We start from the raw sequence: 113,415 nt of genomic DNA on the forward strand, positions 1-113,415 counted from the left end.
CCGGCGGCTGCGCGCAGAACTCGCCCGACGGCATCTGCTGGACCTCGCGACCGGCGTGCTCGCGGCCCAGCTGGGCCTGTCCACCGCCGACGCGGGGGAGCATCTGACGGCCCTCGCGGCGGCCACCGGACTGACGGCGGAGGATCTCGCGGCGGACGTCGTGAACGCGGTCGCCGGCCCCGGGGACGTGCTGCCCGCCCCGGACGCGCCCTCACCCCTGCCGGCCCGGCGCCTGCGCCGTACCGCGGCCGCGGCCGAGGTCGCGCCCGGGGTCGGCGAGGCGGCCAGGACGCTGCTGGAGGGGGGACTGGCGCCGCTCGGCGCGGACAGCCTGTGGCTGTGGCGGTGCGCCGACGCCGGGAGTCTGCGGCTCGCCGGCCACGCCGGGGTGGGCGCCGTGGAGGCCGCTGCCTGGCGGTCGATCCCGCCCGCGGCTCCGGCGGCCCTCCGCGCCGCCCTCGACGGCAACGCCCCCGTGTGGCTGGACGGGGACGCCGGGCTGCCGGGCGCCGGGCCCGGTGCGGCCCGGGCCGTGCTGCCGCTGCGGCGGCGTGGCACGGTGGTCGGCGTGGCGCTCGTGGGCTGGCCGGGCCCGCTGGACTTCGAGCCGCCGCTGCGCCGGGCCGTCGCCGGGCTCATGGACGTGGCGGTGGCGATCCTGGACCGGCCCGACGCCGACGAGCCCGGCGCCCCCGTCCTGGCGGACGTCCTCGACGCGCTCGTGACACCGGCCGTCCTCCTGCGGACCGGCGGCCACACCGGGGCCCCGGTCCTGGAACACGCCAACGAGGCCGCAGCCGCGGCCCTCGGCGGCCCCCTCCCGGCCGACGACCGCTCCCTGCCGCGGGCGTTCCCGCACGTCCACGACGAACTCGCCCGGCTGGTGCTGCGGGCCCGCCTCACCCGCCATCCGCAGCACGCCGCCCGGCTCCCGACGACCGGGCGGGTACCGGGAGCGCCGCTCGGCCCGCTCCTCGACGTACGCGTCCTGTCGGCGGGGGCGGACCGGACGCTGGTCCTGTGGCACGCCGTCGGCGATCCCGGCATCGCCGCCGGCCGGGCCGTCGCGCGGCTCCAGAGCGTCGCCACCTTCCAGGACAGCCTCACCGGCGGCGACACGGTGTGGTCGGAGCAGGCCTACGCGATCTTCGGGATGACCCGGGACGAGGCGCCGCTGCCGCTGCTCGCCCTGCGCGGCCGGGTCCATCCGGAGGACGGCGAGGTCCTGACCGAGCTGCTCAGGACGCTCACCGAGGGGCACTCGGGCGGGCAGGCCGTGCTGCGCACCCTCTTGCCCGACAACTCCGTACGCCATGTGCGGGTGGCCGCCGAGCCGCTGCTCGAAGGGGACACGGTCACCGGCCTCGTCGGGGTCTACCAGGACGTCTCGGCGACCCGTCGTACCGAGGTCGCCCTCACCGCGACCTTCGACCACCTCAACGCCGTCCGCAGCCAGGCCGAGCTGCGCCACCAGCTCGCGCTCCAGCTCCAGCGCGCGATCGTGCCCGAGGTGACGGCGCTGCGCGAGCTGCCCGGTGACCTCAGCGTCGCCGCCCGCTACCGGCCCGCCGCCGAGGAGTACCAGGTGGGCGGCGACTGGTACGACGTGCTTCCGCTGCCCGGCGGCAAGGTCCTGGTGGCCGTCGGCGACATCGCCGGACACGGCATCGACAGCGTCACCGGCATGGTCGCCCTGCGCAACGCCCAGCGCGCCCTGGCCTTCACCGGCCGCCCGCCCGGGGAGCTGATGGGCTGGCTCAACGACGTCACCCTCCGGACCGGTGGTGGGTCCACCGCCACCGCCGTGTGCGCGCTGTACGACCCCGGGGACCACTCCCTCGTCTGGTCGAGCGCGGGCCACCTGCCGCTGCTGCTGATCCGGGACGGCCGCGCTCGGCTGCTCGAGCCGCCGCAGGACATCCTGCTCGGGGCCGTGCCGTCCTACACGTATGCGGAGCGCCGGACCGAACTGCGCCCCGGGGACACCCTGTTGCTCTACACGGACGGCCTGGTCGAGCGGCGCCACGAAGGCCTCGGGCCCGGTCTCGCCCGGCTGGTCACGACGGCCGAGCGGATCGCCGGCCAGGAGAGCCCGGAACTGCTCGTGGACGGCCTCCTCGGCACCGCGCTCGGCGACACGGACGACGACACGAGTCTGGTCGCCGTACGGGTGAGGCGGCCCGGCGAGGGCCGGTTGCCGGAGGTCAACCCCGCAGCTGGTGCCTGATCTTGGCCATCAGCTCCGCCTCGTCCACCGGTTTCGCGAGGTAGTCGTCGGCGCCCGCCTCCAGTGCGTGCACCCGGTCGTCCGGCATCGCCTTCGCCGTGACGACGACGATCGGCAGTTCGCTCCGGCCCGGCAGCCGCCGGATCTCCTCGATGGCCTGGTAGCCGTCCATGCCCGCCATCATCACGTCCATCAGGACCAGCCGGACGTCCGCGTTCCCCGCGAGCAGTTCGACCGCCCGGCGGCCGCCGTCCGCCGTCAGGACCCGCAGTCCGTTCGCCTCCAGCACCTCGGTGAGCGCGAAGACGTTGCGGACGTCGTCGTCGACGACGAGGACGGTGGTGCCGGTCTTCTCGGGGGCCGGGCTGTCGGCCACCGCCGGCGGCTCGGTGCGCAGGGTGTCGAGGGCGGTCGCGGCGCCCTCCGGAGCGGTCCGGTCCTCCGGCGCGCCGGCCGTCCCGGGCGCACGTGCCGCCGGCTGCTCCGGGATGTGGAACGTGAAGCGGCTGCCCTCGCCCGGCGTGCTCTCGACCTCGATCGTGCCGCCGAGCAGGGCGGCCACCTCCCGGCTGATGGACAGGCCGAGGCCGGTTCCGCCGTACTCGCGCGCCGTCGTCCCGTCGCCCTGCTGGAACGCGTCGAAGATGTGCCGGAGGCGGTCGCCCGGGATGCCCACCCCCGTGTCCGCGACCCGGAAGGCCAGCACCGGCCGCCGGTCGCGCAGAGCGGCGGGGATCTCGTCGGGCGGTGTGTGCTCGATGGTCAGCGAGACGCCGCCCTCGTCGGTGAACTTCAGCGCGTTGGACAGGAGGTTGCGCAGCACCTGGCGCAGTCGCCCCTCGTCGGTCGTCAGATGGACCGGAACGTCCGGGGCGACGGTCACGGTGAAGTCGAGTCCCTGCTCGTCGGCGACCGGGCCGAAGGTCGCCTCCAGGTACTCCAGGAGTTGCGAGAGGGCGAACGGCTCGCGCCGCACCTCCATCTTGCCCGCCTCCACCTTGGACAGGTCGAGGATGTCGTTGATCAGCTGCAGCAGGTCGGACCCCGCCGAGTGGATGACCTCCGCGTAGTCGACCTGCTTCTCCGTCAGATTGCCCTCGGAGTTCTGGGAGAGCAGCCGGGCCAGGATGAGCAGGCTGTTCAGCGGGGTGCGTAGCTCGTGGCTCATGTTGGCGAGGAACTCGGACTTGTACATCGAGGTCCGGGACAGCTGCTGGGCCCGGGCCTCCAGCTCCTGCCGGGCCTGCTCGATGACCCGGTTCTTGGACTCGATGTCCTTGTTGCGTTCGGCGAGCAGCGCCGCCTGCTCCTGCAGTTCGGCGTTGGACAGCTGGAGTTCGCGCTGTCGGGCCTGCAACTCCAGTGTGCGGGTGCGCAGTTCGTCGGCGAGGTTCCGGGACTGGGCCAGCAGTTCGTCGGTGCGCAGATTGGCCACCAGGGAGCTGAGCACGGCGCCGGCGCTGGTGACGAAGCGGTCGAGGAAGTCGCGTTGGAGCGCGCCGAAGGAGCGGAGCGAGGCGAGCTCGACGGCGCCGAGCACCTGGTCCTCGACCACGATCGGCAGCACGACCAGCGCGGCGGGGGTGCCCGTGCCGATTCCCGACGAGACGGTCGCGTACCCCTCCGGCAGCGGGTCGACGACCAGCGTGCGCCGGTCGCGTGCCGACTGTCCCACGAGTCCCTCGCCCAGGCGGAAGCGGAGCGGCCGGTCACCGGCGTCGGGCAGTCCGTACGACGCGGCCAGGACCAGGAAGGGACCTTCCTCGTCCTCCTCGACGAGGAAGAACGCCCCGTACTGGGCGGAGACCGTGGGCGGTACCTCCTCCATGATCAGCTCGGCGATCTGCGGCAGTCTGCGGGTGCCCTGGAGCAGCGCGGTGATGCGGGCCAGGTTGGTCTGCAGCCAGTCCTGCTCCTCGTTCGCCCGGGTGGTGGCCCGCAGCGACTCGACCATCGCGTTGATGTTGTCGCGCAGGTCGCCGACCTCGCCCGGGGCGTCGACGGTGATGGAGCGGGTGAGGTCGCCCTCCGCGACCGCGCTCGTCACCTCGGCGATCGCCCGCACCTGGCGGGTCAGGTTCCCGGCCAGCTCGTTGACGTTCTCGGTGAGCCGCATCCAGGTGCCCGAGACGCCCTCGACCTCCGCCTGGCCGCCGAGCTTGCCCTCGGTCCCGACCTCGCGGGCCACCCGGGTCACCTCGGCCGCGAACGACGACAGCTGGTCGACCATCGTGTTGATGGTGGTCTTGAGCTGCAGGATCTCGCCCCGCGCCGCCACGTCGATCCGGCTGGTGAGATCGCCTTGGGCGACGGCGGTGGTGACCTGGGCGATGTTGCGGACCTGGTTGGTCAGGTTGTCGGCCATCGAGTTGACGTTGTCGGTGAGGTCCTTCCAGGTGCCGGACACCCCGCCCACCGTGGCCTGGCCGCCGAGCTTGCCCTCGGTGCCGACCTCGCGGGCCACCCGGGTCACCTCCTCCGCGAACGAGGAGAGCCGGTCGACCATGGTGTTGATGGTCTCCTTCAGCTCCAGGATCTCCCCGCGCGCGTCCACCCGGATCTTCTGCGTGAGGTCGCCGCGGGCCACGGCCGTCGCGACCTGCGCGATCGACCGCACCTGCGAGGTGAGGTTGTCGGCCATCGTGTTCACGCCGGTGGTGAGCTCCCGCCACACCCCGCGGGCCCGCGGCTCGCGCACCCGACCGCCGAGCAGCCCCTGCCCGCCGACCTCGCCGGCGACGCGGGTGACCTCGGAGGTGAGCAGGGACAGGCGGTCGACCATGTCGTTGTAGACGGTCGCGATCTCGCCCAGGACGCCGTCGGACCCCTCGGAGAGGCGTACGGACAGATCGCCGTCCCGGACGGCGGTGAGCCCGGCGAGCAGGCGCCGCAGCGCGTCCTCGCCGTCCGCCGTGTCCGGGCCGCCTCCGGGTGCTGGTCTGCGCTGTGCCATGAAGGACCTCGCGGGCGGGGTCGGACGCCCCGCCCATCCACTCTAGGCCGGACGGTGGCGGGGAGCCTCCGGGAGCACCACCACCTGGAACCACACCGTCTTGCCCGTGTCTCCCCGCGGGATCGAGCCCCAGCGTGCCGCCAGCCGCTGCAGCAGGTAGAGCCCGTGCCCCGAGCAGCGCGCGGCGCGGTGCGGGCCCCGCGGACGAGGCCGCTCCGCGCTGGCGTCGCTGACCTGCACCCACAGCGCCCGGTCGGTGCCGTCGAGCCGCAGTTCGTACGGGCCGCCGCCGTGCGTACGGGCGTTGGTGACGACCTCCGAGACGAGCAGCAGGGCGTCGGCCGCCGGCTCCCGCTCGGGAGCTCCCGCGGGCCCGAACCAGGCGCGCAGCGCCTGTCGCGTCAGCGCGCGGCACCGCGCCACGACTCCGGGTCCCTCCGCCAGTTCGTACCGCAGGGAGCGGTCGGTGACCGGTGTCTGCTCTCCTGTGGTCATACAGGGCGACTTTCCGTCCGGGGCGGGCGTAAACGGGAGCCGGCGCCGATCACTCGCCGCCCGGCCGCACCCACGGCGGGCGCGAGGGCCGGCCGACCTCCAGCCACACCACCTTGCCCGGTCCGCCGTCGGCCTTCGCGGCCGTGCCCCAGGCGCCTGCCAGCCGGTCGAGCACCATCAGTCCGTGCCCCCCGGGCAGGGCGGGGGAACGCGGAGTGCGGGCCCGCGGGTGCACGGGGTTCGCGTCGGACACCTCGACCCGGAGGAGCCCGTCGGAGTGACGCAGCACCAGTTCCTCGGGCCCGTCGGCGTGCAGACACGCGTTGGTGACGACCTCGGAGACCAGCAGCAGCACGTCGTCCGCCCGCTCCTGGTCCTCCGGCGTCACCGCGGGAGTCCAGCCCCAGTCGGCGAGGGCCGCCACCGTGAAGTCGCGACACCGCGTCACAGCGCCGTCCGGCCGGTGCAGCACCAGTCGCCTGACCTGGACCGGGGGCCCTTCCTGAGCCCGGGCCCGGGGCTCGGCGAGGCCCTCCGGGGAATTGCGGCCGGCCTCGGCATCGCCACGCATCATGGTCCCTCCGCCGCCGGGCCGTCCCCGTCCGCGAGCGCGGCGGCGGCGTCCTCGTACACCTGGAACACCGTCCGCGCCCCGGTGATCTCGAACATCCGGTCCACCGGGGGCCGCAGCCCGGCCAGATCCAGCCGACCACCGCCGTCCAGCATCCGCAGCCGCGCCCTCAGGAGCACGTTGAGCCCCGTCGAGTCGCAGAACCGCAGCCCCGAGCAGTCGACCACGACCCGTCCGCCGTCGTCCTGCGCCTCCAGGGCCTCCTTGAGCGGTGCGGCCGTGTCGTGGTCCAGCTCGCCCGCCACCGCCAGGACCACGGTCCCCGGCCGCTGCCCGGGCACGATGTCGACATCGAGCCGTCCCACGAAATCCTCTGCCGTCTCCGCAGCTCCCATGAGGGCGCCCTCCTTCCGTACCCCACCGGCTAGCACCATGATCAGGCGATGCCCAGGTCCGCGCGATCCTTGACGATGGTGAAGAGTCGCAGCATCCCGGTCATCCCGAACAGCTGACGCAGTTGTCGGGGTACCGGACCGGCCAGGACCAGCCCGGGGCCGGCGAAGTGCGCGGTCACCAGCTCGTGCAGGAACGAGGAGTCCCCGAAACCGACCTGGGAGACGTCGAGGACGGTCCGCCGGTTCCCCTCGTGCCGGGCGTCGGCGAGCGCGCGGCGCAGACAGCCCGCCGTGGCGACGTCGAATTCCCCGGTGGCCGACAGCAGCACGGTCCCGGGCGCCGGTGACGACTCCCGCACGACCCACGCCGTGCCCGCCGCCGTCCGATACGTGCACGGCCCGCGCCCCCCGCCCGGGGACTCCTGCTGTTCCCGATCGAACTGCGCGGCGATCATGTCCCCACCTCCGTGGTGGCGAGTGCCCCGATCCGGGCCGCCTATGCGCGTCCGAAGGGGGGAGCCGAGCCGGACACCGCCAGGGGGTGCCCCGGCGATCGGGCCGGATCGACCGGACCCCATAGGCCCTGACGACGAACTCCCGTCTGCCCCGCGACGCCATGTACGCGCTCTCGCCGCACCGGGCACAAGCCTCGCGTACGTCCAGTACGAGGCCTCGCGCCCGGCACACCGAGAGCACGCACCTGACGCCGCGGGGCCGCCCTCCGGGCGAGCCGGGAGTTTGACGACAGGACCTAGCGCAGCGGCTCGCTGAGCTCGATCGCGCGGAGCGCGGCGGCCACGGAGAGGTCGTCGGGGAAGTCGAGGGCGGTGTCGGTCAGCTTGACGACGTGCTCGTCGCCGTGGGCGAGGGCACGCTCGAAGACCTCCTCGGGGGTGACGGCGCCCGGCGACGACGGCACGACCGGCTCGGCGGGCGCGTACATGGCGGTGACGGCGGCGGAGGCGGTCCAGGCGGCCCGCAGGCTGGGCACCCACAGGACGCGGGGGAGGGCGGGCAGGACGCGCCGGACGGCGTTGGGCGCCGTGGCGGCGTGGACCAGCATGGTCTCCTCGCCGTGGCCGTGGGTGGCGTAACGGTGGGTGGCCGCGCGGACGAGCTCGGCGAGCCGCTCGCGGGCCGTGTCCGGGTCGGTGACCCCCGCCGCCCAGACCGGCAGCCGGGACACCCGTGCGAGCCGGTCGGGGAAGGAGCCCTCCTGGTCGGCGACGGGCGGCACCGCGTCGAGGGCGGCGGCCGCGGCGTCCGCACCGGGCAGCGGGACCGGGTCCGCGACCGGGCGGTGGCGGGCGGCCCAGTAGCCGAGGCCGTGCGCGAGCTCGGTCAGCCGCGGCCCGGTCACCTCACCGGCGAGCAGGGTGCGCACCGCGTGCCCCACCCGGATCACCGGGTGCGTCGACCCGCCGTACATCCCGGGCAGCAGCCGCGGCCACCACGTCGCGAGGACGTCGCGCCAGGGGCGCTCGGCGAGCTCGCGGCCGAAGTACGCGATCCAGTCGGCCGCCCGTCGCGGTTCGCCGAGCGCCTCCCGCCAGTTCGCGCCGGTGACCTGCGCGAGCCCGGCCGGGAACTCCTCCAGCTTCGGCGCGTACCGGTCGAGCCAGCGGTGCACCGCATGTGCCTGCCCGTGCGAGGCGAGCGCCTCCACGGCCATCGGAGCGTGATTGGTCAGCCGCCCGAGCCGCTCCGGCCCGGAGGCGTGCAGCCGCTGAAGGGCCTCGTCGAGGGCGCCCGTGGGGTCCGTGCCTGTCGCGTCGATGCTCATGACGGCGACGTTAGGCGCGGCGCCGCGGCGCCGGAACGGGCGAAGGACCGAGGACCGGACCTACGGCCGACCTACGGCCGGAGGCGGGGGCGACGGTCCCGGGCCGGGAACCGGTCGGTGCTCCCGGCCGACTGCCTGTCCGTGACGACGTTCGGTCACGCACGTCCCACCCGGAACAGGAGCCCCTCGTGAACCTCCGTGCCTCCACCGCCCTCGGCACCACCGGCGCCCTCGCCGGGGCCGCGTCCGCCGCGCGTGCCGACGCGCCGCCCCCCGCGCGCCCGACGCGACCCCTCCGCGTCCACATCGTGCTCTTCGACGGGGTGGAGGAACTCGACTTCGCGGCGCCGTACGAGGTGTTCTCCGCGGCCGGGTTCTTCACGCCCCGCCCCGTCGAGGTCCGGTACGTGTCCGCCACCGGCGCCCGCACGGTGACCGGCGCCTACGGCACGGGCGTCCGGGGCGTGCGCCCCTGGGCGCCCGAGGAGGCGGATCTGCTCGTCGTGCCCGGGGGCGGCTACGCCCGGCGCGACAGCCCGGGCGTGTGGGCCGAGATCGACCGCGGCACGCTGCCCCGCGCCCTCGCCGCCGCGCCCCGCCCGGGGCTCACCGTCGCCGCGCTCTGCACCGGCGTCATGCTGCTCTCCGCCGCCGGCCTCACCCGCGGCCGCCCCTGCACCACGCACCACAAGGCGAAGCCCGACCTGGAAGGGCAGAGCGGCCTGGTGCAGGGCGCCCGAGTGGTCGACGACGGCGACCTGGTCACGGCCGCCGGCGTCACCTCGGGCCTGGAGCTCGCCCTCTGGCTCGTCCGCCGCGAGCTGGGCTCCCGGGCCGCGACCGACCTGGAGGCCATGCTCGAGTACGAGGCCCGCGGGACCGTGTGGGCGTCGGCGTCCGCGTGACTCCTGGCGGTGCCGGCACGGTCAGTCGCGCCGGCCGAAGAACTCGACCTCCCCCACCGCGAGATGGCGCCCGCGCTCCGCGCCGTACGAGGTCTCCGGCGTGATCCGGACCCGCGTCACGTGCGAGCCCCGCAGGTCGAAGGTCTGCCGGCCCGGCTGGTCCTTGAGGATGAGCAGCCGGGTCGACGAGTCCCCGTCGGCCGAGAGCAGCTCCACCCTGAGCCGCGCGGGGCGGCCTGGGCGAGGAACTCGCCCTGCTTCGCCGACGCGCCCGCGAGGACCACCCGTTCGGTCACCCGCACCCCCGGGCCTCTCGAAGTCCGCCTGCAGTGTCGTGAACCGCCCGCTCCGTCCGGGCCCGCCCCGGGCCTCTCGAAGTCCGCCTCCAGCGTCGTGACCCGCCGTGCCCCGTCCAGGCACCGCCCCGGGCCGCCGGGGCAGGGAGGGCTGGCCCCTTCGCGCAGCGGCGGCGCGCGGAGATTCCCCCGTGCGGGTGGAGTGGGCATCGAACAGGCCCGAAACAGCGCGCGCGGTCTGTTCCGGTGGCGATCATGCGCAGGTGATCTCTTTCCAAGCCAACCAGGAGTCCGCCGCGCGCACTTCGCGCGCCCAGGGCACGAAGCGGGCCGCGCGCCTGCGCCCCGCCGCGACCGGGGTCGCCGTGCTGGCCGCCCTCTGCCTGCTCCCGACCGCGGCCGTCGCCGCACCGTCGGCCGCCCCCGCCGCGCCGCCCGCGCCGGCCGGGCCCGCCGCCGCGCACCGGCCGCCCCTCACGCCGGGCGAGGTCCTGGCCTCGGCCCGCCTCGCCGCGCTCCGCGACGACCCGGCGGCGCTCCGCGCCTTCTTCCGCGCCCTGCCGAAGGGCGGAGAGCTGCACAACCACCTCTCCGGCGCGGTCAGCACCGAGTACCTGATCGAGCTGGCCGCCGAGGACGGGCTCTGCATCGACACCGCCACGACGACGGCCGTCGTGCCGCCCTGCGGTCCGGGTACCCGCCCCGCGGCCGACGCCCGCACCGACAGCGCCTTCCACGACACGATCGTCCGCGAGTGGTCCATGGAGGACTTCCCGCCGGACGGCGACGGACACGACCACTTCTTCGACACCTTCGGCAAGTTCGGCGAGGTGACGTGGCGCCACCGCGGCAAGCTCCTGGCCGAGTTCGCCGACAGCGTGGCCGCGCAGAACCAGTTCTACCTGGAGACCATGGTCTCCCCGGCCTCGGAGGAGGCGAAGAAGCTCGCCGCCGAGGTCGGCTGGGACGCCGACCTCGCGCGTCTGCACGGCAAGCTTGTCTCGGGCGGCAAGCTCGACGCGGTCGTCGACGCGGCAGTCAAGGAGGCCGACGCCGGCGACGCCGAGTTCCGCACCGAGTCCCGCTGCGGCACCCCGCAGGCCCGCCCCGGCTGCGACCTCGCCGTGCGCTGGATCTCCCAGGTGTCCCGCGGCAGTTCCCACGAGCGGGTCTTCACCCAGATGGCGCTGGGCATGCGCCTGGCCGAGCGCGACCCCCGCTTCGTCGCGGTCAACCTCGTCCAGCCCGAGGACTGGGACAGCTCCCTCGCCAACTACCGTCTCCAGATGCGCATGCTGGAGTACCTGCGCGGCGTCTACCCCCGGGCCCACGTCACCCTGCACGCCGGCGAGCTGTGGCCCGGCCTGGTCAAGCCCGAGGACCTCGCCTTCCACATCGCCGAGGCCGTGGACGTCGCGGGCGCCGAGCGCATCGGCCACGGGGTCGACCTGCGCCACGAGGACGCCTGGCGGCGGACCGCCGCCACGATGGGCGCTCGCGAGATCGCCGTCGAGGTGCCGTTCACGAGCAACGCGCAGATCCTCGGCGTCAAGGGCGCCGACCACCCCTTCGAGACCTACCGCGCCTTCGGCGTCCCGGTCGTCCTCGCCACCGACGACCCCGGCGTCTCGCGGATCGACATCACCCACGAGTACCAGTACGCCAGCAAGACCTACGGCCTCGGCTACCGCGACCTGAAGGACCTGGCCCGGGCCTCCCTGGAGTACGCCTTCCTACCGGGTACGAGCCTGTGGCAGGGCAACCCGACCCGCGACGGCTACCGCCTCGGCGGCCCGTGCCGCGGCGAGCGGCCCGGCACGGCCGTCCCCGGGCCGGCCTGCCGCCGTCTCCTCGACGCCAGCCCCAAGGCGACGGCGGAGTGGCGCCAGGAGGCCGCCTTCGCCGCCTTCGAGCGCCGGCTTCCGGCCCGCCGGACCACCGGCTGACATCCCCGCGGTACCCCGACGGCGTCCGGTGGCCTTCCCGCCGGACGCCGTCGGCCCGTTCCGTCCTCACCCGGCCCGACCGGAACGGGCCGATCCGGCCGGCCGGGCCGCCCCGTCCGGCCGCGGCACGCGGGCCAGCGCCCGCAGGGCCAGACCCGTACCGACGAGCCCGAGCAGCGCGGCCACGACACCTCCGCCGAGGCCGTTGCCGGTGCCGAGGCCTCCGTCGGCGGTGACCACGACCACCGTGCCGAGTGCCGCCCCGACCGGACTCGCGACCAGGGCGGCCAGCGCTCCGGTCCGTGCGTTCCCGCCGCGCAGCCGCCCGGCTACCCGGGCCAGTGCCATGGAGGCCGCGACGAGACCGGCGAGCGCGAGGAGCGCGGCGACGACGGCGGCCAACCGCCCGGCCGAGAGGTCGTAGGCACCGACGGCGTACGGAAGTTCCATGGGTGTACTCCTTCTTCTGAGGGCGCGGCGCGCCCTGTCACGGCATCGGAACAGGCATCGCCACGGGCCGGGGAAGCGGCGACCGCGTGCCGTTCGAGCATCCCCGCCGCACCCGCCCTCCGGCGTCCGGCGGACGTGGACACCCGCCCTGCCGCGTCCGCGGCAGGAGCGGCCCGACTACCGCGCCCGCGGTAGCGGGCGGCTCGTCCCCGGGAGGGACTCGTCCGGCGGCGGCGCCCGGTTAGGGTGCGCGCATGCGTACGGGTGAGTCGGGGGTCCGGACCCTCGTCATGGACGGGGCGATCGCCGTCGGAGTGGCCGCGGCCCTCCTGATCACGGGCGTGTCCCGGGCGTCCGGCGACGGCCCCGTCACGGGTCGCGAGCTGCTCGGCTACGCGCTCCTGGCGACCGGCGGCCTCGCGCTGGCCGCCCGCCGCCGCGCCCCCGTCCCGGTCCTGGCGGTCACCGGGCTGTGCGCCCTCGGCCACCAGGCCTGCGGCTTCGACGTGCCTGCGGTGGCCTATCTGTTCGGGGTGTACGCGGCCGTACGGGCGGGCCACCGCATCGCCACGGCGGCGGCCAGCCTCGGCCTGCTGGCCGTGCTCCCGCTCGCCGCGCTGGCCTCGGGACCGTACGACACGGGCGAGGCCTTCGCCCGCGCCCGGGGAGCGCTCGAACTGGCCTGGCTGATCGCGGCCGCCGCCGCGGGAGAGGCGCTGCGGCAGGCCGAGCGACGGGCGGACGAGGCCGAGCGCACCAGGGAGGAGACCGCGCGGCGCCGCGCCGACGAGGAGCGGCTGCACATCGCGCGCGAACTGCACGACTCCCTCACCCACCAGATCTCCGTCATCAAGGTGCAGGCGGAGGTCGCCGTGCACGTGGCGCGCCGCCGCGGCGAGCAGGTGCCGGAGGCGCTGCTCGCGATCCAGACGGCCGGCCGCGAGGCGAGCCGCGAGCTGCGGGCCACCCTGGAGGCGCTGCGCGACGACGGCACGGCACCGCCGCGCGGCCTCGACGACGTGCCCGAACTCGTGGCGAGAGCGCGGGACATGGGCCTGGACGCGAGTCTGACGATCGAGGGGGGAGAGCACGACGTCCCGGCCGCGGTCGACCGCACCGTCTACCGGATCGTGCAGGAGTCCCTCACCAACATCGCCCGCCACGCCGACGCCGCCACGGCCTCCGTCCGGATCGACTGTCGTCCCGACGCCGTCGCGGTCCGGGTCGACGACGACGGCCGGGCCGCTCCGCACAGCGCACCGACGCCCGGCGTGGGCCTGCTCGGCATGCGGGAACGTGTCACCGCGCTCGGCGGCAGCCTGCGCGCCGCCCCGCGCGCGACCGGCGGCTTCTCCGTCCATGCCGAACTGCCCGTGGAGCAGACGCCGTGATCCGTGTCCTCCTGGTCGACGACCAGCCCCTGATCCGCAGCGGTTTCCGCGCCCTCCTCGACCTGGAGGACGACATCGAGGTCGTGGCCGAGGCCGCCGACGGGCTGCACGCGCTCGCCCTCGCGCGACGGCACCTGCCCGATGTCGCGCTCGTCGACATCCGGATGCCGCACGTCGACGGCATCGAGACGACCCGGCGCATCGCCGCGGACCCCGCGCTCGCCGGAGTGCACGTCGTCATCCTCACCAACTACGGCCTGGACGAGTACGTGTTCCACGCGCTGCGCGCCGGCGCCGCCGGGTTCCTGGTGAAGGACGTCGTCCCCGACGACTTCCTGCACGCCGTCCGCGTCGCGGCCCGCGGTGACGCCCTGCTCGCCCCGTCGATCACCCGCCGGCTCATCCACCGCTACGTCTCCGGGCCGCCCGCCGTCCCGGGCGCCACGCGGACGGCCCTCGCCGGGCTGACCAACCGCGAACGCGAGGCCGTCACCCTCGTCGCGCGCGGCCTGTCGAACGACGAGATCGCCGGCCGCATGGTGATCAGCCCCATGACCGCGAAGACGCATGTCAACCGTGCCATGACCAAGCTGGACGCCCGAGATCGCGCCCAACTCGTGGTCCTCGCCTACGAGTCGGGCCTGGTCGCCCCGGGCCACGAAGCGCCGCCGGGGTGACCGGTACGGCCGCTCCCTAGGTGAGGACGACGAGCCGGCGGGTCGCCCGGGTCATCGCCACGTAGCGGTCGACGGCCCCGACGACGCCCGTACCGAACCGCTCCGGGTGGACGAGGACGACGAGGTCGAACTCGAGTCCCTTCGACAGCTCCGGCGTCAGCGACCGGACCCGCGAGGTCTCTCCGGCGCCCGCGCCGAAGGTCTCCGCGTATCCGTCCTCGAAGGTGGGGTCGCCGATGACGCAGGCCACCCCCTCGGCGTTCTCCGCGAGCCAGCTCTCCAGGATCGCGTCCCGGTCCGCGACGGAACCGTGCACGACCGGAAGTCCCGAGGCCCGCACGGAGGTCGGCACGTTGGCGTCCGGCAGCGCGGCCCGGATCGCCGGCTCGGCCTCCGCCATCACCTCTTCCGGGGTGCGGTAGTTGATGCTCAGGGACGTCATCTCGACCCGGTCCAGGCCGACCCGCTCCAGGCGCTCCCGCCACGACTCGGTGAACCCGTGCCTGGCTTGCGCCCGGTCGCCGACGATCGTGAAGCTCCGCGACGGGCAGCGCAGCAGCAGCATCTGCCACTCCGCGTCGGTCAGTTCCTGCGCCTCGTCGACGACGATGTGCGCGAAGGGTCCGGCCAGCGCGTCGTGCTCGGCCTCGGGCAGCTCGGACTCGTCGACCAGGTTGCGCTGGAAGTCCGCACGGCGCAGCTGCGTCATGAGGCCCTCGCCGTCGTGATCGGCCGCGATCAGGTTGTCGACCACCCGCGCCATGCGCTCCCGCTGGGCGGCGAGGGCCGCCTCCTGGCGGCGCTTGCGCAGCGACGCCTTCGGGTCGCCGAGCCGCTGCCGCGCCGCGTCCAGGAGCGGCAGGTCGGACACCGTCCACGCCTGGGCGTCCGCCCGCTGCAGCCGCCGGACCTCGTCCGCCCCGAGCCAGGGTGCGCACAGCCGCAGGTACGCGGGCACGGACCACAGGTCGCCGACGAGGTCGGTCGGTTCGAGCATCGGCCACGCGCGGTCGAGGGTGTCGACGAGCTCCTTGTCGTGCCGCAACGCACGCCGGAACAGGTCCTCGGGGACCTCCTCGACCTGGCGGTCCATCAGGAAGGTGACCAGCTCCTCCCAGATCAGCTCGCGGGCCTCGTTGTGCGGGGTCCCCTCCGCGGCCTCGAAGGCCTCGGCCCAGTCGTCGGCGCTCAGCCGGACGTCGGACCACTGGGTCGAGACGGTCAGCGCCTCGGTCGGCGGCTCCTCGTAGAAGCGGACCGCCGCTTCGATCGACCGCACCATCTCCGCGGTCGCCTTCAGCCGGGCCACCGCCGGATCGGCCTCCGGCCCCACCCCGGCCCCCTGGGGGACCAGGTCGCGCACGGTGCAGGTCCGCACCCCCTCCTCGCCGAGGCTCGGCAGCACGTCGGCGACGTAGTTCAGGTACGGCTGGTGCGGACCGACGAACAGCACGCCGCCGCGCCGGTGCCCGAGCCGTGGGTCGGAGTACAGCAGGTGGGCCGTGCGGTGCAGGGCCACCACGGTCTTGCCCGTACCAGGGCCGCCGTCCACGACGAGCGCGCCGCGGGACCCCGCCCGGATGATGGCGTCCTGGTCGGCCTGGATGGTGGAGAGCACGTCCCGCATCTTCGACGAGCGGTTGCCGCCCAGGCTGGCGATGAACGCGGACTGGTCGTCCAGCGCGGCGTGCCCCTCGAGCCCGTCCGCGTCGAACACCTCGTCCCAGTAGTCGCCGACCCGGCCGTCGGACCAGCGGTACCTGCGGCGGCTCGCCAGCCCCATCGGCGCGGCGTGCGTCGCCGCGAAGAAGGGCTCGGCGGCCGGCGAGCGCCAGTCGAGCAGCAGCCGCCGCCCGGTGCTGTCGGTGAGCCCGAGCCGGCCGATGTACACCGGCTCGCCGTCGTCCGCGCCCACGATGCGCCCCAGACACAGGTCGAGCCCGAAGCGGCGCAGGGTCCGCAGCCGCGCCGTCAGCCGGTGGATCTCCGCGTCCCGCTCCATGGCCTCCCGGCCGGCCCCGCCCGGGGCCAGGCGCGCGGCGTCGAGCTGTGCGGACAGCTCGGCGATCGTCTGCTCCAGGCTCTCCGCGACGGCGGTGAAGTGCTGCTCGTCGGCGGCGATCAGCTTCGGGTCGGCCTTGGCGGAGAGACGGTCGGGCAGGTCGAACGCACTGGTGTTCAGATGGGCAGGTGACAGGGGTGCAGGCACTGGGTGTATCTCCGTTTTCCGCAGCAGACGGCCTCGGCCAGCGATTGTGCGCCACCAGGGGGGCCTTGCCGCAAGGCCCCCCATGCGCTATACGTTAAGAGTGGCGAGGAGTGGGAAACACTCCGCGCCCTTTCTTTTTGCCCCCTCGTCGGGTGGTTGACGGGCGTCGTCGGGCTTGGGGAGCCCTCGGCGAACGGTCCTGGTGTCCCGCGTGGCGAAGCGCCGGTCCTCAGGCGGAGCGCTCCAGAGCGGCGCGCCACACGGGGCTGTCGACGTAGTGGTTGTCGAACCGCTCCGAGGACGCGGCGATCTCCTTCGGGTCCGTCTCGCCGCGCATCACGCTGCCGAGCAGGCGCAGGTAGTCGAACCTTCCCATACCGGGGGTGAAGACGAACAGGACGTCCGCCTCGCAGCCCGGGGCCGCGGCGAAGGCGTGCGGGGTGTGGGGCGGCACGGCGAGGAAGTCGCCCGCCTTGAGGACGGTGACCTCTTCGCCGACCAGCACCTGCAGCTCTCCGCTGATCACGAAGAACAGCTCGGTCGCCCGGGTGTGGAAGTGGGCCGGGGCGCCCACCGCGCCCTTCGCGAAGGTGGAGCGGTAGCTCGTGCAGCCGTCGGTGTCGGCCAGGAGGGTCATCACGCTGCTGGGGTCGGCACAGGTCTCGGCCTCGCAGTGGCGGGTCAGGACGACGGCGGGCGCGGACGGGGTGGTGGACACGGTGGGGGAGGCTTCCTTGTTCATGATCCTGATCCTTCGCGGTGTGTGTTGAGCGGTCTGTGGTGAGCGGTGTGTGGTGAGCGGTCTGGGGTGGGTGGTGCCGGGTGCGTCGTGCGGTGAGCGTGCGTGGTCAGTGATGGCCAGGCGTGGTCAGGGGTGGTCAGGGGTGCTCGTACGAAAGGGACGGTCGGCGCTCAGGCGCCCAGGGTGATCAGGGCCGCGACGGCCGGTCCGAAGGCGCCGCCGAGCTGGTAGCCGAGGGTGAAGAGACCGATGGCCGTCGCGCGCTGGGCGGGCGGAGCGGACCGCGTGGCGTAGACCGACAGCGTGGCCTGGCCCGCGCTCGTCGCGAGGACGGCCAGCGTCGCGACCGGCAGCAGCAGGGCCGGCCAGGGGGTCAGGAGGGCGGTGAGCGGGGCGAGTGCTCCCACCGTGAGCAGGATCGTGAGGATCCGCGGGCGGCCCAGCCGGCCCGCGCCGGCGGCGAGCAGCATGGAGAGCGCCGAGCCCACGAGCAGGGCGGTCATCTGGCCGGTGCCGATGGTGGAGGCCGACCAGTCGGTGCGGTCGCGCAGGAGCTGCGGAACGGTGAAGAGCAGGGTGAAGTACGAGGTCGCGAGGGTGCAGGCGAGCGCGGTGGACAGGAGGAACGTCCGGGTGCGCAGCAGGGCGGCGGGGACGAAACCGGTGGGGCGGGCCCTGACGTGCAGGGCGAGGAGCGCGGCGGTCACCAGGGAGGCGGCCACCGCCGGGAGCGGGTAGCGCGGGACGAGCACCAGGGCCGTCGCCGTCAGGACCAGCAGGGTGGCGCCACGCCCGTCGAAGGGGGTGTCCTGCGGCGGGGCGGAGAGGTCGGCGCGGCGCATGACCGCCGGGAGGGCGAGGAGCGCGACCGCGCCGACGCCAAGGCTCACGCGCCAGGAGGCCACGTCCGCGATCGCCGAGCCGAGCAGGGGGCCGACCGCGCCGAGCGTTCCGAAGCCCGCCGTGATCACGCCCATCCGGCGGACCGTGCCGGCCAGGCTCATCGCCGCGGTCACCAGGCCCGCGCCGCCGACCGCCTGCGCGGCCCGCCCGGCCATGGCCGGCGGCAGCGAGGGGGCCACGGCGACGACCACGGTGCCGACCGCGATCAGGGCGGCACTCGGCCGCAGTACCCCGGCGAGGCCACGGCGTCGCATCAGGCCCGCCATCAGGGGCGTTCCGACGCCCATGGCCCAGGCGAAGGCCGTGACCAGCCAGGTGGCCGTCGCGGTGGGGACGCCGAGCGAAGAGGCCATGTCGGGGAGGATCAGGACCGGGCCGTTCGCGGCGGCGGCGAGCGGGGTGGCCAGCAGTGCCAGCCACAGCGCGGGAACCCGGCGCGGCGCGGGGACGGCGGCGCGGGCCGTGCCCGGGGTGGTGCGGGGGAATCCGGTGCGGTCGAGCAGGGACATCGCGCGCTCCCGTCGTTCAGCCTTGATAATCTCAACGTTGAGATAAAAACAGGGCTGGTCCTTCAATGTCAAGTATCTCAACGTTGAGAAGATGAAGGTAGAGAGGAGTGCGGCGATGAGTGATGTCGTGGACGCGATCATCGGGCAGTGGGCCAAGGAGCGCCCCGACGTGGTGGAGGAGCTCTGGCCGGTGGAACTCTTCGGGCGGATCCAGCGCCTCGCCCGCGTGATCGACAAGTCCGCCAAGGCCTCGGCGGCCGCCCACGGCGTGGAGCACGGCGAGTTCGACGTCCTCACCACCCTGCAGCGCTCCGGGCCGCCCTACGCCCTCACCGCCGGCGCCTTCCTGAAGGCGTCCATGGTGACGTCGGGCGCGATCACCAACCGCATCGACAGGATGGAGGCGAAGGGCCTGGTCGAACGGGTCCGCGACAGCGACGACCGCCGGACCGTGAGGATCCGCCTGACCGAGCACGGTCACGAGGTCACCCGCGCCGCCTTCGCCGACCACCTGGCCGCCTACGCGAGCCTGCTCGCCGACGTGGACCGCGAGACGGTGAAGGACACCGCCGACGGTCTGCGGAAGATCCTGGAGGCCTTCGGCGACACCAGCATCGAGTGAACGGCCGGACGGTGAGCGGGCCAGCGAGTGTCCCTCGGGGGGCGGTCCCCCGGGTGAGGGGCGGTCACCCTGCCGCGGTCGCCACCGCCAGTCCGAAGCCGATGAGCACGACCCCTGTCACCCGCCCGAGCCCGCGCTGCACCCCGGGGCGCCGGAGTGCCGGCCCGGCCTTGGCCAGCAGCAGGACGTAGCTTCCCAGCCAGGCGCCGGTGAGGGCGACGTGGAGGAGGACGAGGAGGCCCATACCCCAGGCGGCGGGCAATCCGGGCGGGGCCAGGGTCGGGAGCAGCCCGGTGTAGAAGACGCCGATCTTCGGGTTGAGGAGATTGGCGACGAGCCCGGTCCGCCACGCACTGCCGGGAGCGGCAGACCGGGCGGGGGCGGACGGGGGCGCCGGGGCGGACGGGGCGGGCGTGGTCCCGGGGGCGGACTGACCGGCTGGGGCGGGCGGGGTGGCGTCCGCAACAGTGTCCGCGGCAGCGTCCGCGACGGCCTCCGCGACGGCGCCCGCGGCGGGGAGGGGTGCGGTCCGGTGGGCCTGCCACAGCGCCTGCGCGCCCAGGAGGACCAGATAGCCGGCGCCGAGCAGTTCCACGATCCTGTACGCGGTGGGGGAGGCGGCCAGCACGGCCGCGAGGCCCGCCGCCGCCAGCGCACCCCAGACCAGAAGTCCGGTCGCGATCCCGCCCGCGGTGCGCAGCGCGTCACGGGCCCCGGCCGCGACGGTGCGCCGCGTCACCACCGCCATGTCCGGTCCGGGCGTGACGGTCAGCAGGGCCAGGACCCCGGTGGCGGTCGCGAGGTGGGTCGGCATGCGACGGGCCTTCCTCTTGTGGGGCACGGACGGCGTCGCCGCCCGGCGGCGGGCAACGGCGGCCCGGCAGCGTCGGTGGTGACGGGCCGACGGTCAGTGATCAGGGGCCCGTCAGGGGCGGCGGGCGGGGGTGCGCGTCCAGGTTCGGGCACGGTCGAGTCATCGGTCCAGCACATGTTTCCGACCTATACTCATCGGCGGAACCGACCGTTTCCCCTACGCCCCCGCCCGCCGGCCGCGGGCAGCGAGGGAGTGCTCCCGGACCATGTACGACCTGCACCGACTGCGCCTGCTGCGGGAGCTCAAGCACCGCGGCACCCTGGCGGCGGTCGCCGCCGCGCTTTCGTACGCGCCCTCCTCGGTCTCCCAACAACTCGCGCAGCTGGAGACGGAGGTGGGCGTCGCGCTCCTGGAGCCGGTCGGACGGCGGGTGCGCCTGACCGAACAGGCGGAGATCCTCGTCGCCCACACGGAGGCCGTCCTCGAACGCCTGGAGCGGGCCGAGGCCGACATCGCCGCGTCGCTGACCGAGCTGGCCGGCACCCTGCGCGTCGCCTCGTTCCAGACGGCCGCCCTGGCCCTGGTCCCCGCCGCCCTCGACCTCCTGCGCGAGCGGCACCCGAAGCTGCGCGTCCACGTCACCCAGCGGGAGCCCGAGCGGACGCTGCCCGCCCTGCAGGCACGCGACTTCGACCTCGTTCTCGCCGAGGAGTACCCCGACCACCCCGGCCCGCGGCGCCCCGAACTCGAACAGGAGGCCCTGCTCGACGACCCCCTGCGCCTCGCGCTCCCGCCGTCACGCGCCGCCGCCTGCCCCGACGGCCCGTCGGCGGCCCTGCGCTCGCTGGCGGACCACCCGTGGGTGATGGAACCCGAGGGCACGCCCGCGCGGCACTGGGCCGTGACCCTGTGCCGTACGGCCGGATTCGAGCCCGACGTCCGCTTCGAGACCACCGACCTGCTGCTGCACCGGCGCCTCGTCGAGCAGGGTCACGCCGCCGCCTTCCTGCCCGATCTCGTCTGGAGCGGGCAGCCGCAGACGGTCGCCCTGCGCCGCCTGCCGCGCGGCAGGCACATCCGCCGCGTCCTCACCGTCACGCGCCGCGGCGGCAGCGGCCACCCCGCCGTGGTCGCCTGCCGCGAGGCCCTCCACCGCGCGGCCGGACTCCCCGAGCCCCCGGCCCCGCCCGCCTGATCTCCGTGCGTCTTCGGCGGCGGCCGGCGGGTGAGGTCACCGCACGGCCGGACGGGCCTCCGGCGGGGCGACGGGCGCCCGGACGGACATCGCCGGGAGGGCGAGGAGGACGAGGAGGACGAAGGCCACGGCCGCGGTCAGGGTGCGGGCGTCGTTGAACAGCTCCCAGCGGCGCAGGACCTGGGCGTACCCCTCCGGGGGCTCCGTCGCGGCCCACTGCTTGATACGGGCGTTGATCGGGACGTTCCCGAAGCGCGTGATCAGGAACGACGCGACCACCAGGAGCCCGGCCGCCCCGGCGAGGACCCGGGCCCGGCCGCGCTCCGCGACGGCCAGGGCGAGGCAGCTCACCGCCGAGACCGCCATCGTGCCCTGCATGGTGATGCCGTTCATCGCCATGAGGGCGGTGTGGAAGTCGAGCCGCATGGCGATCGGCACCGTGCGGAACGTCGGTACGAGATTGGCGGCGCCGTAGCCGAAGGCGCCGGCGAGGAGGCCGGTGGCGAACAGCGGGACGGCGCGCAGGAGTCGGAGCGACACGGCGGTCACCGGCCCGTGAAGCGGCTGCTCGGCCCGCCGTGGAGGCGCCCGGGAGGCAGCCTGCGGCCGAAGGTGACCAGCAGCAGGTCCTGCGCCGAGCCGCGCACCTCGGCCCCGGAACCGTACGACCAGTCCAGGTCCTCGGCGCACAGCCGCACGCCGCGGAGGTCCACGCCAAAGAACCTCAGGCCGCTCGGCCCGGTCGCGTCGAGCAGGACGCGCAGCCGGTCCGCCGGAACGCGCCGGTCGAGGCCGAGGGGGACGGTGACGTCGAGGCCGTGCACCACGTCGTGACCGAGGGCCGCCACGTGGCCGCCGACCGGTGGCGTCCAGCGGTGGTCCGCGTTGTCCCGGAGGAAGGCACAGAGTTCGCCGACGGAGTGGGCGGCCGCGTCCCGGCGGGCGACCCGGTCGGTCATCCGGTGCAGACTCCCGCGGGCCCTGATCAGTTCGCCCAGCGTGGCGGGCAGGGAGAGCCGGAAGCCGGTCGACATATGGGCGACGACCTCGCGGACCCGCCAACCCGCGCACAGGGTCGGCGCGTTCCACTGGTCGTCCCCCAGCCCCTCGAAGAGGTCCGCCAGCTCCCGGCGTTCCGCCGCGATGAACGCCCGGACGGATTCCCGACTGGAGTCCTGGTCGGAGTCCCGGCCGGAGCTGCGGCTGGAGTCGCGGCCGGAGTCCCGGTCGGAGTCGCGGCTGGAGTCCCGGTCGGAGCTGAGGCCGGAGTCCCGGTCGGAGTCGCGGACGAGATGCCGCCCGGAGTCGCGGCCGGATTCCCGGCCGGATTCCCGGCCGGAGTCCCGGCCGGAGTCCCGGTCGGACACCTCGTCGCCGTCCCGCCCGGCCCCGGCGTCGACTGCCGTCGCCGCCTGTCGTGTCCGCCCTGCATGCCCTGCCTGCCCTGCATGCCTTGTTCGGCCCGTCGTGTTCCCCATGGATCCAGCGTGCGGGCGGAGGATCCATATTTCCAATAGATGGTTCTGCTGCCCTCTAGCATGATCGGTTATGGAACTGCGTCAGCTGCGCTACTTCGTCACCGTCGTCGACGAAGGCGGCTTCACCCGCGCGGCCGCGCGTCTGCATCTGGCCCAGCCCGGCCTGAGCGCCCAGATACGCCAACTGGAGCGGGAGTTGGGGCAGCCCCTGCTCGACCGCTCACACCGGTCCGTGACGCTCACCGAGGCCGGGCGGGCGGTCCTGCCGTACGCCCGCGCCGCGCTGGCCGCCGCCGACGCGGTGCGGCAGACGGTCGACGCGTACACGGGACTGCTGCGCGGCCGCGTCTCGCTCGGCCTCGTCTCCGGGGCCACCGGGCACGCCTTCGACATCGCCGCCTTCCTCGCGGACTTCCACGACGCCCACCCCGCCCTGGAGATCGCCCTCACCGAGGACTCCTCGGAGCGGATGCAGAGCGCGCTGCTGGCCGGAGAGCTCGACCTCGCCCTGCTCGGCCCCACCGATGAAGTACCTCCGCCCGGCCTGACCTTCCGGACCGTCCTCGACGTCCCGCTGGCCGCGGCCGTCGCACCCGGGGACCCCCTGCTCGGCCGGGCCGACCGTGCCACCGTCCCGCTGGCCGAGCTGCGCGACCGGCCGCTGATCTGCCTACCGCGCGGCACCGGAGTGCGCGCGGCGCTCGAACGGGCCTGCGCCCAGGCGGGTTTCCGGCCCCGCGTCGCCTTCGAGGCGACGGCGCCCGCCGTGCTCGCCCAGCTCGCCGCCCGGGGACTGGGCGTCGCCGTGCTCCCGGCGGGCGAGGACGGCTCCGCCCCGGACGGGCCCCTGCGGACGCTGACCCTCGTCGCCCCCGGGGCCCGTGCCCGCGTCGCCCTGGCCTGGCGGGCCACCGGCCCCGCGAGCCCCGCGGCCCGCGCGCTGCTCGACAGCCTCTGCACGGTCCTGCCCGGCCCCCTGTGACGGCGCCGGGCGGACCGCGAGCGGGACGGCCGTGCTACCGATCCGCGTCAGGAGAGCGTGAGGGCACGGCGCTCGGGCGCAAGATCGCGCCAGGAAGGCGCCCGGTACGACGGTGGCCCTCCTGACCGTCCGAGCGTCGCCCGCTCGGGCGGCCGATCAGCGCGTACGTACGGGACTTCGCGGCCGCCCGTCCCCGACCGGCTCGAAGGGAAGCCGGACTCGTGCCTGTGGACGGAGGCCGTCGTACCGGAAACGTGCTCTCGCTCGTCCGGTCATGGCTGTACGCGTTCGGGAAACACCTGTGCGGCCCGCAGTTCACCTGCTCGTCGCCCGCGCCTGATCGTCTGGACGTGCCGGTCGTCGCACCGGCACGCCAGTCGCAACAAGGAGCGAAACCCATGCCCAAGCCCACCCGCCGTCACCTCGCCGTCGCCACCGCCCTGGTCGCCGCGACCGCCGCGGCCGCGGCCGTGACCGTCACGTCGAGCGCCGGTGCGTCCGACAGCGCCCATCAGGCGAAGGCGGCGATCAAGGGAGGCAAGGCCAAGAACGTCATCCTGCTCATAGGCGACGGCATGGGCGACTCGGAGATCACCCTCGCCCGCGACTACACGGTCGGTGCCAACGGGCGCCTGGCCATGGACAAGTTCCCGCTGACCGGCTCGTACACCACGTACGCGGTGCACGAGGACGGCACCCCCGACTACGTCACCGACTCCGCGGCCAGCGGCAGCGGCTGGGCCACCGGCGTGAAGACGGTCAACGGCCGCATCTCCAAGACGCCCGGCACCGACAAGGCCGTCCCCACCCTCCTGGAACTCGCCCAGAAGAAGGGGTACGCCACCGGCAGCGTCACCACCGCCGAGCTGACCGACGCCACCCCGGCCGTCCTCGCCTCCCACGCCACCGACCGCTCCTGCCAGGGACCGGCCGACATGGCCAAGTGCCCCACCGACACCCTCGCGGCCGGCGGCCCCGGATCCATCGCCGAGCAGTCGGTCAACCACAAGGTCGACGTCCTGTTCGGCGGCGGCAGGAAGCGCTTCGACCAGAAGGTCACCGACGGCGCCTACAAGGGCCTCACCGTCACCGAGCAGGCACAGAAGCTCGGCTACCGGGTCGTCACCGACGAGGCCGGCCTGCAGACCGTGAAGCCCGGTCAGCGCGTGCTCGGCCTCTTCGCGCCCGGCAACGTGCCGGTCGAGTGGACCGGGAAGTCCGCCGCGGTCGGCGGCACCGACCCGCAGCGCTGCGTCACCACCAACCCGAACCGCCCGGCCGGCACCCCGAGCCTCGTGGACTCCGCCGCCAAGGCGATCCAGCTCCTGGAGGCCAAGCAGAAGCACTCCGAGCAGGGCTTCTTCCTCCAGATCGAGGGAGCCTCGATCGACAAGCAGGACCACGCCGCCGACCCCTGCGGCCAGATCGGCGAGACGGCCGCCTTCGACCGCGCCGTGAAGCTCGCCCGCGACTACGCGGCCAAGCACCCCGACACCCTCGTCGTCACCACCGCCGACCACGGCCACACCAGCCAGATCGTCCCGCTGGAGGCCACCCCGCCCGGCCTGTCCTCCACCCTGGTCACCGACGAGGGCCAGAAGCTGAAGGTCAACTACTCGACCAACACCCCGGGCCAGTCCCAGGAGCACACCGGCACGCAGGTCCGCATCGCCGCGCAGGGCCCGCAGGCGTACCGCGTCCTGGGTGTCACCAACCAGACCGACCTCTTCACGACCATCAGCGAGGCGCTCCGCCTGCGCTGAGCCACGGTCGGCACACGGGTCGGCGCGCGGGTCGCGCCGACCCTGGGGGAGGGGGAGTCCGGTCGCCGGACTCCCCCTCCGCTCGTACGGTCAGCCGCGTCGCCGGCGCACCATCTCAACGATCCAGACCGGGGCGAACGGCGAGGTGCAGCCCGGCGACGTCGGATAGTCCTTGAGCACCTCCAGGCGCTCCGACGAATCCGGACACGAGTCGTACTCGCTGTACCCGCCGGACTCACCGGACCAGCCGTGGAGCGGGCATATCCAGGCCGGATGCCGGACCGGAGCCCGGCCGGGCCGAGGCCGGACGCCGGGCCGAGGACGGATGCGAGGCCGGACCGAGGCCGGATGCCGGGCCGAGGCCGGATGCCGGACCGGACCGGAGGCAGGATCGGTACGCGTTCCGGCGGGGGCTCAGGCCAGGTCGGTGAGTTCCTCCGCGTAGACCTGGGACAGCGGCTGAGGGCCCACGTACTGCTGGCAGTTGCACTCGCCCGCCTCGTACCGCAGCGGCTTCTTGTTCTCGTCCCACGCGACCGGCACCTCGACGCGCTCGTGGCACCGGCCCTTCCTGTCGTGCTTGGCCAGGTGGTGGGTGCAGCCGCAGACCGGCTCCGGCGTCCTGTTCGCCGCCTCGACCGCGAGGCGCTCCTGCTTGGCCGCCTCCAGGACCTCCATCTTGCGTTCGTGGCGATGCCGCAGCGCGGTGCGTATGTTGTCGGCCGCCCAGGCGAAGCCGCCCGTCCAGAACAGGATGAGGATCACCCAGATCCAGTTCACGTGTCTTCCTTTCCCCCGGAAACGCTGTGCGAGCAGTCTAGGGACGCCGACCGGCCCCGGACCCGTGGAGACGGCGTCCGGACGTGATTCCCGACTCTTGACCGGAAGTCATGCCCCTGACAGCAGTGGGGCACTGCACACTGCACGAGTCCCACGAACCGCACCACATCAACAGGGGGATCAGCGCATGACCAAGCCCGAGAACGCGGGAGCCGAGTACGACGTCGTCATCAGCGGCGGCGCCCTGGCCGGCAGCGCCGCGGCGATCCTGCTCGCGCGCCGGGGGGCCCGCGTCGCCCTGCTGGAGCGACGCTCGGACCCCGAGGCCTACAAGGTGCTGTGCTCCCACTCCCTCCAGGCCTGCGCCTACCCGGTCCTCGACGAGCTCGGGCTCGTGCCCGCTCTGGAGAAGGCGGGCGCCGTCCCCAACAAGGCGCGCTGGTGGACCCGTTGGGGATGGATCGAGCCGCGGTCCGCGCCGGGCGGGCCCGAGCTGCCGTACGCGTACAACGTCCGGCGCAGCACCCTCGACCCGCTGATCAGGTCCCGTGCGGCGGAGACGCCCGGGGTCGACCTGCTCCTCGGCCACCAGGTGACCGGGCTGGTGCGCGAGGGGGAGCGGACGGTGGGCGTGCGCGTGTCGACGCGCGAGGGGGAGCGGGAGATACGGGCCCGGCTGGTCGTCGGCGCCGACGGCAAGGACTCGGCCGTCGCGAAGCTCGCCGGGGTGCGCGCCCGGGTGCACGAGAACGCGCGCTTCGGCTATCTCGCGCACTTCCGCGGCCTCCCGCTGCGTGACGGGATCAGTCACGCCTGGTTCCTGGAGCCCGACATGGCGTACGCGTTCCCGAACGACGACGGCGTGACGGTGGTCGCGGTGCTCCCGGGCAAGAAGCGGCTGCCGGCCTTCCGGGAGGACCTGGAGGGCAGCTTCCTCGACCTCGTCCGTGCCCTGCCCGAGGCGCCGCCCATCGACTCCGCCGAGCGCGTCTCGAAGATCATCGGCACGGTCGACTACCCGCTGGTGACCCGGGAGGCGACCGCGCCGGGCCTCGCCCTGATCGGCGACGCCGCCCTGACCGGCGATCCCCTGTGGGGCGTGGGCTGCGGGTGGGCCCTGCAGTCGGCACAGTGGCTGGCCGAGGCCGTCGCCCCGGCCGTGACCGGGCAGGGCGACCTCGACGCGTCGCTCGCGGGGTACGCCCGCACGCACCGGCGCCGGCTGCGCGGTCACCAGTTCCTGTCGGTCGACTTCGCCAAGGCGGCCGTACCGTTCAATCCCGTGCAACGGCTGATGTTCTCGGCGGCGGCACGCGACGACGCGATGGCGCGGCACATGTACATGTTCGCCTCCCGCCTGATCGGCCCGCTGGGCTTCCTCCACCCCGTCGCGCTGATCAGGGCGTCGCTCGTCAACCTCAGGCATCGCGGGAGGGCGGCAGCGCCGGCGGGGTCGTGACCGACTGGGCAGTTCGTGCGCGCGAGCGGGCGGTCGGGGCGCGGTCGGGTGCGAGAGGCCGGGTGCGACGCGCGCGCATCGCCGCTCGCCCGGGCCGCGGGTGCCGGGGCGGTGTCGTGGCACAGTGGCAGTATGTGCGGCCGATACGCCTCCACCCGCGGTCCTCAGGACCTGACGCAGCTCTTCGAGGTCACCGAATGGCGCCCCGAGGAGACGCTGGCGCCCAGCTGGAACGTCGCGCCGACCGACGGGGTCTACGCGATCCTCGAACGCGCCGCGCGGGACGACGGGGACGAGGTGCGTCGTGAGCTGCGGGCGCTGAAGTGGGGCCTGGTGCCGTCGTGGGCCAAGGACCCGAAGATGGGCGCGCGGATGATCAACGCCCGGGTCGAGACGGTGCACGAGAAGCCCGCCTACCGCCGCGCCTTCGCGAAGCGCCGCTGCCTGCTGCCCGCCGACGGCTTCTACGAGTGGGACCCCGTCAAGGACGAGGCGACCGGCAGGACCCGCAAGCAGCCGTACTTCATCCACCCCGTCGACGACCAGGTGATGGCCATGGCGGGCCTGTACGAGTACTGGCGCAACCCCGACATCGCGGATGCCGACGATCCGGCCGCGTGGCTGGTGACCTGCACGATCATCACCACCGAGGCCACCGACGAGGCCGGCCGCGTCCACCCGCGGATGCCCCTGGCCCTGCCCCCCGACCACTACGACGCCTGGCTGGACCCCCACCACCAGAACACCGACGATCTCCGCGCCCTGCTCACCCGGCCGGCCGGCGGCCGCCTGGATGCCCGCCCCGTCTCCCCGGCCGTCAACAACGTCCGCAACAACGGCCCCCACCTCCTCGACCCGGCCACCTGACGTCGGCGCCCGGTGACGCCGGACGGGCGTTCAGGGACACTGCCGTTCGCGGCCGTGCCGCACCCCATGACCCCACCCGCCCCCGCTACAGCCAGTCCTTCCGCTTGAAGACCACGTACAGGCTCGTGCACACCGCCGCCATCAGAACCACCGCGAACGGATACCCGCCCGCCCAGTGCAGCTCGGGCATGTGGTCGAAGTTCATGCCGTAGATCGTGCCGACCAGGGTCGGGGCGAAGAGGATGGCGGCCCAGGAGGAGATCTTCTTGATCTCCTCGTTCTGTTCGAAGCCCGCTTCCGCCAACGCGCGCATTTCCGCGTTCTGTTGCTGGGTGACCAGGGTCGCGTTCACCGTCAGGATCTCGGTCAGGGCCTGGCGGAAGCCGTCGACGCGTTCGCTGGTGTGGGTGACGTGGTCCGCCACGTCGCGGAGGTAGCGCTGGAGCTCCTCGTCCGTGCCGTACTTGGCGAAGCCCGCCATCAGGCCGTGGAGCATGCCGACCAGGGGGCGGGTCGCGCGCTGGAACTCGACCATTTCGCGGGAGAGTTCGTAGATGCGGCGCGACACCGCGGGGTCTCCGCCGAAGACCTCGGTCTCGATCTCGTCGATGTCGTTCTGCACGCCCGCCACCACCGGCGCGTAACCGTCGACCACCGCGTCCAGGATCGCGTACAGCACCGCCTCCGGGCCGAGGGCGAGCAGGTCGGGGTCCTCCTCCATGCGGCGGCGTACCGCCGACAGGTCCGGCGCCGCGCCGTGCCGGACCGTGATCACGAAGTCCGGGCCCACGAAGACGTGCAACTCGCCGAAGTCCACCTCCTCCTGGGCGTCCAGGTAGCGCGCTGCGCGCAGGACGACGAAGAGGGTGTCGCCGTAGCGTTCGAGCTTCGGGCGCTGGTGTGCCTCCATCGCGTCCTCGACGGCCAGCTCGTGCAGGTCGAACTCGGCCGCCAGGGAGTGGAGTTCCTCCTCGGTCGGGCGTTGCAGGCCGATCCAGGCCATGCCGTCCGGGTGCCGGCGCAGCTGGCGGAAGGTTTCCGCCAGGGTGTCGGGGGAGGAGACGCGGCGGCCCTCGCGGTACAGGGTCGCCTGGACCACGCTCGGCCCGTCCCCGGCCGGCCGGGTGGGGGAGGCGGCTGCCGGTGGCTCCGGTACGCGGCGCCAGGCGGCGCGCGGGTGGCGGTCGGACATCGGGCGGGCTCCTCGGCGTCTTGCGTGGGCGCTGCGCTTTCCTGGGGCACCCTTCTCGGGCGTTCGGTCTTCGGGCGTTCCGGTCTTCGGGTGTTCCGGTGTGGGCGTCCTCTTTTGGGCGGCCTTCTCTTCGGGCCCTTTCGTTGTCGCATCGTCGGCGGCACCCAGAGGAGCCCTCCCGGGGCGGGTGGTGCTCCGGCGGGGCTCTCCGGTGCGTCCCTCCGGAACGCGGCGTGCCTGATGCAGGATATAGGGGATGAATCGGGCCTGGGGGCTGCGGTGCGCCGTCGTCCGGCCGCGGGTCGCCCGCCCTCGCTCCCGCCCCCTGGGCTTCCGTCTCGCCCCCCCGCCTGTCCCCACGTCCGGCCCCCGTCCCGCCTCTTTCCCTCATTGCGGACTCATCCTGTCCGCAACTCTCGCTAGCTTTTCCTCATGGCCCTCCAGACCCCGCCCCCGGTCCTCACCTCCCGCGCTCTCAACCGCGCCACCCTCGACCGGCAGCTTCTCCTCGACCGAGCCCCGCTCTCCGCCGAGGAGGCCGTTCGGCACCTCGTGGGGCTTCAGGCACAGAACACCAAGCCGCCGTACTACGCGCTCGCCGCCCGCCTCGACGGCTTCCGTCCCGAGGACCTGTCCGCCGTCATGGAGTCCCGCAGGGTAGGGCGGATGGTCTCGCTGCGCTCCACCGTGCACACCCACACCGCGGGCGACGGCCTTCCGCTGCGCCTGCTCGTCCAGTCGGGGGCCGTCGACCGGGAGCTCCGGATGTTCCGCAAGGGGCTCGACGGGGTCGACCTGGAGCGGCTCGTCGCGCTCACCGTCGCGTACGTCGAGGAGCGGGCCCGTACCCCCAAGGAGATCCGCGAGCACCTGCTGCTGGAGTGGCCCGAGGGCGACCCACAGGCGCTCACCATCGCCGCGCGCTGCCTGGTGCCCATGGTGCAGGTCACCCCGCGCGGGCTCTGGGGGAGGAGCGGGCAGGTCGCCCTCACCACCGCACGGAAGTGGTTCGGAGGGGTCGACGGGGCGGCCGGGACGGCTGAGGCGCTCACGGGAGGCGGCGCCGCAGGGGAGCGTGCGGGAGTCGGGGAGAACGGAGAGGGTGCGGGCAGCGGGCGCAGCGGGGGCCGCGGAGAGGGGGTGGACCGTGGCGCCGGGCGCGAGCTCGACGGGCCCGGTGCGGCCGGGCTCGACGCGACCGTGCTCCGGTACCTGCGCGCCTTCGGGCCCGCCTCCGTCCAGGACATGCAGACCTGGTGCGGGCTCACCCGGCTCCGGCCCGCCTTCGAGCGGCTCCGGCCCGAGCTGCTCGTCTTCCGTGACGAGAGCGGCACCGAGCTCTTCGACCTCCCCGACGCGCCCCGCCCCGACGAGGACACCCCCGCCCCGCCCCGCTTCCTGCCCGAGTTCGACAACCTGCTGCTCTCCCACGCCGACCGCACCCGCGTCGTGCCCGGCGAGCACCGCGCCCGCACCTGGACCGGGAACCAGGCCCACCGGGTGTTCCTGCTCGACGGCCTCCTCGCCGGGCTCTGGCACCTCGACGAAGGGCGCGAGCGGACCGTCATGACCATCGAGGCCTTCGCACGGCCCACCCGTGCCCAGCGCGCCGCCCTCACCGCCGAGGCGGAGCGGACGCTGCGGCTCCTGGGCCCCCAGGGCATCCCGTACGACATCGTCCTGGGCGAGCTCGACGAGTGACCGGCCGAGAGTGGGCGGGCCGGCCGGGCGTGATCACGGCAGCGCGCCCGCCCGCCGTGCCGCCACCACCGCCTCCAGACGCGTGTGCGCGCCCAGCTTGCGCATCGCCGAGCGCAGATAGCCCTTGACCGTCTCCGGACGCAGCCCCAGCCGCTGGGCCGCCGTCGCGTTCGTCGCACCCGAGGCCACCGCCGCCAGGACGTCCGTCTCGCGCGGGGTGAGGAGGACGGCGGGCGGCCGGCCCTCCGGGGCCGAGGTCGACTCGAAGCGGCCGCACACCGCGAGCAGCCGTTCCCGCAGCTCCGGGTCGGTCACCTTCGGGGCGAGTTCGCGCAGCTCCCCGTACGCCTGCCGCATCTCCTCCCGCTCGGCCGCGAGCCGGCGCACCTCGTCCCGTACGGCGAGCGCCTGCTCCACGTCCCGGGCCGCCGCCGCGGCCGCGTCGAAGACCCGCTCGCCGATCGGCAGGGCGTCGCGCAGCGCCCCGTACAGGACCCCGCGCACCCGGCGGCGTACGACGACCGGCACCGCGATCACCGAGCGCAGGCCCTCAGCCGAGACCGGGGCGTCGTACTCGTGCGTGATGTGCCGCGCCGACGGGTAGTCGGTGACCGCGCACGGCCGGGACAGGGCGAGGCACTTCCCGCCCAGGCCGGAGCCGGTCGAGATCGCCAGCCCGCGCAGCGCGGGCGTCACCGCCCCGTTCAGCTCCGCGATCCGCAGGGCGCGGCCCTCCTGGAGCAGCCCTCCGAACACCACCTGGAGTCCGGTGGTGCGGCGCAGCCGCAGCAGAGCGGCGCGCAGCTCCGCCGATTCGTCGTGCTCGGGCACGATGCGCCCCTCCTTCGACCCGCCTCCACCCGGTCCGACGTCGTCCGCCGTCCGCGCGGTCTCCCCCCGAACGGGGGTAGTGAGACCTGGGTCACTGATTACACGATGTGGGGGACGGGTCCCGCAACGAGGAGGACACATGACGGCAACGAGCGCGGCGGAGCCGACGGAGGCGACGGAGAGGTTCCGGGCCGCCCGCGACTTCCTGCTCCGGCACCGGTCGGACTACGACACGGCGTACGCGGGTTTCGCCTGGCCCCGCCCCGAACGGTTCAACTGGGCGCTCGAATGGTTCGACGTCATCGCCGCGGGCAACGACCGCACCGCCCTGCACATCGTCGAGGAGGACGGCAGCGAGACGCGGCTGAGCTTCGCCGAGATGTCCGACCGCTCCAACCGGGTGGCCAACTGGCTGCGCGCGCAGGGCGTCGGCGCCGGCGACCGGATGATCGTCATGCTCGGCAACCAGGTCGAGCTCTGGGAGACCATGCTCGCCGCGATGAAGCTGCGCGCCGTCGTCATTCCCGCGACCCCGCTGCTCGGCCCCGCCGACCTGCGCGACCGGGTGGAGCGCGGCCGGGCACGCCACGTGCTCGTCCGGGCGGAGGACACCGCCAAGTTCGCCGACGTCCCCGGCGCGTACACGCGGATCGCTGTCGGCGGTGACGCTGTCGGCGGTGACGGGTCCGACTGGCTCGGCTACGAGCAGGCGTACGCGGAGTCCCCGGACTTCACGCCCGACGGCGTCACCTTCGCCGACGACACCCTGATGCTCTACTTCACCTCCGGCACCACCGCCCGTCCCAAGCTGGTCGAGCACACCCACACCTCGTACCCCGTCGGGCACCTCGCGACGATGTACTGGATCGGCCTCGAGCCCGGCGACGTCCACCTCAACATCTCCTCGCCCGGCTGGGCCAAGCACGCCTGGTCCAACCTCTTCGCCCCGTGGAACGCCGAGGCGACCGTCTTCATCCACAACTACACGCGCTTCGACCCGGCCCGCCTCATGGCCGAGATGGACCGGCACGGTGTGACCAGCTTCTGCGCCCCGCCCACCGTCTGGCGCATGCTGATCCAGGCCGACCTCGGTCAGCTGGTCACCCCGCCCCGCGAGGTCGTGGCGGCCGGCGAACCGCTCAACCCCGAGGTCATCGAGACCGTCCGGCGCGCCTGGGGCGTCACCATCCGGGACGGCTTCGGCCAGACCGAGACCGCCGTCCAGGTCTCCAACAGCCCGGGTCAGCGCCTCAAGGAGGGCTCGATGGGGCGGCCGAGCCCCGGCTTCCGGGTCACCCTCGTCGATCCGGTCACCGGCACGCCCGACGTCGGCGAGGGCGAGATCTGCCTCGACCTCGCCGCCGCCCCCGTCGGCCTCATGACCGGCTACCACGGCGACCCGGAGCGTACGGCCGAGGCCATGGCCGGCGGCTACTACCGCACCGGCGACATCGGTGCGCGGGACGAGGAGGGCTACATCACGTACATCGGGCGCGCCGACGACGTGTTCAAGGCCAGCGATTACAAGATCTCGCCCTTCGAGCTGGAGAGCGCGCTCCTGGAGCACGAGGCGGTCGCCGAGGCCGCCGTCGTCCCGGCGCCCGATCCGCTGCGGCTCGCCGTCCCCAAGGCGTACGTCGTCCTCGCGGCGGGCTGGGAGCCGGACGCCGACACCGCGAAGGCGCTCTTCGCGCACTCGCGCGAGGTGCTCGCGCCGTACAAGCGGATCCGCCGGATCGAGTTCGCCGAGCTGCCGAAGACGGTCTCGGGCAAGATCCGGCGCGTGGAGCTGCGCAAGCTCACGGCCGAGGGCGAAACCGGCACGGAGTACACCGAGGGGGATCTCGCATGACCGACCCGACCGCGACGACGCCCGCGAGCGCCGCGACGACGGCGAACACGAGCAGCGCGACGTCAGTGCGGCAGACGTCGTCCTACGCGCACGGGGTGTCGGACACGGCTCTTCTCGGCGACACCATCGGCGCCAACCTCGACCGGGCCGTCGCCACCTGGCCCGAGCGCGAGGCACTCGTCGACGTGCCCACCGGACGCCGCTGGACCTACGCCCGGTTCGGCGCGGACGTCGCCCGGTTGGCGGACGCGCTGCTCGCCAGCGGAGTCGTCAAGGGCGACCGGGTCGGCATCTGGGCCGTCAACTGCGCCGAGTGGGTGCTCGTGCAGTACGCCACGGCCCGAATCGGCGCGATCATGGTGAACATCAACCCGGCTTATCGCGCCCATGAGTTGGAGTACGTCCTCAACCAGGCCGGTATCTCTCTGCTGTTCGCCACCTTGAGGCACAAGACCAGTGACTACCGGGCGATGGTCGAGCAAGTGCGGGGCTCCTGCCCGCGGTTGCGGGAGACGGTCTACTTCGGCGAGCCGAGCTGGGACGAGCTCTTCACGCGCCGGGCGCCGGAGGGTGTGGTGCCGGAGGGGCTGTCCTGCGACGAGCCGGTCAACATCCAGTACACGTCCGGGACGACGGGCTTCCCGAAGGGCGCCACTCTCTCCCACCACAACATCCTCAACAACGGTTACTTCGTCGGCGAGATGATCGCCTACAGCGAGCAGGACCGGATCTGCATCCCGGTGCCCTTCTACCACTGCTTCGGCATGGTGATGGGCAACCTCGCCGCCACCTCGCACGGTGCCTGCATGGTGATCCCGGCGCCGTCCTTCGACCCGGCCGCCACCCTGCGGGCGGTTCAGGAGGAGCGGTGCACGTCGTTGTACGGCGTGCCGACGATGTTCATCGCCGAGCTGAACCTCCCGGACTTCGCCTCCTACGACCTCTCCACGCTCCGCACCGGCATCATGGCCGGCTCGCCGTGCCCGGTGGAGGTCATGAAGCTGGTGGTCGCCGAGATGAACATGGCCGAGGTGTCCATCTGTTACGGCATGACCGAGACCTCGCCGGTCTCCACGCAGACCCGGCGCGACGACGACCTGGAACGGCGCACCGGCACCGTCGGCCGGGTCCTGCCGCACATCGAGGTCAAGATCGTCGACCCGGCGACCGGCCTGACGGTCGAACGCGGCGCGGCCGGCGAGCTGTGCACCCGCGGCTACAGCGTGATGCTCGGCTACTGGGACGAGCCCGGGAAGACCGCCGAGGCGATCGACGCGGGGCGCTGGATGCACACCGGGGACCTCGCGGTGATGCGGGAGGACGGCTACGTGCAGATCGTCGGCCGCATCAAGGACATGATCATCCGCGGCGGCGAGAACGTGTACCCGCGCGAGATCGAGGAGTTCCTGTACGCCCATCCCAAGATCGCGGACGTGCAGGTCGTCGGGGTCCCGGACGAGCGCTACGGCGAGGAAATCCTCGCCTGCGTCGTCCCGCGCGACCCGGCGGACCCTCCGACCCTGGACGACGTCACGGCGTTCTGCCGCGACCGCCTGGCCCACTACAAGATCCCGAGACGGGTGGAGGTCCTGGCGGAGTTCCCGATGACGGTCAGTGGCAAGGTGCGCAAGGTGGAGCTCCGGGAGCGGTTCGGCGCGGAGGGGGAGCCGGAGGGCGCGGGGAGCTAGGGCCGGTGGGCCGATGGGCCGATGGGCCGATGGGCCTGCGGGCCTGGGGGGATGGGCAGGTCGCTAGGGCGGCGGGCCGGTGGGCCGGGGGCCGGCGGGCCGGCAGGCCCGGGGACTGGGCAGGGACGCCGTGCGGGCATGGGCGCGGGGCCGGGCGCCGGGCCGCCCGGGCCGCCGCCCGTGCGCAGGACGTGGGCCGGGGGCGCCGGGCCGGGCGTGCGTAGGACGTGGGCCGGGGGCGCCGGGCGGGCGTGGACGTGGGCGGGGGCGGTCGCCCCTCTGGCTCGGGCGGTCTCCGCTCCCCGCCCGGCGTCCCGCGGCCGTCAGACCAGGGCCGACACCTCGCGGCGCATGCAGACGCGGGGCCAGGCGGCCAGCCCGTGGGCCGCTTCGGCCCGGCTGATCGCTCGCAGGCCCTCGGTGAGCGCGGGGTCGTCGTCGTCGAGGCGGCGGAAGCCGAGCCGCGTGTAGTACGGGGCGTTCCACGGCACCTCGGCGAAGGTCGTCAGGGTCAGTGCCGCCAGGCCCTGCTCGCGGGCGGCACCCGCCAGGTGCTCGATGAGGGCCCGCCCGACGCCCTGGCGGGCGGCGGCCGGGTGCACGGAGACCTGCTCGATGTGGGCGGCGCCGTCGACGGCGTCCATGAGGAGATACGCGACGGGGCGTCCGCCCTCGTCCACCGCCACCCAGGCCCGCCCGGCGCTGCGGTAGCCCTCCAGGACGTCCAGGGACAGGGGTTCGTCGTCGGCGATCTCTCCCATGCCCAGGGGGCGGAAGGCCTCGCCCGCGGCGCGTTCGATGTCCTGGAGCATGGGGAGTTCGGCCGCTGTGGCCACTCGGATGCGCATACGCCAGTATGGCGCGGCGTGGGCCGGGGCGGGGCCGGACCGGGGGTACGAGGGCCGCTCGACGCGGAGGTGCCGCGCTCGCCTTACGCCGCCCCGCGGGGCCCCGGCGACGCGCATCCGCACACCCCGGACCGGCCGGGGACGGCCCGGGACGGCCCGCCGGCCTCGGCTCCTCCCGGCTCGGGCTGCCCTGTCGGTGTGCCGGTCGAGTCCCGCCCTGCCCCGCGCCGCCGCGCCCTGCCCGGCCGTGCCATGGCCGGACCTGGCCCGTCGACCCGGCCCGTCGACTCTGGCCGTGGACCTTGGTACGTCGGCCCGGCCCGTCGACTCTGGTCCGTCGACCTTGAGCTGTCGTCCCGAGCCCGCCGACGCCTGCCTGCCGACCGTGGTCCGCCCTTCGTCGCCGGGCCGCGGTCGTGTCAGTCGGGCATGCCGCCCGTGCAGGCAGGGCCGTTGTCCGGGTTCCAGCCGCGCCCCGTGGCGTAGCCGTCCTCGCGGTTGGCGCGGCGGCCCAGGAGGCCGCCGTCACGGGAGAAGTGCGGCAGGAACATGGTGAGCGCCGGGTCGCCGTACAGGGCCACGTACAGCAGCACGTCACGGCCGTCCGTCACCTCGCGCCGGTGCGTCGGCAGCGGATGCCGGGCGCGCAGGTTCGCGAGGAGCCGCCGGGCCCCGCGCGTCGTGGGCGGGACGCACAGCATCGCCGCCGCGGCCAGCACCGGCACCGTACCGAGCGCGAGCGCGGGCCCCGAGAGGCCGGTCGCCAGCAGGCCGACGGCGACCGTCACCGGGACCAGGCCCAGAAGGAGCCGGGCCGCCTTCAGCCTGCCGGGCGGGCGGAGCAGCCCCGTCCTGCCCAGTTCCCCGCGCAGCGCGTCCAGCGCCTGCCGCGCCTTCGGGCGCGTGGCCAAGACCTTGAGCGCCAGCGCCCGTTGCAGCGACCGGTGCACGCCCAGCTGCAGCGGATCGCGCGTGCGCCCCGCCCCGCCGTTGGCGCGAATCGTCCCCCTGCGCCCCGCCGCCACCGCCCCGCGCTGGTGCAGCGCGACCAGGGCCACCGTCACCGCCGCCCGAGGGCCCCCGCGCAGCAGCGCGAGCGCCTGCGGGGGCAGTTCCGGCCGCTCCTGGCTGCGGGTACGCAACAACAGCCCCGCCAGCGCGAGTTGACCGAACGCCGCCCCCAGGAACCACCACATCCCCATCGTCATGGTGTTCACCCCCCGAGGGTGTTGTGCCCGGGGGAGAGGCGATCGTCACGTGTGAATGGCCGAAATACTTACGGCGCTCCGGTGCTGAGCAGCTCGCCGGCCGGGGCGTTGACGGGCTGCGGCGTGCCCGTGAGGTCCAGCACGAAGAGCGGGATGCCGAGGCCCTCGGCGCGCTCGTGCGCCTCAGGGGTGTAGCCCGCCAGCGAGAAGTAGACGCTCACCGCCGAGTTGCTGAGACCGTTCAGCCACAGGCACTCCACGGCCCGCAGTCCGGTCGGCCGCGTGCTCGGATCCACCTGCGCCACCAGTCCGGGCCCCCGGAGGTCCACGGCCGACGCCGACCGTTCCTCGGGCTGCACGACGTCCTTGAACCCCAGCCACCGCAGGTACCCGGCGGACGCCGCCACCGCGTCCCGCGCCGTCCGGATCGTCACCGGCCGGAACGCGGAGCGCGGGGCCGCCGGGCCGGGGGCCGGGCGGGCCGGCGCGGGTGCGGGCGGCGGCAGCGGAGAGGGGTGCCGGCGGGCGAAGGAGGCGGGGTACGCGTCCGGGGCGACCGCCTCCAGGTCGGGGCGTGCGTCGGGGCCGGGGCCGTGCCGCGGGTCGGGGCGGGATTCAGGTGCGAGGTACGGGTCGAGGTCGCCGTCCGGCCCGTGGCCGAGCCCGGACCCGAAGCCGTCGCCACGGCCTGCGACGTCGGTTCCGGTGCCGGTTCCGGCGGCGGCAGCGGAGGTCCCGGCGTCTCGGCCCGTGCCCGTACCCGTGCCCGTCTCAGACCCGTTCGCAGCGCCCGCGCCCCGGCCCGTACCCGTCTCGGACCCGTCCGCAGCGCCCGCGCCCCCGCCCGTACCGGCCGCGGACCCGTCGGCGGCCCCGGTGTCCCGGTCCCTACCCGCCGCGCGCCCGTCCGCGGCGCCGTCCCGCACGGCCCCCGCGTCCCAGCGCCCGCCCGGTCCCGTGGCCCAGGGCGGGGACGCGGCCCCCGCCCCTCCTGCGCCGGCATCCGGAGCAGCCCCCGGAGCCGTCTCCGGACCTTTCGGCCCTTCCGGCGCCTCTGGCCCGCCGGGCCCCTCCACCGGCACCCGCAGCACCGCGCCGCAGGGGCAGCCGACCTCCGGGTGGGGCCAGTCCGAGGCGCGGGTGCAGGCGGGGCAGTGGACGGTGACCCATTCGTCGGACCAGTTGCGGTGCGTGATGGGGGCGGCGACGGCACCCGCGATCACCGGGGGCGCGATCGGGCGGCCGCAGGAGCAGGGAAACGCGGGCGCCGCGTAGCGCAGTGTGCGGAGGCACTCCGGGCAGCGCACCTGTACCGACTCACCCACACCGAACCCCCTCTGCGTCGTGCGTCCCCATCGTCCACCAATCAGGCCGTTCGAGGGGACGACTTCGGCCATCCCGTACGCGCGGGCCCGCAGCCCCGCGCGCCCCGGTGCCGCCCACCCGTCGGGACTCTCTTGACGCCTCTCCGCCCCCCGACCTACATTGCTTCCGTATAGCAGAACAGTACTTCCGCATTATGGAAACTGCGCCGACAAGGCCCCGAAGAGGAGCACTCCCATGCCTCGTATGACCGCCGCCGCAGCGGCCGTTGAGATCCTCAAGCGCGAAGGCGTCACCAACGCGTTCGGCGTGCCCGGTGCGGCGATCAACCCCTTCTACCGCGAGCTCAAGAACGTCGGCGGGATCGGCCACACGCTGGCCCGCCACGTCGAAGGCGCCTCCCACATGGCCGAGGGCTACACCCGCGCCAAGGCCGGCAACATCGGCGTCTGCATCGGTACGTCCGGCCCGGCCGGCACCGACATGATCACCGGCCTGTACTCGGCGATCGCCGACTCGATCCCGATCCTGTGCATCACGGGTCAGGCCCCGGTCTCGAAGCTCCACAAGGAGGACTTCCAGGCCGTCGACATCGCCACGATCGCCAAGCCGGTCACCAAGGCCGCGACGACCGTCCTGGAGGCCGCGCAGGTCCCGGGCGTCTTCCAGCAGGCCTTCCACCTGATGCGCTCCGGTCGTCCCGGCCCGGTCCTCATCGACCTGCCGATCGACGTCCAGCTGACCGAGATCGAGTTCGACCCGGAGACCTACGAGCCGCTGCCGGTCTACAAGCCGTCCGCGACCCGCGCCCAGGCCGAGAAGGCGCTGAACTTCCTCCTGGAGTCCGAGCGCCCGCTGATCGTCGCCGGTGGCGGCATCATCAACGCCGACGCCTCCGACCTGCTCGTCGAGTTCGCCGAACTGACGAACATCCCGGTCATCTCCACCCTCATGGGCTGGGGCACCATCCCGGACGACCACGAGCTGGCCGCCGGCATGGTCGGTGTCCAGACCGCGCACCGCTACGGCAACGCGACCTTCCTGGAGTCGGACCTCGTCCTCGGCATCGGCAACCGCTGGGCCAACCGCCACACGGGCTACAACCTGGAGGCGTACACGAAGGGCCGGAAGTTCGTCCACGTCGACATCGAGCCCACCCAGCTCGGCAAGATCTTCGCCCCGGACTACGGCATCGCCTCCGACGCCAAGGTCGCCCTGGAGCTCTTCGTCGAGATCGCCAAGGAGCTCAAGGCCGCGGGCAAGCTGCCGGACTTCTCCGCCTGGGCCGCCTCCGCGCAGGAGCGCAAGGCCACCCTGCAGCGCCGTACGCACTTCGACAACATCCCCATGAAGCCGCAGCGCGTCTACGAGGAGATGAACAAGGCCTTCGGCCCGGAGACCCGCTACGTCACCACCATCGGTCTCTCCCAGATCGCGGCCGCGCAGTTCCTGCACGTCTACAAGCCGCGCCACTGGATCAACTGCGGCCAGGCCGGCCCGCTCGGCTGGACGATCCCGGCCGCCATCGGCGCCGCCACCGCGGACCCGGAGACCCCGGTCGTCGCCCTCTCCGGCGACTACGACTTCCAGTTCATGATCGAGGAGCTGGCGGTCGCCGCCCAGCACAAGGTCCCCTACGTCCACGTCCTCGTGAACAACGCCTACCTGGGTCTGATCCGGCAGGCGCAGGGCGGTCTCGGCATCAACTTCGAGGTCAACCTCGAGTTCGAGAACATCAACACCCCGGAGATCGGCGTCTACGGCGTCGACCACGTCAAGGTCGCCGAGGGTCTCGGCGTCAAGGCGATCCGGGTCGAGGACCCGAACAAGCTCGGCGAGGCCCTGGAGCAGGCCAAGAAGATGGCCGTCGAGTTCCGGGTCCCGGTCGTCGTCGAGGCGATCCTGGAGCGCATCACCAACATCGCGATGAGCAAGACGGTCGACATGAGCGACGTCACCGAGTTCGAGGACCTGGCCACCGAGCCGGGCCACGCGCCCACCGCGATCAAGGCCCTCCAGGTCTGATCCACCCCGGTCAGGACCTCCTGACCGGCTGACACGCAGCGGCCTCCGCCCCGTCGAGCACCGGGGAGGGGGCCGTTCGCGTACCTGCTCCGCCCGTCGGGCGTGCGCGCCATGGGGGCCGTTCGCGTACCCGCTCCGTCCGTCAGGCCTGCGCCTGCGGGGGCCGTCCGCGTCTCTGCTCCGGGCCCGCCAGACCTGCGCCCGAGGGGCCGTTCGCGTACCCGCTCCGCCCGTCAGGCCTGCGCGCGGACCAGCACCGCGCCCGCGTCCGTCCAGTCGTACAGCACCGACCGCCCGGCGCGCCTCCGCCGTACGAGTCCGGCGTCCAGGAGCACCTTCAGGTGCCGTCCCACCGAGCCGAGCCCCTGACCCGTCAGCGCCACCAACTGGCTCGTGGACTTGGGGGATCCGAGGCGTACGAGGACACCCGCGCGGGCCGTTCCGAGCAGGGTGCCCAGCGCCTCGGGGACCACCGGGCCGGTGACGTCCGCCAGGGCGCCATCGCACGGGTACACGATCGCGAACCGAGCCGAGCCCTCCCACGACACCCAGCCCTTCGCCGGCGTCACCGGCACGAACAGCAGCCGTCCGCCGTCCACCGAACGCGGCGGGTAGTCCCGGGTGTTGATCTGCAGCCGGCCCTCCCCGAGCCAGCGGGTCCGGCCCGGACACAGTTCGTCGAGCGCCGTCGCCCAGCCGTCGCGGGCGAGCCGTGCGGTGCGCGCCGCCACATCGGCCTCCATGACCCGGCGCCGCCGCGGCCAGTCGGGCAGCACGGTCTCCCGCCACACCCACTCCAGGACGCCCGCCATCCGGCACGGCAGATCGCGCCGAGGGCGCAGCGGCTCCGGTACGGGACCGCCCACCGCCACCTCCAACTGCGATACGGCGTCGCCCGGTTCGGCGTCGCGGACCGCCATGACCTCCTCCTCGAAGGACGGCTCGCCCTCGCCCAGGGGGGTCGGCGTCAGGAAGTCGGCGTTCCACGTGGGCCCGATGGCCGCCCGGACGAGCAGCGCGTCGAGCGGCTCGGCAGCCAGCCGCTCCCGGTACGCGGGCAGGTGCGCGGCCAGCCAGGCGCGCTCGCCCCGGTGGGCGCCGGCCGCCGCGTGCAGGGTCTTGAGCGCCGCGATCGTCTCGGCGAGCGGCGAGAGGGCGAAGCGGCTCCCGGCCAGGGAGTCCGTACCGATCTGCCACCATCCCACCGCGCCCCGCCCCCGTCCTTTCGCCCTGCCGCGAAACAATACCGACGCCGCCCCGCCCGCTCCGAGACTTCCGGCATGCCCCGCTACCGCGATCTCTTCCGCACCCCCGAGTTCACCCCGCTCTTCCTCGTCGGCGCGGCCCAGGTCGCCGCACAGACCGTCTCCGGTCTCGGACTCGCCACCCTGGTGTTCCGCGCGACGCACTCCCCGCTGCTCTCCGCGCTCGCGATGTTCGGCCCGGCCCTGGCCCAGCTCGTCGGGGCCACCACCCTGCTCTCGGCGGCGGACCGGCTGGCGCCCCGCGCCGCGCTCGCCGCCGTGGCCCTCGTCTTCACGGCCGGCACCGCGGCCCAGGCCGTTCCCGGCCTGCCGGTCGGCGCCGTCTTCGCGATCCTCTTCGTCCAGGGTCTCGTCGGCTCCGTCGGTGGCGGAGTGCGCTACGGGCTGCTCACCGAGATCCTGCCGCGCGAGCGCTATCTGATCGGCCGCTCGGTGTTCAACATGGCCGTCGGTGTCTGCCAGATCGCCGGCTTCGCCACCGGCGGGCTGCTGCTCGCGCTGCTCTCCCCGCGGGGCACCCTGCTGATCGGCGCCGCGCTCCACCTGGCCGCCGCTCTGCTCGCCCGCGGCGGTCTCTCCCGGCGGGCCCCGCGCACCGCGGGCCGGGCCTCGGCCGCCGAGACCTGGCGGACCAACGCCCGGCTGTGGTCCTCCCGCCCGCGACGGCTGGTCTATCTCGCGCTGTGGGTGCCCAACGGTCTGATCGTCGGCTGCGAGTCGCTCTTCGTCCCCTACGCCCCCGAGCGGGCCGGCGTGCTCTTCGCGTGCGCCGCGCTCGGGATGCTGGCGGGGGACATCGCGATCGGGCGGTTCGTACCGGCCCGGTGGCGGGGCCGGCTCGCCGCGCCCCTGCAGGCCCTGCTCGCGGCCCCGTACCTGGTCTTCGTCCTGGATCCCGGCCTGACGCTCGCGCTGGTGGCGATCACGGTGTCCGCGGTCGGCTACAGCGCGAGCCTGATCTACCAGGAGCGGCTGACCGCCCAGGTCCCCGACGAGCTCAGCGGCCACGCGCTCGGGCTCCACGCCTCGGGCATGCTCGCCCTCCAGGGCCTCAGCGCGGCCCTCGCCGGCGGTCTCGCCCAGCTCACCTCGCCCCGGACGGCCATGGCCCTGCTCGCGGTGGCCTCGCTGACCGTCACCCTCGCGCTCGCCGCCGCCGCGCGAGGGGACGGAGGAGTGAGGGGGACGAACACGGCGAGTGCGGAAGTCCGAACAGAAGCAAAAAGGACCAGGGCCTGACATTCTGTGCGAAAGTCAGACCCTGGTCTTCGGACGCGCCGTGCGGGACCGTAAACCGCACGACGCGACGTGGTGACCGCCCGACGGTGCGAGGCTGGCGCGACAGGACGTTCGCGCCGCCGGGCGGAGTTTGTGCCCCCTTCCGTGCGAGAAGGGGGGCGTTGGGACCGCGGTGGTACCGACGGACGCTCCGGCCGGTCCCCTTCCTTCAGGTCAAGAAGGGGGGCCGGAGGTCCTTACCACCGCACTGGCTCGGTGCCACCGCGGTCCTCACGCTGTCCGGATCGCCGACCACCCCTCATCCGGGCCGGTGATCCGGACTGCGTACGATCACTGACCTCCCGTCAGGTGCCGTACGCAGTCTGGGTGTTCGGAGGATCAGTCCTCGCGCAGGGCGCGGACGGCCTCCTCGACGCGCCGGCCGTACTCGGCGTCGGCGGCGGCGAAGTGGGCGATGTTCTTCTCGATGATGTCCTCGCGGGAGACCTGGGAGAGGCCACCGGCGATGTTGGCGATCAGGCGGGCCTTCTCGTCCTCGGACATCAGGCGGTAGAGCTCACCGGCCTGGAAGAAGTCGTCGTCCTTGGCGTGCTCCGGAGCCGCGTGGGCGCCGGTCCAGCCGTGGACGGCGAGCGGCGCGGCCAGCGGGGCGTCGGTCTGACGCGGACCGGAGTACGAGTTGGGCTCGTAGTTCTTGTCGTGGCGCGAGCCGTTGCGGGTGGCCATGAGGCCGTCACGGCCGTAGTTGTCGGCCGTGGTCGCCTTGGGGGCGTTGACCGGCAGCTGGGTGTGGTTCACGCCGAGGCGGTACCGGTGGGCGTCCGCGTAGGCGAAGAGACGGCCCTGGAGCATCTTGTCCGGCGAGGGGCCGATGCCCGGGACGAAGTTGTTCGGGGAGAACGCGGCCTGCTCGACCTCGGCGAAGACGTTTTCCGGGTTGCGGTCGAGGACCAGACGGCCCACGCGCTGCAGCGGGTAGTCGCCGTGCGGCCACACCTTGGTGAGGTCGAACGGGTTGAAGCGGTAGTCCACGGCCTCGGCGGCCGGCATGACCTGCACGTAGAGGGTCCAGGACGGGTTCACACCGCGCTCGATGGACTGCAGCAGGTCGGTCTGGTGCGAGTTGGCGTCCTTGCCGACGAGCTCGGCGGCCTGCTCGGCGGAGAGGGAGCGGATGCCCTGGTTCGTCTTGAAGTGGTACTTGACGAAGAAGGCCTCGCCCGCCTCGTTGGTCCACTGGTAGGTGTGCGAGCCGTAGCCGTTCATGTGCCGGTACGAGGCCGGGATGCCCCGGTCGCCCATGAGCCAGGTCACCTGGTGGGTCGCCTCGGGGGCGTGCGCCCAGAAGTCCCAGACGTTGTCCGGCTCCTGCTTGCCCGTGAACGGGTCACGCTTCTGGGAGTGGATGAAGTCGGGGAACTTGATCGGGTCCTTGATGAAGAACACCGGGGTGTTGTTGCCGACGAGGTCGTAGTTGCCCTCTTCGGTGTAGAACTTCAGCGCGAAGCCGCGCGGGTCGCGGACCGCGTCCGCGCCACCGAGCGAGTCGGCCACGGTGGAGAAGCGCAGGAAGGTCTCGGTCTTCTTGCCGACCTCGGAGAGGAACGCGGCCTTCGTGTAGGCCGTGACGTCGTCGGTCACCTCGAAGTAGCCGTACGCACCGGAGCCGCGGGCGTGCACCACGCGCTCCGGGATGCGCTCACGGTTGAAGCGCGCGAGCTTCTCCAGCAGGTGCTGGTCCTGCAGGAGGATGGGGCCACCGACGCCGGCGGTGGCGGAGTTCTGGTTGTCGGCGACCGGGGCGCCGGACTCGGTCGTAAGCACGCGCTTCGACATGGTGGACCTTCCTGAGCTGCACTGCCGAGTGTGGGAGTGCTCTGGAGCGTAGGTACGCCCCTCGAACATCGTCAACAGTTTGTTGAAAAAGAAGTGTGGTGTCCCGGACGGCGGCGACGCCTGGGCGCGACAGGACAGGTGTCAGCGCCACCGCCGTCCGGAAATCTGGGCCCCGTCGGGACGGGGAGCCGGGTCAGACCTGCTGGCCGGAGAGGCGCTCGACGGCGCGCAGCAGGGCCGAGTGGTCCAGGCCGCCGTCGCCCTGCGCGCGCAGGGAGGCGACGAGCTGGGCGACCACGGCGCCGACCGGGAGGGCCGCGCCGACGTTGCGGGCGGCGTCGGTGACGATGCCCATGTCCTTGTGGTGCAGGTCGATCCGGAAGCCGGGCTTGAAGTCCCGGTTCAGGAAGTTGTCCTTCTTGCGGGTCAGGACCGTGGAGCCGGCCAGACCGCCGTTGAGGACGTCCAGGGCGGCCTGGAGGTTCACGCCGGACTTCTCGAGGAAGACGACGGCCTCGGCGCAGGCCTGGATGTTGACCGCGACGATGAGCTGGTTGGCGGCCTTCACCGTCTGGCCGGAGCCGTGCGGGCCGCACAGGACGATGACCTTGCCGAGGGCCTCGAGGATCGGGAGGGCCTCGTCGAAGTCGGCCTGCTCGCCACCCACCATGATCGACAGGACGGCCTCGATGGCGCCGGCCTCGCCGCCGGAGACGGGGGCGTCGATGACGCGGATGCCCTTCTCCTTGGCGTTCTTCGCCAGGTCGACCGAGGTCTGCGGGGTGATCGACGACATGTCGATGACCAGGGCGCCCGGCTTGGCGTTCTCCAGGATGCCCTCGGGCCCGTAGGAGATGGCCTCGACCTGCGGGGAGGCGGGCACCATCGTGATGACCACGTCGGCGTCCTTGACGGCCTCGGCGATCGAGCCGGCCGCGGTGCCGCCGGCGGCGGCCAGGCGCTCCAGCTTGTCCTGCTCGAGGGTGAAGCCGGTGACGGAGTAGCCGGCCTTGATCAGGTTCTCGGACATGGGGGAGCCCATGATGCCGAGACCGATCCACGCGATCTTGGGGAGGTTGCTCATTGGGGAGGGTCCTTCTCTGAAGCTTCGTACGAAAAGGGCGGGGGTCGCCTGGCTGAACGCCCGGACTTACTTGGCGGCGCGCGCCTCGGCGGGCAACCATGCGAAGGACGCGGCGGCGTCGGCGGCCTTGTACTCCAGGCCCACCCAGCCGTCGTAGCCGGCCTTCTTCAGCTCGTCGAGCAGCTGCTCGAGCGGGAGCTCGCCGGTGCCCGGGGCGCCACGGCCCGGCATGTCGGCGATCTGGACGTGACCGGCCTTGTCGGCGTACTGCGCGATGACCTGGCTGACGTCCTCGCCGTTCATGGCCAGGTGGTAGATGTCGAGCAGGAACTTGGCGTTCCCGAGGCCCGTGGCCGCGTTGACCTTGTCGACGATCTCGATCGCGGAGGGGGCGCTCACCAGCGGGTAGAGCGGCGACTCCGGCTTGTTCAGGGTCTCGATCAGCAGGATCGCACCGACCCGGTCGGCCGCGCGGGCGGCCAGGACCAGGTTCTCCAGGGCGAGTTCGTCCTGGACGGCCGGGTCCACACCCTCGACGCGGTTGCCGTAGAGCGCGTTGAGCGCCTTGCAGCCGACCGAGGCGGCGAAGTCCGCCGCGATGTCGATGTTGGTGCGGAAGCGGTCCGACTCCTGGCCGGGCACGGAGACCGCGCCGCGGTCCGGGCCGGGGAGCCGGCCGGCGTAGAAGTTCAGCCCCACCAGCTGGGTGCCGGCGTCCTCGAGAGCCTTCTTGAGGGCGTCGAGCTCACTCTGGTCGGGGGTGGCGGTGTCGATCCAGGGCCACCACAGCTCGACCGCGGTGAAGCCCGCCGCGGCGGCGGCCGCGGGGCGCTCCAGGAGCGGGAGTTCCGTGAAGAGGATCGACAGGTTCACATCGAAGCGCTGGTCCGTGTATCCCATGAGGGGTAGGCGCTCCTTCCGTATTGCGGAAGTAAGTTTCTGTCTGACGGAATGTTGCAAGCAGAGCATCCGCCTTGTCAAGAGGACCCCGCAGGTCCAGGGCTCCCGCAGGCCGCGAACGGCCCGTAGCGTGGGGGGCATGGTGCGTTTGAGAGTGGAGTTCACGACCGAGCCGTTCGACCTCGACGAGGCGCCGGCGCACGCGGTCGTGGCTCGTGAGGTCATCCAGTCGGCCGCGCTGGACGCGGTCGACGTGGGGCCCTTCGGCAATACGGCGGAAGGCGGCGCCGACGCGGTGCTCACCGCGGTGGACGCGCTGCTGCGCAAGTCCCTCGCGGCCGGGGCCACCCGGGTGTCGCTGCAGGTGAACGTGATCGACGAGGCGAACGGTGATGCGAACCGTGAGGGGGAGAAGTGACGGAGCACCCCTTGGTCGCGGCGGTGAAGCCGCTGGTCGACGCCATGGGCGCCGAGATCCTGGTGCCGGAGCAGGCGGGGGCGGACGACGTGGTCCTGGCCTGGGAGGGCGAGGACGTGCTCGCCGTCCGGCTGCCGCAGCTGTCCGAATCGCTGGACCACATTCTGGCCGCGATGGAGCGACGGCACGGAATGCCGCTTTCCGCGCTCGACCGCAAGAGCAAGCAGGAGGTCGTGCGGATCCTGGAGGCACGCGGTGCCTTCTCGGTGCGCCATGGGGTGGAGACGGTGGCCGGTGCGCTGGGGGTCAGCCGCTTCACCGTGTACAACTACCTGAACAGGGAGACTGCTCTGAACAGGGAAAAGGCCCCCAAGGACGCGTAGTTGATCATGTGGGGCCACAAGCCGTCGTCCAGATGTCGGGACGACGGCTTTTGTATGGCCGAGTTTTCAACAAAGTGTTGACGTGGTGTTGCGGAGGGCGTTAGCTATCCGCAGCCCGTCCGACGCACAGCGAAAAACAGCCACGGAGGCTTCCCGTGACTTCAGGTACGACCTCGGGTCTGACCCGGTTCAACACCTCGGCGGACGGCGACGCCGTCGCCGCACTCCACGAGGTGTGCTCCAGCTCGGCGTGGGGGAGCAAGCTTCTCGCCCAGCGCCCGTTTGCCACCGCCGAAGCCCTCTTCCTCGCCAGTGACGCCGCCATGGCCGAGCTGACCACCGAGGACCTGGCCGACGCGATGGCGGGCCACCCGCCGATCGGTCGTCCGAAGGCAGGGGATCCGACCTCCTCCCGCGAGCAGAGCGGGATGGCCGACTCCTCCGCGGAACTCAAGGCCGAGATGCTCGAACTCAACCTGGCCTACCAGGACAAGTTCGGGCACGTCTTCCTCATCTGCGCCACCGGCAAGACCGGCGAGCAGATGCGCGACGCGATCCGCGCACGGATCGAGAACTCGCCCGAGCAGGAGCGGGAGATCGTCCGCACCGAACTGGGCAAGATCAACCGCATCCGTCTGACCCGTCTCGTCGAGACCGAGGAAGAGAACTGATGAGCACCGACACCTCGGCCCTGCCGAGCAGCTCCGTGTCCACCCACATCCTGGACACCAGCATCGGCCGTCCGGCCGAGGGCGTGGCCGTCACGCTCGCGGCCCGCGCCGGCTCCGACGCGGAGTGGGTCGCCCTGGGCGGCTCCGCCACCGACGCGGACGGGCGGTGCAAGGACCTGCCGGCCCTGCCGGAGGGCACCACCCACGTACGCCTCGACTTCCAGACCGAGACGTATTTCCTGAGCAAGCAGAACAAGCAAGCCGAGGCGCAGCAGGACGCCCCCGCGAATCGGGACAGTGGTACGACCGGAGCGTTCTTCCCGGAGGTGGCGATCACGTTCGCCGTCGCGCCGGGGGAGCACTACCACGTACCGCTGCTGCTCAACCCGTTCGGCTACTCCGTTTACCGAGGGAGCTAGCAGACATGCCCACGATTCTCGGCCAGAACCAGTACGGCAAAGCAGAGAACCGCGTCGTCAAGATCACGCGCGACGGCGGAACGCACCACATCAAGGACCTGAACGTCTCCGTCGCCCTCTCCGGTGACCTCGACGACGTCCACCTCACCGGCTCCAACGCCAACTGCCTCCCCACGGACACGACGAAGAACACCGTCTTCGCGTTCGCCAAGGAGTACGGCATCGAGTCCGCCGAGCAGTTCGGCATCCACCTCGCCCGTCACTTCGTGACCAGCCAGGAGCCGATCAAGCAGGCGCGGATCCGGATCGAGGAGTACTCCTGGGAGCGGATCGCCAGCTCCGACGCCAACTCCAAGTTCATCGGCGCGGACGAGGTCAACCACTCCTTCGTCCGCAAGGGCCAGGAGACCCGCACCACCCAGGTCACCTTCGACGGCGAGAAGTGGGAGGTCATCTCCGGCCTCAAGGACCTCGTCGTGATGAACTCCACCAACTCGGAGTTCTGGGGCTACATCAAGGACAAGTACACCACCCTCCGGGAGGCGTACGACCGCATCCTCGCCACCCAGGTGTCCGGCCAGTGGCGGTTCAACTGGACCGACGACGAGCAGCGGATGCCCAACTGGGAGCGGTCCTACGAGCAGACCAAGAAGCACATGCTCGAGGCCTTCGCGGAGACCTACTCGTACTCGCTGCAGCAGACGCTGTACCAGATGGCGACGCGGATCATCAACCACCGTTCGGAGATCGACGAGGTCCGCTTCTCGCTCCCGAACAAGCACCACTTCCTCGTCGACCTCGAGCCCTTCGGCCTGAAGAACGACAACGAGGTCTACTACGCCGCCGACCGCATGTACGGCCTGATCGAGGCCACCATCCTGCGGGACGGCGCCACGGCGCAGATCCCGGTCGACATGACCAACCTCTAAGCGGCACCGAGTGGTCGCCCCCGCCCGTCCCGCAGTCGGGCGGGGGCCCACGACCGGAGGGAAGTTCCATGGCACAGCCTGCAAAGGGGCCGGCGACAGCCGAAGGCCCGTGTTCCACCCCGGCGTCCACCCCCGCCTCGGCACCGGCCGAGTGCCACCCCGTGGACGAGAAGCTCCCCGCCTCGCGGCTCGTCCCCGCGGCACTCCAGCACATCGCCGCCATGTACGCGGGCGTCGTCACCCCTCCGCTCATCATCGGCCAGGCCGTCGGCCTGGACGCCGCCGGGATGACCCGGCTCATCGCCGCCAGCCTGCTCATCGCCGGCTGCGCCACCATCCTCCAGACCCTCGGTCTCGGTCGCTTCGCCGGAAACCGGCTGCCGTTCGTCAACGCCGCCTCGTCCGCCGGCATCGCGCCGATGCTCGCCATCGCCGAGACCAGCGCCCAGGGACACCAACTCCCCGCCATCTACGGCGCGGTGATGGTCGCCGGCGTCTTCTGCCTCGCCGTCGGTCCCTTCTTCGGACGGCTCCTGCGCTTCTTCCCGCCGCTCGTCACCGGCGTGGTGATCACCCTGATCGGCGTCACCCTGATGCCCGTCCCGGTGAGCTGGGCCCAGGGCGGCGACAAGAACGCCGCCGACTTCGGCGCCATGAAGTACCTGGCGCTCGCCGCCTTCACGCTGGTCGTCATCCTGCTCTTCCAGCGCTTCGGCAGGGGCTTCGTCAAGCAGATCGCCCTGCTGCTCGGCCTCTTCCTCGGCACACTCGCCGCGGTCCCCTTCGGCATGGCGGACCTCTCCGCCCTGAAGGAGGCGCCGGTCGCCGCGCTGCCCGCGCCCTTCGCCTTCGGCACCCCCGAGTTCCAGCCCGCCGCGATCCTCTCCCTGTGCATCGTGATGCTGGTCCTCATGACCGAGTCCAGCGCCGGCATGCTGGCCCTCGGCGAGATCTGCGAGCGGCGCAGCGACGGGAGGACCATCACCCGCGGCCTGCGTACCGACGGCATCGCCACCCTGCTCGGCCCGGTCTTCGGCGGCTTCCCCACCTCGGCCTTCGCCCAGAACGTCGGCGTCGTGTCCCTGACCCGGGTGCGCAGCCGGTACGTGGTCGCCGTCGCCGGCGGCGCCCTCCTCGTCCTCGGGGCCTTCCCGGTCCTCGGCGCGGTGGTCTCCCTCGTACCCATGCCGGTCCTCGGGGGAGCAGGCATCGTCCTCTTCGGGTCGATCGCCGTCAGCGGCATCCGGACCCTCTCGGAAGCGGGCCTCGACGACAGCTCCAACATCATCCTGGTGGCCGTCGCTCTCGGTGCGGGCATCATCCCGCTCGCCGCTCCCACCTTCTACGCCGGATTCCCCGCCTGGGCGCAGACCGTGCTCGGCTCCGGCATCAGCGCCGGCGCACTCGTCGCCGTCCTGCTGAACCTCTTCTTCCACCATCTCGGCACCCGGAGCGGCCAGACGGCTCCGGCACTCAAATCTTCCTAGGGTCCTGCCGTGCCCTCCCCCCACGACAGCCGTGTGGGGGGATTCCCACCCTCCCGGAATGAAGGAAGTACCGCCATGGCAGCGCCTTCGGCAGCCCCACGACGCATCGTCATCGAGAACGCGGCGATCGCGACCGTCGACGCGAACGACACCGAGTACGCCACCGGCCACCTCGTCGTCGCCGACAACAGGATCGAGTCCGTCGGAGCGGGCGACGCGCCCGTCGGTCTGGAGAACGTGGTCCGGCGGATCGACGCCACCGGCCACCTGATCACGCCGGGCCTGATCAACACCCACCACCACTTCTACCAGTGGATCACCCGTGGGCTGGCGACCGATCACAACCTCTTCGACTGGCTGGTCGCGCTGTACCCCACCTGGGCCCGCATCGACGAGCAGATGGTGCGCGTCGCCGCCCAGGGTTCGCTGGCCATGATGGCCCGCGGCGGTGTCACCACCGCCATGGACCACCACTACGTCTTCCCCCAGGGCTCCGGCGACCTGTCGGGCGCCATCATCGGCGCCGCCGCCGACATGGGCGTCCGCTTCACCCTCGCCCGCGGCTCCATGGACCGCAGCGAGAAGGACGGCGGCCTGCCGCCGGACTTCGCCGTCGAGACCACCGAGGGCGCGCTCGCCGCGACCGAGGAGACGGTGCGGAAGTACCACGACGCCTCCTTCGACGCGATGACCCAGGTCGCCGTCGCCCCCTGCTCGCCGTTCTCCATCTCCACCGAGCTGCTCCGCGAGGGTGCCGCCCTCGGCCGCCGGCTCGGCGTGCGGATGCACACCCACGGCTCGGAGACCGTGGAGGAGGAGAAGTTCTGTCACGAGCTGTTCGGCATGGGCCCGACGGACTACTTCGAGTCCACCGGCTTCCTCGGCGAGGACGTGTGGATGGCGCACTGCGTCCACATGAACGACTCGGACATCGAGGCCTTCGCCCGCACCAGGACCGGTGTGGCCCACTGCCCTTCGTCCAACGCGCGCCTCGCCGCCGGCATCGCCCGCGTACCCGACATGCTCAGGGCGGGCGTGCCGGTAGGCCTCGGCGTCGACGGCACCGCGTCCAACGAGTCGGGCGAACTCCACACCGAGCTGCGCAACGCGCTGCTGGTCAACCGCCTCGGCGCCCACCGGGAGTCCGCGCTCAACGCCCGCCAGGCCCTGCGCCTCGGCACCTTCGGCGGCGCGCAGGTCCTCGGCCGAGCCGACAGCGTCGGCTCCCTGGAGCCGGGCAAGCTGGCCGACTTCGTGCTCTGGAAGGTCGACGGCCTCGGGCACTCGTCGATCGCCGACCCGGTCACCGCCCTCGTCTTCGGGGCGGCCGCCCCGGTCACCGCGTCCTTCGTCAACGGCAAGCAGATCGTCGAGAACAACCGACTGCTCACCGCCGACGAGGAGCGGATCGCGCGCGACGCGCGCACGGAGGCGCAGCGCCTGGCCCGCATCGCGGCCCAGGGCTGACCCTCCCCAAGGAGTCCGACCGAGGGGGACGGCCCTCGGTCGGTCGCCGTGGACCCGAGCGGGGTCCACGGCAGCCGGGCCGGGGGGTGTACGTACGCAGAAGTCGTGCGGCACCCCCCGGAACGGTGAACGTGTGTCCGCACCCTCACCGGACGCTCCCGTCCCCGCGCCGCACCCCCTCCGCCAGCGCACCGCAGTACCTCCCGCACCACCCCCGCATCGAGCCGTACCTCCTGCACCCAGCACCGCATCGCACCACCTCCCTGAAACCACCGTCACCGCCGACGTGTCACCGACCGGAGGAACCGCCGTGGCCGCCAAGCCCCAGGTTCGCAATGCAACAGACGCAGGCACCGCCCCCGACGGCGCCGCCCCAGACGGCGACCGGACCAAGCATCCGGTCGACGAGACCCTGCCCCCAGTCAAGATGTTCACCAGCGGTCTGCAGCACGTGGCCGCCATGTACGCCGGGGTCGTCGCCCCGCCCCTGATCGTCGGAGCGGCCGTGGGCCTCTCCGGCACCGAACTGACGTTCCTCACCGGCGCCAGCCTCTTCACCGCCGGTCTCGCCACCTTCCTCCAGACCCTCGGCGTCTGGAAGATCGGTGCCCGGCTGCCGTTCGTCAACGGCGTCACCTTCGCCGGCGTCGCCCCGATGCTCGCCATCGTCGACACGACGAAGGACAAGGCCGACGCCCTTCCCGTGATCTTCGGCGCGATCATCGTCGCCGGACTCCTCGGCTTCATAGCCGCCCCCTGGTTCTCGCGCCTCGTGCGCTTCTTCCCGCCCGTCGTCACCGGCACGGTGATCACGCTCATCGGCGTCTCGTTGCTGCCGGTCGCCTTCGGCTGGGCCCAGGGGCCCAACCCCGCGGCCGACGACTACGGCGCGACGAACTACCTCACGCTCGCGGGCATCACGCTCGCCATCGTGCTGCTGCTGCGCCGCTTCACCCGCGGTTTCCTCAAGCAGGTCGCGGTGCTGGTCGGTCTGGTCCTGGGCACGCTCGTCGCCATCCCCTTCGGCGTCACCGACTTCAGCCCGGTGAAGGAAGCCGACATCGTCGGCTTCCCGACCCCCTTCCACTTCGGCGCCCCGCAGTTCGCGCTCGCCGCGATCATCTCCATGTGCGTGGTCATGCTGGTCTCCATGACGGAGTCCACCGCAGACATGCTGGCGCTCGGCGAGATCGTCGAGCGCCCCGCCGACGAGAAGACCATCGCGGCCGGACTGCGCGCCGACACCCTCGGCTCCGCGCTCAGCCCGCTCTTCAACGGCTTCATGTGCAGCGCCTTCGCCCAGAACATCGGCCTGGTCGCCATGACCCGCATCCGCAGCCGTTTCGTTGTCGCCTGCGGCGGTGGCTTCCTGGTCCTCATGGGTCTGTCGCCGGTGGCCGCCTCGCTGATCTCGGTCGTGCCGCGGCCGGTCCTCGGCGGCGCGGGTGTCGTCCTCTTCGGCTCGGTCGCCGCCAGCGGCATCCAGACGCTGGTCAAGGCCGGCCTGGAGAGGGACAACAACGTGCTGATCGTCGCCGTCTCGCTCGCGGTCGGCATCATCCCGATCACCGAGCCGGAGTTCTACCACGCCTTCCCCGAGACGGCGAAGATCATCCTGGACTCGGGCATCTCCACCGGCTGCGTCGCCGCCGTCGTGCTCAACCTGCTCTTCAACCACTTGGGCAAGCGCGGCGACGAGGACACCGTGACGGCACCGATGGAACCGGGCGAGGAGATCTCCGACACCCGCGCGGCGAAGGCGGCGCACGTCCACTGAGCTCCGTCCCCCCGCACCCGCCCGCCCCGGTCCCCGCCCACGCCGCGGGGCCCGGGGCGCCGGCCGTGGTGCTGGTCAACCCCAACACCTCCGCGGCGACGACCCGCATGATGACGGCCCTCGCCCGCCGTGCCCTGACGGGCACCGGCCTGCGCGTGCGCGGCGTGACGGCCGCCGACGGCCCGCCGATGCTGACCGACCCCCACGCCCTGGACGCCGCCGTCCCGTACGTCGTGGCGGCCGCGCACGCGGCCCTGGCCTCGGGCGACTGCGCCGCCCTGATCGTCGCGGCCTTCGGCGACCCCGGCGTGCCCGAACTACGGGGGTGCGGCCTGGGGCGCACGACGGGCGACACGACGGCGTACGACGCCGGGGTAGGGCCCGGCCCCCTCGGACCCCGCGCCGCCACGACTTCCGTGCCCGTGCCCGTGGTCGGTATCGGCGAGGCGGCCCTGGCCGAGGCGGCGGCGGACGGCCGGCGCTTCGGCATCGCCACGACCACCCCGCGTCTGGCCGGCTCGATCGCCGCCCACGTCGAACGCCTCGGCCTCGCCCCCTCGTACACCGGAGCGCGCTTCACCGCAGGCGCCCCCGAACGCCTCGCCGCCCGCCCCGAGTCGCTGCTCGCGGCTCTGGAGGCCGCGGTCCGCGCCTGCGTCGTACGGGACGGGGCCGAGGCGGTCGTCATCGGCGGCGGCCCGCTGGGAGAAGCCGCCGAGGTCCTGCGGTCGCGCCTCGCCGTTCCGGTCGTCGCGCCCGTCCCGGCCGCGTGCCGCCGGATCGCCCGAATGCTCGCCGCCCCCTCCTGACGCGCCCTCACCGCTCCACCTCCATCCGCCGCCTGCACTCGTGGGCCAGGTGCGGATAGACGGCCGCGATCGCCTCGTACACCCGTCGGCGCAGGAGGCGTTCGGCCTCGGCGCGGCCCGCGTCGCCGTACAGGCCGTCGAGGAGCGTGTCGTAGCGGGAGAGGGCGTGGCGGAGATAGCCGACCTGCCAGCGGACCATCGCGCCGGCCGTGACGCCGCCGGGGCCGCGGGCCCCCAGCAGGTGTCGGTGCCGCACCGCACGCCGTTCGAGTTCGGCGGCCGGCAGCCGGGGGACCGCGAGGGGTTCGGCGCGGATCGCGGCGAGGACCGCCCGGCGCCGGCGTTCGGCGCCCGCACCGGCCGCGGCCGAGCCGCGCCCCGCGACGGCGGCGCAGCCCAGGAACTCCGGTGTGCGCTCCACCGCCTCGACCCGTGCGAGGAGGTAGAGCCGCACCGGGGCGAGTGCCCAGCGCCGCGGGTCGCGTCCCTGCACGTCGGCCTGCCCGAGCAGCTCGCCGATCATCGCGTCGCTCCATCCGCGCCCGCGCAGCCCGGCCACCGTCACATACGTCGTACGGTCCGTCACGATTCCCCCTGATTCCGTTACGGAGAGTGATGGATCCAGTGAAGCGCACCCCACTGACAACGCCCTCCCGACAGCCCTCCCCGCCGCCCTCTTGCCCCCGTCCCCACCCCCGTGCCATACAGGTCCAGACCTTTACGGGACGGAGGTACCCCCCATGCAACGCCCCCTCACCGCAGTCCTGTCGACCCTGTCCACGCTCTCCCTCGCCGCCGCTCTCTCCGCCTGCTCCGGCACCGCGGAGGCGGCCCGGGACACCCGTGCCCCCACCGCGCCCACCGGCGTCACCGCCACCGCGGGCAGCGCGAGCACCGTGCACGTGATGTGGAGCGCGGCCGCGGACGACCGCGGCGTCACCGGTTACGCCGTCTACCGCCAGGGCCGGAAGATGAAGGACCTGTCCGCCGGCACCCTGATGACCGACGTCACCGGGCTCGCGCCCGCCACCCCTCACACCTTCACGGTCCGGGCCCGCGACGCGGCCGGAAACATCTCGCCGGACAGCCTCGCCGTCACGGCCACCACCCCCTCCGCCACGGCCGAGGACCGCACGCCCCCGTCCCGCCCCACCGCCCTGCGCGCCACCGCGGACGGCCCGGGCGCGGCCACCCTCGGCTGGCGGCCCGCCCGCGACGACACCCGGGTCACCGCGTACGACGTCTACCAGGGCGGCGCCCGCATCCACACGGTCCCCGGTACCGACACCACGGCCCGCCTCACCCAGCTGCGCCCCGCCACCGCCTACACCTTCACCGTGCGGGCCCGCGACGCCGCCGAGAACTCCTCCCCGGACAGCGCGTCCGCCGACCTCACCACCCCGGCCGCGCTCGGGGGCCGCCCCGCCACCGCCCCCACCGGCGTCACCGCGAAGGCGACCAGGGGCGCCATCACCCTCACCTGGACCCCGCCCCCCACCGGCGCCCCGGTCAAGGAGCACGAACTCCACCTGAACGGACGCTTCGCCACCACCGTCGTCTGGGGCGCCGAACCCCCGCCAGGGCCCGTGACGTACACCCTCACCGTCCCCGCCACGCCCGGCGTCCGCTACGCCCTCACCCTCCGCGCCAGGCTCCCCGACGGCACCTGGGGCGATTTCTCGGCCCCGTGCACCGTGGTGACGGTCTGACGCGCCCCGCTGACCCCGCGTCCGGGCCCGCCCCGAACTACGCTGGGAAACGTGGCCGAGATCGTTCTCACCAACACCGGGCTCGACGCGTTCCTGGCGGCGAGTCCCGAGTTCCGGGGTCCGGGATCCTTCAGGGCCGCGGACGCCGTGCTGAGTCTGCTCGCGCTGCGCGGAGCGGACCGGGGGGCCGGGGTGCCGGAGCCGACGCCCGCGCTCGTCAAACGGCTGCTCGTGGAGGACCTGCCCGCGTTCGTGGGCGCGTCGCCCGAGGAGCTGAGCCTCTACCCGGCCGTCCTGAGGGCGCTCGCCGGGCGGTTCGACGGGGCGCGACGCAAGCGGGTCGAGGAGGTGATCGGGGAGTCCGTGGGCGACTTCGAGCGCGCCATGGCCGACCCCGGGAACCTCACCTGGCCCCGCTGGTACGCCCAGCTCCTGCGGGCCGACGGCGCCGATCCCGACGACCCCGACGCCGTACGTGCCTGGCTGTCCCGGCTCGACGGGCCGCCGGTGCCGGACGGGGTGCGCCGGGCGGACCTGATGGGCCGTACCGCCGTCGCCGACGTCCTCCTCGCCGAGGCCCTGACCAGGGCCTACGTCCGCGACGCCGAGCAGTCGCCGGCCGCCGGCCCGCTCCTCTCCGACCACGACGTGGCCCAGGGGATCGGGACCGTCGCCGCCGCACTGCTCGACCGGTGGACAGCCGCCGGCCTCGTGGAGGGCCTCGCGGGGGAGTACGCCCACCTCGCGCCGGGACCGGACGACTTCCCCCATCTGGAGCTCGCCGACGCCCTCCTCGACGAGCACCTCGACTACTACGGCGACCCGTCCGTGCCCCTGCCCCCGCCGGAGCCCGGGACGGCCGGCACCGGCGAACCGGGCGGCCGTTCCCCGCTCCCCGCGGACACCCGGGAACTGGAGCGCGACGCCGACGCCCTCGCCGCCGCCGTCGCCGAGCTGGCCGAGGCGGAGGAGGGGCCCTACGGCGGAGAGGCCGCCCATCTGCTCTACACCCTCTACCAGCGCGGCTGCTCCGCCGAGTCCGTCGCCCGCAGGGCCGCCGAGTTCGAGGACTGGCCGGTGGACCCGGCCCTGGAGGACGCCCCCGTCCGCGTACCGCCGCCCGCCTCGGCCGCGTACACCACCCCTACGGCCGGCGAACTCGCCCGGCTGCTCGGGGCGCCCGGGATCAACGACACCGACCGGGCGCGACTCGACAAGCCGGCCCACGAACTCGCCGCGGTCGTCGACCGGCTCGGCGCGACCGGGCTCGTCTTCCGGCGGGGCGACGCCTTCGGGCTGACCCCGCACGGCGCCACCGTGGTCCGCTATCTGCTCGCGGTGCGCCGGGTCGCGGTGCCGGATGCCGACGAGGCGGCCGGGTGGGACGCCGCCGCACTCGTGGCCGCGGCCTCGGGCTGGCCGACGGCCGTCGCGAGCCGGGTCCTCGCCGACTGGCTGCGCGCGCACGGGGGCGGTGACGAGGCGTGGAACGCGCTGTTCGACGCCTTCGGCACCGTCGGCGTCGGCACCTCCGAAGCCGCCGCCACCCGTGCGCTGCTCGGCCTTCTCGACTGGACCGCCGCTCCCGGCGGGGTGCTGCGCGACGCCCTCGCCGGACCGGTGACCGGGGCGAGGGCGGAGGAGGCGCTGCGGGCCCGCGGGGAGCCGGTGGACCCGGTCCTGGTGCCGGCCGCCGCCCGGGCCCTGCGGGTGCTCGACGGGCTGCCCGGCAAGCGGGGCCCGCTGGAGTCGCGCCGCGCCGCCTTCGACGCGGCGGCCGCGCGCTGGCCCGGCGGATCGGCGGCGCTCATCCGGGCGATGACGGAGGCGGACCCGCACGAGACCGAGCGGGTCCTGGGCCCCCTCGGCGTCAGCCTGCCGTGAGGTACATCCCCGAGGCACCGGCGCCGGGGGTGTTGCGGCAGCTGACGTCGCCGCTCGGCCGGTCGTTGACGAGGGCGAGGCAGCGGCCGAGCGCGGCCTGGCCGTAGAAGTTGGGGTGCATGTTCTCCTGGAGCGGGCCCTGCGTCTGGTTCTGGTCGATCCAGCGCGCCCACTCGCTCGTGCTCGCCGAGGCCGGCACGGTCGACGTGACCTGCTTGCTGGCCTTCGCGCACACCTCGCGGCCCTGCATCATGTCGCGCAGGTCCATGAACTGGGCGCCCTTGGCGGCCGCGACGGCCTTGAGACGGTTGGCGATCTGCGGGACGAGGGAGTCGCGGGCCCAGTCGGAGTCCAGGTTCCAGAAGGGGCAGCCACCGGTGTTGGTCCGGCTCCAGCCGCTCTCGGCGTAGCGGTTCTCGGCGGCGCGGGGGATGGGGGAGGGGTACGACTGGAGCACGATCCGGTAGTCGGAGGCGGCGTAGCCGGCGCCGGTCATCACGGTTCTGATCTCGTCGATCGCCTTGCCGACGTTCGCCATGGTGCCGTCGATCTTCGAGTCGACCACCGCCTGCTGGTCGTCGTGGCAGTAGGAGTACCAGACGATGTAGTCGGTCGCGCAGGTGGTGATGATGTCGGCGAAGCCGAGGTCGTTGCCGCCGATCGACAGGGCGATCAGCTTCACGTCGTTCGCCGCGGCGACCGCCGCCAGCTGGTCGGCCTGCGGGGCCTCGCCCTTGTACGCGACACCGCCGTTGGCCGTGCGGAAGACGTTCTTCGTCGTGGCCCCGGAGCAGGCGAGGTTGATCAGCTGGGAGGCGATGGCGCCCGCGGTCCGGATCTCGGCGGAGTCGGAGCGGTGGCAGCCGTTGGCCTCGGAGGTCCCGTACACCCGGCTCGGGTCGTAGCCGCTGCCGGTCCAGGCGCGGTCGGTGCCGTTGCGGCTGCCGCTGGTGGTCAGGCTGTTGCCCTGCCAGCGGCCGGCCTCGCCGGAGATGTAGCTGTCGCCCATGGAGACGACGGCGGTGGGACCGGAGCCGGCCGAGGCCGCGGCGGGGGAGGGGGCCAGGGAGACGATTCCGGCGGCGACACACAGGGCGAGCAGTCCGCGCAGGACGCGGTGGGGGGACGAAGGCATGGCTGTGCTCCTGCGGTGTGCGGTACGCGAGGTACGCATCGACGTGGGGGACAGCCGCCGGCCGGTGGCATGGCGGAATCTGGCACGGCCCGGCTTGTTACCGCTAGGTAGCGGCGTATTGCGGTTACGTCACGTGACTTGTGAAACGCCATGGATCGAAAACCGCCACGCACCACGGCAAACAGCAAAAAGGCCCCGCCCCCGGTGCTGTGCGAGCACCGGGGGCGGGGCCTCGGCCAGGGGCCGGGCGGCTGCTGTGCGGTCAGCCGACCAGCTGGTCGTACGCGGGGAGGGTGAGGAAGTCCGCGTAGTCGGCGTCCAGGGAGACGTGCAGCAGGAGGTCGTGCGCCTGCTGCCACTTTCCGGCCGCGAAGGCCTCCTCGCCGATCTCGGCGCGGATCGCGGCGAGCTCCTGGGCGGCCACCTCGCGGGCGAGCTCCGGGGTGGCCTTCACGGTCTCGCCGGCGTGCTCGAACTCGACGCCCGCGTTGATCCACTGCCAGATCTGCGAGCGCGAGATCTCGGCCGTGGCGGCGTCCTCCATCAGATTGAAGATGGCGACGGCGCCGAGGCCGCGGAGCCAGGCCTCGATGTAGCGGATGCCGACCTGGACCGCGTTGCGCAGGCCCTCGTAGGTGGGGTGCGCGTCGAGGGAGGCGATGTCGATCAGCTCGGGGCCCGCGACGTGCACGTCCTCGCGCAGCCGGTCCTTCTGGTTCGGCTTGTCGCCGAGCACCGCGTCGAAGGAGGCCATGGCGATCGGCACCAGGTCGGGGTGGGCGACCCAGGAGCCGTCGAAGCCGTCGCCGGCCTCGCGGTCCTTGTCGGCCTTGACCTTCTCGAAGGCGACCTTGTTGACCTCGGCGTCCTTGCGGGACGGGATGAAGGCCGCCATGCCGCCGATCGCGTGCGCGCCGCGCTTGTGGCAGGTGCGGACGAGGAGTTCGGTGTACGCACGCATGAACGGGGCCGTCATCGTGACCGCGTTGCGGTCCGGCAGGACGAACTTGGCGCCGCCGTCACGGAAGTTCTTGACGATGGAGAAGAGGTAGTCCCAGCGGCCCGCGTTCAGACCGGCGGCGTGGTCGCGGAGTTCGTAGAGGATCTCCTCCATCTCGTACGCGGCCGTGATGGTCTCGATGAGGACCGTGGCGCGGACGGTGCCCTGCGGGATGCCGACGTAGTCCTGGGCGAAGACGAAGATCTCGTTCCAGAGGCGGGCCTCCAGGTGCGACTCGGTCTTCGGGAGGTAGAAGTACGGGCCCTTGCCGAGGTCGATCAGACGCTGGGCGTTGTGGAAGAAGTAGAGGCCGAAGTCGACGAGCGCGCCGGGGACCGGGCTTCCGTCGACGGTCAGGTGACGCTCCTCCAGATGCCAGCCGCGCGGACGCATGACGACCGTGGCGAGCTGGTCGGCCGGCTTCAGGGCGTACGACTTGCCCGACCTCGGGTCCGTGAAGTCGATGTTCCGGGTGTAGGCGTCGATCAGGTTGACCTGGCCGAGGACCACGTTCTCCCAGGTGGGCGCCGAGGCGTCCTCGAAGTCCGCGAGCCACACCCTGGCGCCCGAGTTCAGCGCGTTGATCGTCATCTTGCGGTCGGTCGGGCCGGTGATCTCCACGCGCCGGTCGTTCAGCGCCGCCGGGGCGGGCGCGACCTTCCAGGAGTCGTCGGCGCGGACCGCCGCCGTCTCCGGGAGGAAGTCCAGGGTGGACGTACGGGCGATCTCGGCGCGGCGCTCGGCACGGCGGGCGAGCAGCTCGTCCCGGCGCGGGGTGAACCGACGGTGCAGCTCGGCCACGAAGGCGAGGGCCGCGTCGGTGAGCACCTCCTCCTGGCGCGGCAGGGGCTCGGCTTCGACGACGACCAGGGAGGACGGCGCTGGTGCGGACATGAACTGTCACTTCCTTCAGCGGGCTTCACGGGCGGTGCCTGCCGGCCGCCGGGCGTCGTCATATGGCACGCCGTGCCACTGGCGCCGGGATACGGCCGGGAGCGCCGTCACGGGAGATCAGGCGCTTCTGAACAGTGGATACTAGTTTCCTCATGGTGGAAGTTCAATGGTTTGTTGATGTCGAGATTCTTTGGGTCGACACAACGTGGCGCTGGGTGCCACCACCTTCACTCCAGGTGCACCAGGTCCGCCTCGGTGTCGATGTCGTAGGGCTCGGCCACATCCGAACAGTCCACGAGCGTGATCGCATCCCGATGTGCCTCCAGGTACTCTCGCGCGCCCTGGTCCCCGACCGCGTCCGCCGCGACGCCCGCCCAGTGGTCCGCACCCAACAGCACGGGATGCCCGCGCCTCCCGCCGTACGAGGCGGCCGCGAGCGAGCCCTGCGAGCCGTACGCCCTGCGCACCCGGGCCACCGCCTCCCCGCCGATCCCCGGCTGGTCGACCAGTGACACCAGGGCCGCGTCCACCGGCAGGGCCTGCGCCCGCAGCGACGCGAGCCCGGCCCGCAGCGAGGAGCCCATGCCCTCGGCCCAGTCCGTGTTGTCCACCAGGACGCAGCCCGGCAGCCGTGCCTCCGCCCGCACCCGCCCGGCCGCCGCCCCCAGCACCACGTGCACCACCTCGCAGCCGCCCTCGCGCAGCACCCCCACCGCGTGCTCGACCAGCGGACTTCCGCGGTGGGAGAGCAGTGCCTTGGGGCGTCCGCCGAGCCGCCGCCCACCGCCCGCGGCCAGCAGCAGGCCCGCCACGAGGGGTTCTTCCGTCTCACGCGTCATGAGGACTGCATACCGCATCAGGGGCGCACCACACGGATGCCTGAAATAGCGTCCGCCTGCTGGCGCGCCGGGCGCACGAAGGAGTTAACTGACCCGCGACCCCGGACGCCTGACCACCGCCCGACGGGTCGGCACCAGGACGTGCGCGAGGGGGGCGGCAGCCCCCTGGGGGAGGACCATGTTGCGAAGCGTGGGGCAGAGGCGAGTGACCGCTGACGGCGTGGACCCGAGGGTGGTCGAGCTGCGCGCCGCCGTCGCCCGGCTCAGACGCGAACTTGCCGGGCACCGACGGGAGTTCGCCGACCGTGGGATCGCCGAGGACGAGCTCGCCGCACTCGACGCGATGGCGACGAGCGGCGCCCCCGAGGTCTGGCGGCTGCGCCGCTCCCTGCTCCTCGTCGCGGGTGCCGTCGGCTCCGTCAGCGCCCTGGCCGAAGGGCTCACGGGGGTCCGCCGCGCCGTCGAGCTCTTCGGGCCCGCGACGCCCGGGCAACCGGGCAGGGACGGGCACCCGAACGCCTGAGCGGCGGGACGGGAAGCGCGGTCCGAAAGACCCGAGGCGGGGCCGGAGGCGCGGCCCGAGGCACCGTCCGGGCCGGACCGGAGGTCCCGTCCGCAGCGCCCGAGCGGCGCCGGACCGGGAGCGGCGCTCGAATCCCTGAGCGCTCGCCCCCCGGGCGGCCGGACCGGGGAGCGGCGCTCGAATCTTTGAGCGCTCGCCCCCCGTGCGGCCGGACCGGGAGCGGTGCTCGAATCCCTGAGCGGCAGACCGGGAGCGGTGCTCGAATCTTTGAGCGCTCGCCTCCCCGGGCGGCCTGACCGGGAGCGGCGCTCGAATCCCTGAGCGGCAGACCGGGAGCGGTGCCCGAATCCCTGAGCGCTCGCCCCCCGGGCGGCCGGACCGGGTGCGGCGCTCGCCCTCCCCGAGCGGCCCCGACCGGGAGCGCCGTCCGAATCCCCGCGCGGCAGACAGGCAGCGCCGTCCGAATCCCGAGCGGCCCCGACCGGGAGCGCCCCCAGGACGCCTGACTGCCCGTGGGGACCGCCCGTGGGGACCTTCGGGTACCCGGGAGGGGTTCGGCGGTCCCCGGGCCGATCGGCGGGAATGCTGGGACACTGCTGTCTGAAAGCAGGACTGCCCCGGTTTCCGTTCGGAGGGTGGTGGCGAGCGTGGTGGCTGTGCGCGGTGACCCCCCGCAGAGACCGGTCGCTCCCGGCGTCGACCCGCTGGGAGACCCGTTCCTGCGGACCCGCTTCGCCCCGCCGGCGCTGCCCGGCACGTTCCTGCGGCGCGCACGGCTGGCCGAGCACCTCGGAGAGACGCCGCGGACCCCGCTGACGGTGGTCGAGGGCTGCGCCGGCGCCGGCAAGACGCTGCTCGTCGCGGACTGGGCCGCCCATCTCGACCCCCCGGTCGCGTGGCTCACCCTCGACCCGGCGATCCAGGGCCCCGGCATGTTCTGGGCCCACTTCCTCCAGGCCCTGCGGGCCGCCGGGGCGGCGATGCCCCCCTCGATCGGTTCACCCGCCCGGGCGAGCCAGGTCGACCACACCCTGCTGTCCCGGCTGGCCGCGGAACTCGCCGGGCGTGACCGGCCGGTGACCGTCGTGATCGACGAGTTCGACCGGATGACCGCGCCCGAGATCGCGCGCCAGCTGGAGTTCGTCCTGCACCACGGCGGTCCCGGCCTCCGCCTCGTCCTGGTCACCCGCACCGAACCGCTCCTCCCGCTGCACCGCTACCGGGTGGCCGACGAGATGACCGAGATCCGCGGCGCGGAGCTCGCCTTCACCGCCGAGGAGGCCGTCACGCTCCTGGAGCGGCACGGCCTCGACCTGTCCGTCGCGGCGGCGGGGGCGCTCGTCGAGCGCACCCGGGGATGGGCGGCGGGCCTCCGGCTCTGCGCCCTGGCCGCACGGCTCAGCCCCGACCCGGAGATCTACCTGAAGGAGTTCGAGGCGGGCCGCAGCACCATCGCCGACTTCCTGCTCGCCGAGGTGCTCGAACGGCAGCCCGCCCCGACCCAGGACCTGCTGCTCCGCGTCAGCGTGCTGGAACGTTTCCACCCCGAACTCGCGGACGCGCTGACCGGACGGCACGACGCAGCGCCGATCCTGGCCGCGCTGCTGCGCGACAACACCTTCGTGGAGGACTTCGGACACGGCTGGTACCGGCTCCATCCGCTGTTCCGGGAGATCCTCCGCACCCATCTGCGCCGGCGCTCGCCCGGCCTGGAACGCCGGCTGCACCGGCGGGCGGCCCACTGGCTGCGCCGCTCCGGGGCGCTGCCGGAGACGCTGGCGCACGGCGCCGCCGCGGAGGACTGGGAGTTCGTCGCCGGCGCCCTGGTCGACGACCTGGCGCTCGGGCAGCTGTTCACCGGCCCGCGCGCCGACGAACTGGCCGAGCTGATCGCCGGCCTCGAGACGCACGCGGAGGCGGAGCCGCCGAGCCCGGCCACGGACCTCGTCCGCGCCGCGCGCCACCTGTCCCGCCACGAGGTCGAGCGGGGCCTGGTCCACCTCCGCCATGCCGAGGAGCTGCTGACCGACCACGACGACGGCGCGGCGACCCGGCTCGGCTGCGCGCTGCTGGAGGCGCTGGCCGGTCGGCTGACCGGCTCCGCGGAGCAGGCCGAGAAGGCCGCCGCGGCCGCCACGGAACTGATCGGGTCGGTGCCCGCCCCCCTGCTCGACGAGCACCCCGAGCTCTTCGCCCTGCTCCGCACCCACGTCGGCTCCTCCCGGCTGTGGGCCGGACACTTCGACGAGGCCCGGGCCGCCCTCACCGAGGCGACCCGCGGTCCCGGCGACCCCGCCACCGCGCTGCCGCGCAGGGACTCCCTGGAGCACCTGGCCCTCCTCGACTACCTCGACGGGTGGCCGAGCGGCGCGGAGCGCAGGATCGACGCGGCGACGGCCGAGACGGAGCGCTTCGGCCTCCCGCTGCCGGCCGACACCGGACTGCGGCAGCCGGTCCTCGCCGCGGTCGCGATCGAGCGGGACGACATCGCCCGCGCCGAGGCCCTGCTCGCGGGAACGGCCGACGTGTCGGCGGCCGACCCGGTGGCCGCCGCGGGCCGGCGCCTGGCCACCGCCCGGCTGCTCCTGGCCCAGGGGCGCACCCGCGCCGCGCTGGCCGCCGTGGAGCAGGACATCCCCGCCGACGAGGGCTCCCCGTGGGTGCGGGGCCAGGCCGCCCTGGTCGCGTCCGCCGCGCACCTGGCGGAAGGGCGCCCGGAGGCCGCCGTCGAGGTCCTCCGCACGGTGACGGCGGAGCAGCCGATGTACCTCGTCGGCGCGGCGCGGGCCCACCTCGCCGCCGGCGACCGCGCCACGGCCCTCCGGCTGCTCGACGAGCTCCCCGGCCGCGCCCGCGTCGGGCCGGCGGTGACCGTACGCGCCGCGCTGGTACGGGCCCACGCCGCGAAACTGGACGGCGACCTCGGCGCCGTACACCGACTGCTCGACCGGGCGCTGCGGGACGCCAGGCCGGAGGATCTGCGGCGTCCCTTCCTGGAAGCCGGGCCCTGGCTCGGACCCTTCCTGACGGCGCCTCCGCTACGCGGGCCGGCCGCGGGCTGGCTCGTCCCCGCGGCCGGACCGCGTGACGCCGTGGCCGCTCCGGAGGCCGGGACCGAGCCCTTGCTGGAGACGCTGAGCGAACGGGAGCTCGACGTGCTGCGGCGGCTCGCCGGGATGATGTCGACCGAGGACATCGCCGCCGACCTGTACGTGTCGGTCAACACGGTGAAGACCCACCTCAAGAGCGTCTACCGCAAGCTCGCGGTGCACCGGCGCAACGACGCCGTGCGGCGGGCCCGCGACCTGGGCCTGCTCTGACCGCCCGCTCACCCCTGTCGGGTGAGGCGGTCGCCCCGCGACTCGGATGCGATGGCAGGAGCGGGGCGAACAGGTCGCCCTCGACGCGGCCCGGCCGCCGCCCCGCCCCCGATGGACCTGGCGAGGTGGACACGGTGAGACGGTGGAGTGCGCTGATCGTCCTGGGGACGGCCCAGTTCCTGATGGTGCTGGACACGGCCGTCATGAACGTCTCGATCAGTCAACTGGTGGAGGACTTCGACACCGAGGTGACCGCGATCCAGGCGGTCATCACCCTCTATGCCCTGGTCATGGCCGCGTTCATGATCATCGGCGGCCGGATCGGGGACATCCTCGGGCGGCGCCGCGTCTTCCTGATCGGCATGATCGTCTACGGTACGGGATCGGCCGTGACCGCCGTCTCGCCCACCCTGTGGGTCCTGGCGCTCGGCTGGTCGGTCGTCGAAGGGCTGGGCGCCGCCCTGGTGCTGCCGTCCATGGCGGCCCTCGTGGCCGAGTCGTACCGGGGCCGGGACCGCTCCGTCGCCTACGGCGTCATCGGCGGCCTCGCAGGCGCCGGCATCGCGGTGGGACCCCTGCTGGGCGGCTGGGTGACGACGTACCTCACCTGGCGGCTGGTCTTCGCGGGCGAGGTCGTGGTGGTGCTCGCCGTCCTGCTCTTCCGGCGGGCGATCACCGAACAGCCCCGGACGGACCGGCGCCCCGGTCTGGACGTCGTCGGCGCCGTCCTGTCCGCGGCAGGCCTGGGGCTGGGCGTCCTCGGGGTGCTGCAGAGCACCACCTGGGGGTGGGTGGAGCCCCGCGATCCCCCGTTCACGCTGCTCGGCTTCGCCCCCACCCTGTTCGTGGTCGCGGGCGGAGTGGCCCTCCTCTACGCCTTCCAGGCCTGGGAGCGGCGCCGGGAGGCGCGCGGCGAGGATCCGCTGGTCCACCTGGCCCTGCTCCGCAGACCCGTGCTGCGCTCGGGACTGATGACCCTGGTGAGCCAGAACCTCATCCTGCTGGGACTCTTCTTCACCATCCCGCTGTACCTGCAGGTCGTGCAGGGGTTCGACGCCTTCCAGACGGGACTCCGGCTGCTGCCCGTCTCCGTCGCCATGCTCGTCGCCTCCCTGGGCGGCGCCCGTCTCGGGCGCAGCATGGGCCCCCGCCGGGTGGTTCGGGTGGCGCTGGTCATGCTGGCGGCGTCGATCGTCTGGCTGCTCGCCACGATCGATCCCGTCATCGACGACGGGCAGTTCTTCGGGGCCATGGCGCTCCTCGGCCTCGGCATGGGGCTGCTCGCCTCGCAGCTCGGCAACGTCGTCCAGTCCACCGCCGGGGAGCAGGAGCGCAGCGAGGTCGGCGGCCTGCAGTTCACCGCCCAGAACCTGGGCTCCTCGCTGGGCACGGCCCTCATCGGGTCGATCCTGATCGGAGCCCTGGCCCAGGCCTTCACGACCCAGGTCGCGAAGAACCCGCGTCTGTCCGAAGAGGCACGGCAGCAGACCAGCGTCGCCCTGGAGTCCGGCATCAGCTTCGTCTCCACCGACCAGGTCCACGCGGCGGCCGAGCAGGCCGGACTGCCTCCGCACGAGGTGGACGCCGTCACGGAGTCCTACGCGACGGCCCAGCTCAACGGCCTGAAGGCGGCCGTCTTCGCGACCGGCGGCATCACGCTGGCGAGCTTCCTGGTGACGCGCCGGCTGCCCTCCCGGAGCCCGGGTACGGGCGAGGGCGCCGGCGCCGCCGAGGGCACCCCGCCGCCGGACCCCACCACCCCGCAGAACCCTGCCCACCCCGAGAGCCCGACCACCCCGCCGCCGGCCTCGCCGACGCGGCGGCCCCGCCACCCCAGGAGGTCGTGATGCCCGGAACCGGACGTGTCGGTCACCCCCGCAGGGTGAGGCCGGAGGAGGCCCCCGGGACGGACGATCGCAGCATGGAGTACGAGATCCGCGTCGACGGGCACATGTCGGAGACGCTGATCAGCGCCTTCCCTGAGCTGGAACACGTGGTGATATCCGGCCAGACGGTGCTGTACGGCCCCGTCGTGGACGAGGCGCACCTCTACGGGCTGCTGGCCCGCTTCCAGTCGCTCGGACTCCATGTGGTGGAGCTGCGCCGGCTCCCGGACTGACCGCGCCCGGAGGCCGTGACCGCACCCGTCCCGCGATCACAGTCACCCGCGGCGGGTGAGGCCCACCCCGTACGAGACCGCGCACATTGAAGACAGCCCGGAACGGCACCCGGGACCGCCCCGGAACGGAGCACACAGATGGGCACCTATCTCGCCTACGACTATCCGCTGCTGAGCGCCTTCTGGACCATGCTGTGGTTCTTCCTGTGGATCCTGTGGTTCATCCTGCTCTTCCGGATCATCTGGGACATCTTCCGCGACGACAGTCTGAGCGGCTGGGGCAAGGCCGGCTGGCTGCTGTTCGTGATCATCCTGCCCTTCCTCGGCGTGCTGATCTACGTCATCGCGCGGGGCAAGTCCATGGGCGAGCGGGAGATCAAGCACGCCCGCAGGCAGCAGGCCGAGTTCGACTCCTACATCCGCGAGACCGCGGGCGGCGGCGGGGGCAGCCACGCCGACGAACTCACCCGGCTCTCCGAGCTCCGGGCCCGCGGCGACATCACCGAAGAGGAGTTCCGCCGGGCCAAGGAGAAGGTCCTGGGCGGCAGCGGCCCCGCCGCGGCCGCCGGCACCGGCGCGACCCCCCATCAGTGACCGCGGGGGACACGGAAAGGAAAACCGAGATGACCGCCACACACATTCCCCGGATGCACTCGGCCAAGTCCGCCTGGGCCGAAGGGCTCACCGCCTTCGCAGCCGTCATGCTGGCCATCGGCGGACTGCTCGCCATCTTCCGCGGCATCATGGCGATCGCCGAGGACGAGGTCTTCGTCACCACGCCCAACTACGTCTTCAAGTGGGACCTGACCGGGTGGGGATGGGTCCACCTGGCGCTGGGCATCCTCGCCGTGCTCATCAGCTTCGGACTCTTCCGGACGGCGACCTGGGCACGGATCGCCGGCGTGGGCGTGGCCGCGCTCGTCATCCTCGCCAACTTCCTCTCGCTGCCGTACTACCCGGTGTGGTCCGTGATCATCATCGCGATCTCCGGATTCGTCATCTGGGCCCTGTGCGTCAGCAGGAGGGAAGGCACCGCGGGGTGAAGGCCGCACGGCCGGGCCCCGACCGGAGCCCGGCCCCGGACCCCGGTCAGTCTGCAGGAGGCAGCCGTGAAGGATCTGAAGTTCGAGCAGAAGCGCTCGCTGACCCGCGACGAGGCCGCGGACCTGCTGGCGGAGCTCGCGAAGGCGTTCCGGGAGGGTGGCGAGGCCGAGCTCGAGCTGGGCACGGGAGTGCTGAGCCTGCGGGTCCCGGAAAAGTTCCGCACCGAGGTGGAGTTCGAGGTCGGCGGCGGCGAGATCGAGCTGGAGATCGAGTTGAAGTGGCGGACCGACGGCGGCCGCGGCGCCTCAGCCGAAGCCGCCCCCGGACGGAAGGCCGGCGAACCCAGGGCCGCTGCCGAACCCGAGGCCGACGCCACGTCCGGAGCGGCCGAGTCGGACGAGGAGACCGGCGGCTCCGACGCGTCGGCCGCGCCCTCCGACACCCGGAGCCGGAAGTCCACCTCGTCCGCGCAGAAGCGAAGTCCCGCCAAGCGCTCCACCGCCAAGCGGACTCCTGCCAAGCGGACGTCGGCCAAGCGGAGCTCAGCCAAGCAGCCGTGAGGGTGCCCGGGGGCCGGTCCGGCCCCTAGGGCGGGTCCGGGCCCCAGGGCGGGTCCGGGCCCCAGGGCGGGTCCTTCGGATCGGGCCGGATCCGAAGGACCCGCCCTATCGCCGGATCAGCCGTCGGGCCGTGGCCGCCGCCACCGCCGCCGTGCGGGAGTCGACACCGAGCTTGGCGAAGATGTGCACCAGGTGCGACTTCACCGTCGCCTGGCTCAGGAACAGCGCCTTGCTGATCTGCTGGTTCGAGAGGCCTTCGCCCACCAGCTGGAGCACCTCCAGCTCCCGCTTGGTCAGCGCCTCCGCCGGAGTGCGCATTCGGTCCATCAGGCGGTGCGCCACCGCGGGTGCGAGCGCCGACTGGCCGGCCGCCGCCGTGCGCACCGCTGCCGCGAGCTCCTCCGGTGGGGCGTCCTTCAGCAGATAGCCCGAGGCGCCGGCCTCCACGGCGGCGAGGATGTCCGCGTCCGTGTCGTACGTGGTCAGGACGAGCACGCGCGGCCCGCCCGCCACGGCGGTGATCGCGGCGGTCGCCTCCGAGCCGTGCATCCCGGCGCCGAACTGCAGGTCCATGAGGACCACGTCGACCTCCCCGGCGGCGGCCAGTTCGACGGCCCGCTCGGCCGTCGCCGCCTCGGCGACCACGGCGAAGTCCGGCTCCGTGTCGAGAACGGCCCGGAGCCCGGCCCGTACGACCGGGTGGTCGTCGGCGAGCAGCAGTCGGATGGTCATGCGTCGGACTCCAGCGGACGAGGCGAGGTCGGGGACGAAGGCGAGGTCGGGGACGAAGGCGTGGGCGAGCTCGCCGGCTTGGGCGAGGCCGAGGGCGCGGTCGAGGACGAAGGCGTGGCCGCGGTCGGGGACGAAGGCGTGGACGCGGTCGAGGTTGAAGGCGTGGGGGAGGGCGTGGGCGTCAGCGCGGGCGACAGCGGGAGGGGGAGGGCGACGGCCACGGCGGTGCCCTGGCCCGGCGCCGACTCGACGGTGAACGTGCCGCCCAGCGACTCGGCCCGCGAGCGCATCGCCGGCAACCCGAAACCGCCCACCGACGAGGGCCGTACGGCGCGGGGCTCGAAGCCCCTGCCGTCGTCCACCACGTCCAGGGTCACCGAGCCCCCCATGAACGACAGGGTGATCTCCGCGCGCGAGGCCGAGGCGTGCCGGACGGTGTTCGCGAGCGCCGACTGGGCGATCCGCAGCAGCGCCACCTCGTACGGGGTGGGCAGCTCGGCCGGCGTCCCGCTCACCGAGAACCGCACCCGCGGACCGTCCGGGCCCGCCGTCCCGCACAGCCGCTCCAGGGCCCCCGCGAGCGATCCGTGCTCCAGGTCGGGCGGGGCCAGGGCGCGGACGAAGCGCCGGGCCTCCGCCAGGTTGTCCTGCGCGGCCCGCCGGGCCGCGTCGATGTGCCCGGCGGCCGGCGAACCCTCGGGCAGCGCACGTTCGGCGGCCCGCAGCAGCAGCTGGATCGAGGAGAGCCCCTGGGCCAGGGTGTCGTGGATCTCCCGCGCGAGCCGCTCCCGCTCGGCCAGCGTCCCCGCGTGCCGTTCCGCCGCCGCGAGCTCCGCCCGCGTGGAGATCAGCTCCTCGATCAGCCGGCGGCGCCGCTCGCTCTCCCGGTACAGGGCCTGGTAGCCGAGCACGGTCGCCACCGCGACCGCCGCCCCGAGCAGCGGCCCGATGAAGACGCCCGGACTGAGCGCGGCGCCGTGCCGCACGTACGACAGGATCGCGGCGCAGGCCGTGAGCGCCACGGCCGGCAGCGACCAGCGCACCGGCAGCAGGTGCAGTTGCAGGAAGTACAGCGGGAAGGCGATCCACAGCCCGTCGGGCGTCACCCACAGCAGCACCAGCCAGGACAGGCACAGCGCCCCGAGCCACACGCCCGCCGCGCGCTGCGACTCCCTCACGGAGGGCAGCACCGACCCGGCCGCGTAGACCGCGCCGGTGACCACCGCCGCCGCGATCCCCGCCGCGCTGTGCGAGCGCAGCGCCGCCAGGACCAGCAGGCCCGCCATCAGGAGGTGCAGGCAGAGGCGCAGGGCGCGCAGGGCGGGGGTGAGCGAACGGGGATCCATGATGGATCCAGGGTAGGCGGGGCCCGGGGCCGGACCGGACAATCCGGACTCAACCGAAAGTTTGATTGCGGAGCCATCCGTGGCGCGATGCCGGCCGCCGCCCCTGCCGCGCAGTCTTGGAGCCATGTTCGTGGCATGGAGAGACCTCAGATTCGCCAAGGGGCGATTCACCTTGATGGGTACGGTGATCGTGCTGATCACCCTGCTCGTCGGACTGCTGTCGGGGCTGACCGCCGGGCTCGCCCGGGAGAACGTCTCCGCGATCACCGGCCTCCCGGCGGACCGGCTCGCCTTCGCCGCCCCGCCCGACGGGCAGTCGGTCTCCTTCACCAACTCGACCGTCACCGGGTCCGAGTGGCGCTCCTGGGCCGGCCGGCCGGGTGTGACGGGGGCCGAGCCGCTCGGCATCCGCACCCTCAACGCCACCGCGGGCGACCGCACCGCCGCGCTCTCCGCCTTCGGTACGGAGCCGGGCGCGGGCATCGCACCGGAGAGCGGCAGGCTCGGGCCGGGCAAGGCGGTGCTCTCGGAGTCGGCGGCGAAGGAGCTGGGGGTCTCCGCCGGGGACCCCGTGCGCCTCGGCACCCTGGAGGCCACGGTGGTCGCCGTCGCCGGGGACGCCTCGTACAGCCACACCCCCGTCGTCTGGACCTCGCTCGCCGACTGGCAGAAGTTCGGCCACAGCGGCACGACGCCCGAGGAGCAGGCGACCGTCATCGCCCTCTCCGGCTCCGGCGTGGACTGGGCGGCCGGCGACGAGGCGGCCGGCACCGCTGCGAAGACCGTCGACGAGGCGCTCGGCGCCATAGGGTCCTACCAGGCCGAGAACGGCTCCCTCCAGCTGATGCGCGGCTTCCTCTTCGTCATCTCCGCGCTCGTCATAGGAGCCTTCTTCACCGTCTGGACCATCCAGCGCAGTGCCGACGTCGCCGTCCTGAAGGCCCTCGGCGCGTCCACCCCGTACCTCCTGAAGGACGCCCTCGGGCAGGCCGTCGTGATGCTGGGGGCGGGCACCCTGCTCGGCACCGGGCTCGCCTCCGGCATCGGCGCGCTGATCAGCGGCGGTGACGTGCCCTTCGTCCTCCAGCCGCTGACCGTGCTCGGCCCGGCCGCCGTGATGATCGTGCTCGGTGTGCTCGGCGCGGCCCTGTCCATCCGGCGGATCACCGCCGTCGACCCCCTGACCGCGCTGGGGAGCGCCCGATGACCTCGACTACCGTGACGACCCCTCCGACCCCGACGAGATCGGCCGACCTCGTCCTCGACGACGTGACCCTCACCTATCCCGACGGCGACGGCCGGCTCACCGCACTCGACGCGGTCTCGCTCACCGTCCCGGCCGGCAGCCTCACGGCCGTCGTCGGCCCCTCCGGCTCCGGCAAGTCCAGCCTCCTGGCCGTGGCCGCGACCCTGGTCACCCCGGACAGCGGCCGGGTCGTGGTGGCCGGCACCGACACGGCGCCGCTGGCCCCGGCCGACAAGGCGCGGCTGCGGCGGGAGCGGATCGGCATCGTCTTCCAGCAGCCCAACCTGCTGCCCTCGCTCACCGCCCTCGAACAGCTCCAGGTGATGGCGCACCTGTCCGGGCTGAAGAGCCGGGAGGTCCGGGAGCGGGCGCGGGAGCTGCTCGACGCGGTCGGCCTGGCCGAGCAGGCCCACCGGCGCCCGCACCAGCTGTCCGGCGGTCAGCGGCAGCGGATCAACATCGCGCGGGCCCTGATGAACGAGCCGTCCGTCCTCCTGGTCGACGAGCCGACCAGCGCGCTGGACCACGAGCGCGGCGCCGCGGTCATGGAGCTGCTGTCCGGCCTGACGGCGGAACGGGGCACGGCGACTGTCCTGGTCACGCACGACCGCACGCATCTGGGACGGGCGGGACACGTGGTGACGGTCCGGGACGGCCGGCTCACCGAGGAGGCAGGGGGCGGGAAGTAGGGCCTGCGGAAGCGGAAGACGACGTGGGGCGTGTGGTGGCTTTCGCCGGCACACGCCCCACTCACGTCGCCGGGCCTTTCAGCCCTGGCCGTTGCCCGCCGTGTTGGCGAGGGCCGCCGACAGCTCCTCCGCGACCTGGTGGAGGATCGGGACGATCCGCTCGGTCGCCGCCTCGGTCACACGCCCCGCCGGGCCGGAGATCGAGATCGCCGCGGCGGTGGGGGAGTTCGGGACGGGGACCGCGAGGCAGCGGACTCCTATCTCCTGCTCGTTGTCGTCGACGGCGTAACCCGTCTCGCGCACCATCTCCAGCGCGTCCAGGAAGCCCTCGGGCGTGGTGATGGTCTTCTCGGTCGCGGCGGGCATCCCGGTACGGGCGAGCAGCGCGCGCACCTCCTCGGCGGGGGTATCGGCGAGCAGTGCCTTGCCGACGCCGGTCGAGTGCGGCAGCACCCGGCGGCCCACCTCGGTGAACATGCGCATCGAGTGCTTGGACGGCACCTGGGCGACGTACACGATCTCGTCGCCGTCGAGCAGTGCCATGTTCGCCGTCTCGCCGGTCTCCTCGACGAGCCGGGCCAGGTACGGCCGGGCCCAGGTGCCGAGCAGGCGGGAGGCGGACTCGCCGAGGCGGATCAGACGGGGGCCGAGCGCGTACCGGCGGTTGGGCTGCTGGCGGACGTAGCCGCAGGCCACCAGGGTGCGCATCAGGCGGTGGATGGTCGGCAGCGGCAGCCCGCTGCTGGCGGAGAGCTCGCTCAGACCGACTTCGCCGCCCGCGTCGGCCATCCGCTCCAGGAGGTCGAAGGCACGCTCGAGGGACTGAACGCCACCGCTCGCGGCGGCGGGCTTCGCGGCGTCGGTGGTGCTGGCGCTGGACGTCGGCACGGCAACGGTCCTTTCGGGGCAGGCGGGCAATGCTGCAGCCTACCGGGCTGTGGGGCCGGGCACACGGCCCAGGCCTCGGCGTCCGCGCCGGTCAGGGGGTGTTTGTCCGATGTCGGCGGCTGCCCGGAGCGGTCCTGGTCGGCCCTGCATGTGCAGAGCTACGTTCTACTGTACGAAATTCTCATTCCACTTCATGGAAACGTCCAACCGGCCCTCGCGCACTCCGGGCGAGTCGGGCGATCCTGAAAACGTGCCCTTGACGACATGTCGTCGCGGCCGCAGACTCCTTCAACAGTTCGTTGAATTTTTTGATTCGCCGAGAAGTTGTGGAAGAGAAGGGGTACGGGTGGACGTCAACCTGGTCCTGCGCTCGACGCGCGTCATCACCCCCGAGGGCACCCGCGCGGCGTCGATCGCCGTCTCCGGCGGGACGATCGCGGCCGTGCTGCCGTACGACGCCGAGGTGCCGGCCGGTGCCCGGCTGGAGGACGTCGGGGACGACGTCGTCCTGCCCGGACTCGTCGACACCCACGTGCACGTGAACGACCCCGGCCGCACCGAGTGGGAGGGCTTCTGGACGGCCACCCGCGCCGCGGCCGCCGGTGGCATCACGACCCTGATCGACATGCCGCTCAACTCGCTGCCGCCCACCACGACGGTCGAGAACCTGCGCGTGAAGCAGGACGTCGCCCGCGCCAAGGCGCACGTCGACACCGGCTTCTGGGGCGGCGCGCTCCCCGACAACGTCAAGGACCTGCGTCCGCTGCACGACGCCGGCGTCTTCGGTTTCAAGTGCTTCCTGTCACCCTCCGGCGTCGACGAGTTCCCGCAGCTCGACCAGGACCAGCTGGCCGCCTCGCTGGCCGAGATCGCCGGCTTCGACGGTCTGATGATCGTCCACGCCGAGGACCCGCACGAGCTGGCCGCGGCGCCGCAGATGCCCGACGGCGAGGCCGTCGCGTACGCGGCGTTCCTGGCCTCCCGGCCGCGCGTCGCCGAGAACACCGCCATCCAGAACCTGATCGACCAGGCCCGGCGGCTCCGTGCCCGCGTCCATGTGCTGCACCTGTCGTCCTCCGACGCGCTGCCGCTGATCGCCGCCGCCAAGGCGGACGGCGTGCAGATCACGGTCGAGTCCTGTCCGCACTTCCTCACCCTCACCTCCGAGGAGGTGCCGGACGGCGCGACCGAGTTCAAGTGCTGCCCGCCGATCCGTGAGGCCGCGAACCAGGACCTGCTCTGGCAGGGCCTCGCCGACGGCACCATCGACTGCATCGTGTCGGACCACTCGCCGTCCACCGCCGACCTCAAGACCCCGGACTTCGCGTCCGCCTGGGGCGGCATCTCCTCCCTCCAGCTCGGCCTGTCCGCCATCTGGACCGAGGCGCGCCGCCGGGGCTACGACCTCACCGACGTCGTCCGCTGGATGTCCGAGGGCCCCGCCCGCCTCGCGGGCCTCGCGCGGAAGGGCGCCATCGAGGCCGGCCGCGATGCAGACTTCGCCGTCGTCGACCCGGACGCCACCTTCACCGTCGACCCGGCCGAGCTCCAGCACCGCAACCGGGTCACCGCCTACGCGGGCAAGACCCTGTACGGCGTCGTCACCTCCACCTGGCTGCGCGGAGAGCGCATCGCCGACCGCGGCACCCTCGGCGAGCCCTCCGGCCGTCTCCTCGAAAGGAACAACTGACCCGTGACCGGCATACCCTCCTTCACCGGCGACGCCAGCCCCTTCGGCGGCGGTGACCCGTACGCCGACTACCGCACCGCGGACTTCCCCTTCACCCAGTACGCGGACCTCGCCGACCGGCGTCTGGGCGCCGGCGTCATCGCCGCCAACGACGAGTTCTTCGCCGAGCGCGAGAACCTGCTGAAGCCCGAGGCCGCCGAGTTCGACCCCGAGCACTTCGGCCACAAGGGCAAGATCATGGACGGCTGGGAGACCCGCCGCCGCCGCGGTGTCTCCGCCGCTGTGCCGCACCCCACCGAGGACGACCACGACTGGGCGCTCGTACGCCTCGGCGCCCCCGGCGTGATCCGCGGCATCGTCGTCGACACCGCCCACTTCCGCGGCAACTACCCGCAGGCCGTCTCCGTCGAGGCCACCTCCGTCGCCGGCTCTCCCTCGCCCGAGGAGCTGCTCGCCGACGACGTGAAGTGGACGACCCTCGTCCCGCGCACCGCCATCGGCGGGCACGCGGCCAACGGCTTCGCCGTCGACGTCGAGCAGCGCTTCACCCACCTCCGGGTCAACCAGCACCCCGACGGCGGCATCGCCCGGCTGCGCGTCCACGGCGAGGTCGCCCCCGACCCGCGGTGGCTCGGCGTGCTCGGCACCTTCGACCTCGCGGCCCTGGAGAACGGCGGCCAGGTCGAGGACGCCTCGGACCGCTTCTACTCCCCGGCCACCAACACCATCCAGCCCGGCCGCTCGCGCAAGATGGACGACGGCTGGGAGACCCGTCGCCGCCGCGACAAGGGCAACGACTGGATCCGCTACAGCCTCGCCGCCGAGTCCGAGATCCGCGCCGTCGAGATCGACACCGCGTACCTCAAGGGCAACAGCGCCGGCTGGGCCGCCCTCTCCGTGGCCGCCGAGGGCTCCGAGGACTGGACCGAGATCCTGCCCCGGACCCGCCTGCAGCCCGACACGAACCACCGCTTCGTGCTCGACACGCCGGCGGTCGGCTCCCGGGTCCGGATCGACATCTACCCCGACGGCGGCATCTCCCGCCTCCGTCTCTTCGGCTCGCTCACCGAGGCGGGCACGGCGCGGCTGACCGCCCGCCACCAGGAGCTGGGCGGCTGACGCCACCCACCGCCGTCCGGGTGGGCACGACACCCCACCCGGCGACGCACGAGGGCGCACCGACCCGACAGCACCGGTGCGCCCTCGTCCTTTTCCTCGTCGCGGCGCGGCCGCCGTTCACGGTGAACGAGATGGGGTGGCCCCGCCGTTCACGGTGAACGAGATGGGGTGGCCCCGCCGTTCACGGTGAACGAGATGGGGTGGCCCCGCCGTTCACGGTGAACGAGATGGGGTCCCCGCCGTTCACGGTGAACGAGACGGGGTGGCCGTCGTCCACGGTGCACCACGGGGGCCGGCCCCCTCCGCGGCGCGCGGGACAGCCGCCTCCACACCGGACTACGCGGCGTGGCCGCCGTCCACCGCGCACTACGCGGCGTGGCCGCCGTCCACCGCGCACTACGCGGCGTGGCCGCCGCCCACCGCGCACTACGCGGCGTGGCCGCCGTCCACCGCGAACTCGGCGCCCGTCACATAGGCCGCGCCCGGGCCGGCCAGGAAGGCGACCATCGAGGCGACCTCGTCGGCGCTGCCGAAACGGCCGAGGGCCGTCATCTGGGCCTGGCCGTCCGCGTACGGGCCGTCGGCCGGGTTCATGTCGGTGTCGGTCGGGCCCGGGTGGACGATGTTCGCGGTGATGCCGCGGCCGCCGAGCTCCCGGGCGAGGGCCTTGGTCAGGCCGATCAGCGCGGCCTTGCTCGTCGCGTACAGCGTGCCGCCCGGACCCGGCACCCGCTGGGTCATGCAGGTGCCGATGGTGATGATCCGGCCGCCCGTCCCCATCCGCGCGGCCGCCGCCTGCGAGGCCAGGAAGGCCGAGCGGACGTTCACCGCGAGCACCCGGTCCACCTCGGCGAGGGGGAGGGACTCCAGCGGGCCGAGGACGCCGACGCCGACGTTGTTGACCAGCACGTCGAGCCGGCCGAGGGCGTCGGCCGCCCAGTCCACGGCGCCGGCCGCGTCGCCCGCGTCCCCGGCGTCCGCCCGCAGCGCGAGCGCCTTGCCGCCGGCCGCCTCGATCCGTGAGGCGACCTCACGGGCCCGCTCCTCTCCCTGGACGTAGGTGAAGGCGACGTCCGCGCCCTCCTGGGCGAGACGGACGGCCGTCGCCGCGCCCACGCCCCGGCTGCCGCCGGTGACCAGAACCGCCTTGCCGCTCATGGTGGACATCTCGTGACTCCTCGTGCGTCGGTTGTCGTTGCGAGTTCAATCAAACGCGCGGAGCGATCCCGGCGCTGGCGGGAATCGGACGCCGAGTCGATCACCGACGCGAGGGCCGACGCGAGTGCCGACGCGAGCGCCGACGGGTTCCGCGGGACGGGGCGGGGGAGCGGCGTCCGGGCCGCTGCCCGGGGAGAAAGGTGTAGCCGCCACGGGCCGCTGCCGGTACGGTGATCACCCCCCGTGTGAGAGCCGCCGAAGTCTCCACCCCGCCGTATGAGTTGGAGACCGCTCGCCGATGACGTCCGCCGCCGTTCCCGTCCCCCTCGGCGCACCGCGCCGCGCCTGGCTCACCGACCTGCCCGTCCTGCTCGTCGCGGTGGTCTGGGGCGCCAGCTACCTCGCGGCGAAGGGCATCACCACCGCCCACACCGTGCTCGCCGTCCTGGTCCTGCGGTTCGCCGTGGTGCTGCCGGTGCTCGTCGCCGCCGGATGGCGCCGGCTGCGCGCGCTGGACGCCGCCCAGTGGCGCGGGGCCGGGCTGCTCGGTCTGATCCTCGCCGGGATCTTCCTCCTGGAGACGTACGGGGTCGTCCACACCTCCGCCACCAACGCGGGCCTGATCATCAGCCTCACGATGATCTTCACGCCGCTCGCCGAGGCCGCCGTCACCGGCGTCCGCCCCTCCCGTGCCTTCCTGGCCGCCGCCGCGCTCTCCGTGACGGGCGTGGTCCTGCTGACGCAGTCCGGCGGCTTCACCGCGCCGTCGTCCGGCGACCTGCTCATGCTGCTGGCGGCGCTCGCGCGGACCGTGCACGTCCTCGCGATGTCACGGATCAGGGCGGTCCGGAGCGCCGACTCGCTCTCCCTGACCACCGTCCAGCTCGGCTCCGCCGTCGCCGTCTTCGCCGTACTGGCCGCCGCCCCCGGCACCGGGGCCTCGCCCTGGGCCGTGGCGCTGGACTTCGGGCCGCGCGAGTGGGCCGGGCTCCTCTTCCTCTCCGTCTTCTGCACGCTCTTCGCCTTCTTCGTGCAGATGTGGGCCGTCCGCCGCACCTCCGCCTCCCGGGTCAGCCTGCTGCTCGGGACCGAGCCCCTCTGGGCCGCCGCCGCGGGCATCGCCCTGGCCGGCGACCGCCCCGGCGTCCTGGGCCTCGCGGGCGCGGCCCTCGTCCTGGCGGGCACCAGCTGGGGCCGCACGGCGGCCGACCGCGAGGCGCGGGACGGGTGAGCGTGTCCTGCCCCGCGGCCGGCGACGTCACCGAGCCCTGACGGAGACGGCGGACGGGTGACCGGTCCGTCGTCCGCGAGCCCTGGCGCCCGTCAGCTCCGCACCCGGTCCGACGCCACCATGATCACCAGCCCGAACGCCGCGATCACGATGTTCGCGAACAGCTCGTGGCCCTGGAGGAAGGGGACGCCCTCGGTCAGGAAACGGGTCACCCCCATCAGCTTGAACCAGCCGTCGGTCAGCTCGCGGATCACGCCGCAGACGCCGAAGACCATCACCAGAAAGCCCGTGACCTCAAGGAATCGCTTCATGGCCCGAGCATGATCCACCGGCCGACCGGCCCGCGTCGGCCGCCGGTATCCCTCGCCACCCGTCCGGTACGACCGAAGTATCGTCCCGCGCGACTTTGGTACAGGGCGGCCGCTGCGGCCCGGCGCCACGGTGCTCGCCTGCGTACATTTCCCGTATGACACGCACGGCCCGCCCGGAGCGGCACACCTGGCTGCTCCCCTCCCACCTCGTCGAGGCCGCCCGGACCGGCCACGACCGGCCGGAAGGGCGGCCGCGGCGCACCGTACGGGACTGGGTGGTCGACACCGTCCTCTTCCTGCTCGCCGCCTTCGTCGGCCTGCTCGCCGCCGAGACCAGCGCGAAGTACAACAGCGGGGCCATCGCCCTCGTCGACCAGGTCCTCGGCGGCCTCGCCGTCTGCTCCCTCTGGCTGCGCCGCCGCTGGCCCACCGGGCTCGCCGTCGTCCTCTCCGTGGTCAGCGTCGTCGCCCCCGCGGCGGGCGGCGCCCTCCTCGCCGCCCTCTTCAGCGTCGCCGTGCGCCGCCCCTTCCGTGAGGTCGCCTGGATCGGGCTGCTCGCCATCGCCGCCTCCACCGTCCAGGTGTTCGTCCGCCCCGACCCCGACACCGGCGTCCTGCTCGGCATCGCCCTCGGTGCCGTCCTGATCCTCCTCGTCACGACCTGGGGCATGCTCGTCCGCTCCCGCCGCCAGCTCGTCGAGGCGCTGCGCGACCGGGCCCTGCGTGCCGAGGCCGAGGCCGAGTTGCGTGTCGAGCAGGCGCAGCGCCTCGCGCGCGAGGCCATCGCCCGCGAGATGCACGACGTCCTGGCACACCGGCTCACCCTGCTCAGCGTGCACGCCGGTGCCCTGGAGTTCCGGCCCGACGCCCCGCCCGAGCAGGTCGCCCGTGCCGCCGGCGTCATCCGCGACAGCGCCCACGAGGCCCTCCAGGACCTACGGGAGATCATCGGCGTGCTGCGCTCCCCGGGGGAGGGGGCCGAGGACCGTCCCCAGCCCACTCTCGCGACCCTCGACACCCTGGTGTCGGAGGTCCGCGAGGCCGGGATGACGGTCGTCCTCGACTCCACCGTCACGGACCCGGAGGCCGTTCCCGCCTCCACCGGCCGCACCGTCTACCGGATCGCCCAGGAAGCCCTCACCAACGCCCGCAAGCACGCCCCCGGGGCCGAGGTCACCCTCACCCTGCGCGGCCGCCCCGGCGAGGGACTGTCCGTCGACGTGCGCAATCCCGCCCCCGCCGGGCCCGTGCCGCCCGTGCCCGGATCCGGGCAGGGTCTCATCGGGCTGACCGAACGCGCCACGCTCGCCGGTGGCCGGATGGAGCACGGTCCCGCCCCCGACGGCGGCTTCGCCCTCCACGCCTGGCTACCGTGGCCCGCATGACCATCCGGCTGATCGTCGTCGACGACGACCCCCTGGTCCGCGCGGGCCTCTTCCTCATGCTCGGCGGCGCCGAGGACATCGAGATCGTCGGCGAGGGCGCCGACGGCAGCGAGGTCCCCGAGCTCGTCGACCGGCACGCCCCCGACGTGGTCCTCATGGACATCCGCATGCCGAAGGTCGACGGCCTCACCGCCACCGAGCGGCTGCGGGCCCGGCCCGGCGCCCCCGAGGTCGTCGTCCTCACCACCTTCCACGCCGACGAACAGGTCCTGCGCGCCCTGCGGGCCGGGGCCGCCGGCTTCGTCCTCAAGGACACCCCGCCCGCGGAGATCGTCGCCGCCGTGCGCCGGGTGGCCGCCGGCGACCCCGTGCTCTCCCCGGCCGTCACCCGCCGGCTCATGACCCACGTCGCCGAGCAGGCCGGACCCCTCGGGCCCGCCGCCCCGCAGCCGCCGACCCGCCGCGCCGCCGCCGGCGCCCGGCTCGCCCAACTCGCCGACCGCGAGCGGGAGGTCGCCCTGGCCGTCGGCGAGGGCCGGTCCAACGCCGAGATCGCCGCCGCCCTCTACCTGAGCGTTCCGACCGTCAAGACCCATGTCTCGCGCATTCTGGCCAAACTCGACCTCAACAACCGTGTCCAGATCGCGCTCCTCGTCCACGACGCGGGCCTGCTCGACCTCCCCGGGGGAGAGGACGGCACGTAGCCTGGGCCGATGTCCGTCATCGATCTGGGGGAGTACGGCGCGGACTTCACCGCCGACCCGTACCCGTATTACGCGAAGCTCCGCGAGGCCGGTCCGGTGCACGAGGTCGTGACACCGGACGGCATGCCGGCCTGGCTGGTCGTCGGCTACGAGGAGGGCCGCGCGGCCCTCGCCGACCAGCGCCTGTCGAAGTCCTTCTCCGCCTTCGACCTGCCCCTGCCCGAAGAGGAGATCATCGGGCCCCACCTGCTCATCGTCGACCCGCCCGACCACACCCGGCTGCGCAAACTCGTCACGGGCGAGTTCACCGGCCGCCGGGTGGAGGCGCTCCGCCCGCGCGTCCAGCAGCTCACCGACGAACTCCTCGACGCGATGGCCCCGGCCGGCCGCGCCGATCTCGTCGACTCCTTCGCCTTCCCGCTGCCCGTCACCGTCATCTGCGAACTGCTCGGCGTCCCGGCTGCCGACCGCGACCGGTTCCGGGTCTGGTCCAACGAGCTGGTCGCGCCGACCGGTCCCGAGGCCGAACAGGAGGCCGCCGTGGTGGCCTTCGGCGCCTATCTCGACGAACTCATCGAGGACAAGCGGGCGTACGGCCCCGCCGACGACCTGCTCTCCGCCCTCATCGCGACCCGCGCCGAGGACGGCGACCGGCTCTCGCTGCCCGAACTGCGCGCCCTCGCCTATCTGCTGCTCATCGCGGGCCACGAGACGACCGTCAACCTGATCGCCAACACGGTCCGCGCCCTGCTCGACCACCCCGAGCAACTCGCCGCGCTCCGTGCCGACTTCGGGCTGATCGACGGCGCCATCGAGGAGGGCCTGCGCTACGACGGGCCGGTCGAGAACGCCACGCTCCGCTTCGCCAAGGAGGCGTTCGTGCTCGGCGGCACGGAGATCCCCGCGGGCGGGATCGTGCTCGTCGCCCTCGCCTCCGGGGCCCGCGACCCCGGCCGCTTCCCCGAACCCGACCGCTTCGACATCCGGCGCGACCCGCGCGGTCACCTCGCCTTCGGCCACGGCATCCACTACTGCCTGGGTGCGCCGCTGGCCCGCCTGGAGGGCAAGACGGCCATCGAGTCACTTCTCCGCCGCTTCCCGCGGCTGGAACTCGACCCCGAGGCAGGCCCCCAGGAGTGGCTCTCGGGCATGCTGATCCGGGGCACGAGGCGGCTTCCCGTCGTCTGGTGACCCCGCGCCCCGCGGTCCGGGCCTCTCGGGGGAGCCGGCCTCAGACCGCGGGGACCTCCGCGAGCCGCACGGGGCGCCGCTCGCGGCGCGACCACTCGCAGGCCTCGGCGATCCGCAGCGCCTCCAGCGCCTCGCCGCCGTCGCACGCGTTCTCCCGCTCGGCGCGCACCAGGCCGACGAAGGCGTCCAGCTCCGCCTCGTACGCCGGGCCGAAGCGCTCAAGGAAGCCGGGCCACGGCTTCCCGGGCGGCGGCGGACCCAGGGGCTCGACCGACTCCAGCGGGGTGCGCTCGTCCAGGCCGACGGCGAGCTGCGCGAGCTCCCCGGCCAGCTCCATCCGTACGTCGTACCCGGCGCCGTTGCAGCGGGTCGCGGTCGCGGTGACCAGGGTGCCGTCGTCCAGGGTCAGCAGGGCGGCGGCCGTGTCCACGTCACCGGCCTCCCGGAACATCGCGGGCCCCGCGTCCGAGCCCGTCGCGTACACCTCGACGACCTCGCGCCCGGTCACCCACCGCACGATGTCGAAGTCGTGCACCATGCAGTCCCGGAAGAGACCACCCGACAGCGGCAGGTACCCGGCGGGCGGCGGCGCCGGATCCGAACTCGCCGCCCGTACGGTGTGCAGCCGCCCGAGCCGGCCCTCCGCGACGGCCGCGCGCGCGGCCCGGTACCCGGCGTCGAACCGGCGCATGAACCCCAGCTGCAGCTCGGTCCCGGCCTCCGCCACGGCGTGCAGCGCCCCGAGGGTCCCCGGCAGGTCGAGCGCGATCGGCTTCTCGCAGAACGCCGGCAGCCCGGCCGCCGCGGCCCGCCCGATCAGCTCCGCGTGCGCGGCCGTCGCCGAGGCGATCACCACCGCGTCCAGGGCGTGCCCGAACAGCGCGTCGACCGTCGGTGCCGCCTCCGCGCCCAGCGCGCCCGCCACCCGGGCGGCCCGCGGCCCGTCGGCGTCCGCGAGGACCAGGGCCTCGACCTCCGGGTGCCGCGCGAGCGCCCCCGCGTGGAAGGCGCCGATCCGTCCCGTCCCGACCAGTCCGATCCGCATGGCCCCAAGGTGGTGCGGAACGGGTCGGGTGTCAAGGAATGTCAGGACGACAGGACGTCCCCGCTTCCCGTCTCCCGGCCCCGGGGCTACCCTCCCCACCGTGCCCGCGCAGGCCCCGCCCCCGCAGCCGCCGGTCCCCGAGCTGTCGGTGGACCGCCGCAGCCCCGTGCCGCTGTACTTCCAGCTGGCCCGGCAGCTGGAGGCGGCCATCGAGGACGGCGCCCTGCCGCCCGGGAGCCTGCTCGGCAACGAGATCGACCTCGCCACCCGCGTCGGACTCTCCCGTCCCACCGTGCGACAGGCCATCCGGTCGCTCGTCGACAAGGGGCTGCTCGTCCGGCGCCGGGGCGTGGGCACCCAGGTGGTGCACAGCAGGGTCCGGCGGCCGCTGGAGCTCAGCAGCCTCCACGACGACCTGGAGGCATCGGGACAGCGGCCGGCCACCCGGCTCCTCGTCGACCGGCTCGAACCGGCCGACGCCGAGGTCGCCACCGCCCTCGGACTGCCCGAGGGCAGCGAGGTGCGCTACCTGGAGCGGCTGCGTTCCGCACACGGCGAGCCCCTCGCGTACCTGCGCAACCACCTGCCCGCCGGACTGCTCGACGCGGACTCCGGGCGCCTGGAGACCACCGGCCTCTACCGGCTGCTGCGCGCCGCCGGCACCACCCTGCACAGCGCCCGCCAGACCGTCGGCGCCCGGGCCGCCGCCCCCGCCGAGGCGGCGGCCCTCGGCGAGCCCGCGGGGGCCCCGCTGCTGACGATGGAACGCACCACGTTCGACGCCCGGGGCCGGGCGGTGGAGCACGCCTCCCACCTCTACCGGGCCTCCCGCTACTCCTTCGAGTTCCAGTTGCTCGCCCGCGGGTAGGCCCCCACGGGCCCCGCTGAAGATCGGTGCCACCCCCATGACCGATACTGCAATGCACGCAGAAGGACACAAAGGAGGGCACGGCCTCGTGACCAGGGTTCCTACAGGAGGGCGCGCGGCCGTCGGCGCCGTGCTCGCGGTGGCGCTGACCGCCGCGCTCGCGGGATGCAGCAGCACCGGGGGCAAGCGCGCGGAGGACGCCCGCAAGGCGGCCGCGGCCCAGGGGCGGGCGGCGGTCGACACCCCCCGCTGGACCTTCGCCATGATCACCCACTCGGGTGACGGCGACACCTTCTGGGACATCGTCCAGAACGGCGCCAAGCAGGCCGCCGTCAAGGACAACATCAACTTCCTCTACGCCCACAGCGACGAGGCGCAGCAGCAGGCCCAGCTCATCGACTCGTACGTGGCCAAGAAGGTCGACGGCATCATCGTCACCCTCGCCAAGCCCGATGCGATGAAGACGGCCGTCGAGAAGGCCGTGAAGGCCGGCATCCCGGTGATCACGGTGAACTCCGGCGCCGACCAGTCCAAGGCCTTCGGTGCCCTCACCCACATCGGCCAGGACGAGACCGTCGCCGGCGAGGCCGTCGGTGAGGAGCTCGACAAGCGGGGCCGCAAGAAGGCCCTGTGCGTCCTGCACGAGCAGGGCAACGTCGGCCACGAGCAGCGCTGCGCCGGCGCGAAGAAGACCTTCGGCGGCGATCTGCAGAACCTGTACGTCGACGGCACCAACATGCCCGACGTCCAGGCCTCCATCCTCGCCAAGCTCCAGTCCGACCCGTCCGTCGACGCCGTCGTGACCCTCGGCGCGCCCTTCGCGGACGCCGCCGTCCAGGCGAAGAAGAGCGCCGGCAGCAAGGCCGAGGTCGACACCTTCGACCTCAACGCCAAGGTCGCCGGCGCGCTGGAGGCGGGCACCCTCGGCTTCGCCGTCGACCAGCAGCCCTACCTCCAGGGCTACGAGGCCGTCGACCTGCTCTGGCTGTACAAGTACAACGCCGACGTCCTCGGCGGCGGCAAGCCGGTCCTCACCGGCCCGCAGATCATCACCAAGGACCAGGCCGCCGCGCTGAAGGGCTACACGGAGCGGGGTACCCGATGAGTGCCGCCTCCCCACCGTCCGACGGCCTCGACCACGTCGACGAACGCCTGCTGCGCACGTCGCCGCTGAAGAAGCTGCTCGCCCGCCCCGAGCTCGGCTCGATCGTCGGCGCGGTCGCCGTCTTCCTCTTCTTCTCGGTGGTCGCCGACAGCTTCCTGCGCGCCTCCAGCCTCGGCACGGTCCTCTACGCGGCCTCCACCATCGGCATCATGGCCGTGCCGGTCGCGCTGCTGATGATCGGCGGCGAGTTCGACCTGTCGGCCGGCGTCATGGTCACCAGCTCCGCGCTGATCTCCGCGATGTTCAGCTACCAGATGACCGCGAACGTCTGGGTGGGCGTCGGCGTCTCGCTGCTCGCCACCCTCGCCATCGGCGCGTTCAACGGCTTCATGCTGACCCGCACCAAGCTGCCCAGCTTCATCATCACGCTCGGCACCTTCCTCATGCTGACCGGCCTGAACCTGGGCTTCACCAAGCTGATCAGCGGCACCGTGTCGACCAAGTCGATCGCCGACATGGAGGGCTTCCCCTCCGCCCACAAGCTCTTCGCCTCCACCTGGACCGTCGGTGGCGTCGAGCTCAAGGTCACCATCCTGTGGTGGTTCGGCCTCGTCGCCCTCGCGACCTGGATCCTGCTGCGCACCCGCTCCGGCAACTGGATCTTCGCGGTCGGCGGCGGCTCCGACGCCGCCCGCGCGGTCGGCGTCCCGGTCCACAGGACCAAGATCGGTCTCTACATGGGCGTGGCCTTCTGCGCCTGGATCTCCGGCCAGCACCTGCTCTTCTCGTTCGACGTCGTCCAGTCCGGCGAGGGCGTCGGCAACGAGCTGATCTACATCATCGCGGCCGTCATCGGCGGCTGCCTGATCACCGGCGGCTACGGCTCCGCCGTCGGCTCCGCCGTGGGCGCCTTCATCTTCGGCATGACCGGCAAGGGCATCGTCTACGCCGAGTGGAACCCCGACTGGTTCAAGTTCTTCCTCGGCGCGATGCTGCTGCTCGCCACGCTCCTGAACGCCTGGATCCGCAAGCGCGTGGAGGCCACCAAGTGACCACGGCGACGAAGACCGCGACCCCGCTCGTCGAGCTCGACGACGTCAGCAAGTACTACGGGAACATCCGAGCCCTCGAAGGGGTCTCCCTGAGGGTGGACGCCGGGGAGATCACCTGCGTCCTGGGCGACAACGGCGCCGGCAAGTCCACCCTCATCAAGATCGTCGCCGGTCTGCACCGGCACGACGCCGGCACCTTCAGCATCGAGGGCGAGGAGGTGAACCTCGCCAATCCGCGCGACGCCCTCGACCGGGGCATCGCCACCGTCTACCAGGACCTCGCCGTCGTCCCCCTGATGCCGGTGTGGCGGAACTTCTTCCTCGGCTCCGAGCCCACCCGCGGCAAGGGCCCCTTCAAGCGGCTCGACGTCGGCCTGATGCGCGAGACCACCCGGACCGCCCTGCTGCGCATGGGCATCGACCTGCGCGACGTCGACCAGCCGATCGGCACCCTGTCCGGCGGTGAGCGCCAGTGCGTGGCCATCGCCCGCGCCGTCCACTTCGGCGCCAAGGTCCTCGTCCTCGACGAGCCGACCGCCGCGCTCGGCGTGAAGCAGTCGGGCGTGGTCCTCAAGTACGTGGCAGCCGCACGTGACCAGGGCCTCGGAGTGGTCCTCATCACCCATAACCCGCACCACGCCTACCTCGTCGGTGATCGTTTCGTGCTGCTCAAGCGCGGTGTCATGGCTGGCAGCCACACCAAGGGATCCATCAGCCTGGACGAGTTGACCCGCCAGATGGCCGGTGGCAGCGAGCTGGAGGACCTGAGGCACGAGCTCGAACGAGAGCCGGGTCCGTAGGCGCTTTGGTCACGCGCCCCTCACGCCGCACCTGGCAGAATCGACACGATGAGTACCTACCGAGACCTCACGCTCGCCCGAGCTCTCCGAGCAGGGGGGACCCCCAGTGGCTCGGCTCGCGGTACGGTCCTGCGGACCGTCGGCACCCGGGAGCGGCGCTCGCACCTGACGGCGCCCCGGGTGCCGACCGTGGGCATCGACATCGGCGGTACGAAGGTGATGGCCGGCGTCGTCGACGCGGACGGCAACATCCTGGAGAAGGTCCGTACCGAGACCCCCGACAAGTCCAAGAGCCCCAAGGTCGTCGAGGACACCATCGTCGAACTGGTGCTGGACCTCTCCGACCGGCACGACGTGCACGCCGTCGGCATCGGCGCGGCCGGCTGGGTCGACGCCGACCGCGCCCGGGTGCTCTTCGCCCCCCACCTCGCCTGGCGCAACGAACCGCTGCGCGACGCCCTCCAGGACCGGCTCGCCGTCCCCGTCATGGTGGACAACGACGCCAACACCGCCGCCTGGGCCGAATGGCGCTTCGGCGCCGGACGCGGCGAGGACCACCTCGTGATGATCACCCTCGGCACCGGAATCGGCGGCGCCATCCTGGAGGACGGCCAGGTCAAGCGCGGCAAGTACGGGGTCGCCGGCGAGTTCGGCCATATGCAGGTCGTCCCCGGCGGGCACCGCTGCCCCTGCGGCAACCGCGGCTGCTGGGAGCAGTACAGCTCCGGCAACGCCCTCGTCCGCGAGGCCCGTGAGCTCGCCGCCGCCGACTCCCCGGTCGCCCACGCGATCATCGAGAGGGTCAAGGGCAACGTCCCGGAGATCACCGGCCCGCTCATCACCGAGCTCGCCCGCGAGGGCGACGCCATGTGCGTCGAGCTGCTGCAGGACATCGGCCAGTGGCTCGGTGTCGGCCTCGCCAACCTCGCCGCCGCCCTCGACCCCTCCTGCTTCGTCATCGGCGGCGGCGTCTCCGCCGCAGACGACCTGCTCATCGGGCCTGCCCGGGACGCCTTCCGCCGCCACCTCACCGGCCGCGGCTACCGCCCCGAGGCCCGCATCGCCCGCGCCCAGCTCGGCCCCGAGGCCGGCATGGTCGGCGCCGCAGACCTCTCCCGGCTGGTCGCCCGCCGCTTCCGCCGGGCCAACCGGCGCCGCGTCGAACGCTACGAGCGGTACGGGCGCTACGCCCAGGCGCTGCGCGGCGGCGCCGTCGACCGCAGCGCCCGCACCACCCCCCAGGAACCGACGTCATGACCACGCCCACCCTGCCCCGCCCCACCGGCTCCCCGGAGTACCCCGGCACCCCCGAGGGCAGGCTTCCCGAGGACCGGCGGCACATGCTGCGCCGCCGCTTCCTCACCCTGCTCACCATCGTGCTGCTCGTCGGCGTCCCCGCCGGCTATCTGGTGATCTCCGCGGGTCAGAGCCGTGACAGCGGCATCGACAAGGAGCGCGAGTCCTCGGCCAGCGGCCTGCAGGACAACTGGCCCTCCCAGATGAAGCGCCGGGTCTTCGAGATCCCGATCCCCTCGGACGCCTGGAACGTCTCCTACTACGAGACCAGCAACTGGAAGACCAGCCGGCTCTACGTGCAGTTCACGACCACGGCGGCCGGCCTGGACGCCTACCTCCACGACAGCGGCACCAGCCGGGCCGCCCTCACGCCCGGCGACCTCACCGTCGGCACGCGCGACGCCGAGATCGTCGGGTGGGACTTCCGCCCCGACCGCGGCTGGTCCGGCACCAGCGTCGACCGGGAGGAGCCCCGCCCCACCAGCGACATCACGGTCGACCTGACGGACCCGGCCTTCCCCCGCGTCTACGTCGTCTCCTCCACCTCCCCCTGACCGTGGGGCCCCGCCGACGCCGGAGCCGCCACCCCCGCGGCGCAGACCGGCGATGATCGGCGAAGATGGGGCGTCATCTGTTCCCGAGCTCGTGAGGAGCGACGGAGATGCCCAGTAACGGGGCCGGCTCCAGACCACCGACGATCGCCGACGTCGCGCGGGTCGCCGGAGTCTCGCGTACCACCGTGTCGCACGCCCTCAACGGGATCGGAAAGGTCGACCCCCGGACCCGGGAGCGCATCAAGCAGGTCGCCACCGAGCTGGGCTACCGGCCGAACCTGCGCGCCCAGCGGCTGCGGCGCGGCGAGGCCAAGGCCATCGCCCTCGCCTCGTCCATGCCCTTCGCGGTGGCCGCGGGGCCCTCCCGGCTCGGCTTCTACATGGAGATCGCGGCGGCCGCCGCCGAGAGTGCGCTGCTGCACGGGTACGCCCTCGTGCTCGTCCCTCCCGTGCGCTCCGGTTCGGGGCTGCACTCCGTCGACGTCGACGGAGCGATCGTGGTGGAGCCCGAGGTGAACGACGTGGCCGTGGCCCAGCTGAAGGACCGCGGCCTGCCGTACGTGGCGCTCGGCCGCCCCGTCTCCCCGGACGAGCCGGCGCCGTACGTCGACCTGCGCGGCGGGCTCGTCGCCGAGCTGCTGCTCGCCCACCTGCGCGAGCAGGGAGCCGAACGGCCGGCGCTGATCGTCGGATCAGGGGAGCGGCACGCGGCGGTCGACGCACGCGCCGCGTACGAGCGGGTCTGCGTGGAGCACGGCCTGCCGCCGATCGTGGTGACCGCCTTGGAGGAGGGCGGCGAAGAGGCCGGTTACACCGCCTGTGCGGAGCTGCTCGCCCGGCACCCCGGCGTCGACGCCGTGTGCGCGCTGGTGGACGCCTTCGCGGTGGGGGCGGTCCGGGCGATCAAGGACAGCGGACGGGCCATACCCGACGACGTCATGGTCGTCACCCGCTACGACGGACTGCGCGCCCGTACGTGCGAGCCGCCGCTCACGGCCGTCGACCTCCATCTCGACCGGGCCGCCTCCGACGCGGTCGAGCTGCTCCTGGGGCGGCTGCGCGACGGCGTGACCACCGACGCGGTGGTCACGTCGCCCGATCCCCAGGTGATCCCGCGGGCGTCCTCGCTGCGGGTCACGTCCCGAGCATGAGGACGAGACCGGAGAGCAGCGCGAACACCAGCACGAACACCCGCGTCCGTGACGCGTTCATCCGGTGGCGCACCAGGCGGCTCGCCCACGCGCCGGCCGCGATCGCCGGCAGCAGGGCCGCCGCACGTCCCAGGTCTTCCGGATGCCCCTTGCCGGTGGCGAACAGCAGTGCCAGTGAGGCGATCTCGCCGACGAGGAAGCAGACGGCGACGGTGGAGCGCAGCTCGGCCGGCGGCCGGTGCTGGTACACCAGGGCGAGCGGAGGTCCGCCGACACCGGTGGCCGTCTCGGTGAGCCCGGTGACGGCGCCCGCGCCCAGGTAGGCGGCCCGGCCGGGGGCGAACGCGGGCGAGACGAGGCTCACCACCGCCGCGAGAACGGTGGCGATGCCCACGAAGAGGCCGAGGCTGCGGTCCGGTATCAGCCAGAGCAGCGCGAGCCCGCCCGGCGTGGCGGCGAGCCGCGCGGCGGTGATCCAGCCGGCCCCGCGCAGATCGAGCGAGGCCCGCTCGCGCCAGGCGACGTACAGGTTCAGCGGGATCATCGCCGCCAGCACGAAGCCGGGCAGCAGACCCGGGTCCAGGATCCCCGCCACGGGCGCGACGATCAGGGCGAAGCCGAGTCCGCTGCTGCCCTGGACGAACGCGGCGACGGCCACGGTGAGGGCGAGGGCGGCCAGTGTCAGCGTGCTCACGGGGCGAGGCTCCGTTCGCGGGCCGCCGCGGACGTGGGGTGCGCGCGGGTGATCGGTGCGCGTGCCACGGAGGCGCGCGCCAGGTCGGCCGCCCGCCGGACCAGCGCCGGGCCGTCCCAGCCGGTGGGCAGGCCGCGCCACATGCGCATCCGGCCGTCGACGAACACGGCGGTGATCTGGTCCCGGTTGCCGCGCCGCACGAGCTCCCAGGGCAGGTCCCAGGAGAGCGCCAGTTCGGGGTTGGTGACGTCGACCAGGAGGAAGTCGGCCGCCAGGCCCTCGGCGACGGTCCCGGTCCGGGCACGCAGGCCGACGGCGTCGGCGCTCCCGCGGGTGCCGTGCTCCAGCCAGGTCCACCCGGCTCCGCACGAGGAGTCTCCGGTGGCCAGGCCGTACGCGATCCGCTGGGCGAACTCGGCGGCCTCGGCGAGGCGGAAGCCGTCCCCCCGGGTGCCGTCGGTGCCGAGGCCGAAGCGGATGCCGCGCTCGGCCATGGCGAGGGCGGGAGCGACGGCGTTGCCCTTCCAGGCGCTGGCCACCGGGTTGTAGCTGACGGCGCTTCCGGTGTCGGCGAGCAGCGTCAGTTCGCGCGGCGTCAGGAGGGTGGCGTGGGCGGCGAGCAGGTGCGGGCCCAACGCGCCGATGTGGTGCAGGTGTTCCAGGGGGCGCAGGCCGTGCCGGAGCAGGGAGCGCTCGACCCCGGCCAGGTGTTCGTTGACGTGGATCTGCACCGTGGCTCCCGCTTCCGCGGCGAGCCGGGCGACGCGCCGCAGGGTCGCGGAGCTCGCCGCCTCGGGAATGGAGACGGCGAGGGAGGGATGGACGAGCGGGTCGCCCGCGTACCGGGCGAGGTGCCGTTCCGCGCGGGCGAGGACGGCGCCGCCCGCTCCGCCGGAGGCGTCAGCGGCGTCCTGGCCGGGGTCGGCGTCGTTGCAGACGAGGCCGAGGACGCAGCGGATCCCCGCGTCACGTGCCGCCGCGGCGACGACGTCGACGTCCACGGCGGCGCGGGTGCCGGCGTCGGCGACGGTGGTGAAGCCGCCGCGCAGCGCTTCGAGGGCCGCCAACTTGGCCGCGATGTAGGCCGATTCCTCGTCGAGCGCGCCTTCGAGCGGTACCCAGACCCGCCGGAAGATCTCCGACGGCTCCCCGAAGGCGAGCGCGGAGCCGAAGCTCTGTGTGAGGTGGTGGTGGGCGTCGACGAAGCCGGGCATCAGCAGGTGACCGGACAGCCGCACGCCTGCCAGGTGCGGATGGGCGCGCCGGACCTCCTCCGCCGGGCCGACGGCCCGGAACGAGCCGTCGGCGACGACGACGGCGTACCCGTCGGCGGGACCCGTGGGCAGCAGGACGGCGTCCGGTTCGAGCAGGAAAGGGCCGGGGGAGTCGAGCAGTTCGCGGGTGAGCTGGTTCATCGGTCGCTTTCCGTACGGCTGGTGGCCAGGCGGGCGGCGACGCCCGGCCTCAGGTGGTGGAAGAGGATGTTGAGCACGGCGGCGACGAACGCGCCCACGGCGACGCCGCTTTCGAGGAGGATGCGGAGGTTGGGCGGGAAGCCCGCGTACACGCCCGGGACGAGGATGGGAAGGAGCCCGAGGGCGAGGGCGACGGCGCAGACGAACGTGTTGGTGTGCTTGTCGAGGTCGGAGCGCCCGAGCATCTGCACGCCGAGCACGGTGATGACCGCGAACACGACCATGGCGGTGCCGCCGATGACCGCCGACGGGACGACGCTGATCGCGCGGGTCACGGGGGCGAGGAAGCCGATGAGGACGAGGACCGCGCCGGCCGCCGCGGTGACGTAACGGCTGCGGACGCCGGTGACCCGGACGATGCCGATGTTCTCGCCGCTCGTGACCATCAGCGGCAGCCCGAGGAAGCCGCCGAAGAGGGAGGTGAGCGCGTCACCGCGGACGGTCGCCGGGACGGCGGTGCGCCGGTCGATCTCCTTGCCGACGGCCTCGGCGTTGACCACGGTCTGGCCGGTGGCCTCCGCCATCGAGGCGAGGCTGTAGAGCATCAGGGGCAGCGCGGCCAGGAGGTCGAATCGGGGCGAGCCGAAAGGCATCACCTGCGGCAGGCTGACCAGACCCCCCTCGGCCGCGCGGCCGAGGTCCAGGTGGCCGAGGACGGCGGCCAGCAGGGTGCCGGCGAGGAGCCCCAGCATGACGGCGAGTTGCCGCAGGACACCGGTGAACAGCAGGTAGAAGACCACGGTGAAGCCGATCGTCGCCAGGCCGAGGGCCAGGTTCGACGGTTCGGCGAAGCCGGGTGACCCCGGGCGTCCGGTCACGAGGACCGCACCGACCTTCACCAGGTTGACGCCGACGATGACGATCATCGTGCCGATCACCAGGGCCGGGAAGAACGCCAGCATCCGGGAGAAGAGCGGCAGCACGACGAAGGTGAGGACGGCGGTCAGGATCACCGCGCCGGCGGCGGTGCGCAGACCGTGCTGTTCGGCGATGGAGAGGAAGAGCACGAGCGGCGCGCCGCCGGGCAGCATCACGAAGGGCAGCCGGGGGCCGAACTTCCACGGGCCGAGCGACTGGATCAGGGAGCCGGCGCCGGAGAGGACGAAGGCCGCGGAGAGCAGCTTGACGGTCAGGTCGTGACCGAGGCCGAGGGTGGCGCTCATCAGGAAGACGGCCGAGATCGGTGTGGCGGCCATGACGAGCACGTGCTGGATCCCGAAGAGGAGGATGCGGCCCAGGGGGCGCCGCTCGTCGACGGGGTGGACGGGGGAGGGCGGGGCGGGCTCGGGTGCGGGTGGCTGGTGCGCAGCGGGAAGGGTGGGGCGAGGACTGGACACGTTCGAGCTCCGATCGGCGTTCGACACGTACGGGTTCAGCCGCGTTCCGGCCCTGGACGGGGAGCCAAAGCGAGTGGCCAAATCGATTTGGCCGTCAGTATGTGAGGCACCGCGATCGGCGTCAAGGCCCCGGGTGGTCGAGGTCGGGCGCGAATCGGGACCTGATGTTCCGTCAAGCGCGGCAACGAAATCCGCAGCAGGGATTCCGATCGACCATCGATTCGTAAGTTACCAAGGGGTTTTGCTTCAAGAAGTGCGGCACCAAGCCTTGCGGGAAGCACGGCCGGTCCGGAAGGATCTGTCACCGGCCCGGGCCGCTCGCCCAGGCCCCCTCATGCCTCCGTCCCCGGACACCCGGCAGCGCATCGGCAATCCCGTGCCCGCGCCGGTGGAACCGCCAGATCCGCGCGGTCACCCCGGACGAATCCCCGAGGCCCCCATGCGACCCGAAGCCCCGCTCCGTCGGCGTCCCGGCGTCGCGCTCCCTCTCATTCACCTACCCCCAAGGCAAGGCAGAGATGGCACCACTGTCCTCGCGCCGGCGAACCCCCACCACCGTGCACCCGGTGGACGAGGTCCTCCCGCTCCCCACCCTCGCGCTCTACGGATTCCAGCACGTCCTGGCCTTCTACGCGGGCGCGGTGCTCGTCCCCGTGATCCTCGGCAGCAGCCTCGGCCTCTCGCGGCAGGAGCTCGTCTACCTCGTCAACGCCGACCTGGTCACCGCCGGCATCGCCACCCTCATCCAGGCCTGGGGATTCTGGCGGATCGGAGCCCGGCTGCCGCTCGTCCAGGGCGCGACCTTCACGGCCGTCTCACCGATGATCGCCATCGGCCAGGGCGCGGGCGGAGGCACCGCCGGCCTGCTCGTCGTCTACGGCGCCGTCATCACCGGCGGAGTCGCCACCTTCCTCTTCGCCCCCTTCGCCGGCCGGCTGACCGCGTACTTCCCGCCGATCGTCACGGGCACCCTCCTCACGGTCATCGGCATCGTCCTCGTCCCGGTGGCGCTCCAGGACGTCGGCGGCGGCGCGGCGCTCATCGGCACCCCCGGCTACGGAGCCCCCGCCCCTCTCGCGTACGCGGGCGGCACCCTCCTGTTCATCCTGCTGGTGGTGCGGTTCGGGGGGCCCTTCCTGCGCAGCATCGCGGTCCTGCTCGGACTCGTCGGAGGCACCGCCGTGGCCTGGCTGCTCGGCGACGCGGAGTTCGGGACGGTCGACCAGGCCGACTGGCTGGGCGTCAGCACGCCCTTCCACTACGGGCTGCCGCACTTCTCCGCCCTCCCCATGCTGGCGATGGTCGTCGTCATGCTCATCACCATGGTGGAGACGACGGGCGACGTGTACGCCATGGGCGAGATCACCGGACGCCAGGTCGACGGCGACACCGTCAGCCGCGCGCTCCGGGCCGACGGCGTCGCCACCGTCCTCGGCGGGGTGCTCAACTCCTTCCCGTACGTGGCGTTCGCGGAGAACATCGGCCTGGTCCGCATCTCCCGTGTCACCAGCCGCTTCGTCGTGGTCGCCGCGGGCTTCTTCATGATCGGCGTCGGCCTCGTGCCCAAGGCCGGCGCGGTGGTCGCCTCCGTCCCCCACCCGGTGCTCGGTGCGGCGGCCGTCGCGATGTTCGGCATGGTCGCGACCGTCGGCATCCAGATCCTCGCCAAGGTCGACCTGAGGGAGGAACGCAACGCGATCATCCTCGCCGTCAGCCTGGGAGCCGCGATGCTCCCGACCGCCGTCGCGCCGTTCTTCGAGCGCCTGCCGACCGAGGCGAGGGCCGTCCTCGGCAGCGGGATCACCCTCGGCACGCTGTCGGCCGTCCTGCTGAACCTGTTCTTCCACGTCACGGCGAGCCGCCGTCAGCGGGAGGTCATCGACTGGGACGGACTGACCGCGCACGACGAGGGAGCGGGCCCCCGGACCGCCACGGCCCGCTGACCCCGCCCCGCTTCCCGGAGCCCGCCGCCCCCGAGGGCACCACCGAGGTGATCCGCACGTGTCCCACCCCCCGTTCTCTCCCGCCCAGGCCCGGGCCGCCCGTCTCCGCATCGGCCTGACCTCCGAACAAGTCGTCACCGCCATGGCGCAGTTGGGCGTGCGGTGCTCGACCGCGGCACTCGGTTGCTGGGAGACGGGGGCGGCGGTGCCCTCCGAGGCCGAACTCTTCGCGCTGTCCGACGCGCTGTGGTGCCCGGTCCCCGTCCTCATGGACCTCACGCCGAGGTCGCTGCGCGAGCACCGACTGGCCCGCCGGTTCACCGCCGAGCGCCTGGCCCGGCGGATCGGCCTGGACGTCCACGCGTACGTCCGTGCCGAGAACGAGCACCGCTGGCACGGCACCGACCGGCAGACCCTGGTCCTCGCGGACGCACTCGGCCTCCCACCGGACGAGCTGCTGCGCGTCATCGGCTGGGCCGGCGAGCTCGACGGCCTGCTCCGCGACGCCGTCGAAGGCCGCTGGAAGCAGCACGTCCCCTCACTCGCGCGCCTCGCCGACGCCCGCCGCCCGGACGTGACGCGGGCGCTGCGCACCCTGCACCAGGAGTACGCCCGGTTCAACGAGCGTTACATGGGCCATCTCGTCGCCCGCAGCGACGACGCGCGGCTGAAGGAGATCGCCACGGAACGCGCCGCCTGGCTGCACGGCCTGTCCGAGCGCTTCCTCCACCTCGTGGGCCGCGGCTCCGGACGGTGAAGAACCCGTACGGATGCGTACCCCGGCTCCAGGGGGCCCCACGAGGGATGAGAGGGTCTTGCGGGTGAGTGAGACAACGACGAACACCCTGCAATACCGCGTCGACGGGCGAGAAGACGCTCCGGTTCTCGTCCTCGGCCCCTCGCTCGGCACCACCTGGCACATGTGGGACCGCCAGATACCCGAGCTCATCCGCACCTGGCGGGTCGTCCGCTTCGACCTGCCGGGCCACGGCGGCGCCCCCGCCCACCCCGCCTCCTCCGTCGCCGAACTCGGCGACCGGCTGCTCGCCACCCTCGACGAGCTCGGCATCCAGCGCTTCGGCTACGCGGGCTGCGCCTTCGGCGGCGCCATCGGCCTCGACCTCGCGCTGCGCGCCCCCCACCGGGTCGCCTCGCTCGTCCTCGTGGCCACGTCGCCCCGCTTCGGCAGCGCCGACGAGTTCCGCCGGCGCGGCGTGATCGTGCGCACCAACGGCCTCGAACCGATCGCCCGCACCTCGCCGGAGCAGTGGTTCACCCCCACCTTCGCCGCCGCCCAGCCCGCCATCGTGGACTGGGCCGTACAGATGGTCCGCACCACCGATCCCGGCTGCTACATCGCCGCCTGCGAGGCGCTCGCCGTCTTCGACGTCCGCGAGGCGCTCGACCGGATCGGCGTGCCCGCCCTCGTCCTGGTCGGCTCCGAGGACGCGATCACCGGCCCCGCCGAGGCGCGCACCCTCGTCGCCGGCATAGCCGACGCCCGGCTCGCCGTGGTCCCCAGCGCCTCCCACCTCGCGCCCGTCGAGCAGCCCGCCGCCGTCACCGAGCTGCTCACCGGCCACTTCGCCCCCCTCGCCCAGGAGCCCTCGGGCACCCTGACCGTGCCGCCGATGCCACCGGTCTCGGCACCCGTCGTCCCCGTCGCCGAGATCGCCCCGGCGGCTCCCGCGGACGAGGAGGGGGCGCGCCCCGACCCGTACGAGAGCGGGCTGAAGCTGCGCCGGGAGGTCCTCGGCGACGCCCATGTCGACGAGGCCCTCGCCGACGAGTTCGGCACCGACCTCCAGGGCCTCGTCACCCGATTCGCCTGGGGCGAGGTGTGGGGCCGCGACGGCCTCGACCGGCGCACCCGCAGCGCGGTCACGCTGGCCGCGCTGATCGCCGGCGGCCACCACGACGCCCTCGCCGACCACACCCGGGCCGCCCTGCGCAGCGGCCTCACCCCGGACGAGCTCCGCGAGATCCTCCTCCAGACCGCCGTCTACTGCGGGCTCCCCGCCGCCGAGAGCGCACTGCGCGTGGTCAGCCGCGTGATCAAGGAGGACACCACTCCCCAGGCGTAGGCTGCCGCCCGTGAAGCTGACGAAGAACACCCACGCCTGCGTCCGCCTGGAGAAGGACGGCCGGACGCTCGTCATCGACCCGGGGATGTTCACCGAGGAGGGCGCCACGCGCGGCGCGGAGGCCCTCCTCGTCACCCACGAGCACCCCGACCACTTCGACGAGGGGCGACTGCGGGCGGCCCTGGAGGCCGACCCGGCCGTCGAGGTGTGGACGCTGCGGAGCGTCGCCGAGCAGCTCACGGCGGCGTTCCCCGGCCGGGTCCACACCGTCGGCCACGGCGACGGCTTCACCGCGGCCGGTTTCGACGTCCAGGTGCACGGCGAACTCCACGCCGTGATCCACCCGGACATCCCGCGCATCACCAACATCGGCTTTCTGATCGACGACACCGTCTTCCACCCGGGCGACGCCCTGACCGTGCCCGACCGGCCGGTGGAGACGCTCTTCCTGCCGGTCATGGCCCCGTGGAACAAGATCTCCGAGGTCATCGACTACGTGCGGGAGGTCCGGCCGGTGCGGGCGTACGACATCCACGACGCCCTGCTCACCGACCTGGCCCGGCCCATCTACGACCGCCAGATCGGCGCCCTCGGCGGCACCGACCACCGGCGTCTCACCCCGGGCGACTCGACCGAGCTCTGACCGCCCCGAGCCGGAGACCGCCGGCTGTCACACCCCGCCGTTAGGCTTGCGGTCATGCGCATCGCCACCTGGAACGTCAATTCGATCACCGCCCGGCTGCCCCGGATCCTGGCCTGGCTGGAGAGCAGCGGCACCGACGTGCTGTGCATCCAGGAGACCAAGTGCACGGCCGAGCAGTTCCCCACCGAGGAGCTCCGCGAGCTGGGGTACGAGTCGGTGGTCAACGCCACCGGCCGGTGGAACGGGGTCGCCCTGGTCTCCCGGGTCGGCCTGGAGGACGTCGTCACGGGCCTGCCCGGCGGCCCCGACTACGAGGGCCTGCAGGAGCCGCGGGCCATCGCCGCGACCTGCGGACCGGTCCGCGTCTGGTCGGTGTACGTGCCGAACGGCCGCGAGGTCGCCCACGAGCACTACGCGTACAAGCTGCGCTGGCTGGAGGCGCTGAAGGCCGCCGTCGCCGAGGACGCGGCGGGTGAGCGCCCCTTCGCCGTGCTCGGCGACTACAACATCGCGCCGACCGACGAGGACGTCTGGGACATCGCCGTCTTCGACGGCGCCACCCACGTCACCGAGCCGGAGCGGGCCGCGCTCGCCGGACTGCGCGAAACGGGCCTCGCCGACGTGGTGCCGCGCCCGCTGAAGTACGCCCACCCCTACACGTACTGGGACTACCGCCAGCTCTGCTTCCCGAAGAACAAGGGCATGCGGATCGACCTGGTGTACGGCAACAAGCCCTTCGCGGACGCGGTCAAGGACAGCTATGTCGACCGCGAGGAGCGCAAGGGCAAGGGCGCCTCGGACCACGCCCCGGTCGTCGTCGACCTCGACGTCTGACGCGTCCGGGGGATCGGGACGATCTCCGCGCGCCGGGTGGTGCCGGTGGGGGCAGGATGCGACGCTGGTCGGATGAACATCCCCTTCCTGGACATCTGGCGCAGGCGGCATGAAGCCGAACGTTCGCCTCTGGTCTCGGTCTTCGACCGGGACCCGGAGGGGGCGGCGGAACTGCTCGCCGAGTGCGAGCTGCTGCGCGCCCGCGCCCAGGAGGCCGGGGTGCGGCTCGACGACACCCCCCGCTCCCTCGCCGCGCTCGACCAGCTCCCGCCCCGCTGGCGGGACGACCCCGAGGAGCTGCCCTGGGTGGGCAACGACGCGGGGCTCTATCTGGGCACGGTCCTCGTGCGCACGGTGCCCCGTGCCGGCTGGCGGCTCCGGCCGGACGGCCAGCCGGTGGTCCGGCTGGGATCCGGGCGGGAGATCGACGTGGTCGCCGCGGGCCTCGACTGGGCCGCGACCGGCGCGCCCGAGCTCTCCCAGATCTACGCGGAGTCGGCCGAGTTCTGAACCCCGTCCGGCCGTGGCCCGGCTGTACACGGACCCCTCTGCAGTAAATACGGCTTATCCCGCTTCCATGCGTGTCGGGCGCGAAGTCCCTTTTTCCGGTGGATAGTTTGCGCTGACCTCGACATCGGCCGAGACACGCAGGGGCAGGGCACCACATGGCAGTGGTCGACGAACCGCTGATCGCACTGCGAGGCGTCCACACGCACGACGGCGCGTCGCATGTCCTCCGGGATATCCACCTCATCGCCGACTGCAGGGAGGTGGCCGTGGTCGTCGGACCGTCCGGACCCGGCACCGGGTCGTCGTCCCGCAAGGGAGGGGCTTCGCCCGCCCGGCCGCCGACCGCGGGGTCTTCACGGCCGACGGCCGGATCCTGACGCGCCGACCGGACCGGGGGCCGTGCGGCGAAGCCGTCGCAGGCCTGCCGGGCTCGTCCTGCCGCTCGCCGCCGCAGCGCCCGCGGGCGGTGCGGCCCGGTACCGGGCGCCGCCGCACCGGGGCAGTGGAGGTCGCTCGGGCCGAACCGGTCACGCTGCTGCCGGGTCAGGAGTAGCCTCATGTGCCCCTGAGAACCCGGCACGGGCCCTGCCCGCCCGGCAGCAGCCGGTGATCACTCCGTCCGCAGCGGTACCGACACATAACTCGGGTCGGCCGCGGGGGAGGAGAAGGTCAGCTGCGCGCCGGTCGGGTTGTGCTCGATGTACAGCGGGTCGACGGTGTCGACGACCAGGGCGAGCCGGTGACCGGCCGGCACGTCGTACGCCGTGGAGAACAGGTCCAGATCGACGGAGAAGGCCTTCCCCGGAGTCCTGCCGTGGAAGGTGTAGGGGGCATTGCTGATCAGCTTGCCGATGCCCAGCGGGCCGACGTCGTAGAGATACGCGACGAAGGTGCCGCTCTCCGCGGTCGGGGTCACCGTGGTGTGCAGCCGCGCCGTGCCGCGCACCCGCTGCGCGGTGCCGTACCGCTCGGACTGCCAGACGCCGGCGAAGGCCCGCGGGAGCAGGGGTATCGAGACGGTGGGCGGCGCCTTGAAGAACTGGTCCAGGAGGTTGGACAGCATGACGATGCCGCCGTCGGCGCCCGAGTCGACGTTCGCCCAGAGGTGCTCGGAGCCGGTGAGCGCGAACCTGCGCTGGTTCGCGTTGACCGACTTCCAGTCCGGATAGCCCTCGTAACCGGCGTCGGAGCGCGGCTTGAGCTGGACCGGCTGCTCGCGGTCGATGCCGTTGTCGGCGCCCTTCAGGTAGTGGTCGAACCAGCGGTGGGCGCTGGTCCAGGTGTCGTTGGGCAGTCCCAGCAGGCCGGTGGCCTCGGCGGTGGCGTGGTCGCCGGGCCGCAACTCCAGGCGCTTGGGGCCGCTCAGCTTCTCGTAGAAGCTCGCGAACTGGTTGGGCGGGAAGATGGTGTCGCCCCAGGCGTTGCCGAGCATGATCGCCGGGCGGTTGGCGTTGATCGCGTCGAGGTGGGTGGCGGCGGAGCGCTCGCGCCCCCAGGCGATCATCTCGTCCTCCTTGTCCAGGTCGGAGGAGAGGAAGTCGTCCAGGACCTGCTGGAGTTCGGGCCCGGGGCGGCCGGTGAGGTAGCCCGCGCCGCCGAGCAGGGCGGCGGCCTGGAGGTGCTGGGTGCGACCGCTGTAGATGGACTCGATGAGGTCGGCCCAGCCGCTGAGCGCGGCGACGGCCTTGACGCGCTTGTCGTGCGCGGCCGTGAGCAGGCTGATCCCGGCGCCGTACGACACCCCGGCCATGCCGACCTCGGCGGGGTCGGCCGGGGTGTTCGCGAGGGCCCAGTCGATCACCCGGGACGCGTCGGCGATGTCCTTGGGGCCGGCGGTCTCGATCTCGCCGCCGGACTGCCAGAAGCCGCGGGAGTTGTAACTCACCACCACATAGCCGGAGTCGGCGAGCTTCTTGGCCTGGGCGAGGTACTCGATCTGGGGTACGGCCCAGCTGGTGGGCAGCACGACGACGGGGAAGCGGGTGGTGCCGTCGGCGCCGGCCGGGGTGACGACGTTGGCCTTGAGGACGGTGCCGCCGTCCCCGGTGATGTCGACGAACCGGAGGGAGCCGGCGGTCTCGGCCGCGGAGTCGGCGGCGTGGGCTGCGGGGGCGAGCCCGAGGGCCGTACCGGCGACGAGGGCGGCCGAGACGGCGTAGGCCAGGGCTGTGCGCACGGGTCACTCCTCACTGGGTGTCACTGATGGGGGGCAGTGAAGTGACCCGACGGTAACGTCGGTGACTTACCGGGGGTAACCGGTCGGTAAGTTACGCGTGGGTAACGATTGGCGGAACAACGCCTTCAGCGCAGGGCGCTCTTCGCCTGCCAGTCGGCCCAGCTCAGGTTCCACTCCCCGTAGCCGTTGTTCAGCGCCTGGGTCCCCTTGGCATCGGAACCGGTGATCTCGAACGGGTCCCCGACCTGCACCAGGTCGTACACCGACCGGGCGTTCGCGTCGCTCATCCCGATGCAGCCCGAGCTCTTGTTGGCGTTGCCGAAATAGGCCGCGTTCCACGGCGCCGCGTGGGCGTACATGCCCGACCAGGTCAGCCGCATCGAGTAGTCGACCATCTTGTCGTAGGCGTCACCGAGCCCGACGGTCTCGGAGCGCATGTTGATGGTGCCCTCCTTGGACATCAGGACCGTCCTGCCCCGCCAGGACGCCTTCTCGCCGCCGGGCGTGCCGGCCGACATCGGCAGGTCCCGAACGACCGCGCCGTCCCGCAGCAGCCGGAGCCGGTGCGTGTCGAGGTCCACCTTCACGACCTGGCTCCGGCCCACCGTGAACGTGGTGCTGTAGTCGCGCACGAACCATCCGCCGGCGCCGGAGTCGACGCCGTTCAACTCGGCGTCGAGCCTGACCTTGGTGCCGGACTTCCAGTACTCCTTCGGGCGCCAGTCGACCCGGTCCTTGCCCGACCAGTCCTGCATCCAGCCCCAGGAACCCTCGGTGCGGTCCGAGGTGCTGACCTTCAGGCGCCGCTCCACCTCCGCCTTGTTCCGCACCGGGTGGTCGAACACGATCGACAGTGGCTGCGCGATGCCGACCGTGGTGTCCTTGCCCGGCGCCAGGGTCAGCTTGTTCACCTTGCCCGCCGCCGCCGTCGCGAAGCCCGCCTTCGCGCCGCCGCCCTCGCTGTCCCGTACGTCCACGGCGTACGCGGTCCCCGGCGCCGCCGGCCGCGCCGAGGTCCAGCTCCTCCCGTCGGCGGAGACCTTCCCGGCCAGTGTCCCGCCCTTGTCGTCCGTGACCGTCACCTGCCGGAGCCGCGGCCCCTCCGTGAGCGTGACGACCACCGGCGCGCCCGCCTTCGCCCGCTCCCCGGTCAGGTTGACCGCGATCCGCGTACGCGGCGCGTCCTCCGCGGACCCCTTGGCGTCACCCGCGCCCCCCGCCCCTCCGTCGCACGCGCCGAGGGTGACGGCGAGTGCGGTGGTGACGAACAGGGCGGCGGGCACGGGTATACGGCTCACGGGAACGACCTCCGGTGGTGATCTCTTACGAGGGGAGAGAGTCCCTGCGCCCGGAGACGGTTCCGTACATGTGGACTATTTCCGTGATGTCGGATGTGAGATGGGCGACGTCAGAAGCGGTCGAGGAGGTCGACGGCCTCCGCGAGGTCGGCGCGCGCCTCGGCGTGGTGCCGGGTCGCGACGAGGAACGCGGCCCGGTCGGTGAGGGCCTCGGGGAGCGCGCGGCGATCGCCGGGCAGACGGCGGGCAAGGGCGACGCCCTCGTCGAAGAGGGGTCGCAACGGCTCCTCGACCTGCCAGGTGCGGCTCTCCCAGCGCAGTGCCGCACGGCGGATCAGCCTGCGGTGCGCCGCGAGCAGTTCCGGAAGGCGCCCCTCGGCGCGCAGGGCCTCCGTCTCCTGTTCCAGGCCGGGAAGGGACGCGAGGTACGCCTCCCGCACGTCGGGCGACCAGCCGTGGACGTGGTAGGTGCCGAAGGACGGCATCGGGGCCCCCGGGGTCGCCACGGGCTCGGCCTGCCTTCCCGACAGCTGGAGCAGGACGAGCCAGGGGGCGAGGGTGCTCCCCCAGTTCTTGGCCTCACCCGTGCGCACCAGCCCGTCGAGCACCACGAGGGCCTCCCGCCGGGCCGCCCGGGCCGCCGCACCCCGTCCGGCGGCGTCGAGCAGGCCGGAGAGATGGAGCAGCTCGGTGGCGAGCGAGCCCAGCGGCATGTCCCCCGCCGCGGCGCTGCGGCGCGTCCCCGCCACGAGCTCCGCGAAGACCTCCACGGCCTCCTCCCGCCGCCCGGCGGCGTCCAGTTCGGCCGACCACTCGGCCAGGCTCCAGAACCGCGACCACGGCTCCACGGTGCGAGCGGCCCTCCCGCACAGCTCGGCCGCCTCCGCGTGGCGGCCCTCCTCGGCCAGGACGACCGCGAGCCGCCCGGGCGCCCCGGCCTCGGCCAACTCCTCGCACACGGCCTGGCCTTCCGCCCGGCGTCCGAGGGTGAACAGGCCCCGCTCGTAGGCGCCCAGCGTGCGGCGGAGCACCTCCGCCCGGTTCGGCTCCCCGGCGCCGATCCGTCGCGCGGCCGCCGCCGCCTCGGCGTGCAGCGCCGTGCGGACCTCCGGGCGGTCCCGGAGCTCGTCCGCGTAGCCCCACGAGACCAGCGCCTCGGCGAGCTTCGGCAGATACGCCCGCGGACTCACCTCCGCCAGCACGCGATACGCCCCGACCTCCTCGGTGAGGGTCCGCCGCCCCGACCCCAGCAGCAGCACCCGCGCCCGCAGCACCGCGTCCTGGTCGTACGTCCCCGTGTTCCCGCTGTTCCCCATGTGCCCCCTGTTCTCCGTGTGTTGCACGACGGAGATTCTGGGAGTCGGAGGACAGCCCGGACAAGGCTCGCGAACTGTGCGTTCCGTCCTACGAAAACCGCCTCTGACCTGTCATGATGGTGACGTCTTCACCCGAACGGGAGGGCCGGTGGGGAACACGGGCGACACACCCGACGTCTTCGACCCGCGGATCTACGCCGCAGGGATCCCGCACGACCGCTTCCGCGCCCTGCGCGACCACCGGCCGGTCGCCCGCCAGGAGGAGTACGAGGTCCTCGGCTGGCCCGCCGGACCCGGGTTCTGGGCCGTGACGCGGCACGCCGACGTCGTACGGGTGCTCAAGGACGCGGCCGGGTTCTCCTCGTACCTCGGCGCCACCCAGATCCGCGACCCCGACCCGGCCGACCTGCCGTTCATCCGGCGCATGATGCTGAACCAGGACCCGGCCCCGGGCCCGGCGAAGCCCTCGGGCCCGGGCGAGCCCCCGCACCACGGCCGGCTGCGGCGGGTCGTGAGCCGCGCCTTCACGCCCGGGCGGATCGAGCGGTTCGCCACGACCGCACGCGGACGGGCCCGTGAACTCCTGGCCGCGGCAAGGGAGTCGGGCGGCGAGGAGATCGATCTCGTCCGGACCGTCACCGACGACTACGCCCTGCTCAACCTCACCGACCTGCTCGGCGTGCCCGCGAGCGACCGCGGGCTGCTGCACGCCTGGACCGAGCGCGTCATCGCCTACCAGGACCCCGACGAGCCACCCGTCCTCGACGCCGCGGGACGTCCGGTCAACCCCCGCTCACCGGCGATGCTCGCCGACATGTTCGGCTACGCGCGGGAGCTCGCCGCGTACAAACGCGCGCACCCCGCCGACGACATCATGACCGTCCTCGCGGAGTCCGAACTCCTCGACGCCGAACTGGAGATGTTCTTCTTCCTGCTGACCGTCGCGGGCAACGACACCGTCCGCAGCGCCGCCCCCGGCGGGTTGCTGGCCCTCGCCGAACACCCCGACGAGCGGGGCCGGCTGTGGCGCGGCGAGGTCGGCACGGGTACGGCCGTGGACGAACTCCTGCGGGTCCACCCGCCGGTGCTCTCCTTCCGGCGCACCGCCGCCCGGGACACCGAGCTGGCCGGGGTGCGGATCGCGGCCGGCGACAAGGTCGTCGTCTTCCACGCCTCCGCCAACCACGACGAGCGGGTGTTCGCCGACCCGCACCGGATCGATCTCGCCCGCAGCCCCAACCCCCACGTCTCCTTCGGTGACGGCCCCCACGTCTGCCTCGGCGCGCACTTCGCCCGGCTCCAGCTCCGGCTCCTCTACGAGGAGACGCGGACGGCCTGCGCGGACCTGGAGCCCGCGGGAGCGCCCCGGAGACTGGTCTCCAACTTCATCAACGGGATCAAGACGCTTCCCGTGCGGGCTCACTGGCGGGCGTGACCACCGGCGTCCGCGCCTGCCGGGTCACGTCCGCCACCAGCTCGACCACATCGGGTCCGTAGGCCGCGGAGTTGATCACCTTGAGGAGCAGCACGAACGAACCGCCGCGGTAACGGCGGGCGAGCCGCTCGTGGTGCCGGGCCAGATAGCGGGTCGCCGCCTGGTTGTTGATGGCCCGCTGCCCGCAGAAAAGGAAGACCGGGCGGGCGCCCTCACCGGCGGTGAGCCGCGCGAGCAGCACGTACTCGGAGACGCCCGGCTCCATGCGGTACACGTCGTCGCCGATCCGTATCGCGCCATGCTCCTCGGCCGGCTCCCGGGCCACGCTCATCCGCAGCCCCGGCAGCAGACTGCCCAGATGGGCGCCCATGCGACGGTTCGCCCCCGGGCCGCCCACGCAGAACTCCGTGCGGTCGCCGAAGCCCTGCTGCGCCAGATCGTGCTGGACGATCTGCGCGTGCGCCCCGCAGTCCTTCACGAGCGCGGAGAGTTCGAGCAGCGCCGACACGTCGTAGCGGTGCACCGCACTGTCGCTGCCGGCCTCCCGATGGACCACCAGCAGGCACTCGGAGTGGTTCGGCAGCCCGAAGAAGGCCTGCTTCCGGCGCAGTTTGCGACGCCACAGGTAGGTGCGGGTCAACCAGCCGAGGGAACCGCTGAGCCCGGTGGCGAGTACGCCCAGGACGACGTTGCGCACGTCTTCGTTCATGGGCGCGCATGCTACTGGGCATCGGTCGGCCGTTCGAGAGGCGGTCCTGACGGGAGGCCGGGGCAGAAGTTACGCTGCGCGGACGGTCGTCGACTGGAGGTAGTGATGCAGTCTCGGTTGCGGCGTTCCGCCGTCCGTAACGGCTCGATCCTGGCTGTCGCCGCGACGGTGCTCTCGGTGGGCGCCGCCGCGCCGCCGCCCGCCGTGTCGGCCCACCCGGCTCCCGCGAAGGTGCCCGTCGCCACCGGCTGGGGCGGCGCCGTCGCCAGCGTCGACGCGGACGCCTCCGCCGCCGGCGTCGAGGTGCTGCGCAAGGGCGGCAACGCGGTCGACGCGGCCGTCGCCGTGGCCGCCGCCCTCGGGGTCACCGAGCCGTACTCGGCCGGCATCGGCGGAGGCGGCTACTTCGTCTACTACGACGCCAAGACCCGGACGGTCCACACCGTCGACGGCCGCGAGACCGCCCCCGGCTCCGCCGACGCGAACCTCTTCGTCGAGAACGGCAAGCCCATCCCCTTCGAGGAGGGCATGACCAGCGGGCGCGGTGTCGGCACCCCCGGCACCCCCGCCACCTGGGAGACCGCTCTCGACGCCTGGGGCAGCAAGCCGCTCCGCAAGCTCCTGGAGCCGGCCGAACGCCTCGCCCGCGACGGCTTCACCGTCGACGCCACCTTCCGGTCCCAGACCGCCGGCAACGAGGCCCGCTTCCGCGACTTCCCGGCCTCCGCCGAACTCTTCCTTCCCGGTGGACAGTTGCCGGTGGTCGGCGCGACCTTCAAGAACCCCGACCTGGCCCGCACGTACGAGCGGCTGGGCCGCGAGGGCGTCGACGCGCTCTACAAGGGGCCCCTCGCCCGCGACATCGTCAACACCGTCCGGCGCCCCCCGGTGCGCGAGGGCGCCACACGGGTGGTCCGCTCCGGTGACCTCACCGAGGACGACCTCGCCGGCTACGACACGATCCGGCGGCGGCCCACGAAGGTCTCCTACCGCGGCCTCGACGTCTACTCCATCGCCCCGTCCTCCTCCGGCGGCACCAGCGTCGGCGAGGCCCTCAACATCCTGGAGGGCACCGACCTCGCCCGCGCCTCCCAGGCCCGCTATCTGCACCGCTTCATCGAGGCCAGCCGGATCGCCTTCGCGGACCGCGGCCGCTGGGTCGGCGACCCGGCCTTCGAGGACGTGCCCACCCGCGAGCTGCTCTCCCAGCGGTACGCCGACTCCCGGGCCTGCCTGATCCGCGACGACGCCGCCCTGACCAGCCCCCTCGCACCCGGCGACCCGCGCGACCCGAAGGCCTGCGCGAGCGGCGGAACCGCGGCACCGACCACGTACGAGGGCGAGAACACCACTCACCTCACCGTGGCCGACAAGTGGGGCAACGTCGTCGCCTACACCCTCACCATCGAGTCCACCGGCGGCAGCGGCATCACCGTCCCCGGGCGCGGCTTCCTGCTCAACAACGAGCTGACCGACTTCTCCTTCGCCCCGGCGAGCCCGGCCGTGCACGACCCCAATCTGCCCGGCCCCGGCAAGCGCCCGCGCTCCTCGATCTCCCCGACGATCGTCCTCGACAAGGCCGGCCGACCCGTGCTCGCGCTCGGCTCCCCGGGCGGCGCCACCATCATCACCACCGTCCTGCAGACCCTCACCGGTGTCGTGGACCGCGGCCTGCCGCTCGTCGACGCCATCGCCGCGCCCCGCGCGAGCCAGCGCAACCAGACGACCACGGAACTCGAACCGGCCCTGTGGAACAGCCCGTTGAGGGCCGAGCTGGAGGCGATCGGGCACGGCTTCCGGCAGAACCCGGAGATCGGTGCCGCCACCGGCGTCCAGCGCCTGCCCGACGGACGCTGGCTGGCCGCCGCCGAGACCGTCCGCAGGGGCGGCGGTTCGGCGATGGTGGTGCGACCGGACGCGGGGTAGGGCCGAGGGTGACGGCCGCGCGCGAGTGGCGGTCGGCGGGCGGGCAGGTGCCGGGCGGCGGCCGGGCGGGCCGTCTGCACCGGTCGCCGCACGTGGGCCGAGCGAGGACCTAGAGGGCCGTCAGGATGCGCGGGCCGGCGTCCGTGATCGCCACCGTGTGTTCGGTGTGGGCCGCGCGCGAGCCGTCGAGCGTACGGATCGTCCAGCCGTCCCGCGCCGTGTAGTGGGCGTCGCGGCCGCCGCCGATCAGCATCGGCTCGATCGCGACCACCATGCCGTGTCGCAGCGGCATGCCCCGGCCCCGGCGTCCCTCGTTGGGGACGTCCGGTCCCTCGTGCATCGTGCGGCCCACGCCGTGCCCGCCGAGCCCGTCCGGGATGCCGTAGCCGGCCCGCCGGCAGACCCGGCCGACGGCGTGCGCGATGTCCCCGACGCAGTTGCCGACCACGGCCGCCGCGATCCCGGCCTCCAGGGCCTCGTACGCCGTCTCGATCAGCCGGGTGTCCTCCGGGCGCGCCCGGCCGACCGTGAAGCTCACGGCCGAGTCGCCGACCCAGCCGCCGAGCACGGCCCCGCAGTCCGCGCTCAGCAGGTCGCCGTCCGCGAGCCGGGTGTCGTCCGGGACGCCGTGCACGATCGCGTCGTTCACCGAGAGGCAGACCACCGCGGGGAAGGGCACCGGCGCCCAGTCCGGGTGGTAGTCGAGGAACGGCGAGCCGGCGCTCGCCGCCGTGAGCACCTCGCGCGCCGCCCGGTCGAGCTCGGCGAGCGTCACCCCGGGCGCCGCCTTCTCCCGTACGGCCGCCAGGGCCTGGGCCACCACCCGTCCCGCCTCGCGCATGAGCAACAGGTTCTCGTCCGACTTGATCTCCACCATGCCAATTACTATACCGGTATTAGAATGGGCCCCATGGTGCGCACCCCCCTGACCCCCGAAGAGCGCGAGCGCGGCGAACGGCTCGGCAGCCTCCTGCGCGAGGCCCGAGGCGACCGCTCGATGGCCGAGATCGCGGCCGCGGCCGGCCTGTCCGCGGAGACCCTCCGCAAGATCGAGACCGGCCGCGCCCCCACCCCCGCCTTCTTCACCGTGGCCGCCCTCGTGGCGGTCCTCGGGCTGTCGATGGACGAGCTGGTGACGCGGTGCGCCCTCGTCCCCGCGGCGGTGCCGTCGGAGGCCGCCTGAAGGCCGGACGGGGGGGGCGGGACGAGCGCGGGTGTCGCGCGGGGGAGGGCCGGCCGCGCGGGTCGGACCGACGCCGCCGCTCGCGCCCGGCCGGCCTGCCGGGGCCGGGCGTCGGATCCGGCGACTGCCCGCCGCCGCAGGCGCCCTGGCGCGGGGGACCCTCGGGCGCGCGGGCGGTCCGGCCGCTGCGTAAGCTCGGCGCTCGTGATGCCCGAAGAGCTGCGGCACGGCCGCTACGTCAGCCTGACCACCTTCCGGAAGAACGGCACCGGGGTCGCCACCCCCGTCTGGTACGCGGTCGAGGGCGAGGAGCTGTACGCCTGGACACGCACCGACTCCTGGAAGGTGAAGCGGCTGCGCAACGACCCGCGGGTCGTTGCGGCGGTCTGCGACATGCGGGGGAACATCGCGGAGGACGCCGTACGGGTGGAGGGCACGGCCCGGCTGGTCACGGGTGAGGAGCTGCGCCGGGTTCGCCGCCTCCTCTCCCGCAAGTACACCTGGCAGTACTGGGCGGTCGACTGGCCCGCCACCCTCTTCCGCCTCGGCAGGCGCCCCCACACGGGCATCGTCGTGAGCTTCACGGCACCCTGACCGAAAACTCTGTGTAGCCGTCCCGTAACACGCCTGCGGTCCAATGCCGGTCGGACCGAAAGGCAGTGGCATGACGGTGCACCAACTCCCGGCGGACGTGGCGGCGTTCACAGCCTGGCTGGGCGGCCTGGCCGGCCGCCTCGACCCGGACGCAGGCTGGTACGGAGTCTTCCTCACCCGCGACCCGCAGGGAATGCGGGCCTGCTTCGACGGCACCGACATCCTGCCCTGGGACGTCGTGGAGTCCCTCCTCCACGACCTGGCCGAACCACCCGACGGCCCCGGGGCCGCCCGGGGCCGCGCCCTGCACGAGGCCGCCTCGGCGGCCCACGACCGGGCCCCCGGCCGAGCCGCGGCCCTGAGGGAACGCCGCGAACTGATGCGGCACGAGGCCCGGTACGCGGAGACCCGGATCCGAGAACTGGGCGCGTCGCCGCACCTCGCCGACGAACTGGCCTGGGCCCGGGACGACCTGACCCGGGCCCGCGCCCGGGAGGCGGAGCTGACGGCGCGCCTGGCCCGTCTGGCCGCCGCCCCGCCGGCGTCCCGCCCCGCCGGTGCCGCGGCGCCGCCGGACCCGCCGCCCCGGCGCCGCCCGCGAGGGGCCCGGTACGCCTGGCTGGACGCCCCGGAACCCGCCCCGGCCCCCGAACCGCCCCTGGCCCCGGATCTTCCGCCCGCCCCGGCGGCGGCCCCGCGTGGCGCCCGCTTCGCGGCCCGGCCCGCCGCCCCGGCGACACCCCCCAGAGGCGCCCGCTTCCCGGTACCCCCGCCCGAGCCCGCCCCGGCGCCACCCGCCCCCTCCGCCGCCACCGCCGAGCAGGCCGTCCGCGCCGCCGGCAACGCCGTCCACGCGCTGCGCCGACTGCGCGCCCAGGGCCGCAGCGGCGAGGCACACGCCCTGCT

102 protein-coding genes and 1 pseudogene (2 of these 103 cut by a window edge) are annotated in these 113,415 nt (G+C 73.3%); 60 read left to right on the plus strand and 43 right to left on the minus strand.

Features of this window, described 5'->3' with window-relative positions; all coding sequences use genetic code 11:
* Positions 1-2,227: the 3' portion of a PP2C family protein-serine/threonine phosphatase gene (locus ACIRQF_RS33150; RefSeq protein ID WP_404098028.1), read on the plus strand. 50 nt of this gene lie to the left of the window's left edge; the window shows 2,227 of its 2,277 coding nt (coding positions 51-2,277); its start codon lies beyond the left edge, outside the window; its stop codon occupies positions 2,225-2,227.
* Here ACIRQF_RS33150 and ACIRQF_RS33155 read toward each other — a convergent pair.
* The 6 genes from ACIRQF_RS33155 to ACIRQF_RS33180 all read right to left on the minus strand — a co-directional run bounded on the left by ACIRQF_RS33155 (position 2,205) and on the right by ACIRQF_RS33180 (position 8,424).
* Entirely contained in the window at positions 2,205-5,180 is a 2,976-nt protein-coding gene (locus tag ACIRQF_RS33155) for a HAMP domain-containing protein (protein WP_404098031.1), read from the minus strand. The genes ACIRQF_RS33150 and ACIRQF_RS33155 overlap by 23 nt on opposite strands.
* Positions 5,181-5,222: 42 nt before the next feature.
* The gene (locus ACIRQF_RS33160) at positions 5,223-5,675 is read right to left on the minus strand and encodes an ATP-binding protein (protein ID WP_404098033.1); all 453 of its coding nucleotides are present in this window, start codon (positions 5,673-5,675) and stop codon (positions 5,223-5,225) included.
* Between the two features lie 49 nt (positions 5,676-5,724).
* Positions 5,725-6,249 (minus strand): ATP-binding protein, encoded by a 525-nt coding sequence (locus tag ACIRQF_RS33165; RefSeq protein ID WP_382480827.1) that lies wholly within the window; start codon positions 6,247-6,249, stop codon positions 5,725-5,727.
* Positions 6,246-6,641, minus strand: coding sequence for an STAS domain-containing protein (locus ACIRQF_RS33170; protein ID WP_376633650.1), 396 nt, complete (start codon positions 6,639-6,641; stop codon positions 6,246-6,248). The genes ACIRQF_RS33165 and ACIRQF_RS33170 overlap by 4 nt, the downstream gene beginning before the upstream one ends.
* Before the next feature lie 41 nt (positions 6,642-6,682).
* Positions 6,683-7,096, minus strand: a complete 414-nt coding sequence (locus ACIRQF_RS33175) for an STAS domain-containing protein (protein WP_404098037.1) — start codon at positions 7,094-7,096, stop codon at positions 6,683-6,685.
* A gap of 296 nt (positions 7,097-7,392) precedes the next feature.
* Complete coding sequence (locus tag ACIRQF_RS33180; protein ID WP_404098040.1) at positions 7,393-8,424, minus strand: questin oxidase family protein; 1,032 nt, start codon at positions 8,422-8,424, stop codon at positions 7,393-7,395.
* Between the two features lie 188 nt (positions 8,425-8,612).
* On the opposite strand from ACIRQF_RS33180, the gene ACIRQF_RS33185 reads away from it, so the two are divergent.
* Positions 8,613-9,329 (plus strand): DJ-1/PfpI family protein, encoded by a 717-nt coding sequence (locus tag ACIRQF_RS33185; protein ID WP_404098043.1) that lies wholly within the window; start codon positions 8,613-8,615, stop codon positions 9,327-9,329.
* A gap of 21 nt (positions 9,330-9,350) precedes the next feature.
* Here the strand turns inward: ACIRQF_RS33185 and ACIRQF_RS33190 are convergent, their stop codons facing one another.
* The gene (locus ACIRQF_RS33190) at positions 9,351-9,545 is read right to left on the minus strand and encodes a hypothetical protein (RefSeq protein WP_404098046.1); all 195 of its coding nucleotides are present in this window, start codon (positions 9,543-9,545) and stop codon (positions 9,351-9,353) included.
* Between the two features lie 418 nt (positions 9,546-9,963).
* Between ACIRQF_RS33190 and ACIRQF_RS33195 the strand changes: the two genes are divergently transcribed.
* Positions 9,964-11,571: an adenosine deaminase gene (locus ACIRQF_RS33195; protein ID WP_404098286.1), complete on the plus strand. Its 1,608-nt coding sequence runs from the start codon at positions 9,964-9,966 to the stop codon at positions 11,569-11,571.
* Positions 11,572-11,637: 66 nt separating this feature from the next.
* Here ACIRQF_RS33195 and ACIRQF_RS33200 read toward each other — a convergent pair whose 3' ends face one another.
* Positions 11,638-12,021: a DUF6223 family protein gene (locus ACIRQF_RS33200; protein WP_382480837.1), complete on the minus strand. Its 384-nt coding sequence runs from the start codon at positions 12,019-12,021 to the stop codon at positions 11,638-11,640.
* Positions 12,022-12,275: 254 nt separating this feature from the next.
* Here ACIRQF_RS33200 and ACIRQF_RS33205 point away from each other — a divergent pair, with 254 nt between their 5' ends.
* Positions 12,276-13,412, plus strand: a complete 1,137-nt coding sequence (locus ACIRQF_RS33205; RefSeq protein WP_404098049.1) for a sensor histidine kinase — start codon at positions 12,276-12,278, stop codon at positions 13,410-13,412.
* Positions 13,409-14,089 carry a response regulator gene (locus ACIRQF_RS33210; protein ID WP_404098052.1) on the plus strand — a complete coding sequence of 227 codons (681 nt, stop codon included), beginning with the start codon at positions 13,409-13,411 and terminating at the stop codon, positions 14,087-14,089. Before ACIRQF_RS33205 ends, ACIRQF_RS33210 begins: the two co-directional genes overlap by 4 nt.
* A 16-nt stretch (positions 14,090-14,105) precedes the next feature.
* Here the strand turns inward: ACIRQF_RS33210 and helR are convergent, their stop codons facing one another.
* From helR to ACIRQF_RS33225, 3 genes are all read right to left on the minus strand, one after another.
* Positions 14,106-16,298: an RNA polymerase recycling motor ATPase HelR gene (gene helR, locus ACIRQF_RS33215; RefSeq protein ID WP_404098054.1), complete on the minus strand. Its 2,193-nt coding sequence runs from the start codon at positions 16,296-16,298 to the stop codon at positions 14,106-14,108.
* Positions 16,299-16,527: 229 nt separating this feature from the next.
* A complete protein-coding gene (locus tag ACIRQF_RS33220) occupies positions 16,528-17,040 on the minus strand; it encodes a cupin domain-containing protein (RefSeq protein WP_382480845.1) in 513 nt (170 codons plus the stop codon).
* A gap of 170 nt (positions 17,041-17,210) precedes the next feature.
* Positions 17,211-18,452 carry an MFS transporter gene (locus tag ACIRQF_RS33225; protein ID WP_404098057.1) on the minus strand — a complete coding sequence of 414 codons (1,242 nt, stop codon included), beginning with the start codon at positions 18,450-18,452 and terminating at the stop codon, positions 17,211-17,213.
* Positions 18,453-18,567: 115 nt separating this feature from the next.
* Between ACIRQF_RS33225 and ACIRQF_RS33230 the strand changes: the two genes are divergently transcribed.
* On the plus strand, positions 18,568-19,074 hold the full coding sequence (locus ACIRQF_RS33230; protein WP_376633632.1) for a MarR family winged helix-turn-helix transcriptional regulator: 507 nt from the start codon (positions 18,568-18,570) through the stop codon (positions 19,072-19,074).
* Positions 19,075-19,138: 64 nt separating this feature from the next.
* On the opposite strand, the gene ACIRQF_RS33235 is transcribed toward ACIRQF_RS33230, so the two are convergent.
* Positions 19,139-19,888, minus strand: coding sequence for a LysE family translocator (locus ACIRQF_RS33235; protein ID WP_404098060.1), 750 nt, complete (start codon positions 19,886-19,888; stop codon positions 19,139-19,141).
* Positions 19,889-20,153: 265 nt separating this feature from the next.
* Here ACIRQF_RS33235 and ACIRQF_RS33240 point away from each other — a divergent pair, with 265 nt between their 5' ends.
* Positions 20,154-21,083: a LysR family transcriptional regulator gene (locus tag ACIRQF_RS33240; protein WP_404098062.1), complete on the plus strand. Its 930-nt coding sequence runs from the start codon at positions 20,154-20,156 to the stop codon at positions 21,081-21,083.
* 36 nt (positions 21,084-21,119) lie between these two features.
* Here ACIRQF_RS33240 and ACIRQF_RS33245 read toward each other — a convergent pair whose 3' ends face one another.
* Together ACIRQF_RS33245 and ACIRQF_RS33250 are read right to left on the minus strand one after the other, a co-directional pair.
* Positions 21,120-21,623, minus strand: coding sequence for an anthrone oxygenase family protein (locus ACIRQF_RS33245; RefSeq protein WP_404098064.1), 504 nt, complete (start codon positions 21,621-21,623; stop codon positions 21,120-21,122).
* A gap of 5 nt (positions 21,624-21,628) precedes the next feature.
* Complete coding sequence (locus ACIRQF_RS33250) at positions 21,629-22,228, minus strand: maleylpyruvate isomerase family mycothiol-dependent enzyme (RefSeq protein WP_404098289.1); 600 nt, start codon at positions 22,226-22,228, stop codon at positions 21,629-21,631.
* Positions 22,229-22,631: 403 nt separating this feature from the next.
* Here ACIRQF_RS33250 and ACIRQF_RS33255 point away from each other — a divergent pair, with 403 nt between their 5' ends.
* Positions 22,632-23,543, plus strand: coding sequence for a LysR family transcriptional regulator (locus ACIRQF_RS33255; protein ID WP_404098067.1), 912 nt, complete (start codon positions 22,632-22,634; stop codon positions 23,541-23,543).
* Between the two features lie 398 nt (positions 23,544-23,941).
* Positions 23,942-25,306 carry an alkaline phosphatase gene (locus ACIRQF_RS33260; protein WP_404098070.1) on the plus strand — a complete coding sequence of 455 codons (1,365 nt, stop codon included), beginning with the start codon at positions 23,942-23,944 and terminating at the stop codon, positions 25,304-25,306.
* Positions 25,307-25,396: 90 nt separating this feature from the next.
* On the opposite strand, the pseudogene ACIRQF_RS33265 reads toward ACIRQF_RS33260, so the two are convergent.
* Positions 25,397-25,498, minus strand: a pseudogene (locus tag ACIRQF_RS33265) (DNA alkylation repair protein); the annotation flags it as partial.
* A 222-nt stretch (positions 25,499-25,720) separates the two neighbouring features.
* Positions 25,721-26,086, minus strand: coding sequence for a hypothetical protein (locus tag ACIRQF_RS33270; RefSeq protein ID WP_404098073.1), 366 nt, complete (start codon positions 26,084-26,086; stop codon positions 25,721-25,723).
* Between the two features lie 187 nt (positions 26,087-26,273).
* Between ACIRQF_RS33270 and ACIRQF_RS33275 the strand changes: the two genes are divergently transcribed.
* Together ACIRQF_RS33275 and ACIRQF_RS33280 are read left to right on the plus strand one after the other, a co-directional pair.
* A complete protein-coding gene (locus ACIRQF_RS33275) occupies positions 26,274-27,545 on the plus strand; it encodes an NAD(P)/FAD-dependent oxidoreductase (protein WP_404098076.1) in 1,272 nt (423 codons plus the stop codon).
* A 132-nt stretch (positions 27,546-27,677) separates the two neighbouring features.
* On the plus strand, positions 27,678-28,412 hold the full coding sequence (locus ACIRQF_RS33280; protein WP_404098078.1) for an SOS response-associated peptidase: 735 nt from the start codon (positions 27,678-27,680) through the stop codon (positions 28,410-28,412).
* A gap of 85 nt (positions 28,413-28,497) precedes the next feature.
* On the opposite strand, the gene ACIRQF_RS33285 is transcribed toward ACIRQF_RS33280, so the two are convergent.
* The gene (locus ACIRQF_RS33285) at positions 28,498-29,604 is read right to left on the minus strand and encodes a magnesium and cobalt transport protein CorA (RefSeq protein ID WP_376633615.1); all 1,107 of its coding nucleotides are present in this window, start codon (positions 29,602-29,604) and stop codon (positions 28,498-28,500) included.
* Between the two features lie 432 nt (positions 29,605-30,036).
* On the opposite strand from ACIRQF_RS33285, the gene ACIRQF_RS33290 reads away from it, so the two are divergent.
* Entirely contained in the window at positions 30,037-31,305 is a 1,269-nt protein-coding gene (locus ACIRQF_RS33290) for a winged helix DNA-binding domain-containing protein (RefSeq protein WP_404098081.1), read from the plus strand.
* Positions 31,306-31,338: 33 nt separating this feature from the next.
* On the opposite strand, the gene ACIRQF_RS33295 is transcribed toward ACIRQF_RS33290, so the two are convergent.
* Positions 31,339-32,136 carry a response regulator transcription factor gene (locus tag ACIRQF_RS33295; RefSeq protein ID WP_376633611.1) on the minus strand — a complete coding sequence of 266 codons (798 nt, stop codon included), beginning with the start codon at positions 32,134-32,136 and terminating at the stop codon, positions 31,339-31,341.
* A 139-nt stretch (positions 32,137-32,275) separates the two neighbouring features.
* Here ACIRQF_RS33295 and ACIRQF_RS33300 point away from each other — a divergent pair, with 139 nt between their 5' ends.
* Both ACIRQF_RS33300 and ACIRQF_RS33305 read left to right on the plus strand, forming a co-directional pair.
* A complete protein-coding gene (locus ACIRQF_RS33300) occupies positions 32,276-33,988 on the plus strand; it encodes an AMP-binding protein (protein WP_404098084.1) in 1,713 nt (570 codons plus the stop codon).
* Positions 33,985-35,676 (plus strand): AMP-binding protein, encoded by a 1,692-nt coding sequence (locus ACIRQF_RS33305; RefSeq protein WP_404098087.1) that lies wholly within the window; start codon positions 33,985-33,987, stop codon positions 35,674-35,676. Before ACIRQF_RS33300 ends, ACIRQF_RS33305 begins: the two co-directional genes overlap by 4 nt.
* Positions 35,677-35,999: 323 nt before the next feature.
* On the opposite strand, the gene ACIRQF_RS33310 is transcribed toward ACIRQF_RS33305, so the two are convergent.
* From ACIRQF_RS33310 to ACIRQF_RS33320, 3 genes are all read right to left on the minus strand, one after another.
* On the minus strand, positions 36,000-36,524 hold the full coding sequence (locus ACIRQF_RS33310) for a GNAT family N-acetyltransferase (RefSeq protein ID WP_404098090.1): 525 nt from the start codon (positions 36,522-36,524) through the stop codon (positions 36,000-36,002).
* A gap of 419 nt (positions 36,525-36,943) precedes the next feature.
* Positions 36,944-37,732, minus strand: coding sequence for a TIGR04222 domain-containing membrane protein (locus ACIRQF_RS33315; protein ID WP_404098292.1), 789 nt, complete (start codon positions 37,730-37,732; stop codon positions 36,944-36,946).
* A gap of 68 nt (positions 37,733-37,800) precedes the next feature.
* Positions 37,801-39,057, minus strand: coding sequence for a hypothetical protein (locus ACIRQF_RS33320; protein ID WP_404098093.1), 1,257 nt, complete (start codon positions 39,055-39,057; stop codon positions 37,801-37,803).
* Positions 39,058-39,292: 235 nt separating this feature from the next.
* Here ACIRQF_RS33320 and gcl point away from each other — a divergent pair, with 235 nt between their 5' ends.
* Positions 39,293-41,080 carry a glyoxylate carboligase gene (gene gcl / locus ACIRQF_RS33325; RefSeq protein ID WP_376633601.1) on the plus strand — a complete coding sequence of 596 codons (1,788 nt, stop codon included), beginning with the start codon at positions 39,293-39,295 and terminating at the stop codon, positions 41,078-41,080.
* Positions 41,081-41,313: 233 nt separating this feature from the next.
* Here gcl and ACIRQF_RS33330 read toward each other — a convergent pair whose 3' ends face one another.
* Positions 41,314-42,285 carry an ArsR family transcriptional regulator gene (locus ACIRQF_RS33330; RefSeq protein ID WP_404098095.1) on the minus strand — a complete coding sequence of 324 codons (972 nt, stop codon included), beginning with the start codon at positions 42,283-42,285 and terminating at the stop codon, positions 41,314-41,316.
* A gap of 75 nt (positions 42,286-42,360) precedes the next feature.
* On the opposite strand from ACIRQF_RS33330, the gene ACIRQF_RS33335 reads away from it, so the two are divergent.
* Positions 42,361-43,584 carry an MFS transporter gene (locus tag ACIRQF_RS33335; protein ID WP_404098097.1) on the plus strand — a complete coding sequence of 408 codons (1,224 nt, stop codon included), beginning with the start codon at positions 42,361-42,363 and terminating at the stop codon, positions 43,582-43,584.
* Positions 43,585-43,962: 378 nt separating this feature from the next.
* Here the strand turns inward: ACIRQF_RS33335 and ACIRQF_RS33340 are convergent, their stop codons facing one another.
* The 3 genes from ACIRQF_RS33340 to ACIRQF_RS33350 all read right to left on the minus strand — a co-directional run bounded on the left by ACIRQF_RS33340 (position 43,963) and on the right by ACIRQF_RS33350 (position 47,404).
* On the minus strand, positions 43,963-45,420 hold the full coding sequence (locus ACIRQF_RS33340; RefSeq protein ID WP_404098099.1) for a catalase: 1,458 nt from the start codon (positions 45,418-45,420) through the stop codon (positions 43,963-43,965).
* A 193-nt stretch (positions 45,421-45,613) separates the two neighbouring features.
* Positions 45,614-46,504 carry a 2-hydroxy-3-oxopropionate reductase gene (locus tag ACIRQF_RS33345; RefSeq protein ID WP_376633594.1) on the minus strand — a complete coding sequence of 297 codons (891 nt, stop codon included), beginning with the start codon at positions 46,502-46,504 and terminating at the stop codon, positions 45,614-45,616.
* Between the two features lie 66 nt (positions 46,505-46,570).
* Positions 46,571-47,404 carry a TIM barrel protein gene (locus tag ACIRQF_RS33350; protein ID WP_389752395.1) on the minus strand — a complete coding sequence of 278 codons (834 nt, stop codon included), beginning with the start codon at positions 47,402-47,404 and terminating at the stop codon, positions 46,571-46,573.
* A 142-nt stretch (positions 47,405-47,546) separates the two neighbouring features.
* On the opposite strand from ACIRQF_RS33350, the gene ACIRQF_RS33355 reads away from it, so the two are divergent.
* The 9 genes from ACIRQF_RS33355 to ACIRQF_RS33395 all read left to right on the plus strand — a co-directional run bounded on the left by ACIRQF_RS33355 (position 47,547) and on the right by ACIRQF_RS33395 (position 55,764).
* Positions 47,547-47,822, plus strand: a complete 276-nt coding sequence (locus ACIRQF_RS33355) for a hypothetical protein (protein ID WP_376633749.1) — start codon at positions 47,547-47,549, stop codon at positions 47,820-47,822.
* Positions 47,823-47,866: 44 nt separating this feature from the next.
* On the plus strand, positions 47,867-48,205 hold the full coding sequence (locus ACIRQF_RS33360) for a helix-turn-helix domain-containing protein (protein WP_382480980.1): 339 nt from the start codon (positions 47,867-47,869) through the stop codon (positions 48,203-48,205).
* Positions 48,206-48,360: 155 nt separating this feature from the next.
* Positions 48,361-48,876: a 2-oxo-4-hydroxy-4-carboxy-5-ureidoimidazoline decarboxylase gene (gene uraD, locus ACIRQF_RS33365; RefSeq protein WP_376633591.1), complete on the plus strand. Its 516-nt coding sequence runs from the start codon at positions 48,361-48,363 to the stop codon at positions 48,874-48,876.
* Positions 48,876-49,295: a hydroxyisourate hydrolase gene (gene uraH / locus ACIRQF_RS33370; RefSeq protein WP_376633590.1), complete on the plus strand. Its 420-nt coding sequence runs from the start codon at positions 48,876-48,878 to the stop codon at positions 49,293-49,295. The genes uraD and uraH overlap by 1 nt, the downstream gene beginning before the upstream one ends.
* Before the next feature lie 5 nt (positions 49,296-49,300).
* A complete protein-coding gene (pucL, locus tag ACIRQF_RS33375) occupies positions 49,301-50,224 on the plus strand; it encodes a factor-independent urate hydroxylase (protein ID WP_376633588.1) in 924 nt (307 codons plus the stop codon).
* A 68-nt stretch (positions 50,225-50,292) separates the two neighbouring features.
* The gene (locus tag ACIRQF_RS33380) at positions 50,293-51,711 is read left to right on the plus strand and encodes a nucleobase:cation symporter-2 family protein (protein WP_376633586.1); all 1,419 of its coding nucleotides are present in this window, start codon (positions 50,293-50,295) and stop codon (positions 51,709-51,711) included.
* A 75-nt stretch (positions 51,712-51,786) separates the two neighbouring features.
* Positions 51,787-53,178 carry an 8-oxoguanine deaminase gene (locus tag ACIRQF_RS33385; RefSeq protein ID WP_404098105.1) on the plus strand — a complete coding sequence of 464 codons (1,392 nt, stop codon included), beginning with the start codon at positions 51,787-51,789 and terminating at the stop codon, positions 53,176-53,178.
* A gap of 310 nt (positions 53,179-53,488) precedes the next feature.
* On the plus strand, positions 53,489-54,955 hold the full coding sequence (locus ACIRQF_RS33390) for a nucleobase:cation symporter-2 family protein (protein ID WP_376633582.1): 1,467 nt from the start codon (positions 53,489-53,491) through the stop codon (positions 54,953-54,955).
* A gap of 65 nt (positions 54,956-55,020) precedes the next feature.
* Entirely contained in the window at positions 55,021-55,764 is a 744-nt protein-coding gene (locus ACIRQF_RS33395) for an aspartate/glutamate racemase family protein (protein WP_404098108.1), read from the plus strand.
* A 7-nt stretch (positions 55,765-55,771) separates the two neighbouring features.
* On the opposite strand, the gene ACIRQF_RS33400 is transcribed toward ACIRQF_RS33395, so the two are convergent.
* Positions 55,772-56,350, minus strand: coding sequence for a hypothetical protein (locus ACIRQF_RS33400; protein WP_389752406.1), 579 nt, complete (start codon positions 56,348-56,350; stop codon positions 55,772-55,774).
* Between the two features lie 154 nt (positions 56,351-56,504).
* On the opposite strand from ACIRQF_RS33400, the gene ACIRQF_RS33405 reads away from it, so the two are divergent.
* Complete coding sequence (locus ACIRQF_RS33405) at positions 56,505-57,473, plus strand: fibronectin type III domain-containing protein (RefSeq protein ID WP_404098111.1); 969 nt, start codon at positions 56,505-56,507, stop codon at positions 57,471-57,473.
* Between the two features lie 51 nt (positions 57,474-57,524).
* Positions 57,525-59,357 carry a hypothetical protein gene (locus tag ACIRQF_RS33410; protein ID WP_382480895.1) on the plus strand — a complete coding sequence of 611 codons (1,833 nt, stop codon included), beginning with the start codon at positions 57,525-57,527 and terminating at the stop codon, positions 59,355-59,357.
* Here ACIRQF_RS33410 and ACIRQF_RS33415 read toward each other — a convergent pair.
* The 3 genes from ACIRQF_RS33415 to ACIRQF_RS33425 form a co-directional block, all read right to left on the minus strand.
* A complete protein-coding gene (locus ACIRQF_RS33415; protein ID WP_404098114.1) occupies positions 59,344-60,492 on the minus strand; it encodes a GDSL-type esterase/lipase family protein in 1,149 nt (382 codons plus the stop codon). The two genes, ACIRQF_RS33410 and ACIRQF_RS33415, sit on opposite strands and share 14 nt — an antisense overlap.
* A 262-nt stretch (positions 60,493-60,754) precedes the next feature.
* Complete coding sequence (aceB, locus tag ACIRQF_RS33420) at positions 60,755-62,386, minus strand: malate synthase A (RefSeq protein ID WP_404098116.1); 1,632 nt, start codon at positions 62,384-62,386, stop codon at positions 60,755-60,757.
* A 227-nt stretch (positions 62,387-62,613) separates the two neighbouring features.
* On the minus strand, positions 62,614-63,225 hold the full coding sequence (locus ACIRQF_RS33425; RefSeq protein WP_404098119.1) for an NTP transferase domain-containing protein: 612 nt from the start codon (positions 63,223-63,225) through the stop codon (positions 62,614-62,616).
* Positions 63,226-63,403: 178 nt separating this feature from the next.
* Here ACIRQF_RS33425 and ACIRQF_RS33430 point away from each other — a divergent pair, with 178 nt between their 5' ends.
* From ACIRQF_RS33430 to ACIRQF_RS33460, 7 genes are all read left to right on the plus strand, one after another.
* Positions 63,404-63,748 carry a DUF5955 family protein gene (locus ACIRQF_RS33430; protein ID WP_404098122.1) on the plus strand — a complete coding sequence of 115 codons (345 nt, stop codon included), beginning with the start codon at positions 63,404-63,406 and terminating at the stop codon, positions 63,746-63,748.
* Positions 63,749-64,398: 650 nt separating this feature from the next.
* Positions 64,399-67,068 (plus strand): LuxR C-terminal-related transcriptional regulator, encoded by a 2,670-nt coding sequence (locus ACIRQF_RS33435; protein ID WP_404098295.1) that lies wholly within the window; start codon positions 64,399-64,401, stop codon positions 67,066-67,068.
* Between the two features lie 134 nt (positions 67,069-67,202).
* Positions 67,203-68,915, plus strand: a complete 1,713-nt coding sequence (locus ACIRQF_RS33440; RefSeq protein WP_404098124.1) for an MFS transporter — start codon at positions 67,203-67,205, stop codon at positions 68,913-68,915.
* A 74-nt stretch (positions 68,916-68,989) separates the two neighbouring features.
* Positions 68,990-69,187, plus strand: a complete 198-nt coding sequence (locus ACIRQF_RS33445) for a hypothetical protein (protein WP_376633563.1) — start codon at positions 68,990-68,992, stop codon at positions 69,185-69,187.
* 138 nt (positions 69,188-69,325) lie between these two features.
* Positions 69,326-69,781, plus strand: a complete 456-nt coding sequence (locus tag ACIRQF_RS33450; RefSeq protein WP_404098126.1) for an SHOCT domain-containing protein — start codon at positions 69,326-69,328, stop codon at positions 69,779-69,781.
* Between the two features lie 29 nt (positions 69,782-69,810).
* A complete protein-coding gene (locus ACIRQF_RS33455) occupies positions 69,811-70,230 on the plus strand; it encodes a hypothetical protein (RefSeq protein ID WP_404098128.1) in 420 nt (139 codons plus the stop codon).
* A 66-nt stretch (positions 70,231-70,296) separates the two neighbouring features.
* Complete coding sequence (locus tag ACIRQF_RS33460; protein WP_404098131.1) at positions 70,297-70,791, plus strand: amphi-Trp domain-containing protein; 495 nt, start codon at positions 70,297-70,299, stop codon at positions 70,789-70,791.
* A 105-nt stretch (positions 70,792-70,896) separates the two neighbouring features.
* Here the strand turns inward: ACIRQF_RS33460 and ACIRQF_RS33465 are convergent, their stop codons facing one another.
* A complete protein-coding gene (locus ACIRQF_RS33465; protein ID WP_382480904.1) occupies positions 70,897-71,523 on the minus strand; it encodes a response regulator in 627 nt (208 codons plus the stop codon).
* Positions 71,520-72,869, minus strand: a complete 1,350-nt coding sequence (locus ACIRQF_RS33470; protein ID WP_404098135.1) for a histidine kinase — start codon at positions 72,867-72,869, stop codon at positions 71,520-71,522. Before ACIRQF_RS33470 ends, ACIRQF_RS33465 begins: the two co-directional genes overlap by 4 nt.
* 124 nt (positions 72,870-72,993) lie before the next feature.
* Between ACIRQF_RS33470 and ACIRQF_RS33475 the strand changes: the two genes are divergently transcribed.
* A complete protein-coding gene (locus tag ACIRQF_RS33475) occupies positions 72,994-74,076 on the plus strand; it encodes an ABC transporter permease (RefSeq protein WP_404098138.1) in 1,083 nt (360 codons plus the stop codon).
* Complete coding sequence (locus tag ACIRQF_RS33480) at positions 74,073-74,804, plus strand: ABC transporter ATP-binding protein (protein WP_404098141.1); 732 nt, start codon at positions 74,073-74,075, stop codon at positions 74,802-74,804. The genes ACIRQF_RS33475 and ACIRQF_RS33480 overlap by 4 nt, the downstream gene beginning before the upstream one ends.
* 78 nt (positions 74,805-74,882) lie before the next feature.
* Here the strand turns inward: ACIRQF_RS33480 and ACIRQF_RS33485 are convergent, their stop codons facing one another.
* Positions 74,883-75,692 (minus strand): IclR family transcriptional regulator, encoded by an 810-nt coding sequence (locus ACIRQF_RS33485; RefSeq protein WP_376633549.1) that lies wholly within the window; start codon positions 75,690-75,692, stop codon positions 74,883-74,885.
* 346 nt (positions 75,693-76,038) lie between these two features.
* Here ACIRQF_RS33485 and allB point away from each other — a divergent pair, with 346 nt between their 5' ends.
* Complete coding sequence (gene allB / locus ACIRQF_RS33490) at positions 76,039-77,382, plus strand: allantoinase AllB (RefSeq protein ID WP_404098144.1); 1,344 nt, start codon at positions 76,039-76,041, stop codon at positions 77,380-77,382.
* Positions 77,383-77,385: 3 nt separating this feature from the next.
* Positions 77,386-78,501, plus strand: coding sequence for an allantoicase (gene alc / locus ACIRQF_RS33495; RefSeq protein ID WP_376633545.1), 1,116 nt, complete (start codon positions 77,386-77,388; stop codon positions 78,499-78,501).
* Between the two features lie 426 nt (positions 78,502-78,927).
* On the opposite strand, the gene ACIRQF_RS33500 is transcribed toward alc, so the two are convergent.
* The gene (locus ACIRQF_RS33500) at positions 78,928-79,668 is read right to left on the minus strand and encodes an SDR family oxidoreductase (protein WP_382480910.1); all 741 of its coding nucleotides are present in this window, start codon (positions 79,666-79,668) and stop codon (positions 78,928-78,930) included.
* Between the two features lie 289 nt (positions 79,669-79,957).
* Between ACIRQF_RS33500 and ACIRQF_RS33505 the strand changes: the two genes are divergently transcribed.
* Positions 79,958-80,890: a DMT family transporter gene (locus tag ACIRQF_RS33505; protein WP_382480912.1), complete on the plus strand. Its 933-nt coding sequence runs from the start codon at positions 79,958-79,960 to the stop codon at positions 80,888-80,890.
* 92 nt (positions 80,891-80,982) lie between these two features.
* Here ACIRQF_RS33505 and ACIRQF_RS33510 read toward each other — a convergent pair whose 3' ends face one another.
* Complete coding sequence (locus ACIRQF_RS33510; protein WP_382480914.1) at positions 80,983-81,201, minus strand: hypothetical protein; 219 nt, start codon at positions 81,199-81,201, stop codon at positions 80,983-80,985.
* A 155-nt stretch (positions 81,202-81,356) separates the two neighbouring features.
* Here ACIRQF_RS33510 and ACIRQF_RS33515 point away from each other — a divergent pair, with 155 nt between their 5' ends.
* Genes ACIRQF_RS33515 through ACIRQF_RS33525 form a run of 3 tightly spaced genes read left to right on the plus strand, consistent with a single transcriptional unit; the run spans position 81,357 to position 84,481 of the window.
* The gene (locus tag ACIRQF_RS33515; RefSeq protein ID WP_404098149.1) at positions 81,357-82,586 is read left to right on the plus strand and encodes a sensor histidine kinase; all 1,230 of its coding nucleotides are present in this window, start codon (positions 81,357-81,359) and stop codon (positions 82,584-82,586) included.
* Positions 82,583-83,290 (plus strand): response regulator, encoded by a 708-nt coding sequence (locus ACIRQF_RS33520; protein WP_389752438.1) that lies wholly within the window; start codon positions 82,583-82,585, stop codon positions 83,288-83,290. The genes ACIRQF_RS33515 and ACIRQF_RS33520 overlap by 4 nt, the downstream gene beginning before the upstream one ends.
* 9 nt (positions 83,291-83,299) lie before the next feature.
* Positions 83,300-84,481, plus strand: a complete 1,182-nt coding sequence (locus ACIRQF_RS33525; RefSeq protein ID WP_404098153.1) for a cytochrome P450 — start codon at positions 83,300-83,302, stop codon at positions 84,479-84,481.
* 40 nt (positions 84,482-84,521) lie between these two features.
* Here the strand turns inward: ACIRQF_RS33525 and ACIRQF_RS33530 are convergent, their stop codons facing one another.
* Positions 84,522-85,526: a Gfo/Idh/MocA family oxidoreductase gene (locus ACIRQF_RS33530; protein ID WP_404098156.1), complete on the minus strand. Its 1,005-nt coding sequence runs from the start codon at positions 85,524-85,526 to the stop codon at positions 84,522-84,524.
* Between the two features lie 148 nt (positions 85,527-85,674).
* On the opposite strand from ACIRQF_RS33530, the gene ACIRQF_RS33535 reads away from it, so the two are divergent.
* From ACIRQF_RS33535 to ACIRQF_RS33565, 7 genes are all read left to right on the plus strand, one after another.
* The gene (locus ACIRQF_RS33535) at positions 85,675-86,394 is read left to right on the plus strand and encodes a GntR family transcriptional regulator (RefSeq protein WP_376633745.1); all 720 of its coding nucleotides are present in this window, start codon (positions 85,675-85,677) and stop codon (positions 86,392-86,394) included.
* Positions 86,395-86,446: 52 nt separating this feature from the next.
* A complete protein-coding gene (locus ACIRQF_RS33540) occupies positions 86,447-87,499 on the plus strand; it encodes a sugar ABC transporter substrate-binding protein (RefSeq protein ID WP_404098298.1) in 1,053 nt (350 codons plus the stop codon).
* Positions 87,496-88,551, plus strand: a complete 1,056-nt coding sequence (locus ACIRQF_RS33545; RefSeq protein ID WP_404098159.1) for an ABC transporter permease — start codon at positions 87,496-87,498, stop codon at positions 88,549-88,551. Before ACIRQF_RS33540 ends, ACIRQF_RS33545 begins: the two co-directional genes overlap by 4 nt.
* Positions 88,548-89,351: an ATP-binding cassette domain-containing protein gene (locus tag ACIRQF_RS33550; RefSeq protein ID WP_382480918.1), complete on the plus strand. Its 804-nt coding sequence runs from the start codon at positions 88,548-88,550 to the stop codon at positions 89,349-89,351. Before ACIRQF_RS33545 ends, ACIRQF_RS33550 begins: the two co-directional genes overlap by 4 nt.
* A 48-nt stretch (positions 89,352-89,399) precedes the next feature.
* Positions 89,400-90,608, plus strand: coding sequence for an ROK family glucokinase (locus ACIRQF_RS33555; RefSeq protein ID WP_376633524.1), 1,209 nt, complete (start codon positions 89,400-89,402; stop codon positions 90,606-90,608).
* Positions 90,605-91,201: a hypothetical protein gene (locus tag ACIRQF_RS33560; RefSeq protein WP_376633522.1), complete on the plus strand. Its 597-nt coding sequence runs from the start codon at positions 90,605-90,607 to the stop codon at positions 91,199-91,201. The genes ACIRQF_RS33555 and ACIRQF_RS33560 overlap by 4 nt, the downstream gene beginning before the upstream one ends.
* Before the next feature lie 107 nt (positions 91,202-91,308).
* Positions 91,309-92,352, plus strand: a complete 1,044-nt coding sequence (locus ACIRQF_RS33565; protein ID WP_389752447.1) for a LacI family DNA-binding transcriptional regulator — start codon at positions 91,309-91,311, stop codon at positions 92,350-92,352.
* Here the strand turns inward: ACIRQF_RS33565 and ACIRQF_RS33570 are convergent.
* From ACIRQF_RS33570 to ACIRQF_RS33580, 3 genes are read right to left on the minus strand one after another with little or no spacing between them, the layout of a single operon-like run.
* Positions 92,336-93,046, minus strand: coding sequence for a sulfite exporter TauE/SafE family protein (locus tag ACIRQF_RS33570; RefSeq protein ID WP_389752449.1), 711 nt, complete (start codon positions 93,044-93,046; stop codon positions 92,336-92,338). The two genes, ACIRQF_RS33565 and ACIRQF_RS33570, sit on opposite strands and share 17 nt — an antisense overlap.
* Complete coding sequence (locus ACIRQF_RS33575; RefSeq protein ID WP_404098164.1) at positions 93,043-94,461, minus strand: amidohydrolase family protein; 1,419 nt, start codon at positions 94,459-94,461, stop codon at positions 93,043-93,045. Before ACIRQF_RS33575 ends, ACIRQF_RS33570 begins: the two co-directional genes overlap by 4 nt.
* Positions 94,458-95,858 (minus strand): uracil-xanthine permease family protein, encoded by a 1,401-nt coding sequence (locus ACIRQF_RS33580; RefSeq protein WP_404098167.1) that lies wholly within the window; start codon positions 95,856-95,858, stop codon positions 94,458-94,460. Before ACIRQF_RS33580 ends, ACIRQF_RS33575 begins: the two co-directional genes overlap by 4 nt.
* 518 nt (positions 95,859-96,376) lie before the next feature.
* Between ACIRQF_RS33580 and ACIRQF_RS33585 the strand changes: the two genes are divergently transcribed.
* From ACIRQF_RS33585 to ACIRQF_RS33610, 6 genes are all read left to right on the plus strand, one after another.
* Entirely contained in the window at positions 96,377-97,801 is a 1,425-nt protein-coding gene (locus ACIRQF_RS33585) for a nucleobase:cation symporter-2 family protein (RefSeq protein WP_404098169.1), read from the plus strand.
* Positions 97,802-97,859: 58 nt separating this feature from the next.
* A complete protein-coding gene (locus tag ACIRQF_RS33590; RefSeq protein ID WP_404098171.1) occupies positions 97,860-98,558 on the plus strand; it encodes a transcriptional regulator in 699 nt (232 codons plus the stop codon).
* A gap of 64 nt (positions 98,559-98,622) precedes the next feature.
* Positions 98,623-99,885 (plus strand): alpha/beta fold hydrolase, encoded by a 1,263-nt coding sequence (locus ACIRQF_RS33595; protein WP_382480932.1) that lies wholly within the window; start codon positions 98,623-98,625, stop codon positions 99,883-99,885.
* 10 nt (positions 99,886-99,895) lie between these two features.
* Positions 99,896-100,528, plus strand: coding sequence for an MBL fold metallo-hydrolase (locus ACIRQF_RS33600; RefSeq protein WP_404098174.1), 633 nt, complete (start codon positions 99,896-99,898; stop codon positions 100,526-100,528).
* Between the two features lie 54 nt (positions 100,529-100,582).
* On the plus strand, positions 100,583-101,362 hold the full coding sequence (locus ACIRQF_RS33605) for an exodeoxyribonuclease III (protein ID WP_404098177.1): 780 nt from the start codon (positions 100,583-100,585) through the stop codon (positions 101,360-101,362).
* Positions 101,363-101,434: 72 nt separating this feature from the next.
* Positions 101,435-101,872: a DUF6278 family protein gene (locus tag ACIRQF_RS33610; protein WP_382480936.1), complete on the plus strand. Its 438-nt coding sequence runs from the start codon at positions 101,435-101,437 to the stop codon at positions 101,870-101,872.
* A gap of 610 nt (positions 101,873-102,482) precedes the next feature.
* On the opposite strand, the gene ACIRQF_RS33615 is transcribed toward ACIRQF_RS33610, so the two are convergent.
* From ACIRQF_RS33615 to ACIRQF_RS33625, 3 genes are all read right to left on the minus strand, one after another.
* Positions 102,483-104,048, minus strand: a complete 1,566-nt coding sequence (locus ACIRQF_RS33615) for an alpha/beta fold hydrolase (RefSeq protein ID WP_404098180.1) — start codon at positions 104,046-104,048, stop codon at positions 102,483-102,485.
* 125 nt (positions 104,049-104,173) lie between these two features.
* The gene (locus tag ACIRQF_RS33620) at positions 104,174-105,346 is read right to left on the minus strand and encodes an Ig-like domain-containing protein (protein ID WP_404098182.1); all 1,173 of its coding nucleotides are present in this window, start codon (positions 105,344-105,346) and stop codon (positions 104,174-104,176) included.
* A 110-nt stretch (positions 105,347-105,456) separates the two neighbouring features.
* Positions 105,457-106,689: a hypothetical protein gene (locus tag ACIRQF_RS33625; protein ID WP_404098184.1), complete on the minus strand. Its 1,233-nt coding sequence runs from the start codon at positions 106,687-106,689 to the stop codon at positions 105,457-105,459.
* 121 nt (positions 106,690-106,810) lie between these two features.
* On the opposite strand from ACIRQF_RS33625, the gene ACIRQF_RS33630 reads away from it, so the two are divergent.
* Positions 106,811-108,097 carry a cytochrome P450 gene (locus ACIRQF_RS33630; protein WP_404098186.1) on the plus strand — a complete coding sequence of 429 codons (1,287 nt, stop codon included), beginning with the start codon at positions 106,811-106,813 and terminating at the stop codon, positions 108,095-108,097.
* On the opposite strand, the gene ACIRQF_RS33635 is transcribed toward ACIRQF_RS33630, so the two are convergent.
* Positions 108,060-108,806 (minus strand): hypothetical protein, encoded by a 747-nt coding sequence (locus tag ACIRQF_RS33635; RefSeq protein ID WP_404098189.1) that lies wholly within the window; start codon positions 108,804-108,806, stop codon positions 108,060-108,062. The two genes, ACIRQF_RS33630 and ACIRQF_RS33635, sit on opposite strands and share 38 nt — an antisense overlap.
* Positions 108,807-108,923: 117 nt before the next feature.
* On the opposite strand from ACIRQF_RS33635, the gene ggt reads away from it, so the two are divergent.
* Positions 108,924-110,732 carry a gamma-glutamyltransferase gene (ggt, locus tag ACIRQF_RS33640; protein WP_404098301.1) on the plus strand — a complete coding sequence of 603 codons (1,809 nt, stop codon included), beginning with the start codon at positions 108,924-108,926 and terminating at the stop codon, positions 110,730-110,732.
* 109 nt (positions 110,733-110,841) lie between these two features.
* On the opposite strand, the gene map is transcribed toward ggt, so the two are convergent.
* Positions 110,842-111,609 carry a type I methionyl aminopeptidase gene (gene map, locus ACIRQF_RS33645; protein ID WP_404098191.1) on the minus strand — a complete coding sequence of 256 codons (768 nt, stop codon included), beginning with the start codon at positions 111,607-111,609 and terminating at the stop codon, positions 110,842-110,844.
* A gap of 33 nt (positions 111,610-111,642) precedes the next feature.
* On the opposite strand from map, the gene ACIRQF_RS33650 reads away from it, so the two are divergent.
* From ACIRQF_RS33650 to ACIRQF_RS33660, 3 genes are all read left to right on the plus strand, one after another.
* On the plus strand, positions 111,643-111,915 hold the full coding sequence (locus tag ACIRQF_RS33650; protein WP_404098194.1) for a helix-turn-helix domain-containing protein: 273 nt from the start codon (positions 111,643-111,645) through the stop codon (positions 111,913-111,915).
* 207 nt (positions 111,916-112,122) lie between these two features.
* Positions 112,123-112,509 carry a PPOX class F420-dependent oxidoreductase gene (locus ACIRQF_RS33655; RefSeq protein ID WP_404098305.1) on the plus strand — a complete coding sequence of 129 codons (387 nt, stop codon included), beginning with the start codon at positions 112,123-112,125 and terminating at the stop codon, positions 112,507-112,509.
* A gap of 70 nt (positions 112,510-112,579) precedes the next feature.
* Positions 112,580-113,415, plus strand: partial view of a UL36 very large tegument protein gene (locus ACIRQF_RS33660; RefSeq protein ID WP_404098197.1) — the 5' portion only. 439 nt of this gene lie beyond the right edge of the window; the window shows 836 of its 1,275 coding nt (coding positions 1-836); the start codon lies at positions 112,580-112,582; the stop codon falls past the right edge of the window.

Source organism: Streptomyces sp. NPDC101191, assembly GCF_044767915.1.
GTDB lineage: Bacteria > Actinomycetota > Actinomycetes > Streptomycetales > Streptomycetaceae > Streptomyces.

Bases quoted from the DNA above. Each gene is read 5' to 3' on its own strand.
- ACIRQF_RS33155 (WP_404098031.1), bottom strand. From the start codon at position 5,180: ATGGCACAGCGCAGACCAGCACCCGGAGGCGGCCCGGACACGGCGGAC.
- ACIRQF_RS33160 (WP_404098033.1), bottom strand. From the start codon at position 5,675: ATGACCACAGGAGAGCAGACACCGGTCACCGACCGCTCCCTGCGGTAC.
- ACIRQF_RS33165 (WP_382480827.1), bottom strand. From the start codon at position 6,249: ATGATGCGTGGCGATGCCGAGGCCGGCCGCAATTCCCCGGAGGGCCTC.
- ACIRQF_RS33170 (WP_376633650.1), bottom strand. From the start codon at position 6,641: ATGGGAGCTGCGGAGACGGCAGAGGATTTCGTGGGACGGCTCGATGTC.
- ACIRQF_RS33175 (WP_404098037.1), bottom strand. From the start codon at position 7,096: ATGATCGCCGCGCAGTTCGATCGGGAACAGCAGGAGTCCCCGGGCGGG.
- ACIRQF_RS33180 (WP_404098040.1), bottom strand. From the start codon at position 8,424: ATGAGCATCGACGCGACAGGCACGGACCCCACGGGCGCCCTCGACGAG.
- ACIRQF_RS33200 (WP_382480837.1), bottom strand. From the start codon at position 12,021: ATGGAACTTCCGTACGCCGTCGGTGCCTACGACCTCTCGGCCGGGCGG.
- ACIRQF_RS33205 (WP_404098049.1), top strand. From the start codon at position 12,276: ATGCGTACGGGTGAGTCGGGGGTCCGGACCCTCGTCATGGACGGGGCG.
- ACIRQF_RS33220 (WP_382480845.1), bottom strand. From the start codon at position 17,040: ATGAACAAGGAAGCCTCCCCCACCGTGTCCACCACCCCGTCCGCGCCC.
- ACIRQF_RS33225 (WP_404098057.1), bottom strand. From the start codon at position 18,452: ATGTCCCTGCTCGACCGCACCGGATTCCCCCGCACCACCCCGGGCACG.
- ACIRQF_RS33230 (WP_376633632.1), top strand. From the start codon at position 18,568: ATGAGTGATGTCGTGGACGCGATCATCGGGCAGTGGGCCAAGGAGCGC.
- ACIRQF_RS33235 (WP_404098060.1), bottom strand. From the start codon at position 19,888: ATGCCGACCCACCTCGCGACCGCCACCGGGGTCCTGGCCCTGCTGACC.
- ACIRQF_RS33240 (WP_404098062.1), top strand. From the start codon at position 20,154: ATGTACGACCTGCACCGACTGCGCCTGCTGCGGGAGCTCAAGCACCGC.
- ACIRQF_RS33255 (WP_404098067.1), top strand. From the start codon at position 22,632: ATGGAACTGCGTCAGCTGCGCTACTTCGTCACCGTCGTCGACGAAGGC.
- ACIRQF_RS33260 (WP_404098070.1), top strand. From the start codon at position 23,942: ATGCCCAAGCCCACCCGCCGTCACCTCGCCGTCGCCACCGCCCTGGTC.
- ACIRQF_RS33275 (WP_404098076.1), top strand. From the start codon at position 26,274: ATGACCAAGCCCGAGAACGCGGGAGCCGAGTACGACGTCGTCATCAGC.
- ACIRQF_RS33280 (WP_404098078.1), top strand. From the start codon at position 27,678: ATGTGCGGCCGATACGCCTCCACCCGCGGTCCTCAGGACCTGACGCAG.
- ACIRQF_RS33285 (WP_376633615.1), bottom strand. From the start codon at position 29,604: ATGTCCGACCGCCACCCGCGCGCCGCCTGGCGCCGCGTACCGGAGCCA.
- ACIRQF_RS33290 (WP_404098081.1), top strand. From the start codon at position 30,037: ATGGCCCTCCAGACCCCGCCCCCGGTCCTCACCTCCCGCGCTCTCAAC.
- ACIRQF_RS33300 (WP_404098084.1), top strand. From the start codon at position 32,276: ATGACGGCAACGAGCGCGGCGGAGCCGACGGAGGCGACGGAGAGGTTC.
- ACIRQF_RS33305 (WP_404098087.1), top strand. From the start codon at position 33,985: ATGACCGACCCGACCGCGACGACGCCCGCGAGCGCCGCGACGACGGCG.
- ACIRQF_RS33310 (WP_404098090.1), bottom strand. From the start codon at position 36,524: ATGCGCATCCGAGTGGCCACAGCGGCCGAACTCCCCATGCTCCAGGAC.
- ACIRQF_RS33315 (WP_404098292.1), bottom strand. From the start codon at position 37,732: ATGACGATGGGGATGTGGTGGTTCCTGGGGGCGGCGTTCGGTCAACTC.
- gcl (WP_376633601.1), top strand. From the start codon at position 39,293: ATGCCTCGTATGACCGCCGCCGCAGCGGCCGTTGAGATCCTCAAGCGC.
- ACIRQF_RS33335 (WP_404098097.1), top strand. From the start codon at position 42,361: ATGCCCCGCTACCGCGATCTCTTCCGCACCCCCGAGTTCACCCCGCTC.
- ACIRQF_RS33340 (WP_404098099.1), bottom strand. From the start codon at position 45,420: ATGTCGAAGCGCGTGCTTACGACCGAGTCCGGCGCCCCGGTCGCCGAC.
- ACIRQF_RS33345 (WP_376633594.1), bottom strand. From the start codon at position 46,504: ATGAGCAACCTCCCCAAGATCGCGTGGATCGGTCTCGGCATCATGGGC.
- ACIRQF_RS33350 (WP_389752395.1), bottom strand. From the start codon at position 47,404: ATGGGATACACGGACCAGCGCTTCGATGTGAACCTGTCGATCCTCTTC.
- ACIRQF_RS33360 (WP_382480980.1), top strand. From the start codon at position 47,867: ATGGGCGCCGAGATCCTGGTGCCGGAGCAGGCGGGGGCGGACGACGTG.
- uraH (WP_376633590.1), top strand. From the start codon at position 48,876: ATGAGCACCGACACCTCGGCCCTGCCGAGCAGCTCCGTGTCCACCCAC.
- pucL (WP_376633588.1), top strand. From the start codon at position 49,301: ATGCCCACGATTCTCGGCCAGAACCAGTACGGCAAAGCAGAGAACCGC.
- ACIRQF_RS33380 (WP_376633586.1), top strand. From the start codon at position 50,293: ATGGCACAGCCTGCAAAGGGGCCGGCGACAGCCGAAGGCCCGTGTTCC.
- ACIRQF_RS33385 (WP_404098105.1), top strand. From the start codon at position 51,787: ATGGCAGCGCCTTCGGCAGCCCCACGACGCATCGTCATCGAGAACGCG.
- ACIRQF_RS33405 (WP_404098111.1), top strand. From the start codon at position 56,505: ATGCAACGCCCCCTCACCGCAGTCCTGTCGACCCTGTCCACGCTCTCC.
- ACIRQF_RS33415 (WP_404098114.1), bottom strand. From the start codon at position 60,492: ATGCCTTCGTCCCCCCACCGCGTCCTGCGCGGACTGCTCGCCCTGTGT.
- aceB (WP_404098116.1), bottom strand. From the start codon at position 62,386: ATGTCCGCACCAGCGCCGTCCTCCCTGGTCGTCGTCGAAGCCGAGCCC.
- ACIRQF_RS33425 (WP_404098119.1), bottom strand. From the start codon at position 63,225: ATGACGCGTGAGACGGAAGAACCCCTCGTGGCGGGCCTGCTGCTGGCC.
- ACIRQF_RS33430 (WP_404098122.1), top strand. From the start codon at position 63,404: ATGTTGCGAAGCGTGGGGCAGAGGCGAGTGACCGCTGACGGCGTGGAC.
- ACIRQF_RS33445 (WP_376633563.1), top strand. From the start codon at position 68,990: ATGGAGTACGAGATCCGCGTCGACGGGCACATGTCGGAGACGCTGATC.
- ACIRQF_RS33450 (WP_404098126.1), top strand. From the start codon at position 69,326: ATGGGCACCTATCTCGCCTACGACTATCCGCTGCTGAGCGCCTTCTGG.
- ACIRQF_RS33455 (WP_404098128.1), top strand. From the start codon at position 69,811: ATGACCGCCACACACATTCCCCGGATGCACTCGGCCAAGTCCGCCTGG.
- ACIRQF_RS33465 (WP_382480904.1), bottom strand. From the start codon at position 71,523: ATGACCATCCGACTGCTGCTCGCCGACGACCACCCGGTCGTACGGGCC.
- ACIRQF_RS33470 (WP_404098135.1), bottom strand. From the start codon at position 72,869: ATGGATCCCCGTTCGCTCACCCCCGCCCTGCGCGCCCTGCGCCTCTGC.
- ACIRQF_RS33475 (WP_404098138.1), top strand. From the start codon at position 72,994: ATGTTCGTGGCATGGAGAGACCTCAGATTCGCCAAGGGGCGATTCACC.
- ACIRQF_RS33480 (WP_404098141.1), top strand. From the start codon at position 74,073: ATGACCTCGACTACCGTGACGACCCCTCCGACCCCGACGAGATCGGCC.
- ACIRQF_RS33500 (WP_382480910.1), bottom strand. From the start codon at position 79,668: ATGTCCACCATGAGCGGCAAGGCGGTTCTGGTCACCGGCGGCAGCCGG.
- ACIRQF_RS33505 (WP_382480912.1), top strand. From the start codon at position 79,958: ATGACGTCCGCCGCCGTTCCCGTCCCCCTCGGCGCACCGCGCCGCGCC.
- ACIRQF_RS33510 (WP_382480914.1), bottom strand. From the start codon at position 81,201: ATGAAGCGATTCCTTGAGGTCACGGGCTTTCTGGTGATGGTCTTCGGC.
- ACIRQF_RS33515 (WP_404098149.1), top strand. From the start codon at position 81,357: ATGACACGCACGGCCCGCCCGGAGCGGCACACCTGGCTGCTCCCCTCC.
- ACIRQF_RS33520 (WP_389752438.1), top strand. From the start codon at position 82,583: ATGACCATCCGGCTGATCGTCGTCGACGACGACCCCCTGGTCCGCGCG.
- ACIRQF_RS33525 (WP_404098153.1), top strand. From the start codon at position 83,300: ATGTCCGTCATCGATCTGGGGGAGTACGGCGCGGACTTCACCGCCGAC.
- ACIRQF_RS33530 (WP_404098156.1), bottom strand. From the start codon at position 85,526: ATGCGGATCGGACTGGTCGGGACGGGACGGATCGGCGCCTTCCACGCG.
- ACIRQF_RS33540 (WP_404098298.1), top strand. From the start codon at position 86,447: ATGCACGCAGAAGGACACAAAGGAGGGCACGGCCTCGTGACCAGGGTT.
- ACIRQF_RS33545 (WP_404098159.1), top strand. From the start codon at position 87,496: ATGAGTGCCGCCTCCCCACCGTCCGACGGCCTCGACCACGTCGACGAA.
- ACIRQF_RS33555 (WP_376633524.1), top strand. From the start codon at position 89,400: ATGAGTACCTACCGAGACCTCACGCTCGCCCGAGCTCTCCGAGCAGGG.
- ACIRQF_RS33560 (WP_376633522.1), top strand. From the start codon at position 90,605: ATGACCACGCCCACCCTGCCCCGCCCCACCGGCTCCCCGGAGTACCCC.
- ACIRQF_RS33565 (WP_389752447.1), top strand. From the start codon at position 91,309: ATGCCCAGTAACGGGGCCGGCTCCAGACCACCGACGATCGCCGACGTC.
- ACIRQF_RS33575 (WP_404098164.1), bottom strand. From the start codon at position 94,461: ATGAACCAGCTCACCCGCGAACTGCTCGACTCCCCCGGCCCTTTCCTG.
- ACIRQF_RS33585 (WP_404098169.1), top strand. From the start codon at position 96,377: ATGGCACCACTGTCCTCGCGCCGGCGAACCCCCACCACCGTGCACCCG.
- ACIRQF_RS33605 (WP_404098177.1), top strand. From the start codon at position 100,583: ATGCGCATCGCCACCTGGAACGTCAATTCGATCACCGCCCGGCTGCCC.
- ACIRQF_RS33610 (WP_382480936.1), top strand. From the start codon at position 101,435: ATGAACATCCCCTTCCTGGACATCTGGCGCAGGCGGCATGAAGCCGAA.
- ACIRQF_RS33635 (WP_404098189.1), bottom strand. From the start codon at position 108,806: ATGAACGAAGACGTGCGCAACGTCGTCCTGGGCGTACTCGCCACCGGG.
- map (WP_404098191.1), bottom strand. From the start codon at position 111,609: ATGGTGGAGATCAAGTCGGACGAGAACCTGTTGCTCATGCGCGAGGCG.
- ACIRQF_RS33650 (WP_404098194.1), top strand. From the start codon at position 111,643: ATGGTGCGCACCCCCCTGACCCCCGAAGAGCGCGAGCGCGGCGAACGG.
- ACIRQF_RS33655 (WP_404098305.1), top strand. From the start codon at position 112,123: ATGCCCGAAGAGCTGCGGCACGGCCGCTACGTCAGCCTGACCACCTTC.